General features: G+C 72.5%; 103 protein-coding genes, 2 tRNA genes and 1 riboswitch (1 of these 106 only partly in view). Of the genes, 52 read left to right on the forward strand and 53 right to left on the reverse strand.

Annotated features, from left to right (window positions below):
- Positions 1-127 precede the first annotated feature (127 nt).
- From ACIBQZ_RS23710 to ACIBQZ_RS23720, 3 genes are all read right to left on the reverse strand, one after another.
- Complete coding sequence (locus tag ACIBQZ_RS23710) at positions 128-1195, reverse strand: GNAT family N-acetyltransferase (RefSeq protein ID WP_396090942.1); 1068 nt, start codon at positions 1193-1195, stop codon at positions 128-130.
- A 92-nt stretch (positions 1196-1287) separates the two neighbouring features.
- Positions 1288-2049, reverse strand: coding sequence for an amino acid-binding protein (locus tag ACIBQZ_RS23715; protein ID WP_396090943.1), 762 nt, complete (start codon positions 2047-2049; stop codon positions 1288-1290).
- Positions 2050-2194: 145 nt separating this feature from the next.
- On the reverse strand, positions 2195-3211 hold the full coding sequence (locus ACIBQZ_RS23720) for a LacI family DNA-binding transcriptional regulator (RefSeq protein ID WP_396090944.1): 1017 nt from the start codon (positions 3209-3211) through the stop codon (positions 2195-2197).
- Positions 3212-3424: 213 nt separating this feature from the next.
- On the opposite strand from ACIBQZ_RS23720, the gene ACIBQZ_RS23725 reads away from it, so the two are divergent.
- The 13 genes from ACIBQZ_RS23725 (at position 3425) to ACIBQZ_RS23785 (ending at position 18723) form a co-directional block, all read left to right on the forward strand.
- Positions 3425-4132, forward strand: coding sequence for a pyrimidine reductase family protein (locus ACIBQZ_RS23725; RefSeq protein WP_396090945.1), 708 nt, complete (start codon positions 3425-3427; stop codon positions 4130-4132).
- A gap of 95 nt (positions 4133-4227) precedes the next feature.
- Positions 4228-5988, forward strand: a complete 1761-nt coding sequence (locus tag ACIBQZ_RS23730; protein ID WP_396091118.1) for an ATP-binding protein — start codon at positions 4228-4230, stop codon at positions 5986-5988.
- Positions 5989-5997: 9 nt separating this feature from the next.
- Positions 5998-7149: an exonuclease SbcCD subunit D gene (locus ACIBQZ_RS23735; protein WP_396090946.1), complete on the forward strand. Its 1152-nt coding sequence runs from the start codon at positions 5998-6000 to the stop codon at positions 7147-7149.
- Positions 7146-9635 (forward strand): AAA family ATPase, encoded by a 2490-nt coding sequence (locus ACIBQZ_RS23740; protein ID WP_396090947.1) that lies wholly within the window; start codon positions 7146-7148, stop codon positions 9633-9635. Before ACIBQZ_RS23735 ends, ACIBQZ_RS23740 begins: the two co-directional genes overlap by 4 nt.
- Positions 9632-10600, forward strand: a complete 969-nt coding sequence (locus ACIBQZ_RS23745; RefSeq protein WP_396090948.1) for a hypothetical protein — start codon at positions 9632-9634, stop codon at positions 10598-10600. Before ACIBQZ_RS23740 ends, ACIBQZ_RS23745 begins: the two co-directional genes overlap by 4 nt.
- 468 nt (positions 10601-11068) lie before the next feature.
- The gene (locus ACIBQZ_RS23750; RefSeq protein ID WP_396090949.1) at positions 11069-11743 is read left to right on the forward strand and encodes a sigma-70 family RNA polymerase sigma factor; all 675 of its coding nucleotides are present in this window, start codon (positions 11069-11071) and stop codon (positions 11741-11743) included.
- Positions 11740-12513 carry a zf-HC2 domain-containing protein gene (locus tag ACIBQZ_RS23755; protein ID WP_396090950.1) on the forward strand — a complete coding sequence of 258 codons (774 nt, stop codon included), beginning with the start codon at positions 11740-11742 and terminating at the stop codon, positions 12511-12513. Before ACIBQZ_RS23750 ends, ACIBQZ_RS23755 begins: the two co-directional genes overlap by 4 nt.
- A gap of 402 nt (positions 12514-12915) precedes the next feature.
- Positions 12916-13596, forward strand: coding sequence for a hypothetical protein (locus tag ACIBQZ_RS23760; protein WP_396090951.1), 681 nt, complete (start codon positions 12916-12918; stop codon positions 13594-13596).
- Positions 13597-13804: 208 nt separating this feature from the next.
- Positions 13805-14590, forward strand: a complete 786-nt coding sequence (locus ACIBQZ_RS23765; protein WP_396090952.1) for a DUF4142 domain-containing protein — start codon at positions 13805-13807, stop codon at positions 14588-14590.
- A 103-nt stretch (positions 14591-14693) separates the two neighbouring features.
- Positions 14694-15926: a Pecanex-like protein 1 gene (locus ACIBQZ_RS23770; RefSeq protein ID WP_396090953.1), complete on the forward strand. Its 1233-nt coding sequence runs from the start codon at positions 14694-14696 to the stop codon at positions 15924-15926.
- A 353-nt stretch (positions 15927-16279) separates the two neighbouring features.
- Positions 16280-17182 carry a DNA-3-methyladenine glycosylase family protein gene (locus ACIBQZ_RS23775; RefSeq protein WP_396090954.1) on the forward strand — a complete coding sequence of 301 codons (903 nt, stop codon included), beginning with the start codon at positions 16280-16282 and terminating at the stop codon, positions 17180-17182.
- 35 nt (positions 17183-17217) lie between these two features.
- Positions 17218-17979, forward strand: coding sequence for an ROK family protein (locus ACIBQZ_RS23780; protein ID WP_396090955.1), 762 nt, complete (start codon positions 17218-17220; stop codon positions 17977-17979).
- 9 nt (positions 17980-17988) lie between these two features.
- A complete protein-coding gene (locus ACIBQZ_RS23785) occupies positions 17989-18723 on the forward strand; it encodes an HAD-IA family hydrolase (RefSeq protein ID WP_396090956.1) in 735 nt (244 codons plus the stop codon).
- Here ACIBQZ_RS23785 and ACIBQZ_RS23790 read toward each other — a convergent pair.
- From ACIBQZ_RS23790 to ACIBQZ_RS23820, 7 genes are all read right to left on the reverse strand, one after another.
- On the reverse strand, positions 18720-19361 hold the full coding sequence (locus ACIBQZ_RS23790) for a GntR family transcriptional regulator (RefSeq protein WP_396090957.1): 642 nt from the start codon (positions 19359-19361) through the stop codon (positions 18720-18722). The two genes, ACIBQZ_RS23785 and ACIBQZ_RS23790, sit on opposite strands and share 4 nt — an antisense overlap.
- Positions 19362-19394: 33 nt before the next feature.
- Positions 19395-20246: a biotin-dependent carboxyltransferase family protein gene (locus tag ACIBQZ_RS23795; RefSeq protein WP_396090958.1), complete on the reverse strand. Its 852-nt coding sequence runs from the start codon at positions 20244-20246 to the stop codon at positions 19395-19397.
- Complete coding sequence (locus ACIBQZ_RS23800) at positions 20243-20860, reverse strand: allophanate hydrolase subunit 1 (RefSeq protein WP_396090959.1); 618 nt, start codon at positions 20858-20860, stop codon at positions 20243-20245. Before ACIBQZ_RS23800 ends, ACIBQZ_RS23795 begins: the two co-directional genes overlap by 4 nt.
- The gene (locus ACIBQZ_RS23805; protein WP_396091119.1) at positions 20857-21621 is read right to left on the reverse strand and encodes a putative hydro-lyase; all 765 of its coding nucleotides are present in this window, start codon (positions 21619-21621) and stop codon (positions 20857-20859) included. Before ACIBQZ_RS23805 ends, ACIBQZ_RS23800 begins: the two co-directional genes overlap by 4 nt.
- A complete protein-coding gene (locus ACIBQZ_RS23810) occupies positions 21621-22382 on the reverse strand; it encodes a LamB/YcsF family protein (RefSeq protein WP_396090960.1) in 762 nt (253 codons plus the stop codon). Before ACIBQZ_RS23810 ends, ACIBQZ_RS23805 begins: the two co-directional genes overlap by 1 nt.
- Positions 22383-22471: 89 nt before the next feature.
- Complete coding sequence (locus tag ACIBQZ_RS23815) at positions 22472-23704, reverse strand: NRAMP family divalent metal transporter (RefSeq protein ID WP_396090961.1); 1233 nt, start codon at positions 23702-23704, stop codon at positions 22472-22474.
- Positions 23705-23797: 93 nt separating this feature from the next.
- Positions 23798-24442, reverse strand: coding sequence for a class I SAM-dependent methyltransferase (locus ACIBQZ_RS23820; RefSeq protein ID WP_396090962.1), 645 nt, complete (start codon positions 24440-24442; stop codon positions 23798-23800).
- Between the two features lie 77 nt (positions 24443-24519).
- Between ACIBQZ_RS23820 and ACIBQZ_RS23825 the strand changes: the two genes are divergently transcribed.
- From ACIBQZ_RS23825 to ACIBQZ_RS23835, 3 genes are all read left to right on the forward strand, one after another.
- Positions 24520-27582: a putative bifunctional diguanylate cyclase/phosphodiesterase gene (locus tag ACIBQZ_RS23825; RefSeq protein WP_396090963.1), complete on the forward strand. Its 3063-nt coding sequence runs from the start codon at positions 24520-24522 to the stop codon at positions 27580-27582.
- A 129-nt stretch (positions 27583-27711) separates the two neighbouring features.
- On the forward strand, positions 27712-28089 hold the full coding sequence (locus tag ACIBQZ_RS23830) for a hypothetical protein (RefSeq protein ID WP_396090964.1): 378 nt from the start codon (positions 27712-27714) through the stop codon (positions 28087-28089).
- Between the two features lie 380 nt (positions 28090-28469).
- Complete coding sequence (locus tag ACIBQZ_RS23835) at positions 28470-29054, forward strand: hypothetical protein (protein WP_396090965.1); 585 nt, start codon at positions 28470-28472, stop codon at positions 29052-29054.
- 61 nt (positions 29055-29115) lie between these two features.
- Here the strand turns inward: ACIBQZ_RS23835 and ACIBQZ_RS23840 are convergent, their stop codons facing one another.
- The gene (locus tag ACIBQZ_RS23840) at positions 29116-29466 is read right to left on the reverse strand and encodes an Lsr2 family protein (RefSeq protein WP_396091120.1); all 351 of its coding nucleotides are present in this window, start codon (positions 29464-29466) and stop codon (positions 29116-29118) included.
- Between the two features lie 298 nt (positions 29467-29764).
- Here ACIBQZ_RS23840 and ACIBQZ_RS23845 point away from each other — a divergent pair, with 298 nt between their 5' ends.
- Positions 29765-30904, forward strand: coding sequence for a cellulose binding domain-containing protein (locus ACIBQZ_RS23845; RefSeq protein WP_396090966.1), 1140 nt, complete (start codon positions 29765-29767; stop codon positions 30902-30904).
- 182 nt (positions 30905-31086) lie between these two features.
- On the opposite strand, the gene ACIBQZ_RS23850 is transcribed toward ACIBQZ_RS23845, so the two are convergent.
- Together ACIBQZ_RS23850 and ACIBQZ_RS23855 are read right to left on the reverse strand one after the other, a co-directional pair.
- Positions 31087-32757: an FAD-dependent oxidoreductase gene (locus ACIBQZ_RS23850; RefSeq protein WP_396090967.1), complete on the reverse strand. Its 1671-nt coding sequence runs from the start codon at positions 32755-32757 to the stop codon at positions 31087-31089.
- Between the two features lie 22 nt (positions 32758-32779).
- Positions 32780-33793 carry a zinc-binding dehydrogenase gene (locus ACIBQZ_RS23855; protein WP_396090968.1) on the reverse strand — a complete coding sequence of 338 codons (1014 nt, stop codon included), beginning with the start codon at positions 33791-33793 and terminating at the stop codon, positions 32780-32782.
- 34 nt (positions 33794-33827) lie between these two features.
- On the opposite strand from ACIBQZ_RS23855, the gene ACIBQZ_RS23860 reads away from it, so the two are divergent.
- Positions 33828-34841 (forward strand): LacI family DNA-binding transcriptional regulator, encoded by a 1014-nt coding sequence (locus ACIBQZ_RS23860; RefSeq protein WP_396090969.1) that lies wholly within the window; start codon positions 33828-33830, stop codon positions 34839-34841.
- A gap of 68 nt (positions 34842-34909) precedes the next feature.
- Here ACIBQZ_RS23860 and ACIBQZ_RS23865 read toward each other — a convergent pair whose 3' ends face one another.
- Together ACIBQZ_RS23865 and ACIBQZ_RS23870 are read right to left on the reverse strand one after the other, a co-directional pair.
- Positions 34910-35965 carry a LacI family DNA-binding transcriptional regulator gene (locus ACIBQZ_RS23865; protein WP_396090970.1) on the reverse strand — a complete coding sequence of 352 codons (1056 nt, stop codon included), beginning with the start codon at positions 35963-35965 and terminating at the stop codon, positions 34910-34912.
- A gap of 68 nt (positions 35966-36033) precedes the next feature.
- Positions 36034-36867 (reverse strand): LuxR C-terminal-related transcriptional regulator, encoded by an 834-nt coding sequence (locus ACIBQZ_RS23870; RefSeq protein ID WP_396090971.1) that lies wholly within the window; start codon positions 36865-36867, stop codon positions 36034-36036.
- 84 nt (positions 36868-36951) lie between these two features.
- Between ACIBQZ_RS23870 and ACIBQZ_RS23875 the strand changes: the two genes are divergently transcribed.
- Complete coding sequence (locus ACIBQZ_RS23875) at positions 36952-38568, forward strand: AMP-binding protein (RefSeq protein WP_396090972.1); 1617 nt, start codon at positions 36952-36954, stop codon at positions 38566-38568.
- A gap of 312 nt (positions 38569-38880) precedes the next feature.
- Here the strand turns inward: ACIBQZ_RS23875 and ACIBQZ_RS23880 are convergent, their stop codons facing one another.
- The 4 genes from ACIBQZ_RS23880 to ACIBQZ_RS23895 form a co-directional block, all read right to left on the reverse strand.
- Positions 38881-40569 (reverse strand): AMP-binding protein, encoded by a 1689-nt coding sequence (locus ACIBQZ_RS23880; protein ID WP_396090973.1) that lies wholly within the window; start codon positions 40567-40569, stop codon positions 38881-38883.
- A gap of 83 nt (positions 40570-40652) precedes the next feature.
- Entirely contained in the window at positions 40653-42185 is a 1533-nt protein-coding gene (locus ACIBQZ_RS23885; protein WP_396090974.1) for an alpha/beta fold hydrolase, read from the reverse strand.
- Between the two features lie 38 nt (positions 42186-42223).
- Positions 42224-42976, reverse strand: coding sequence for an ABC transporter permease subunit (locus tag ACIBQZ_RS23890; protein ID WP_396090975.1), 753 nt, complete (start codon positions 42974-42976; stop codon positions 42224-42226).
- Positions 42973-43716 (reverse strand): ABC transporter ATP-binding protein, encoded by a 744-nt coding sequence (locus ACIBQZ_RS23895; RefSeq protein ID WP_396090976.1) that lies wholly within the window; start codon positions 43714-43716, stop codon positions 42973-42975. Before ACIBQZ_RS23895 ends, ACIBQZ_RS23890 begins: the two co-directional genes overlap by 4 nt.
- Before the next feature lie 150 nt (positions 43717-43866).
- Here ACIBQZ_RS23895 and ACIBQZ_RS23900 point away from each other — a divergent pair, with 150 nt between their 5' ends.
- From ACIBQZ_RS23900 to ACIBQZ_RS23910, 3 genes are read left to right on the forward strand one after another with little or no spacing between them, the layout of a single operon-like run.
- Positions 43867-44964, forward strand: coding sequence for a sensor histidine kinase (locus ACIBQZ_RS23900; RefSeq protein ID WP_396090977.1), 1098 nt, complete (start codon positions 43867-43869; stop codon positions 44962-44964).
- Positions 44955-45599: a response regulator gene (locus tag ACIBQZ_RS23905; RefSeq protein WP_396090978.1), complete on the forward strand. Its 645-nt coding sequence runs from the start codon at positions 44955-44957 to the stop codon at positions 45597-45599. Before ACIBQZ_RS23900 ends, ACIBQZ_RS23905 begins: the two co-directional genes overlap by 10 nt.
- A 9-nt stretch (positions 45600-45608) precedes the next feature.
- Positions 45609-46658 carry a hypothetical protein gene (locus tag ACIBQZ_RS23910; RefSeq protein WP_396090979.1) on the forward strand — a complete coding sequence of 350 codons (1050 nt, stop codon included), beginning with the start codon at positions 45609-45611 and terminating at the stop codon, positions 46656-46658.
- A 397-nt stretch (positions 46659-47055) separates the two neighbouring features.
- On the opposite strand, the gene ACIBQZ_RS23915 is transcribed toward ACIBQZ_RS23910, so the two are convergent.
- Positions 47056-47922 carry a CDP-alcohol phosphatidyltransferase family protein gene (locus tag ACIBQZ_RS23915; RefSeq protein WP_396090980.1) on the reverse strand — a complete coding sequence of 289 codons (867 nt, stop codon included), beginning with the start codon at positions 47920-47922 and terminating at the stop codon, positions 47056-47058.
- 201 nt (positions 47923-48123) lie between these two features.
- On the opposite strand from ACIBQZ_RS23915, the gene ACIBQZ_RS23920 reads away from it, so the two are divergent.
- From ACIBQZ_RS23920 to ACIBQZ_RS23935, 4 genes are all read left to right on the forward strand, one after another.
- Positions 48124-50346 (forward strand): TRAP transporter fused permease subunit, encoded by a 2223-nt coding sequence (locus tag ACIBQZ_RS23920; protein ID WP_396090981.1) that lies wholly within the window; start codon positions 48124-48126, stop codon positions 50344-50346.
- Entirely contained in the window at positions 50343-51347 is a 1005-nt protein-coding gene (locus ACIBQZ_RS23925; RefSeq protein ID WP_396090982.1) for a TAXI family TRAP transporter solute-binding subunit, read from the forward strand. The genes ACIBQZ_RS23920 and ACIBQZ_RS23925 overlap by 4 nt, the downstream gene beginning before the upstream one ends.
- A 960-nt stretch (positions 51348-52307) precedes the next feature.
- Positions 52308-52380 (forward strand) — tRNA-Lys (locus ACIBQZ_RS23930).
- Between the two features lie 2 nt (positions 52381-52382).
- Positions 52383-52457: transfer RNA gene (locus ACIBQZ_RS23935), tRNA-Met, on the forward strand.
- Between the two features lie 79 nt (positions 52458-52536).
- Here the strand turns inward: ACIBQZ_RS23935 and ACIBQZ_RS23940 are convergent.
- The 3 genes from ACIBQZ_RS23940 to ACIBQZ_RS23950 are packed head-to-tail and all read right to left on the reverse strand — an operon-like array spanning position 52537 to position 55200.
- Positions 52537-53328, reverse strand: a complete 792-nt coding sequence (locus ACIBQZ_RS23940; protein ID WP_396090983.1) for an SAM-dependent methyltransferase — start codon at positions 53326-53328, stop codon at positions 52537-52539.
- 24 nt (positions 53329-53352) lie between these two features.
- Positions 53353-54147 carry an SDR family NAD(P)-dependent oxidoreductase gene (locus ACIBQZ_RS23945; RefSeq protein WP_396090984.1) on the reverse strand — a complete coding sequence of 265 codons (795 nt, stop codon included), beginning with the start codon at positions 54145-54147 and terminating at the stop codon, positions 53353-53355.
- 27 nt (positions 54148-54174) lie between these two features.
- The gene (locus ACIBQZ_RS23950) at positions 54175-55200 is read right to left on the reverse strand and encodes a fatty acid desaturase family protein (RefSeq protein WP_396090985.1); all 1026 of its coding nucleotides are present in this window, start codon (positions 55198-55200) and stop codon (positions 54175-54177) included.
- A gap of 151 nt (positions 55201-55351) precedes the next feature.
- Here ACIBQZ_RS23950 and ACIBQZ_RS23955 point away from each other — a divergent pair, with 151 nt between their 5' ends.
- Both ACIBQZ_RS23955 and ACIBQZ_RS23960 read left to right on the forward strand, forming a co-directional pair.
- On the forward strand, positions 55352-56638 hold the full coding sequence (locus ACIBQZ_RS23955) for a sensor histidine kinase (protein WP_396090986.1): 1287 nt from the start codon (positions 55352-55354) through the stop codon (positions 56636-56638).
- Positions 56590-57225, forward strand: a complete 636-nt coding sequence (locus ACIBQZ_RS23960) for a LuxR C-terminal-related transcriptional regulator (protein ID WP_396090987.1) — start codon at positions 56590-56592, stop codon at positions 57223-57225. The genes ACIBQZ_RS23955 and ACIBQZ_RS23960 overlap by 49 nt, the downstream gene beginning before the upstream one ends.
- Here ACIBQZ_RS23960 and ACIBQZ_RS23965 read toward each other — a convergent pair.
- On the reverse strand, positions 57196-57957 hold the full coding sequence (locus tag ACIBQZ_RS23965; RefSeq protein ID WP_396090988.1) for a hypothetical protein: 762 nt from the start codon (positions 57955-57957) through the stop codon (positions 57196-57198). The genes ACIBQZ_RS23960 and ACIBQZ_RS23965 overlap by 30 nt on opposite strands.
- A 38-nt stretch (positions 57958-57995) precedes the next feature.
- On the reverse strand, positions 57996-59030 hold the full coding sequence (locus ACIBQZ_RS23970) for a WD40/YVTN/BNR-like repeat-containing protein (RefSeq protein ID WP_396090989.1): 1035 nt from the start codon (positions 59028-59030) through the stop codon (positions 57996-57998).
- Between the two features lie 133 nt (positions 59031-59163).
- Positions 59164-59262: riboswitch (guanidine-I (ykkC/yxkD leader) on the forward strand.
- 52 nt (positions 59263-59314) lie between these two features.
- Here ACIBQZ_RS23970 and ACIBQZ_RS23975 point away from each other — a divergent pair.
- The 8 genes from ACIBQZ_RS23975 to ACIBQZ_RS24010 all read left to right on the forward strand — a co-directional run bounded on the left by ACIBQZ_RS23975 (position 59315) and on the right by ACIBQZ_RS24010 (position 70235).
- Positions 59315-60499 carry an agmatinase family protein gene (locus tag ACIBQZ_RS23975; RefSeq protein WP_396090990.1) on the forward strand — a complete coding sequence of 395 codons (1185 nt, stop codon included), beginning with the start codon at positions 59315-59317 and terminating at the stop codon, positions 60497-60499.
- Complete coding sequence (locus tag ACIBQZ_RS23980; protein ID WP_396090991.1) at positions 60496-61491, forward strand: ABC transporter substrate-binding protein; 996 nt, start codon at positions 60496-60498, stop codon at positions 61489-61491. The genes ACIBQZ_RS23975 and ACIBQZ_RS23980 overlap by 4 nt, the downstream gene beginning before the upstream one ends.
- Positions 61488-62333, forward strand: a complete 846-nt coding sequence (locus tag ACIBQZ_RS23985; protein WP_396090992.1) for an ABC transporter permease — start codon at positions 61488-61490, stop codon at positions 62331-62333. The genes ACIBQZ_RS23980 and ACIBQZ_RS23985 overlap by 4 nt, the downstream gene beginning before the upstream one ends.
- On the forward strand, positions 62333-63112 hold the full coding sequence (locus ACIBQZ_RS23990; protein ID WP_396090993.1) for an ABC transporter ATP-binding protein: 780 nt from the start codon (positions 62333-62335) through the stop codon (positions 63110-63112). The genes ACIBQZ_RS23985 and ACIBQZ_RS23990 overlap by 1 nt, the downstream gene beginning before the upstream one ends.
- 24 nt (positions 63113-63136) lie before the next feature.
- Positions 63137-63727, forward strand: a complete 591-nt coding sequence (locus ACIBQZ_RS23995) for an antibiotic biosynthesis monooxygenase (RefSeq protein ID WP_396090994.1) — start codon at positions 63137-63139, stop codon at positions 63725-63727.
- Between the two features lie 86 nt (positions 63728-63813).
- The gene (locus tag ACIBQZ_RS24000) at positions 63814-65646 is read left to right on the forward strand and encodes a diguanylate cyclase domain-containing protein (RefSeq protein ID WP_396090995.1); all 1833 of its coding nucleotides are present in this window, start codon (positions 63814-63816) and stop codon (positions 65644-65646) included.
- A gap of 25 nt (positions 65647-65671) precedes the next feature.
- Positions 65672-66628: a non-homologous end-joining DNA ligase gene (gene ligD / locus ACIBQZ_RS24005; protein WP_396090996.1), complete on the forward strand. Its 957-nt coding sequence runs from the start codon at positions 65672-65674 to the stop codon at positions 66626-66628.
- A gap of 109 nt (positions 66629-66737) precedes the next feature.
- Entirely contained in the window at positions 66738-70235 is a 3498-nt protein-coding gene (locus tag ACIBQZ_RS24010) for a S8 family peptidase (protein WP_396090997.1), read from the forward strand.
- Here the strand turns inward: ACIBQZ_RS24010 and ACIBQZ_RS24015 are convergent.
- The gene (locus ACIBQZ_RS24015) at positions 70220-71212 is read right to left on the reverse strand and encodes a helix-turn-helix domain-containing protein (protein ID WP_396090998.1); all 993 of its coding nucleotides are present in this window, start codon (positions 71210-71212) and stop codon (positions 70220-70222) included. The genes ACIBQZ_RS24010 and ACIBQZ_RS24015 overlap by 16 nt on opposite strands.
- 98 nt (positions 71213-71310) lie before the next feature.
- Between ACIBQZ_RS24015 and ACIBQZ_RS24020 the strand changes: the two genes are divergently transcribed.
- On the forward strand, positions 71311-72093 hold the full coding sequence (locus tag ACIBQZ_RS24020) for a hypothetical protein (RefSeq protein ID WP_396090999.1): 783 nt from the start codon (positions 71311-71313) through the stop codon (positions 72091-72093).
- A 46-nt stretch (positions 72094-72139) separates the two neighbouring features.
- Here the strand turns inward: ACIBQZ_RS24020 and fusA are convergent, their stop codons facing one another.
- Positions 72140-74056: an elongation factor G gene (gene fusA / locus ACIBQZ_RS24025; RefSeq protein ID WP_396091000.1), complete on the reverse strand. Its 1917-nt coding sequence runs from the start codon at positions 74054-74056 to the stop codon at positions 72140-72142.
- A 360-nt stretch (positions 74057-74416) separates the two neighbouring features.
- Here fusA and ACIBQZ_RS24030 point away from each other — a divergent pair, with 360 nt between their 5' ends.
- Positions 74417-76504, forward strand: a complete 2088-nt coding sequence (locus ACIBQZ_RS24030; RefSeq protein WP_396091001.1) for an MMPL family transporter — start codon at positions 74417-74419, stop codon at positions 76502-76504.
- An 18-nt stretch (positions 76505-76522) separates the two neighbouring features.
- Positions 76523-76972 carry a YdeI/OmpD-associated family protein gene (locus tag ACIBQZ_RS24035; protein WP_396091002.1) on the forward strand — a complete coding sequence of 150 codons (450 nt, stop codon included), beginning with the start codon at positions 76523-76525 and terminating at the stop codon, positions 76970-76972.
- A gap of 3 nt (positions 76973-76975) precedes the next feature.
- Here the strand turns inward: ACIBQZ_RS24035 and ACIBQZ_RS24040 are convergent, their stop codons facing one another.
- From ACIBQZ_RS24040 to ACIBQZ_RS24050, 3 genes are all read right to left on the reverse strand, one after another.
- Positions 76976-77554: a hypothetical protein gene (locus ACIBQZ_RS24040; protein WP_396091003.1), complete on the reverse strand. Its 579-nt coding sequence runs from the start codon at positions 77552-77554 to the stop codon at positions 76976-76978.
- A 2187-nt stretch (positions 77555-79741) separates the two neighbouring features.
- Positions 79742-80650 (reverse strand): MerR family transcriptional regulator, encoded by a 909-nt coding sequence (locus tag ACIBQZ_RS24045; protein WP_396091004.1) that lies wholly within the window; start codon positions 80648-80650, stop codon positions 79742-79744.
- An 87-nt stretch (positions 80651-80737) separates the two neighbouring features.
- Positions 80738-82414 carry a diguanylate cyclase gene (locus ACIBQZ_RS24050; RefSeq protein WP_396091005.1) on the reverse strand — a complete coding sequence of 559 codons (1677 nt, stop codon included), beginning with the start codon at positions 82412-82414 and terminating at the stop codon, positions 80738-80740.
- A 204-nt stretch (positions 82415-82618) separates the two neighbouring features.
- Between ACIBQZ_RS24050 and ACIBQZ_RS24055 the strand changes: the two genes are divergently transcribed.
- Positions 82619-83206, forward strand: a complete 588-nt coding sequence (locus ACIBQZ_RS24055) for a hypothetical protein (RefSeq protein ID WP_396091006.1) — start codon at positions 82619-82621, stop codon at positions 83204-83206.
- Here the strand turns inward: ACIBQZ_RS24055 and ACIBQZ_RS24060 are convergent.
- The 16 genes from ACIBQZ_RS24060 to ACIBQZ_RS24135 form a co-directional block, all read right to left on the reverse strand.
- Positions 83203-83550, reverse strand: a complete 348-nt coding sequence (locus ACIBQZ_RS24060) for a thioredoxin family protein (protein WP_396091007.1) — start codon at positions 83548-83550, stop codon at positions 83203-83205. The two genes, ACIBQZ_RS24055 and ACIBQZ_RS24060, sit on opposite strands and share 4 nt — an antisense overlap.
- Complete coding sequence (locus ACIBQZ_RS24065; protein WP_396091008.1) at positions 83532-83912, reverse strand: MerR family transcriptional regulator; 381 nt, start codon at positions 83910-83912, stop codon at positions 83532-83534. The genes ACIBQZ_RS24060 and ACIBQZ_RS24065 overlap by 19 nt, the downstream gene beginning before the upstream one ends.
- A gap of 53 nt (positions 83913-83965) precedes the next feature.
- Positions 83966-84496, reverse strand: coding sequence for a GNAT family N-acetyltransferase (locus tag ACIBQZ_RS24070; RefSeq protein ID WP_396091009.1), 531 nt, complete (start codon positions 84494-84496; stop codon positions 83966-83968).
- A gap of 63 nt (positions 84497-84559) precedes the next feature.
- A complete protein-coding gene (locus tag ACIBQZ_RS24075) occupies positions 84560-86746 on the reverse strand; it encodes an IPT/TIG domain-containing protein (RefSeq protein ID WP_396091010.1) in 2187 nt (728 codons plus the stop codon).
- A gap of 88 nt (positions 86747-86834) precedes the next feature.
- Positions 86835-87209, reverse strand: a complete 375-nt coding sequence (locus ACIBQZ_RS24080; protein WP_396091011.1) for a DUF427 domain-containing protein — start codon at positions 87207-87209, stop codon at positions 86835-86837.
- Positions 87210-87243: 34 nt separating this feature from the next.
- A complete protein-coding gene (locus tag ACIBQZ_RS24085) occupies positions 87244-87612 on the reverse strand; it encodes an AtzH-like domain-containing protein (RefSeq protein ID WP_396091012.1) in 369 nt (122 codons plus the stop codon).
- 68 nt (positions 87613-87680) lie between these two features.
- On the reverse strand, positions 87681-89270 hold the full coding sequence (locus ACIBQZ_RS24090) for a regulator (RefSeq protein ID WP_396091013.1): 1590 nt from the start codon (positions 89268-89270) through the stop codon (positions 87681-87683).
- The gene (locus ACIBQZ_RS24095) at positions 89267-89920 is read right to left on the reverse strand and encodes a cysteine hydrolase family protein (RefSeq protein ID WP_396091014.1); all 654 of its coding nucleotides are present in this window, start codon (positions 89918-89920) and stop codon (positions 89267-89269) included. The genes ACIBQZ_RS24090 and ACIBQZ_RS24095 overlap by 4 nt, the downstream gene beginning before the upstream one ends.
- A gap of 3 nt (positions 89921-89923) precedes the next feature.
- Positions 89924-90616 carry a cysteine hydrolase family protein gene (locus ACIBQZ_RS24100; protein WP_396091015.1) on the reverse strand — a complete coding sequence of 231 codons (693 nt, stop codon included), beginning with the start codon at positions 90614-90616 and terminating at the stop codon, positions 89924-89926.
- Positions 90613-92256: an allophanate hydrolase gene (locus tag ACIBQZ_RS24105; RefSeq protein WP_396091016.1), complete on the reverse strand. Its 1644-nt coding sequence runs from the start codon at positions 92254-92256 to the stop codon at positions 90613-90615. Before ACIBQZ_RS24105 ends, ACIBQZ_RS24100 begins: the two co-directional genes overlap by 4 nt.
- A gap of 31 nt (positions 92257-92287) precedes the next feature.
- Positions 92288-92923 carry a GntR family transcriptional regulator gene (locus ACIBQZ_RS24110; RefSeq protein WP_396091017.1) on the reverse strand — a complete coding sequence of 212 codons (636 nt, stop codon included), beginning with the start codon at positions 92921-92923 and terminating at the stop codon, positions 92288-92290.
- Positions 92924-92989: 66 nt separating this feature from the next.
- Complete coding sequence (locus tag ACIBQZ_RS24115) at positions 92990-94375, reverse strand: DUF1996 domain-containing protein (protein WP_396091018.1); 1386 nt, start codon at positions 94373-94375, stop codon at positions 92990-92992.
- A 206-nt stretch (positions 94376-94581) separates the two neighbouring features.
- Positions 94582-95538 carry an ABC transporter substrate-binding protein gene (locus tag ACIBQZ_RS24120; protein ID WP_396091019.1) on the reverse strand — a complete coding sequence of 319 codons (957 nt, stop codon included), beginning with the start codon at positions 95536-95538 and terminating at the stop codon, positions 94582-94584.
- A gap of 114 nt (positions 95539-95652) precedes the next feature.
- The gene (locus ACIBQZ_RS24125) at positions 95653-96396 is read right to left on the reverse strand and encodes an esterase family protein (protein ID WP_396091020.1); all 744 of its coding nucleotides are present in this window, start codon (positions 96394-96396) and stop codon (positions 95653-95655) included.
- 88 nt (positions 96397-96484) lie between these two features.
- Positions 96485-96988, reverse strand: a complete 504-nt coding sequence (locus ACIBQZ_RS24130) for a hypothetical protein (RefSeq protein WP_396091021.1) — start codon at positions 96986-96988, stop codon at positions 96485-96487.
- Positions 96989-97028: 40 nt separating this feature from the next.
- Positions 97029-97652: a dihydrofolate reductase family protein gene (locus tag ACIBQZ_RS24135; protein ID WP_396091022.1), complete on the reverse strand. Its 624-nt coding sequence runs from the start codon at positions 97650-97652 to the stop codon at positions 97029-97031.
- A 43-nt stretch (positions 97653-97695) separates the two neighbouring features.
- Here ACIBQZ_RS24135 and ACIBQZ_RS24140 point away from each other — a divergent pair, with 43 nt between their 5' ends.
- Genes ACIBQZ_RS24140 through ACIBQZ_RS24150 form a run of 3 tightly spaced genes read left to right on the forward strand, consistent with a single transcriptional unit; the run spans position 97696 to position 99189 of the window.
- The gene (locus ACIBQZ_RS24140) at positions 97696-98049 is read left to right on the forward strand and encodes an ArsR/SmtB family transcription factor (protein WP_396091023.1); all 354 of its coding nucleotides are present in this window, start codon (positions 97696-97698) and stop codon (positions 98047-98049) included.
- Complete coding sequence (locus tag ACIBQZ_RS24145) at positions 98046-98510, forward strand: SRPBCC domain-containing protein (RefSeq protein WP_396091024.1); 465 nt, start codon at positions 98046-98048, stop codon at positions 98508-98510. The genes ACIBQZ_RS24140 and ACIBQZ_RS24145 overlap by 4 nt, the downstream gene beginning before the upstream one ends.
- 58 nt (positions 98511-98568) lie before the next feature.
- Entirely contained in the window at positions 98569-99189 is a 621-nt protein-coding gene (locus ACIBQZ_RS24150; protein WP_396091025.1) for a hypothetical protein, read from the forward strand.
- A gap of 10 nt (positions 99190-99199) precedes the next feature.
- Here ACIBQZ_RS24150 and ACIBQZ_RS24155 read toward each other — a convergent pair whose 3' ends face one another.
- The 6 genes from ACIBQZ_RS24155 to ACIBQZ_RS24180 all read right to left on the reverse strand — a co-directional run bounded on the left by ACIBQZ_RS24155 (position 99200) and on the right by ACIBQZ_RS24180 (position 105712).
- Entirely contained in the window at positions 99200-99979 is a 780-nt protein-coding gene (locus ACIBQZ_RS24155; protein WP_396091026.1) for an SGNH/GDSL hydrolase family protein, read from the reverse strand.
- 70 nt (positions 99980-100049) lie between these two features.
- A complete protein-coding gene (locus ACIBQZ_RS24160; protein ID WP_396091027.1) occupies positions 100050-100244 on the reverse strand; it encodes a hypothetical protein in 195 nt (64 codons plus the stop codon).
- Positions 100241-101329: a glycoside hydrolase family 26 protein gene (locus ACIBQZ_RS24165; RefSeq protein WP_396091028.1), complete on the reverse strand. Its 1089-nt coding sequence runs from the start codon at positions 101327-101329 to the stop codon at positions 100241-100243. Before ACIBQZ_RS24165 ends, ACIBQZ_RS24160 begins: the two co-directional genes overlap by 4 nt.
- Entirely contained in the window at positions 101326-102879 is a 1554-nt protein-coding gene (locus tag ACIBQZ_RS24170; RefSeq protein ID WP_396091029.1) for a glycosyltransferase family 39 protein, read from the reverse strand. Before ACIBQZ_RS24170 ends, ACIBQZ_RS24165 begins: the two co-directional genes overlap by 4 nt.
- Positions 102876-104120, reverse strand: coding sequence for an acyltransferase family protein (locus ACIBQZ_RS24175; RefSeq protein WP_396091030.1), 1245 nt, complete (start codon positions 104118-104120; stop codon positions 102876-102878). The genes ACIBQZ_RS24170 and ACIBQZ_RS24175 overlap by 4 nt, the downstream gene beginning before the upstream one ends.
- Positions 104117-105712 (reverse strand): glycosyltransferase, encoded by a 1596-nt coding sequence (locus tag ACIBQZ_RS24180; protein ID WP_396091031.1) that lies wholly within the window; start codon positions 105710-105712, stop codon positions 104117-104119. Before ACIBQZ_RS24180 ends, ACIBQZ_RS24175 begins: the two co-directional genes overlap by 4 nt.
- A 590-nt stretch (positions 105713-106302) precedes the next feature.
- On the opposite strand from ACIBQZ_RS24180, the gene ACIBQZ_RS24185 reads away from it, so the two are divergent.
- From ACIBQZ_RS24185 to ACIBQZ_RS24225, 9 genes are all read left to right on the forward strand, one after another.
- Positions 106303-107145, forward strand: a complete 843-nt coding sequence (locus ACIBQZ_RS24185) for a hypothetical protein (protein ID WP_396091032.1) — start codon at positions 106303-106305, stop codon at positions 107143-107145.
- Between the two features lie 113 nt (positions 107146-107258).
- Positions 107259-107384, forward strand: coding sequence for a hypothetical protein (locus ACIBQZ_RS24190; protein WP_396091033.1), 126 nt, complete (start codon positions 107259-107261; stop codon positions 107382-107384).
- A 657-nt stretch (positions 107385-108041) separates the two neighbouring features.
- Positions 108042-108605 carry a hypothetical protein gene (locus tag ACIBQZ_RS24195; protein WP_396091034.1) on the forward strand — a complete coding sequence of 188 codons (564 nt, stop codon included), beginning with the start codon at positions 108042-108044 and terminating at the stop codon, positions 108603-108605.
- A 136-nt stretch (positions 108606-108741) separates the two neighbouring features.
- A complete protein-coding gene (locus ACIBQZ_RS24200; RefSeq protein ID WP_396091035.1) occupies positions 108742-108984 on the forward strand; it encodes a hypothetical protein in 243 nt (80 codons plus the stop codon).
- A 45-nt stretch (positions 108985-109029) separates the two neighbouring features.
- Positions 109030-109413, forward strand: a complete 384-nt coding sequence (locus ACIBQZ_RS24205; protein WP_396091036.1) for a hypothetical protein — start codon at positions 109030-109032, stop codon at positions 109411-109413.
- Between the two features lie 276 nt (positions 109414-109689).
- Positions 109690-109941, forward strand: coding sequence for a hypothetical protein (locus tag ACIBQZ_RS24210; protein ID WP_396091037.1), 252 nt, complete (start codon positions 109690-109692; stop codon positions 109939-109941).
- 81 nt (positions 109942-110022) lie between these two features.
- On the forward strand, positions 110023-110433 hold the full coding sequence (locus ACIBQZ_RS24215) for a hypothetical protein (RefSeq protein WP_396091038.1): 411 nt from the start codon (positions 110023-110025) through the stop codon (positions 110431-110433).
- A gap of 41 nt (positions 110434-110474) precedes the next feature.
- The gene (locus tag ACIBQZ_RS24220; RefSeq protein WP_396091039.1) at positions 110475-110927 is read left to right on the forward strand and encodes a PadR family transcriptional regulator; all 453 of its coding nucleotides are present in this window, start codon (positions 110475-110477) and stop codon (positions 110925-110927) included.
- A gap of 221 nt (positions 110928-111148) precedes the next feature.
- A complete protein-coding gene (locus tag ACIBQZ_RS24225) occupies positions 111149-111322 on the forward strand; it encodes a hypothetical protein (RefSeq protein WP_396091040.1) in 174 nt (57 codons plus the stop codon).
- A gap of 4 nt (positions 111323-111326) precedes the next feature.
- On the opposite strand, the gene ACIBQZ_RS24230 is transcribed toward ACIBQZ_RS24225, so the two are convergent.
- A protein-coding gene (locus ACIBQZ_RS24230) for a DUF1501 domain-containing protein (protein ID WP_396091041.1) crosses the window boundary here: on the reverse strand, positions 111327-112173 show its 3' portion. Its footprint extends 431 nt past the window's final position; 847 of the gene's 1278 nt are visible here — the last part of the coding sequence; its start codon lies off the right edge, out of view; its stop codon occupies positions 111327-111329.

The following is a 112173-nucleotide window of genomic DNA, read 5'->3' on the forward strand; positions in this document are numbered from 1 at the left end:
CGGGGGGGCCGGCGGGGGGGGGCCCCCCGGGCGGGTTGTGGGGGGGGGGGGCGGGGCCCCGCCCCGGGGGGGGCCCCCCCGGGGGGGGGGGGGCCGGGGGGGGCCCCCCCGCCGCCGCTCTCACCCGTCACCCGGAGGTGGCAGGAGTCTCCTCGTTCGCCGGCCGGTTGCCCGCCACCGGCAGCGTCAGGCTCAGCAGCGTCCCGTCCCGCTCGCCGCGGCCGGCCACGCCGAACCGGCGCAGCGTGCGCAGCATCGCCACGTTGTCGGCGCCGGTGTGGGCCACCAGGGCCGAGCAGTTCATCCGGGCCGCCCCGGCGGTCAGCCGGCGCAGCAGCGCGGTGCCGATGCCGCGGCGCTGCCAGGCGTCCTGCACCAGCAGCGCGATCTCGCCCAGGTCACCCTCGGTGAGCAGGTTGGCCATCGCGACCACCCGTTCCTCGCCGGCCGGGTCCACGTGCAGGGCCAGCAGGGTCAGGCCGTTTGCCGGCTCCAGCATCCGGCGCAGCCGGGCCTCCGACGGCACCTGCATGCCGCTCAGATAGCGGAGCTGGCGGGAGCGCATCGAGCTGCGGGCGTGCAGCCGCCGGACGCCCTCGACGTCGTCGCCGGTCGCGGCGCGGATCAGCAGCTCGGCGCCGTCCGGCAGCAGCAGCGTGGTCTGTTCGCCGGCCCGGCGCACCAGGGCGCCGCTGACCTCGACCAGCGCCTGCGCCCGGGCGTATTCGGCCGGGGTGAACGCCGGCGCCGGCCGCAGCACCTCGTAGGTGCCGCCGGACGGGTCGATGAGCGTCATCCGCTCCTCGTCGAAGCCGTGCAGCACCACCGTGCCCTCGGGCCGCCAGCGCACCTCGGCCGCGTCGAGCAGCGTGACCAGCGCCTCGCCCAGCGAGTCGGGGTCGTGCACCAGCCGGCCGGCCAGGGCCAGCGCCCGGGTCGGCTGGTCGGCCAGGCCCTGGGCCTCGGCGCGGGTGACGAAGGCCTCGCGGCCCCGGCCACGGGCGATAGCGGCCTGCAGCTCCTGCTCCGACATCGTGTCCGGCGCGTCGACCAGGAAGTCGTCGACCGCGCCACCCTCGGTGGTGTGCACCTGGACGGCGAGGATGTTGACCGACCGCAGCGCGAGGCTCGCGGTGAGTACGGAGAGGTATCCCGGACGATCCTCGACCGTTGCCCTGATCCGCCACAGCGCCATGCTCGGCACTTCCTCTCGGGTCGACTCGCGTCCTGAACCGAACCTAAGCGTGCCTCGCCGGTGTTACCTGCGCATTGCTTGAGCTGGGACGACTATGAGGGGTCAATCACAGCCGTAGCGACCGGGGGCACACCGGCGTGGTCCAGCCGGTCGCCGAGGATCACGGCGGCGGCGCGGACCAGCTGGGCGATCCGGTCGACCTCGGTGATGTGGAACGCGGCGGCCGGCAACTCGTCGTCGTCGCTGCGGGCGATCACCAGCACCAGGCCGGCGCGGCCGAACGGGGCCACCGCATACCGGGTGCCGTCGGCGCCGGTCATCGGCCGGGCGCGCAGCGGGGTCACCTCGGGCAGGCGCAGCGGGGACGGCGCCCGCCAGCTCGCGTACGTCACCGTGGGCTCGCTGCCGGTCGGCAGGCGCAGGGACGGCTCGTCGGCCGGGGCCGGCCGGGGTGCGGCAGTGCGCGCGGCCCAGTCGGCCGGCACCATCGCGGCGGCGGCCCAGTCGGCGGCCAGCAGCCCCGGCACGGCGTCGACCAGCGTGGCCAGCCCGTCCGCCGGGTTCGCCGCGACCTGGGCCAGCAGCTCGGCGTCGTGCCCGCCGGAGACCGGGGCGCCGATCGCCCGCCAGACGCCGTCGACCTGCACCCCGGGGATGGCGGCGAGGCCGGCGAGGAGCCGTTCGACGCGGGAGGCGCCCGGCCAGACGACGGTGAAGTCGTCCACCGCCCGCCCGCCGAGTCGCTCCAGCACGACGACCTGGACGATGTCGGCCCCGGCGACGCCCAGCGTGCGCGCGACCTGACCGAGGGCACCAGGGCGGTCCGGCAGAGTGACCCGTACCCGCAGCAACATGCAACTCCTCCCGTCTGGACGACGGCACGGCGGTGCCGTCCCATGCGCCAAGATTGCCCAAGCGGCGTTTCGACCCCGTTGCGCCGCCGTGTCCCGGTGGTCAATGCGCAGAGTTATGCCCGGAGTCACACCAGGGTAGGACGGGTCAGGCGGAGGCGCGACGGACCAGGTGGGTGTCGAGCAGAACGTGGGAATTCGCCACCGGCTCGCGGCGGATCCGGCACACCAGCAGCTCGGCCATCCGCCGGCCCATCTCCTCGACGGGCTGGTGGACCGTGGTCAGCGGGGGCTCGCACTGGCGGGCGACCGGCGCGTCCTCGAAGCCGATGACCGCGACGTCCTGCGGCACCCGCAAGCCGGCGTCGCGCAACGCCCGCAACGCCCCGCTGGCCATCAGGTCGGAGGCGACGAAGACGGCGTCCAGGTCGGGCTCGAACTCCAGCAGGGTGCGCATCGCCTTGGCGCCGCCGGCCTCGCTGAAGTCGCCGTACGCGACCAGCTCCGGACCGCTGACCGCCGCGCGGTAGCCGGCCAGCCGGGCCCGGCCGACCTCCATGTCCTGCGGCCCGGCGATCGTGGCGACCCGCCGGGCGCCGTTGCCGAGCAGGTATTCGACCGCCTTGCGGGCGCCCGCGGAGTTGTCCACGTCGACCGAGAAATCGCTCTCCGCGGCGCGCGCGGAGCGACCGCCGAAGACGAACGGCATGCCGCGCTCGCGCAGCACGGCGGGCAGCGGGTCGTCGTCGTGCAGCGAGAGCAGCAGGACGCCGTCGACGTGCTGGCCGGTCAGGTGGTGCTCGACCCGCTCGCGCTGCTCGGGTGAGGCGGCCATCGCCAGCCACAGCTGCAGCGGGGTCTCCAGCAGGGCCGCGTTGATGCCGCGCAGCACGCCGGCGAAGAACGGCTCGCCGAAGACCCGCTCCTGGGATTCCGACACGACCAGCGCGACCGAGTCCGTCCGCTGCGTCACCAGCGAGCGGGCCGCCCGGTTGGGGACGTAGCCCAGCTCCTGGATGGCGGCCTCGACGGCGGCCTTGGCCTGCGCGCTGACCTGCGTCGACCCGTTCAGGACGCGCGATGCGGTGCCGCGGCCGACACCGGCGCGCGCCGCGACGGCGTCGAGCGTCGGTCGCCCCGGTGCACGGACGGGTTGCCTGGTCATCCGGGCATTATCGCCCTCAGGCCCGCTGATGTCTCGCCCCCGGGCGGTTGGATGTGACCTTGACCGGTCCGGACCGTCCCGCGGCTACTGTGCAGGGATGATCTGTCGTGCGTGCCGGGAGCGCCGGCATTCCGAGTGCAAGGGCGGGTCCTGGTGCGACTGCCAGCACCGTCCCGTCGAGCCCACCCCGCCGGTCACCGGCCCCGCCGGCCCATGATCGAGGCCCGCGACGCCGACCTGGTCGAGCGCTATCCGCGCCGGTCGCAGCCGGTGCTCCGGGTCAACTTCGTGGCCAGCGTCGATGGCGCCGTCACGGTGGACGGCAAGTCGGGTGGCCTGGGCGGGCCGGGCGACAAGCTGATCTTCGACTCGCTCCGGATGGTCTGCGACGCGCTGGTGGTCGCCGCGGGCACGGTCCGCAGCGAGAACTACGACGCGTTACGCCTCACCGCGCCCGCCCGCGCCTGGCGCCGGGCCCACGGGCTGCCCGAGTTCCCGCTGATGGTCATCGTCTCCGGCTCCCTCGATCTCGACCCCGAGCAGCTGGTCTTCGCCGACGCGCCGATCCGGCCGCTGGTCGTCACGCACGCCGCCGCGCCGGCCGGCCGGCGGGCCGCGCTGGCCGGGGTCGCCGAGATCATCACCGTCGGTGACACCACGGTCGACCTGGCCGCGGCGGTCCGGGCGCTGCACGACCGGGGCGCGACCCAGCTGCTCTGCGAGGGCGGCCCGCGGCTGTTCGGCGCGCTGATCGCCGCCGACCTGGTCGACGAGCTGTGCCTGACGCTCTCGCCCCGGCTGGTCGGCGGCAGCGCCGGCCGCATCGCGACCGGGCCCGACGGCCCGCCGCGCGAGATGTCCCTGGCCGGCCTCCTGGCCGACGGTGACATGCTCTTTCTGAGGTACGTCCGCAGCCGCTAGAAGTTGTGGACAAACCTGTGGATGACCCCTAGAAGTTGTGGACAACACGTGCCAACCGACGTGCCGTCCGTCAGATGTCATACGTCTGGTGCAACATGATCGGCGTGTCTGACGAAGTGGTCGAAGTGAGCGAACCGGTCGGGCGTGTCCTCGGCACTGCCGACGCCACCCCCCTGCAGTTCTGGACGGCGGTCACGCCGGGCAGTTATCTGCAGCTCGACGACGTCGTGGTGACCCAGCGTGAGCTCCCCGGCCGCGAGCCGGTGACGATCGCCGGCGTGGTGACCCAGGTCCGCGCCCGGCACGAGGGCGCGCAGTTCGACTCCGACGTCTTCGCCATCGCCGACGGCACGCTGCCGGCCCTGGTGCAGGAGGCGGCCGAGATCACCACCACCCGGGTCGACCCGGAGCTCTACGTGCCGCCCGCGCCCGGCGCGGTCGTGCACCGTGCCTCCGGCGCCGCCCGCGACGCGGCCCTGCACTTCGACCGGATGGAGCGCCGGGTCCCGATGGGCACCGGCCGCGACGGCGTGCCGGTCTTCCTCAACGCCGACTTCCTCGACGGCACCCGCGGCGCGCACGTGTCGATCTCCGGCATCTCCGGCGTCGCCACCAAGACCAGCTTCGCCACCTTCCTGCTCTACTCGGTCTTCCGCTCCGGGCAGCTGGGCGGCGACGCGGTCAACGCCCGCGCGCTGATCTTCAACGTCAAGGGCGAGGACCTGCTCTTCCTCGACCACCCCAACACCAAGCTCGACGAGGCGACCGAGGCGGCGTACGCCCGGCTCGGGCTGCCCGCGACGCCGTTCCCCGACGTGCGGGTCTACGCGCCGCCGCGGGCCGGCGACTCCTCCGGCGCGCCCGACGTGCAGAGCCGGCTGACCGGGGTGGACAGCTTCTACTGGACGCTGGAGGAGTTCTGCTCCTCGCGGCTCCTGCCGTACGTGTTCGCGGACGCCGACGACGAACGCCAGCAGTACACGATGGTGGTGCACTCGGTCACCGCGCACCTGGCCCGGCACGCCCTGCCGGCCGAGGGTGGCATCAGCATCGACGGGCGCCGGCTGTCGTCGTACGGCGACCTGGTGGACCACGTCGTCGACCAGCTCACCGACGACGAGACCCGGTCCACCTGGGCGGGCAGCGCGGTCAACATGGGCACCGTCAACGCGTTCGCCCGCCGGCTCATCGGCAGCAAGCGCGACCTGGCCCGGCTCATCCGGGGTGACCTCGCGGCCCGCCGCCCGCACCAGATCAAGACCGCGGAGAGCGCCCAGGTCACCGTCGTCGACCTGCACAACCTGCCGGACCGGGCGCAGCGCTTCGTGGTCGGCGTGACGCTGAAGACGGAGTTCGACGACAAGGAGAAATCGGGCACCGGCCGGCCGCTGCTCTTCGTGGTGCTCGACGAGCTCAACAAGTACGCGCCCCGCGAGGGCTCGTCGCCGATCAAGGAGGTGCTGCTCGACATCGCCGAGCGGGGCCGCTCGCTGGGCGTGATCCTGATCGGCGCGCAGCAGACCGCCAGCGAGGTCGAGCGCCGCATCGTGACGAATTCAGCGATCCGGGTGGTCGGCCGCCTCGACCCGGCCGAGGCCTCCCGCCCGGAGTACGGCTTCCTGCCGCCGGCGATGCGTCAGCGCGCCCTGCTGGCCCGCCCCGGCACGATGTTCGTCAACCAGCCGGACATCCCGGTGCCGCTCTGTGTCGAATTCCCCTTCCCGGCCTGGGCGACCCGCAAATCGGAGTCGGGGCCGCCCCCGGCAGCCACGATGCGCTCGATCGTGCAGGGCGTCGACCCGTTCGCGGTGGTCGGCGGTCGCGGCGGTTCGTCCGACGACGACATTCCGTTCTAGGGTGCTGCGATGCGCATCATGCACACGTCCGACTGGCATGTCGGGAAGGTCCTGAAGGGCCGGACCCGGCACGAGGAACACATCACGGTGCTCGGCCAGGTGGTGGAGATCGCCCGCGCCGAGCAGCCCGACCTCGTGATCATTGCCGGTGACCTGTACGACACGGCCGCGCCCTCGCCCGACGCCGTCCGGGTGGTGACCCGGGCGCTGTCGGCGCTGCGCCAGACCGGCGCCACGGTGATCGCGATCGGCGGCAACCACGACAACGGCCAGGCCCTGGACGCGCTCCGGCCCTGGGCCGAGGCGGCCGGCATCACGCTGCGCGGCTCCGTCCGGGACAAACCCGACGACCTCATCCTGACCGGCACGACCGCCGGTGGCGAGCGCTGGCGGGTGGCCGCCCTGCCCTTCCTCTCCCAGCGGTACGCGATCCGCGCGGTGGAGATGTACGAGCTGACCGCCGCCGAGGCCAGCCAGACGTACGCCGACCACATCGCCCGGCTGATCGCCCGGCTCGCCGAGGACTTCACCGAGCCCGGCGTGGTCAACCTGGTCACCGCCCACCTGACCGTGATCGGCGCCAGCACCGGCGGCGGCGAGCGCGAGGCGCACACCGTCATGGGCTACGCGGTCCCGGCCACCGTCTTCCCGCCCGGCACCCACTACGTCGCCCTCGGTCACCTGCACCGCGCACAGTCGGTCATCGGCCCGTGCCCGGTGCGCTACAGCGGCAGCCCGCTGGCGGTCGACTTCGGCGAGGAGGAGAACATCAGCTCGGTCGCGATCGTGGACGTGTCGGCGGAGAAGGCGGCCAAGGTCCGCGACGTGCCGGTGACCTCGGCCCGCATGCTCCGCACCGTGCGCGGCTCGCTGGACCAGCTGGCCACGGTCAACCTGCCGGAGGCCTGGCTGCGGGTGTTCGTCCGGGAGACACCCCGGGTGGGGCTCCGCGAGGACGTCCAGGAGCTGCTCCCCAACGCCCTGGAGGTGCGCATCGACCCCGACATGGTGCCCGACCGGGCCGGCGAGCGGATGGCGCAGCGGGCCGGCCGGTCGCCCCGCCAGCTCTTCGGCGACTACCTGGACAGCCGGGGCACCGCCGAGGAAGGCGTCCGGGAACTCTTCGACGAGCTGTACGACGAGGTGAGCACCAACTCATGAGGCCCCTACGGCTCGACATGGCCGGGTTCACGGTCTTCCGCGACGAGACCACGGTCGACTTCACCGACGCGGACTACTTCGCGCTGGTCGGGCCCACGGGCTCGGGCAAGTCCACGGTGCTCGACGGCATCTGCTTCGCCCTCTACGGCACGGTGCCCCGCTGGGGCGGCAGCCGCGGCATCGGCAACGCGCTGGCCCCCTCGGCCACCGAGGCCCGGGTGCGGCTGGTCTTCGAGTCGGCCGGCTCGCGGTACGTGGCCACCCGGGTGGTGCGCCGCGACGGCCGGGGCAACGTCAAGACGGCCGGCGCGGGCCTGCAGCTCATGCCGCCGGGCTTCGACGTGACCCGGCTCGACACCGGGATGAGCCTGGAGGACCTGGGCGACGTGCTGGCCGGCACCCCGGCCGAGATGGAGAGCGCGATCATCGAGGCGGTCGGGCTGCCGTACGAGCAGTTCACCAGCTGCGTGGTGCTGCCGCAGGGGCAGTTCGCCGACTTCCTGCACGCCAAGCCCGCCACCCGGCAGCAGATCCTGGTCAACCTGCTCGGCCTGCACGTCTACGAGGAGGTGCAGGCCAAGGCCGCCACCCGGGCCACCAAGGCAGAGGCCCAGCTGGCCACCCTCGACCAGCTGCTCGCCGGGCTGGTCGACGCCGACGACGAGGCGGTCGAGGCCGCCGAGGCGCGGCTGACCGCGATGCGCGAGCTGACCCACGCGGTCGAGCAGGCGGTGCCGCAGCTCAGCGCGGTCCGCGACCGGGAGGCCGAGCTGGCCGCGGCCCGCGACACGATCGCCGGCGAGCTGGCCGTGCTCGCCAAGGTGAGGATGCCGGCCGGCAGCGCCAAGGTGGCCGAGGCCGCGGCCGCCGCGCGCCTCGGCGCCACCGAGGCGGCGCGAGGTGTGCGCACGGCCGAGGAGCACGAGGAGAAGGTACGCGGGGAGCTGGCCGCCGCCGGTGACGCGGGCTCGCTCGGGCTGCTGCTGGACCGCCACCTCGAGCTGGACCGGCTGACCGGGCAGGCCGAGTGGTTCGCCGGCGAGGTCTCGGTCGCCGAGGTGGAGTACAAGGACGCCGTGGCGGCCGCCGACCTGGCCCGGGCCGCGCACACCGGCGCCGAGATGCTGCTGGAACAGGCCCGCGCGGAATACGCGGAGGCGCAGACCCTGGACCGCGCTGCCGCCCTGCGCGCCCACCTGACCGCCGGCCACGACTGCCCGGTCTGCGCCCAGCCGGTCACCGAGGTGCCGCCGGTGCCGGAGGGCTCGGCCGTGCAGACCGCCGAGCGCACCGGCAAGGCGGCGCGGGCGGCGGCGGACGTGGCGTCCACGGCCTTCAAGCAGCGCGACGCGGTGGCCCGCGAGCTGGAACGCGGCCTCGACCGCAAGCGCGCCCAGCTCGAGCAGCACCGCGCCCGGCTGACCGAGGTGCGCGCGGCCCTGACCGACTCGCCCGGCGTCGAGGCCCTGCGCCGGCGCCTCGACGAGCTCACCAAGCTCCAGCGCAAGCTCGACCACGCGGGCGCGGCCGTCCGCGAGGCCCGCGAGCTCCAGCGCAAGGCCCACGCGGCGGTCACCGCCGCCGAGGAGCAGCAGCGGACGGCCTGGCGCTCGTTCGACACGGTCCGCGACGCGGTGGCCCGGTTCTCGCCGCCGCCGGCCGACCGCGACGACCTCGCCGCGGCCTGGTCCGCGCTGGTCGAGTGGGCCCGGGAGTCGTCCCGGCAGCGCGAGCAGGCCCGGACCGAGGCGGTCGCGGCCGTCGAGGCCGCGCACGCGCAGACCCAGCAGGCCCGCGCGGCGGTGCTCACGTTGTTCACCGACGCCGGGATCGCCGCGCCGTCCGGCGGCGCCGACGCCGACCTGATCCGCGCGGCCGCGGTGGCCGCGGAACGGGCCGGCGCGGCCTGGCAGCGCCTGGTCGACCGGCGCGAGCAGGCCCGCGAGTTCGCCGAGCAGCGGGCCGGCCTGCTGCTCGCCGGCCGCACGGCCAAGGCGCTGGCCGGGCACCTGCGGGCCAACAACTTCGAGCGCTGGCTGCTCGAGGAAGCACTTGATCTGCTGGTCGACGGCGCGTCGCGGATCCTGCGCGAGCTGACCGGCGGACAGTACGACCTGATGCACGACAAGGGCGAGTTCTACGTGATCGACCACCACGACGCGGGCCTGCGGCGCGGGGTCCGCACGCTGTCCGGCGGGGAGACGTTCCAGGCCTCGCTGGCGCTGGCGCTGGCCCTCTCCGAGCAGCTGGCCGGCATGTCGACCACGGCGGCGAGCCTGGAGTCGATCGTGCTCGACGAGGGCTTCGGCACCCTGGACGCGGCGACCCTGGACGTGGTCGCCGCGACCCTGGAAAACCTGGCGGCCCGCGGCGACCGGATGGTGGGCGTGGTGACCCACGTCCACGCCCTGGCCGACCGGGTGCCGGTCCGCTTCGAGGTGCACAAGGACGCCCGTACGGCCCATGTAGAGAGGGTTGGTCTGTGACGCGGATGTTCGTCGACTCCTGGGACCCGTCGTACGGTGCGTCGTTCGAGGGCGACTCGTCGGACGGCCCGGGGTCACCCAGCAGCGCCCAGGTCGACACGGACGTCGAGGTGCCCGCGGCGCAGTGGGCGCCGATCGACGTCTCGACCCGGGTCCGCTGTCCCGACGTGGTCTTCCTGGTCGACGGCGTCCGCCGCAACGACGCGGGCCTGTGGACGGCGGAGGAGGACGGCATGTCCTACGCCGGCCTGGCCGCCTCGTACGCCGCCGGCGTGGTCCGCTGCGACCTGCGCAACGGCATCGCGGAGCTGGCCGGCGCCCGGGTGGCCCGCGGCCTGTTCACCGCCTCCCCGACCGCGGAGGACCTCCAGGCCGGCTCGGTCCGCTACGAGGTGCACCGGGTCAGCGGCGCCGGGGAGGCGAGCAAGCTCCCGGCGGCGGTGCAGGCACCCCTGACCGCCCTGGAGATCGACATCTCGGGCGCGGCCCGCGACGGCGGCTCGGACGGCGCAGACCTGCTGGTGGTGGACGGCCCCCTGCGCAACCGCCGGCAACTGCCCCGCACGATCGGGTACGTGAAGACGCAGCAGAAGCAGTACCTGCCCGCGACCCTGACCACGGTGGTGACGTCGCTGAAGCCCACCCAGCGCACGCCGGTGTTCCAACTGGGCACGGTCTGGGGCGGCTGGTCCTGGTATCTGCGCCTGCCGGGAGCCTCGGGCGCGCCGTGGTCGGGCATCGTCCGCATCGAATGCTCCCCGGACCTGACCCCGGCGGAAGCGGTGGAGCTGGCCGACCTGTCGTCGGCGACGCTGCCGAGGTTCGCGTCGTCGTCGTACAAGGACCCCCGGGCGCCGCAGAACCTGGTGCCTATCGCGGGCCTGGAGCGGCGGCTGCGCGGGATGCTGGGCGACGCCCGGGTGCTGCACCGGGCGCTGGCGCTGGCGACCGCCCGCAGCCGCTGAGCCGGTTGACCGGGCTGGCTGGTCGATTCACTAGTTTTGTGAGTTTTTGGGTTCCGGGGGCACGGTGGCCGTTCGCGCCACCCGCCCTGCCGGGTCGGCCTGTTTCCCCTGCCCAGGTGGCGACCCGGGCGCTGTGGACGGCGCGGTGTCCCGCCGCGTACGCCGGATTTCGGGACCCTCGGTGAGGGCGGTGCCACCTCCAGCGACCGTGCCCGGCCCTTGGCGCACTCCGCGTCTGTCGCCTCCCCAGGCGTCCTGAGTATTATTCGCGTGCCCCCGAGTACATATCGGTGTCTATGCATGAAAGTCGCGCCCCCACGCGGCTTGGACCCGGAGGATCCTCTTGCAACTGCTCCTCGATGCCGGCCGGCCCGTAGGGCTCCCGGAAATTTTCCCGTTCGCGTTGATCCCGGCCGGTGCCCCCAGCCGTATGACAGGCGACGGGGAAAGCACCGGCTGGAGGATTCGATGCATGCGTTGGTCATGGAACGGCTCACGCCGGACAGGGTGTGTGCGATGACGCAGCAGCGGTCCGGTGGCGGGTGGCAGGCTCTCGACGGAGGCCGTGGTGCGGACAATGATGATGCCGTGATTCCACGACAGGCCCGCCACGGGGCCGGGTCGGAGGCGAGCCACGAAGACACGCTGGTCCGGATGCTCTACGAGGAGCACGCGGGACCGTTGCTGATGTTCGTGCTGCGCCTCACCGGCGGCGACCGGCAGCGGGCCGAGGACATCGTGCAGGAGACCCTCCTGCGCGCCTGGCGGAACGCGCACCGGCTCGGTGCCCAGGGCCAGCAGTCGCTCCGTCCCTGGCTGGTGACCGTCGCCCGGCGCATCGCCATCGACGACCACCGCAGCGTCAGCGCCCGGCCGCCGGAGACGTACGACCGGGAGCTGGAGAGCTTCCCCAGCACGGCCGACGACACCGACCGCGTGCTGCAGCTCATGACCGTGACCGACGCGCTCCGTACGCTCAGCCAGTCGCACCGTGAGATCCTGGTGGAGACGTACTTCCGCGGCAAGACCGTTCCGGAGGCGGCCGAGGTTCTCGGCCTGCCCCTGGGCACTGCCAAGTCTCGTGTGTACTACGCCCTGCGGGCCCTGCGTACGGCCTTGCAGCAGCGGGGGGTGACGGAATGACCCAGGAACAGCACTTCGACGTCGCGTCGTACGCGCTGGGCGTGCTCGACGAGCGGGACGCCTCCCGGTTCGAGGACCATCTGATCGACTGCCCGACCTGCGCCATCGAGCTCGAGTCGCTGCTGCCGGTCGTGGACATCCTCTCGGACGTGGACGCCGACGCGCTCGTCGCCACCGAGCAGTCCCGGCGTGACGGCCTCATGCTCAAGCAGATGATCGGCGAGGTGAAGCGGGAGCGCCGGCGGGCCAACAGCCGGCGGCTCTACTCGCTGGCCGCGGCCGTGGTGGTCTTCGCGATGCTCTCGATCGGCGCGCTCTTCGCCGGCGGGCAGTGGCTCGGCAACTCGGACCCGGCCGCCCCGACGCAGCAGCGCTCCAGCAAGCAGCTCGACCCGCTGCCGCTGGCCGAGGGCGGCACCGGCATCGGCGGCCCGGACCTGGTCGGCGAGCGGATGACCAACACCGACCCGCGCAGCGGCGTCACCGCCGACGTGGCCCTGGAGAGCAAGGACTGGGGCACCCAGGTCTCGTTCGCGGTCTCCAACATCAAGGGCCCGCTGACCTGCCGGCTCGTGGTGGTCCGCACCGACGGCGCCTCCGAGGTGCTGTCGACGTGGAAGGTCGGCGACAAGGGCTGGGGCACGGCGGCCCAGCCCGACCCGCTGCTGCTGCAGGCGGTCACCGCCCTGCCCCGGGAGGACATCGCCCACCTGCAGATCCAGTCCGTCGACGACAAGGGCACCGGCGAGGCGCTGGTCCGCGTCCCCTGATCGCGATCGTGACAGAAGCCCGGCCGGGCGACGCGCGGCCGGGCTTCTGCATGTCCGCTCCGCCACCGGTACGGCGCCAGGAGCCGCCAACCGCAGACCCGAGGTCCCGGCGCCGACGTGGCGCCGGCCCGCCGGGACGGACCGGCTGAGAGCGGCGCCGCCGGCAAAGCGAACGGAATGCGCGGGCAATTACTCGTTGCGAATGCCCCGGCACGCACCGCGACAAAAGGTGCCGACGGTCCACTCATTTACGGACCGCGCGCCGCCAGGGTTCAATCCAAAATCAAAGAATTTGTTTGGCCCGATTCTTCAACCGCTGGCAGCCCGCCCGCGTACTACAGCGCGGACACGGAGATCGATCGATCCAGTTGGAGGGCACCAGTGGTACCGGAGAAGCGAAAGTTGAAGGTCGTCGGCGCCTCTATCGCGGCGGCGTTCGCGCTGACCGGTTGCGCCCCGGCGGGACTGGACAACGCCAGTGACTACGGCGCGGAACCGGCTGCCAACGCCGTCGACGCCACCGCCACCCCGACGCCCGGTGCCGAGCCGGAGGACGACGCCGCCGAGGACGGGGCCGAGGCCCCCGAGCTCAGCGCGGACGAGGTCACCGACGAGCTCAACGCCGTCAAGGTCAAGCGCATGGGCGAGACCGTCCAGAACCAGGACGGCTTTGTGCTCTACCGCTTCGACGACGACAAGGTGAAGCCGAAGGCCGTGTCGAACTGCTACGACGACTGCGCCAAGGTGTGGCCGCCGGCCGTCATCAACGCCGGCGAGAAGCCGAAGGTCGACGGCGTCGACGCCAAGCTGGTCGGCACCGTCGAGCGCAAGGACGGCACGCTGCAGCTGACCATCGACAACTGGCCGGTCTACACCTACATCGGTGACAAGAAGGCCGGGCAGTGGAAGGGCCAGAACGTCGGGAAGAAGTGGTTCGTCATCACTCCCGAAGGCACCAAGAACCTGACCTGCCTCCCGGCTCCGTCCAAGGCTGTCGCACCGCCGGCGGATGAGGAAGAGGGCGCCGCCGAGTCCGGTGGCGACGCCGGTGGCGACGAGTCGGGCTCCGACTACAGCTACTGATCGACCTGTTCGGGTGCGGCCGGACGACGCTCACCGGCGTCGGCCGGCCCCCGCCACGAATGCTCGCAAGTCCATAATTCTTCGTTAAATCGGGCCTAAGAATTCCGTATTCGCAGGCCCGCCGGGAAATGCTTCTCCTATCGTTTCCCACGACCGGCCCCCGGGCCGCCGGAATTGTTTACCCGAACCGACGTCGGAGGTGTGAAAGATGATTGCCGCTCGCTCGACGCGCCGGCTGCACCGCTGGCTGGTGGGCGTCCTGGCAATGGTCCTGACGGTCCTGCTGGCTCCGGCGGGAGTGGCCCGGGCCGCAGACGGCCCGGTCCCCGTACCGCCGAACACCGGTCTCACCGACAAGGGCGCCGGCGCGGTCAGCGCCGCGGATCGCGACTTCGTCATCAAGGTCCGGCTCGCCGGGCTCTGGGAGATCCCGGCCGGCAACATGGCCATCGAGAAGTCCGAGGACCCCCGGGTCGTGAACATCGGCCGGACCATCTCGCAGCAGCACGTCGTGCTCGACAAGCTCGACATCGCGGTCGCCAAGAAGCTGGGCGTCGCGCTGCCGAACCAGCCGAACAGCGACCAGCAGGGCTGGCTGAACGAGATGAAGAACGCGGAGACCGCCGCGCAGTTCGACCAGATCTACATCGACCGGCTGCGGGCGGCGCACGGCAAGATCTTCCCGGCCATCGCGACGATCCGGGCCAGCACCCGCAACGACTCGGTGCGCAAGCTGGCGCAGCAGACCAACCAGTTCGTGATGACCCACATGACCCTGCTGGAGAGCAGCGGCATCGTCGACTTCGGCTCGCTGCCGACCGCCCCGGCCCCGGCCGCGGCAGGCGGCGGCCCGGTGCCGGTCGACACCCAGATGCTCGCCGCGGCAGGCGCCGGTGGCGTCCCCGGGGTCAACACCTCGGTCATCCTCCTCGTTCTCGCCGGCGCCCTGGTCGCCGGTGTGATCACCACAATGCGCATCTTCCGGACGCGATAGCCCGCGGACGGCACCGACCTGGCCAGCCGACCAGGCCGTACGGCATCACCCCCAGGCGGCTGCTCCACCGCCCGCCACGTGTGCGACAGAGAAAGGTGTCACCATGCGAAGGTCGCAGTACCGGCGCGAATCCTCGAAGTCAAAGTGGTTCACCGGTCGGCGCCGGATCATCGCCGCGGTAGCCACCCTGGTTGCCTTCGGCGGCATCGTCACCGTCACGCAGGTCTCGGACGCGAGCACGAAGCGTTCCACCCAGCGTGCTCTGGCCGCCTGCAACAACATCCAGGCCCCGAAGTCCGGCAAACTGTCGACCAAGACCAAGAAGGGCACCTACACCACCAACGGTGGCAAGGTGACCCAGCACGCGGACGACGGCTCGGGCGACGTGCCGACCACCGCCCAGATGCGCAGCCGCTGCCGGCAGTGGGTCATGCAGAACGCGGGCAACAACACCGGCGGTAACAACAACGGTGGCAACAACGGCGGCGGCGCGGCCTCCCCGGCCCCCTCGGCCAGCAACGACACCAACGCCGGTGGCGGCGGCAACACCGGCGGCAACACCGGCGGTAACAACAACGGCGGTAACAACGGCGGCAACACCGGTGGTGGCAACAACAACGGTGGCAACAACGGCGGCGTCGTGACCCCGCCCCCGGGCGCCGGCCTGGGCATCCTGGCCAACAGCTGCGAGGGCAGCCAGCTGCAGGCGCACGACGGTTTCCAGAACGGCAACCGCTGCGTCTCCACCGAGTTCGGCGAGGTCGGCGCGCAGGAGAACAACCCCTCGCTGCTGATCACCGAGGCGCCCACCCAGGTGGCGCCGAACACGCCGTTCACCCTGCGGGTGAGCACGCGCAACCTGATCCGGGACCGCTTCCTCGCGGCCGGCCAGGGTGGCTACTACGTGGAGAGCTCGGTCCTGCAGGGCGGCCTCGTCCGTGGCCACTTCCACACCGCCTGCCGCATGCTGGCGAACACCAACGAGGCTCCCGACCCGGCGCCGGTCCCCGCGTTCTTCGTGGCGACCGAGGACCGGCAGGGCAGCGCTGCCCCGGACGTGGTGACCATCCAGGTCGCCGGGCTGCCCGCCGAGGGCACCGCGCAGTGCGCCTCGTGGGCCGGTGACGGCTCGCACCGCATCCCGATGATGCAGCGCGCCAACCAGACCCCCGCCTTCGACGCGGTGCGCATCGAGGTCGGCGGCGGCGGCAACCAGGACCAGGGCCAGGGCAACCAGGACCAGGGCAACCAGGACCAGGGCCAGGGCAACCAGAACCAGGGCGGCAACAACAACGACCAGAACAACAACCAGAACGACCAGAACCAGAACAACTGAGTACGGAGCCCTGCCGCTACCGGAACCGAACCCCCGCGGGGTCGCGTCGCCTGAGGTGACGCCGCCCCGCGCGGGACCCCCCGTCGGGACCGGCCGCCGTCCACCCCCCTGAGGACGGCAAGACCAGCGGCAGGCGGCACGAGCAAGGAAACGGCTGACGAAAGGAGGCGCGGGACCCGCTCGAGCCGAGCTACGCAGCTCCGCTACCGGGTGACGCGGACCGACTCGGGTGTCCGCCAACCCGCACGATGGCCCTGACCGGGAGCGCGGTCAGGGCCATCGGCACGTCCGGGTCCCGGAGCGGCCGGGCGGGAGGGTTGGCCGCGGGCGGCGAAGGTGGCACAGTGGCCCGGGTGACGAGGACCCGCCGGTTGACGCTGCCGGACGGCTATCAGTTCACCCGCACGCTGCGGTCGTTGCTCGTGGTCCGCCACGACCCCTGCGGCAAGCTCGGGGAGGGCGAATTCTGGCTCTCCGCGCGTACCCCGGAAGGGCCAGGGTCCCTGCACCTGGCCCGCGCGGGCGCGGAGCTCACCGCGACCGGGCACGGACCTGGCGCGGCCTGGCTGGTCGACCGCGCGGACGCGATCGCCGGCCTGCGCGACGACCTCGGCGACTTCCCCGCCCGGGCGGCGTCGCACCCGCTGGTCGCGCGGCTGGCCGCCACCTTCGCGGGGGTCCGGTTCCCGGCCACCGGCCAGGTCTTCCACCGGCTGATCCGGGCCATCCTGGAGCAGAAGGTCACCGGGATCGAGGCCCACCGGGCATACCGGGCGATGGTCCGGCACTTCGGCGAGCCGGCGCCCGGGCCGGCCGAGCTGCTGCTGCCGCCCGACCCGGAGGCCGTGGCCGCGACGCCCTACTGGGTCTTCCATCCGTTCGGCGTCGAGCAGCGCCGCGCCCAGGCGCTGCTGCGGGCCGCCGTGGCCGCCGCCCGGCTGGAGCGGTGCGCCGACAGCGCCGAGGCCACCCGCCGGCTCACCGCGATCCCCGGCATCGGCCCGTGGACCGCCGCCGAGGTGGTCCGCACCAGCTACGGCGATCCGGACGCGGTCAGCGTCGGCGACTTCCACATCCCGAACTCGGTGGCCTGGGGGCTGGCCGGTGAGGCCCGGGGCACCGACGCCCGGATGCTCGAGCTGCTGGAGCCGTTCGCGGGCCACCGCGGCCGGGTCTGCGAGCTGCTGGCGTACGGCGGGATCAGCGCGCCCAGGTTCGGCCCGCGGATGCCGATCAGGTCCTTCGCCAGGTTCTAACTGTTGCCCGGCGGGCCCGCGTTGCACACTGGGGCGTGGCTTTCACGTTGACGATCGACTGCGGTGGCGGCGGCATCAAGGGGTCCGTGCTCGACGAGGCGGGCACCATGCGCGCCCACCCGCTGCGCGTCCCGACGCCGTACCCGTTGCCGCCCGATCTGTTCGTCAAGACGCTGGTCCAGCTCGGCGAGCGGCTGCCGACCGCGGACCGGGTCACCGTCGGCATGCCGGGCATGCTGCGCCACGGGGTGGTGGTGGCGACCCCGCACTACGTGACCCGCAGCGGTCCCCGGACCAGGGTGGACCCGGAGCTGGTCGAGGCCTGGCGCGGCTACGACGCGCGGACCGCGCTGGCCGAGGCCTTCGGCCTGCCCACGCTGGTGCTCAACGACGCCGAGGTGCACGGCGCGGGCGTGGTGGCGGGCACCGGCTGCGAGCTCATCCTGACCCTGGGTACGGGCCTGGGCTGCGCGCTGTTCGACGGCGGCCAGCTCGCCCCGCACCTGGAGATGTCGCAGGCGCCGGTGCGGTGGGGGATGAGCTACGACACCTACATCGGTGAGCACGAGCGGCGCCGGCTCGGCGACGCGCTCTGGTCCCGGCGGGTCCGCAACGTGGTCGAGGGGCTGCGCCCGGTATTCCTCTGGGACCGCATCTACCTCGGCGGCGGCAACTCGCGGCTGATCACCCCGGCCCAGCTGGCCCGGATGGGCGACGACGTGGTGGTGGTGCCGAACACCGCGGGCATCGTCGGCGGGGTCCGCGCCTGGACGCTGCGGACGGACAGCGGTCGCTAGGTTGGGGGCATGCTGACCTTCCCCGCCGCCCTGCTGCTCGACTTCGGTGGGGTGCTGGCCGACGCCCCCGCGCCGGAGCCCGCGCCGCCCGAGCTGGTGCTGCGGCTGTTCAACGTGACCGGCGGGGCGCTGTCGCCGGGCGAGATCAACAGGTCGCTGACCGCCGGCCACGCCGCGTACGGCGCCTGGCGCGACGAGGACCATCCCGACGAGCTGAGTCACGCGGACTACTGGCGGCGCTTCGTCACGACCGGCTGGCCGGCCCCGGCGCAGGAGGCGGTCCGGCTGCACGCCACCGAGCTCGCGTACGAGGCGACGTGGCGGTCGACGTGGGCGCTGCGGCCGGGCATCCCGGAGGCGCTGCGGGCGGCCCGCGCGGCGGAGCTGCCGATGGCGGTCGTCAGCAACACGTTGTGCGGGGCGGCGCACCGCGACTTCCTCGCCAGGGCCGGGGTGGGTGGCCTGTTCGCCGTGCAGATCTACAGCGACGAGGCGGGCGTCCGGAAACCCAACCCGGAGATGATCTGGCGGGCCACCCGGGAGCTGGGCGTGCCGACGGAGAAGTGCTGGTTCGTCGGCGACAGCCGCCAACGCGACGTGGTGTGCGCCCGGCGCGCCGAGGCCGCCGCGGCGATCCTGATGCGGTCGCCGCGCACCGATCGCGAGGACCCGACGGGGCTGCCGGAGCCGGACGTGCTGGTGGCTGACGGGTTCGGCCTGCGTGACCTGTTGCCGGCCCGTTAGGGCAGGTGGCCCAGGACGACGCGTTCCGAGGTCAGCAGGTAGTCCCGCAGCACCGCCGCGGCCTCCTGCGCCTTGCCCGCCTCGTAGCTCGCGGCGATCTCGTCGTTCATCGCCACGAACGGCCGGTGCAGCGCCTCGATGTTGGGGGCTGCCACGAAGGCGAGCCGCAGCTCGGCCGTCAGCTGGCGCATCCAGCCGTCCAGCCGGGGGCTGCCGGCCAGCGCCACGATCTGCTCGTGGAAGTGCATGTTGGCCGTGCCGACGGCGCGCCAGTCACCCGCCGCGATGCCGCGTTTCGCCTCGTCGACCGCCGCCCGCATGCCCTCGGCCCGCGGCGGGTCGGTCGGCGCCTGCGCCAGGGCGGTGCACTCCAGCAGCACCCGGACCCGGTAGATGTCCGCGATCTGCGCCGAGGTCAGGGTCGCCACGAACACGCCCCGGTGTGGGTGGCGGACCAGCAGGCCCTCCTCGACCAGCGTCGAGAACGCCTCGCGCAGGGTGTTGCGGGAGACGCCGAGCGGGCCGGTGAGCGACGACTCCGCGAGCCGGGTGCCCGGCGCCAGCTCACCGTTGATCATCGAGCTGCGCAGCTGCTCGACCGCCCGGGCCGCGGAACCGGCCTTCTCCACCGTGGTCACCTGGTCAGTCAATCAGCCGGGGCGGCGGAGCGGTCAGGCGGGAGCCACCGCGAACCGCAGCCGGGCACCCGGCCGGGCCTGCGCGGCGCGGTCGGCGGCGGCCGGGGTCAGCACGGCGATCACCGGATAGCCGCCGGTGACCGGGTGATCGGCCTGGAAGATGATCGGGTGCCCGTCCGGCGGCACCTGCACCGCGCCGCGGACCACACCCTCGCTGGGCAGTTCCTCGGTCCGCGCGCGGGCCAGCACCGGGCCGGCCAGCCGCAGCCCGACCGAGTCGCTGGCGGGCGAGACGGTGAACTCCGCGCTCAGCAACGTCTCGATCGCGGCGGCGGTGAACCAGTCGTCCCGGGGTCCGAGATCAACTTCGAGGGGCGCGTCGTCCGGCACGCCCGGTGGCGGCTCCACGGGGTCGCCGGCCGCGGGCGGGGGGCCGATCGGCAGAGTGTCGCCGACCGCCGGCCGGGGCGGGCCCATCCCGGCGAGCTGGTCGGTGGACCGCGAGCCCAGCACCGCCGGCACGGCGAAGCCACCGCGGACCGCGAGATAGCTGCGCAGCCCGCGCCGCGGCACGGTCACCGCGACCACCGCCCCGGCCGGGACCTCGACGACCTGCTCCACCGCGGTCCGCACGCCGTCCACTGTGAGCACCGCGTCGGTGCCGGTCAGCACGAGGGTCGCCGGCACGTCGCAGCGGACCCGCAGGCCGCCCAGCGTGCACTCCAGCGCCGCCGTCCCGCGCGGGTTGCCGGCCAGCGCGTTCGCCCGGGCGTACGCGCTCCGGTCCACCGCCCCGGACGGCGCCACCCCCTGACCGGCGTGCCCGGGCCGGCCCTCGTCCTTCAGCACGGTCAGCGGCCCGGTCCGCAGGATCGTCATCGTCATCGGTCCACCGCCTTGAAGATCACTTCGATGCCCGGCACCAGCAGCGCCGGCTCCGGGCGGTCCAGGTCCCACATCCGGGCCGAGGTGTTGCCGATCAGCTGCCAGCCGCCCGGGCTGTCGTTGGGATACACGCCGGAGAAGCGGCCCGCCAGGCCGACCGAGCCGGCCGGGATCCGGGTCCGCGGCGAGTCCCGCCGGGGCACGTCGAGGCGCGGGTCGCCGCCGGTCAGGTAGCCGAAGCCGGGGGCGAAGCCGGCGAAGGCCACCGTCCACCGGGAACCGGTGTGCAACGTGACCACCTCGTCCGGGCTCAGCCCGGTGCGCCGGGCCACCTCGGTGAGGTCCGGGCCGTCGTACCGCACCGGGATCTCCACCGAGCCCAGGCCGGCGCGACGGGACCCGTCGACGTGCAGCCCGGCCGTGGCCTTCTCGACCGCCGCCGGGGACGTGACGGCCGGGTCGAGCCGGATCAGCACGGTCCGGGCCGCGGGCACCAGGTCCACCACGCCGGGCAGGTCCGCCGTCCGCAGCGCGGCGTAGAGGGCCAGCGCCTGGTCGAGGTCGTCGACCTCGACCAGCAGCGCCTCCCGGCCGCAGCGGAGAAATCTCGTCATCGCTCATATTCCGTGTCGGGGACGTCGGTCACGAACATGTGGCCGGGCGCGTGGGTGATCGCGTACGGCACCTGGGATGCCATCACGGCGGCCTGGGGCGTGACGCCGCACGCCCAGAAGACCGGCACCTCGCCGGCCCGGATCTCCACCGGGTCGCCGAAGTCGGGGCTGCCCAGGTCGGTGATGCCCAGCCCGGCCGGGTCGCCGACGTGCACCGGGGCGCCGTGCACGGCGGGGAACCGGGCGCTGACGGTCACCGCGTCGGCGACCCGGTCCGCCGGGATCGGCCGCATCGAGACGACGAGCTCGCCGCGCAGCCGCCCGGCCGGGCGGCAGGCCCGGGAGGTGCGGAACATCGGCACGTTGCGGCCGGTGGAGATGTGCCGGACGTCGATGCCGGCGGCGATCAGCGATGCCTCGAAGCTGAAGCTGCACCCGATCAGGAACGCCACCAGGTCGTCGCGCCAGGCGGCGGTGGCGTCCGGGACCTCCGCGATCAGCCGGCCGTCCCGCCAGATCCGGTACAGCGGCAGATCGGTGCGCAGGTCCGCGCCGCCGGCCAGTTCCGTGTGCGGCGAACCCGGGTCGCCCACGTCCAGCACCGGGCATGGCTTCGGGTTGCGCTGGGCGTACAGCAGCATGTCCCAGGCCCAGTCGCGGGGCACCGCGATCAGGTTGGCCTGGGCCAGGCCGGGGGCCAGCCCGGCGGTCGGGCGCACCAGCCCGGCCCGGAAGCTCTCCCGCAGCCCGGCGGCCGACATCACGAGCCGGCCCCGGCGAACGCGCTGATCGGCACGCCGGCGCCGGCCAGGGCGGCGTGCACCGCGCGGGCCATCGCGACCGCGCCGGGGGAGTCGCCGTGCACGCAGATCGAGTCGGCCTCCACCTTGATCACCGTGCCGTCGACCGTGACCAGCGTGCGGTCGGTGACCAGCCGCAGCATCCGCTCGGCCACCTCGGCGGGGTCGTGCAGCAGCGCCCCGGGCTCGCGCCGGGAGACCAGCGTGCCGTCCGGGTGGTAGCCGCGGTCGGCGAAGGCCTCGCGGACGGTGGCCAGCCCGGCCTCCTCGGCCAGGTGCAGCAGCGCCGAGCCGGGCAGGCCCATGACGGGCAGGTCCGGGTCGTACCGGCGGACGGCGTCGACCACGGCGGCGGCCTGCTGCTCGTGGTGCACGACGGCGTTGTAGAGCGCGCCGTGCGGCTTGACGTAGAGCACCCGGTCGCCGGCCGCCCGGGCCAGCCCGTCCAGCGCGCCGAGCTGGTAGATCAGGTCCGCGACCAGGTCCGCGCTGTCGTAGTCGATGAAGCGGCGGCCGAAGCCGGCCAGGTCCTGATAGCCGACCTGCGCGCCGATGACCACACCCTTGGCGACCGCGCTCTCACAGGTGGCCAGCAGGGTCCGCGGGTCGCCGGCGTGGAACCCGCACGCGACGTTGGCGCTGCTGACCACGTCGAGCATCGCCTCGTCGTCGCCGAGCTGCCAGGTGCCGAAGCCCTCGCCGAGGTCGCTGTTGAGGTCCATGTCGAGACTCCTTGCGTCGGGTCGATCGGCTGCCGCGGGCGGGGCTGCCGAGAGAGTGCGGCACGCCCCGCCCGGGCCCGGTGGAAAGATCAGCCGGCCAGGTATTCGAAGATCGTGCGGGCCGAGGTGATGCCCATGTACCAGGTCAGCGCCGCGACCAGCACGCCGAGCACGAGCAGCCAGGCCGGGTACGCGTACCCCCGCAGCAGCTCCCGCCGGCGCCACGCGGCGTACAGCAGAATGGTGAACCCGATCGGCAGGATCAGCCCGTTGAACCCGCCCGCGAAGACCAGCAGGGCCGAGGGCGCCGTGCCGATCAGCAGGAAGATCACCGTGGTGACCGCGATGAACGCGACCGTCGCCCAGTCCCGGGCGCGCCGCTCGGTGAAGCGCCGGGAGAACGCGTCGAAGAACGACACCGAGGTGAACGCCGCACCCACCACCGAGGTGATCGCCGCCGCCCAGAGGATCACGCCGAACGCCCGCAGCCCGAACTCGCCGGCCGCCGACTCGAACGCCTGCGCGGTGGCGTTGCCCTTGGTGTTGAGCACGACCCCGCCGCTGACCACGCCGAGCACCGCCAGGAAGAGCACAAAACGCATGAGCCCGGTGACCGCGATGCCGGTCAGCGCGCCCCGGGTGACCTCGCGGGCGTGTTCCGGGCCGGTGGTGCCGCTGTCCAGCAGCCGGTGCGCGCCGGAGTAGGTGATGTAGCCACCGACCGTGCCGCCGATGATCGTGGTGATCGCCGCGAAGTCGACGGTGTCCGGCAGCACCGTCTGCCGCAGCGCCTCGCCGACCGGCGGACCGGAGACGATCGCGACGTACACGGTCAGCACAATCATCAGGACGCCGAGCCCGATGAGCAGCCGGTCCATCGCCATCCCGGCCCGCCGGACCAGGAAGATCGAGATCGCGACGAGCGCGCTGCACAGGCCGCCCAGCTTCGGGTCCAGGCCCAGCGCGGCGTTCAGGCCCAGGCCCGAGCCGGCCACGTTGCCGATGTTGAAGACCAGGCCGCCGAGCACGACCAGGGCCGCGAGCAGGTAGCCCGCGCCGGGGACGACGGCGTTGGCGAGCTCGTGCGCCCGCTTGCCGCTGACCGAGATGATCCGCCAGATGTTCATCTGGACGACGAAGTCCACGAGGATCGACATCAGGATGCCGAACGCGAAGGCGGCGCCCAGCTTCGCCGTGAAGGTGGTGGTCTGGGTGATGAAGCCGGGTCCGATGGCGCTGGTGGCCATCAGGAAGATGGCGCCGATCAGGGCGGTGCGGCGGGTCCGGGCGAGGGTCGTCGGCTGGGTCGTCTGGGTCGTCACGGGCACTCCTTCGATCGGGTTGGTTCGATGGGAGGCACCCCTGACGGTAGGGATTGTTCAACGATCACACAAGAGTTGTTGAACAATCTGCGATTACCGCGCGGTAAAATCCACCTGCCAGACGCTGGTGCGCCGGACCGGCACCGACTCCAGGGACTCCAGCACCGGCACCTCGTAGGTGGCCCGGTGGATCATCCCGTCGATCGGCAGATAGGCCCGTCCCGGATCCCCGACCAGCACCAACGCGCCCCGGCCGGCGGCCCGGCGGAGGAACGGCAGCACCTGCCCGGCCATCTCGCGGCTGTAGAAGACGTCGCCGGCCAGGATCACGTCGGCCTCCGGGAACCCGCCGGCCAGCAGGTCGCCCTCGACGAGCCGGACCGGTACGCCGTTGGCCGCCGCGTTCGCCTCGGCGGCGGCCAGAGAGAGCGGATCGATGTCGTTGGCCGTGACGACGCGCGCCCCGGCCCGCGCCGCGGCCACCGCCACCAGGCCCGAGCCGGTCGCCAGGTCCAGCACCGCCCGCCCGCTGACCAGCTCCGGCTGGTCCAGCACGTGCCGGGCCAGGGCCTGGCCGCCGGCCCAGGCGAACGCCCAGAACGGCGGTGGCTGCTCGGCGCCCGCCGCCTCGGTGCGTTCCCACAGTTCGATCGGCTCCTCGGCCTGGTAAAGCACCAGTTCGGGGAGGAACGGCACGGGCGCGAGCCGTGTGTTGGCGCGGACGAAGTCGGTGGACACGTACCGATTCTGCTCAGTTGCTCCGGCGCGGTACCGATCAGGGCAGCGTCCGGCCCTACAGCCCGCGGAGGAGGAGCATGCCGACCAGGCTGACGACCGCCCTCTTCGGCATCTGGATGGCCGCCCTCGGCGTCGCGTTCGCGTCGCAGCCGGGCTGGCAGCAGCCGGTCAGCGTGCTCGCCGGCGGCTCCGCGGTGCTGGCCGTGGTCCTCGGCATGCGCCGGCACGACCCGGCCCGGCGCGGACCGTGGCAGCTGCTCACGGTCGTGGTCGTGCTCTCGGTGGCCGGCACGGCCGCCGACGTGTCCGGTTCCAGGTACGCCGACCTGCCCACGGTCGGCACCGCCCTGCTGCTCATCGGCTACCCGCTGCTGGCGCTGGTGCTCTACTGGTTCATCCGGCTGCGTACCGGTGGCCGCCGCGACCGCGGCAGCCTGCTCGACGCGCTCACCCTGACCTCCGGCGTCGCCCTGCTGGCCTGGACGTTCGTGATCGGCCCGAACCTGCGGGACACCGAGCTGTCCACCACCGAGCAGTGGGTCGCGGTGGCCTTCCCGGTCGGCGACCTGCTCTGCCTCGCCGTGCTGACCCTGCTGCTGACCGCCTCCGGCCGGCTGCCGGCGGTCGGCTGGCTGACCGTGGGCGTGCTCGCCCTGCTGCTGTCGGACGTGGGCGGCAGCCTCGTCCCGCTCCGCGACGACGTCGGCTTCCTGCACACCTTCGGCCGGATCCCGCTGTACGCGGCCGTCGGCCTGGCCGCGCTGAGCGCGTCGATGGCCACGCTGACCCGCCCGGTGGCCACCCCGCTGGCCGAGCTCGGCCGGGTCCGGCTCGCCCTGCTGGCGCTGGCCTCGCTGGTCGCCCCGGCCGTGCTGATCCTCCAGGTCAGCACCGCCGGCGAGGTGCCCGACCTGGAGGTGGTCGCCGCCCTGAGCGCGTGCACGTTCCTGCTGGTGCTGGCCCGGATGGCCGGCGTCATGGCGAGCCACCGGCAGGCCCTGGCCCGCGAGCGCGGCCTGCGCGAGGCCTCGGCCGCGCTGGTCTCCGCCGCCGACGCCGACGAGGTCGGCAACGCTGTCCGGACCGCCGTGGCCCAGCTGCTCCCCGCCGACCTGCCGCACCGCGTGGTGCTCGCGATGGCCATCACCGAGCCGGAGGCGCCGGTCTCACCCGAGGCCGCGGCCCAGTCCGACGTCGACCGCGCCACCGGTACGGCCGCCCGCCTGGTCGCCACCCGCGACGTCGACTGGGCGGTCGCGGTGCGGCTGACCCAGTTCAACATGGTGCTGCGCTGCCCGCTGGTGCTCCAGGACCGTCCCACCGGCGACCCGCTGGTCGGCGTGCTGCACGTGGGCGGGCCGACCTGGGCGCTGCTCGGCCTGCAGCGGGCCCTCGAGGTGCTGGCCACCCAGGTCGCCCTGGCCCTGGAGCGGATCGCGCTCAGTCAGGAGGTGACCCGGCGCAACAGCGAGGCGTACTTCCGCACGCTGGTGCAGAACACCTCGGACGTCATCCTGATCGTCGACGAGGAGGACCGGGTCCGCTACGCCAGCCCGTCGGCGGGACACGTGCTGGGCGGCGACCCGGTGGGCACGTCCCTGCCCGACCTCATCCACCCCGGCGACCGGCTCCGGCTCGCCGGCGTGCTGGCCGCCGTCCGCGGTGGCGAGGGCCCGCAGGAGGGGCTGGACTTCCGGGCCGTCGGGCGGCGCCGCACCGAGGTCATGCTGGAGATGCACTGCCGGGACCTGCGCGCCGACCACACCGTCGCCGGGCTGGTCGTGACGCTGCGCGACGTGACCGAGCGCCGCCAGCTCGAACGGGAGCTCACCCACCAGGCGTTCCATGACTCGCTGACCGGGCTCGCCAACCGGGTTCTCTTCGCCGACCGGCTCCAGCACGCGCTGGCCCGCGGCGCCCGCGACGGCTCGGTGGTCGGCGTGCTCTTCATCGACCTGGACGACTTCAAGATCGTCAACGACACCCTCGGCCATGCCACCGGCGACCAGCTGCTGATCGCGGTGGCCGGGCGGATCGCCGGCGCGCTGCGGGCCGACGACACGGCCGCCCGGCTCGGCGGCGACGAGTTCGCCGCGCTGGTCGAGAACGTGCAGGACCCGGGTGCGGTCGAGGAGACCGCCTCCCGGATCCTCGCCGCGCTGGCCGAGCCGATCATCATCGACGGCGGGCCGCTGCAGGCCGTGGCGAGCATCGGCATCACCACGACCCCGGAGGCGGACACCGCCGACGCACTGCTGCGCCAGGCGGACCTGGCCCTGTACGTGGCCAAGGGCGCCGGCAAGAACCAGTGGCGGCGCTACCAGTCGCACCTGCACAGCGCGATGGTGGAGCGGCTGGAACTGCGCTCGGCGCTGGACCACGCGGTCAACGAGGGCCACTTCCTGCTGCAGTACCAGCCGATCGTCGACCTGGAGACCGACGAGGCGGTCGGCTTCGAGGCGCTGGTGCGCTGGCACCACCCGCAGCGCGGGGTGATCGCGCCGGACGAGTTCATCGAGGTGGCCGAGGAGAGCGGGCTGATCGTGCCGATGGGCCGCTGGGTGCTCGACCAGGCGCTGCACACCGTGGCGCAGTGGCGGCGCATCCTGCCGCGCGCGCGGCAGCCGTACGTCAGCGTCAACGTCTCGGTCCGGCAGTTCCGCCAGTCCGGCTTCGTCGAGCAGGTCAAGGCCTCGCTGGAGTACGCCGGCGTGCCCGCCCGGGCGCTGATGCTGGAGATCACCGAGACCCTGCTGATGGGCGACGACGAGCAGATCTGGGCGGATCTGGCCGTGCTCCAGGAACTCGGCGTGAAGATCGCGATCGACGACTTCGGCACCGGCTACTCGTCGCTGGGCTACCTGCGCCAGCGGCCGATCGACGTCCTGAAGATCGACAAGACCTTCATCGACGACATGCTCGGCAGCGAACAGCAGCTCGCGCTGGTCGCGGGCATCGTGAGCCTGGCCCGGACGCTCCAGCTCACCGTGGTCGCCGAGGGCATCGAGGACGCCGGCCACCGGATGATCCTGGCCCAGCTGGGTTGCCCGCTGGGGCAGGGCTACTACTACTCCGAGCCGCTGGACGCCACCGAAGCGCTGGCCTGGCTGCGGAATCCGCTTCCCCTGGCCGCGGCCTGACCGCGCGGCTCGATCGCGGGAACGTCAGAGTTTTTCGCTGCATTCTATATTTATGCGAAATATCTGAAATGTGGCGCCGGACGCGAAAGGCTTTCAGGAGTCCACCACCCCACCCTGAAAGGACAAGTCATGCGACGTCCGGCCCTTCTCATTGCCGGCATGCTCCTCGCGACCGGCACTGGCCTCACCCTGGCGAGTCCCGCATCGGCTGCCGTCAGCGGCTCGAGCGGCGACAGCTATCGCTGGCACTGCCACTGGACCAATGGTCACGACTGGAACGACTGGGACTGGGACGACGACGGTGACCAATGGAGTGCCCGGCGGGACAACGGCGACAGCCGCCGCCGTTACTGCCACAGCCACCGCGGGCACGGCAACTGGCACGGTCACGGCGGTCACGGCGGTCACGGCGGTCATGGCGGTCATGGCGGTCATGGCGGTCACGGCGGTCACGGCGGTCACGGCGGTTGGGTGACCGTGGGGATCGGTGGCGGTAACGGCCACTGATCCGACGCATCAGGTTCCACCAGGCCCGGGCTGCCCCACGCGCCCGGGCCGGTGGCGTCGGCTCAGTAGGGGTTGCCGGAACCGGGCAGCCGGCCGCGCAGCACCCCGCGCAGGCGCCCCGGCAATCACGTCGTCGGCGTGCACCGCCTGCACCCGCAGCCCGGGATGGGAGGGCGCCGACGGGATCCGCCCTGACCGGCGCCAAGAAGGTCACCACCGTCGAGGGCCTCGACACCGTGGACGAGCCGCACCCGATGCGGCAGGGCTTCCTGGACCACGACGGCTTGCCGTGCGGCTACCGGGATGCGGGCCAGTGCTCGGGCCTGCAGGCCGGGGGGTGAAGGCCCGCGCTGGGCGGGCCGCCAGGCCCGAGCGGTGCCTTGAGCCGGGCGGTTCTGCTGCTCGATGTCCTGACGCACGACGCGCAGGCGGCCCGGCCGGCGGCGCAGGCGATCCGGCTGGAGATCACCGAGGAGCTGCACGACGCGCCGCTCACCGCGGACCCGGAGACGGTGAACCCGTCGTTCCCGGCCACCACCTCCTCGGGCGACCTGGCGGCGGGGTTCGCGGCCGCACCGGTCACGGTGGCACGCTGCCGATGGCCTCGGTCGCGGGCGGCTCGGCCGGCAGCGCGTCCTGGGCTGGGCGGTCACCGGCGACCGCCGCGAGTTGCGCAGCTCCGGCGGGGACGAGGCGGTCCACGACACCACCGAGGTCCGGGTCTCCGGCGACTACGTCAACCACGCCTGGCCGAGAACCACGTGGCGGCGCGCGCGGACGTGGAGTTGATCGACGCGGCCTGGCTCGACGGGCACGACCCGGGCCTCAACCCGATGGGGAGCAAGGGCATCGGCTCGCCCGCGGCGATCGTGCACGCTGTCTGGCACGCCACCGGTGTCCGGGTCCGTGACCTGCCGGTGCGCCTGGACAAGCTGCTCGGCGTGCCCGGCTGGATAACGCCTTAACCGTCCTTAAGCACAAATCGGCGCCGCCCGCGGGCGGCGCCGATTTCGTGCGGCGAAGAATCTATCGCTTGCTGTGGTACGCCTCGACGATGGAGCTCGGGATGCGGCCACGCTCGGACACCTCGTAGCCGTTCTTGCCCGCCCACTCGCGAATGGCCTGATTCTGGTCACGGCTGGCCCGGCCGGTGGTCGCCGGGGCGGTGCCGCGCCGGGCGGAGCGGACGTCGGCGCCGGAGCGGCCGACCCGGGTCGCCACCGACAGGTACGGGTCCAGCGCCTTACGCAGCTTGCCGGCGTTCTTCTCCGACAGGTCGATCGTGTAGTTCACACCGTCGAGTCCGAACTCGACGGTCCGGTCGGCCTCGCCGCCGTCGAGGTCATCGGTCAGAAGGGTAATTACCTGCTTGGCCATGATGTGGTTGCTCCCGGGGACGGTGCCATTGTCTATGAGAATTCCTGCGTATTCATTCTGTCCGCCGGTGTCGGTCAGTGCAAATTGTCCGCGCTGCATGTCGCGCAGATCATCCGCTGCATTCTCCGGATCGGGCCGGCCGCGGCGAGCCGCCGCGACCGCCGTCCGGGCGCCGGGCCGGCCACAACTTCCCGGAAACTTGGTGGTAACACTTCTCACGCCTGTCAATGTGTTGTACGTTGCGTGGGAGCGCTCCCACAGTCCCTTCCCCGGGGATCCCCCACCTCCAGGAGCAGTCATGAGACGTGTCATCCGCGCCGTCACGGCGGTCGCCCTGCTCGCTGCCGGCTCGATCACCACCTTCGTGGTCGCCGGCCCGGCCCAAGCGGACACGCAGATCTGCGAGCAGTACGGCTCCACCACGATCGGCGGCCGCTACACGGTGATGAACAACCGTTGGGGCACCTCCGCCCAACAGTGCATCAATGTGACCAGCAGTGGATTCGCCATCACCAGTCAGCAGGGCGTCGGCAACACCAGCGGCGCCCCGGTGTCGTACCCGGCCATCTACGTCGGATGCCATTACACGAACTGCTCGCCGGGCACGAACCTGCCGATGCAGGTGAGCTCGATCAGCAGCGCCACCAGCAGCATCAGCTACTCCTACGTCTCCGGCGCCACCTATGACGCCGCGTACGACATCTGGCTGGACCCGACGCCGAAGAAAGACGGCGTCAGCGCGATGGAAATCATGATCTGGTTCAACCGGCAGGGCTCGATCCAGCCGATCGGCTCGGTCGTGGGCAGCACCACCATCGGCGGCCGCAGCTGGCAGGTCTGGCAGGGCAGCAACGGCTCCAACAACGTCATCTCGTACGTCGCGCCGTCGGCGATCAGCAGCTGGAACTTCAGCGTGCTGGACTTCATCAACGACGTGAAGAACCGCGGCGCGATCACCAGCGCCTGGTACCTGACCAGCATCCAGGCCGGCTTCGAGCCATGGATCGGCGGCACCGGGCTGGCCGTCACGAGCTTCTCGGCCGCGGTCAACGGCGGCGGCACGACCACCCCGCCCACGACCCCGCCCACCACGCCGCCGACGACCCCGCCGACCGGTTCCTCGGCCTGCCGGGTCACCTACGCCGCGGACTCGTGGGGCAACGGCTTCGTGGCGAACGTGACCGTGGCCAACACCGGCAGCACCGCCCTCAACGGCTGGACGCTCGGCTTCACGCTCCCCGCCGGGCAGGCCGTGACCAGCTCGTGGAACACCACGCTGTCGGGCAGCAGCGGCGCACTGACCGCCCGCAACGTCGCGCACAACGGCAGCATCCCGGCCGGCGGCAGCACCTCGTTCGGCTTCCAGGGCAGCTACAGCGGCAGCTTCGCCACCCCCTCCGCCTTCACCCTCAACGGTACGGCCTGCGCCCGGGCCTGACCCCCACCCGCTTCACAGCAAGCCCCGCCCCGTCGCCGATCAACCCGGCGGCGGGGCGGCCGGCGTTCCCGGCCCGCTCGGCCTGGCGTCCCGGCACAGCACGGCACGGGCTGCTCAGCCCGGTGCGGCCGGCGTTCCCGGCTCACTCGGCCTGGAAGTCCGGCACGGCGCGGGCGGGCTGCTCAGCTCGGTGCGGCCGGCGTTCCCGGCCGGGGGACCGGCGTGATCCGCAACGCGGCCGGTGCGTGCGCCGGGACCGCGGGGGAGTGCGGTGCCACCGGCTCGACCGGCTCGTAGGGGGCGTCCAGGGCCGGTCGCGGGTCGGTCTCGCCCTTGTTGGGCCACAGCGACAGGGCCCGCTCGGCCAGCGCGGTGATGGTCAGCGACGGGTTCACGCCGAGGTTCGCCGGGATCACCGAGCCGTCCACCACGTGCAGGCCCAGGTAGCCGTACACCCGCTGGTAGGAGTCGACCACGCCGGACTCGGCCGAGGCGCCGATCGTCACGCCGCCGAGGATGTGCGCGGTCATCGGGATGTCGAAGACGTCGCCCACCGAGCCGCCCGGGTGTCCACCGATCTTGGCGGCCATCCGGCGTACCGCCTCGTGACCGACCGGGATCCAGGTCGGGTTGACCGGGCCGTGGCCGGGGCCGGTGGTGAGCCGGCCGCGCCGGGTGCGCCGCACCGTCAGGGAGTTGTCCACGGTCTGCATGACCAGCGCGATGATCGTCCGGTCGCTCCACCGCCGCTTGGACAGCGACCGCAGCAGCAGGACGGGATGGCGCAGCGCCTGGCCGAGGAAGCGGACCGGCCGCGGCACCCGGCCCCCGCCGTCCACGAGCAGCGTGGTGAGCAGGCCCATCGCGTTGCTGCCGGGCCCGTACCGGACCGGCTCGATGTGGGTCTCGGCGTCCGGGTGGAAGCTCGAGGTGATCGCGACACCCCGGGAGAAGGGCTTTTCCGGTACGGCGACAGTCTGCGCGCCGAGCAGCGCCTCGGAGTTGGTCCGGGTCAGCGCGCCGAGCCGGTCGGAGAGCCGTGGCAGCACCCCGGTGTCCTTCATCGCGTGCAGCAGCCGCTGGGTGCCGAGCGCCCCGGCCGACAGCACGACCTCCCGCGCGGTGAACGTGCCCTGCGAGGTGGTCAGCTCCCAGCCGTCGGCGACGGGCCGCAGCGCGGAGACCGTGGTGTCCGGGTGCACCACCGCGCCGGCCCGCTCGGCGAGATACAGGTAGTTGAGGTCGAGGCGGTTCTTCGCCCCGTACCGGCAACCGATCATGCAGTCGCCGCACTCGATGCACCCGGTCCGCGCCGGCCCGGCCCCGCCGAAGTAGGGGTCCGGCACGGTCTTGCCGGGCTCACCGAAGAACACCCCGACCGGCGTACGCCGGAACGTGCCGCCCACCCCCATGTCCTGCGCGACGGCCTGGATCACCTCGTCGGACGGCGTCATCGACGGCTGCACGGTGACCCCGAGCATCCTGGTGGCCTGGGCGTAGTGCGGCTCCAGCTCGCGGGCCCAGTCGGTGATCCCGGCCCAGCGCGGGTCGGCGAAGAACGCGGCCGGCGGCTGGTAGAGCGTGTTCGCGTAGACCAGCGAGCCGCCGCCCACCCCGGCCGCGGAGAGCACCATGATGTCCTTGAGCAGCGTGATCCGCTGCATGCCGCGCAGGCCGAGCGCGGGCGCCCAGAGGAAGGCCCGCAGATCCCAGGACGTCCTGGGCAGCGTCTCGGGGGTGAAGCGCCGGCCGGCCTCGAGCACGCCGACCCGGTAACCCTTCTCGGTCAGCCGCAGAGCGGTGACACTCCCACCGAACCCACTGCCCACGACGACGATGTCGTAGTCCGTCATGCCGCCACCCCACCACAGGACCTCAGCGGGGCGCCAGCAGGACTTTGATGTGGTCGCCGCTCTCCGCATCCGCGAAGGCCGCGGCAGCCTCGTTCAACGGCCGGATCGCCGTCACGAAGTCCGCCGCCGTGACCACGCCGTCGCGCAGCAACACCATCGCGTCCGCGTAATCCTCCGGCAGGTACGTCGCGCTGCCCTGGATCCGGAGCTGGCTGTCCTGGAGCAGCGCCAGCGGCACTGTGACGTCGCCGGCCGGCACGCCGACCACCACGACGGTGCCGCCCTTGTCGGCGATCGCCAGCGCCTGGGTCACCGTCGACTGCTCGGCCACACAGTCGAAGACCACGTCGGCACTCTCGCCCAGCTCCGCGCGTACCTGATCCGCCGCGTCCGGGGCCGTAGCGTCCACCGCCGCGTCCGCGCCGAACGCCAGCGCCCGCGCCCGGCTGCGTGCCGACCGGGCGGTCACGACGATGCGCCGGGCGCCCTGCGCCCGCGCCACCTTGAGCGTCAGCAGCCCGATCGTGCCCACCCCGAGAACGGCCACCGCCCGGTCGCGCACACCGCCGGCCAGCCGGATCGCGTGCACCGGCGTCGACACCGGCTCGATCAGCGCCGCGGTCGGATCATCCAGCTCGTCCGGCACGACGTGCAGCCGCCGGGCGTTGATGGTGAACGCCTCCGCCATGCCACCCTGCTCCGAGCCGCACCCGAAGAAGCCGAGCTGCTCGCAGAGGTTCTGCCGGCCGGCCACGCACTGCTTGCACTCCCAGCAGGGCAGGTCCGGCTCCACGGTGACCCGCTGCCCGGCCCGCACCGCGGTGACGTCCGGGGCGACCGCCGTGACGACGCCGACCACCTCGTGCCCCGGCGCGTACGGCGGGTGCACGTTCGGATGCCGGCCGCGCAGGGCGTGCGTGTCCGAGCCGCAGACGCCGGCGACCACCATCCGGAGCTGGGCCTCACCAGGCCCGAGATCCGGGGTCTTCGCCTCGACGACCCGTACCCCGTCCGGCAGCACCACGACGCGCATCATGGCTGGAGCATAGGACCTGGGTTTACGCTAAGCCGTGCGCGCAGCGACGATGGCCGACATCGCCCGGCGTGCCGGGGTGTCCCGGATCGCGGTCTCGTACGCCCTCAACGGCCGTCCCGGAGTCTCCGCGGACCTGCGCCGGCGCATCCTGACGATCGCCCGCGAGCTCGACTACCGCGCGAACGGCCCGGCGCTGGCCCTGCACGGCGCGGCGGCCCACGCGATCGGCCTGGTGCTGCTGCGCTCGTCGGCGGCGCTGACTGTGGAGGTGTTCCGCCGCCGGCTGATGGCCGGCATCCAGGCGGAACTGGCCGGCCGCGGCTACGGCCTGGCCCTGCAACTCGTGGCCGACCTGGCGGAAGAGGCGCAGGTGCACCGCCGCTGGAGCGCCGAACGCCGGGTCGACGGGGTGCTGATCTGCGACCCCCGGCCGGACGACCCCCGGATCGCGGAGGTCCGCCGGCTGGGCCTGCCGGCCGCCCTGATCGCCAGCACCCCGGACGACGGCCTGCCCGGCGCGTGGAGCGACGACCGCGGCTGGACCCGGGAACTGGTCGAGCACCTGGCGGGGCTGGGGCACGTCCGGGTGGCCCGGGTCAGCGGCCCGGCCGGCATGGTGCACACCACGATCCGCGACGAGACGATGGCCCGCCGGTGCGCGGAACGGGGCATGGAGCTGACGATCGTCCGGGCCGACTACACCGGGCAAGCGGGGGCGCAGGCGACCCGCGAGCTGCTGCGAACCCCGCGCCGGCCGACCGCGATCGTGTACGACAACGACGTGATGGCGGTCGCGGGGCTGGGGGTGGCGGGCGAACTGGGGCTGACGGTGCCGGCGGACCTGTCGGTGGTGGCCTGCGAGGACTCGCCGCTGTGCCAGGTCGTGGGCCCGCCCCTGACGGTGATCAGCCGGGATATCGCGGCGTACGGGGGATTGGCGGCGGCGCAGCTGTTCGCGGCGTTGGACGGGGAGGTGCGCGGGCCGGTGCGAGCGGCCCCGGGGCGGCTGGAGGTACGGCGAAGCACAGCCGGCCCGCCACATCGGTGACCGTGTTCGGCCCGCCGGTCACCGACTGGGCCCGGCGTCGCCTCCCCGGCCGGACGCCTGGGTCTGAGCTATTGCGGGCCGTCTCGGCTGTCGGCGGGCGGGGCCGCGGTGCTCGCGCGGGCCACCAGATGGGCGGGCTCGTCAAGCCGGCTCTCCACCGGCTCACCCGCGATGACGGCCAGCAACAGCCGCGCGGCGTTCGCGCCGTAGGCGACGATGTCGCGGGTCAGCGCGGTGAGCGGCGGATGCACCAGCCCGCAGATCGGCGAGTCGTCCCAGGCGATGACGGACAGCTCCTGCGGCACGGCGAAACCCAGCTCCTGGGCCGTGGCCAGCCCCGCGATAGCCATGATGTCGTTGTCGTAGACGATGGCGGTCGGCCGCGGCCGGGCACCCAGCAACTCCCGGGTCGCCCGCGCGCCGGCCTCACCGGTGTAGTCCGTCGAAACCGTGGTCACCTCGGTGACGCCCAACCGCTCGCAGGCCGCGGCAAAGGCCCGGCTGCGCGCGGCGGTATGCGCCAGCTCGGGAATCCCGGCCACCCGCGCGATCCGCCGATGCCCGAGCCCGCCAAGATGCTCAACCGCCTCGTTGACGGAGACGGCATCGTCGGACCACAGGCTCGGCACCAACCCACCGGCAACGGGCGGCCCGACCACAACGGCGGGCAGCCCGATGTCGGCAACGGCCGGCACCCGCGGATCATCGCCACGAACATCACAGAGCAGCACCCCGTCGACCCGCCCCTCGATCCACCACTGCCGGTAGACCTCGATCTCGGCAGCCGGGTCGTCGTCGGGAACCATCTGCAGGAGAAGGGCGTAGGAGCGGGTCGAAAGCTCGGCCTCGAGCCCGCTGACAAGCTCCATGAAAAAGGGCTCCACGCCGAGGGTGCTGGCGGGGCGGCGCAGGGCCAGCCCGACAACCTTGGCGGGAGCGCCGGCGAGGGCACGGGCGGCGGCACTGGCCCGGAAACCGAGGCGATCGGCGATGGCGAGGATGCGCGCACGGGTCTCGTCGGAGACACCGGGACGGTCGTTGAGCGCGTAGGAGACGGCGCCTTTGGAAACGCCGGCTTCCCGGGCGATATCGGCGATCGTCGGTCTCTTCACAGTGGTGACCATAGGACCTCCCCGAAACCCCTGTCGCCGCTCAGCTTGCGCGGGGTCGCTCGGTCCGCGGGCGGGACCGGCTACGGCAGGAAGCCGAGCCGCCGCGCGGTCACCACGGTCTCCATCCGGCCGTGCGTCCCCAGCTTGCGCATCGTGTTGCGCAGATAGCTCTTCACCGTCTCCGGCAGCAGCCCGAGCCGCCGGGCCGCCTCCGCGTTGCCGCACCCGACCGCCACCATCGCCAGCACGTCCAGCTCGCGCGGCGACAACGGATTGGGCGCCCGGGCCGCCCCGCCGCACCGGGAGAGCAACTCACACACCTCCTGCAACCGGTCCCGCAGCGCCGGATCGCTCACCTCATGGGCGATCGAGCGCAGGTCGGCGTGCGCCTGCCGGACGTCCTCCCACTCCGGGGCCGCCGGCGAGGCGCGGGTCAGCGCGGCGGTCGTCTCCAGCTCGGCGATCCGGCGCTCCACTTCCCGGCGTACGGTCAGCTCGGTGCCCACGCGTGCCGCCACCTGGCTCATCGCCTCCAGCGTGCGGGTGCCGACGGCCAGCGGTTCGCGGGTCCCGGCGTACAGCACCGCCAGGACCGAGCCGCCGACCATGACCGGCACCGCGGCGATCGCCCGCAACCCCTCGGTGGTGACCGGTTTGTCGTACTCGTGGCTGATCCGTGGGTCGGCGGCGTAGTCCTCGACCCGGCCCGGCCGCGCGGTGCTGAGCACCCGCCCGCCGAGCCCGTTCCCGGCGCTCACCACCAGCCCGTGCAACGCGAGGGTGACCGTGCCGGCGAGGTCGGTCAGCCGCATGGCCCGGCCGTCCGGCGCCACCGTCCCGCCGAACGCGACCGGCAGCCCGGTGACCCGCCGGACGCGGCTCAGCGTGGCGGACAGGTCGGCTGTTTCGGGCACGTCACCAGCATGTCGCGGGCCGGGACCGAGGTCCACCCCCGTACGGGGGTGGCGCCGCCCGGCGGACCGGCCCATGCTGCAGAAATGCTCTCCTATGCCTCCGCGACCTCCGACGTGCCGCTGCTCGGCGAGACGATCGGCGCGAACCTCGAACGCACGGTGGCCGCCTTCGGCGACCGCGAGGCGCTGGTGGACGTGCCGTCCGGGCGCCGGTGGACGTACGCGCAGTTCGACGAAGCGGTGAACGAGGTGGCACGCGGCCTGCTGGCCCGCGGGATCAACAAGGGCGACCGGGTGGGGATCTGGGCGCCGAACTGCGCGGAATGGGTCATCACGCAATATGCAACGGCGAAGATCGGCGCGATCCTGGTAAACGTCAACCCGGCATACCGGACGCACGAGCTGGAGTACGTGGTCCGGCAATCGGGCCTGCGCCTGCTGGTCAGCGCGGTCGCGTTCAAGACGAGCGACTACCGCGGCATGATCGCCGAGATCGGCTTCACCGAGACGATCTTCATCGGCACCCCGGACTGGGCCAAACTGATCGCTGGTGGGCAGGGCAGGTCGCTCGGCGAGCGGACCGCGGAGCTGGCCTTCGACGACCCGATCAACATCCAGTACACGTCCGGCACCACGGGCTTCCCGAAGGGCGCGACGCTGTCGCACCACAACATCCTCAACAACGGCTTCTTCGTGGGCGAGCTGGTCGGCTACACCGAGGCGGACCGGATCTGCATCCCCGTGCCGCTGTACCACTGCTTCGGCATGGTGATGGGCAACCTGGCCGCGACCACGCACGGCGCGTGCATGGTCCTGCCGGCCCAGGGCTTCGACCCGGCGGCCTCCCTGCGGGCGGTCGCGACCGAGAAATGCACTTCCCTGTACGGCGTCCCGACCATGTTCATCGCCGAACTGGGCCTGCCGGACTTCGCGGAGCACGACCTGTCGTCGCTGCGCACCGGCATCATGGCGGGCTCGCCCTGCCCGGTGGAGGTGATGAAACGGGTGGTCGCGGAGATGCACATGACCGAGGTGGCCATCTGCTACGGCATGACGGAGACCTCGCCGGTCTCGACGATGACCCGCCGCGACGACGGCCTGGACCGCCGCACGGAAACGGTCGGCCGCGTCATGCCCCACCTGGAGTCCAAAGTGGTCGACTCGGCGACGGGCCTGCCGGTGCCGCGCGGCGAGGCCGGCGAACTCTGCACCCGCGGCTACTCGGTGATGCTCGGCTACTGGAGCCAGCCCGAGGCGACCAAGGAGGCGATCGACACAGCCCGCTGGATGCACACCGGCGACCTGGCCACCATGGACGAGGACGGCTACCTCAACATCGTCGGCCGGATCAAGGACCTGGTCATCCGCGGCGGCGAGAACGTGTACCCGCGCGAGGTCGAGGAGTTCCTGCACACCCACCCGGACGTGGCGGACGTCCAGGTGATCGGCGTCCCGGACGAGAAGTACGGCGAGGAACTGATGGCCTGGGTGGTGCTGCGCCCGCAAGCAACGCCCCTGACGGCCGACGCGGTGCGCGAGTTCTGCCGGGGAAAGCTGGCCCACTACAAGGTGCCGAGGTACGTGCACGTGGTGGACGGCTTCCCGATGACGGTGACGGGAAAGGTCCGCAAGGTGGAGATGCGCGAACGCGCGGTGGAGATCCTGGACCTGGGAGACGCGGCGGGAATCCGCAACGCCTGACCGGTCCGCGAGATCGGTCATGTAGTGCCCAATCGTCAGCTGGCTGTGGCGCGGCAGGTCGTCGTCGGCTGTGGCGGGTGGTCCCTCCTTGTTGGACGGTGGCCTGGTCGGGCGCCGGTCGGTCTGGTCGGTCGCGGTCTGGTTGGTCGTGCTCTGGTCGGTGTCTGGCCGCGGTCTGGTCGGTGGCGGTCTGGTCGCGGGCTGGTCGGTGGCGGTCTGGCCGCGGGCTGGTCGGTCGCGGTCTGGTCGCGGTCTGGTCGGTCGCGGTCTGGCCGGTCGCGGTGTGGCTGGTTGCGGCCTGTTCTGCGGGTGTCAGCCGCTGTCGCGGTATTCGCCCGGCGGTGGGGTGGTCGTCGCGGCGTACTTGGTCCGTTCCGCTTCGCGGAGCTGGACGCGGCGGATCTTGCCGGAGATCGTCTTGGGCAGGTCCGTGAACTCCAGGCGGCGCACCCGCTGATAGGGCGACAGGTGCGCCCGGCAGTGCACGAAGATCGATTGGGCGGTCTCCGCGTTGGCCGGCCACCCCTCGGCGAGCACCACATAGGCCTTCGGCACGTGGAGGCGCAGCGCGTCCGGCGACGGCACGATCGCCGCCTCCACGACCGCCTCGTGCTCGATCAGCACACTCTCCAGCTCGAACGGGGAGATGCGGTAGTCCGATGCCTTGAACACGTCGTCCGTGCGGCCGACGTAGGTGATGTAACCGTCCGCGTCGCGGGAGCCGATGTCGCCCGTGTGGTAGTAGCCGTTCGCCATGGCTTCCGCCGTCAGCTCGGGGTCACCGTGGTAGCCGACCATCAGGCCCAGCGGTCGCGGATCGAGATACAGGCAGATCTCGCCCTCGTCCGCGTGCTTCCCCGATTCCGGGTCGATGAGCGCCACCCGGTAGCCGGGCACGGGACGGCCCATCGAACCCGGCCGTACGGTCTGGCCCGGCGTGTTCGCGATCTGCACGGTCGTCTCGGTCTGGCCGAAGCCGTCGCGGATCGTGACGCCCCAGGCCTTCTGCACCTGCTCGATGACCTCGGGGTTCAGCGGCTCGCCGGCACCGACCACCACCCGTGGCGGGGTCTTCAGCGCCGTGAGGTCGGACTGGATCAGCATCCGCCACACGGTCGGCGGCGCGCAGAAGCTGGTCACGCCGCAGCGCTGCATCTCGTGCAGCAGCCTCGCCGCGTCGAACCGCGCATAGTTGTGGATGAACACGCACGCCTGCGCGTTCCACGGGGCGAACACGTTGCTCCACGCGTGCTTCGCCCAGCCCGGCGACGAGATGTTGAGGTGGACGTCACCGGGCCGCAAGCCGATCCAGTACATCGTGGACAGGTGCCCGACCGGGTACGAGGCGTGGGTGTGCTCGACCAGCTTGGGCTGGGCGGTCGTGCCGGAGGTGAAGTAGAGCAGCAGTGTGTCGTCGGCCTGGGTGACGCCGTCGGGAGTGAACTCACCGGGGCCGGCGTAGGCGTCGGAGAAGGCGTGCCAGCCGTCAACCGGCCCGCCGACCGCGATGCGGGTGACCTCCGCATCGATCTCGGCGAAACGCTGCGCCGCCGAGGCGAGGGCGATGACGTGCTGTGCGCCGCCGCGGGTCACCCTGTCCCGCGAGTCGGCCGCGCCCAGCAGCGGTGTCGCCGGGATGATGACCGCGCCGAGCTTCATCACCGCGAGGATCGTGTCCCAGAGCTCCACCTGATTGCCGAGCATCATCACGATCCGGTCACCCCGGCGGACCCCGCGCTCCCGGAGCCAGGTGGCGACCTGGTTCGACCGGCGGGCCATCTCCGCGAACGAGAAGCGCTGCTCCGAGCCGTCCTCCTCGACGATCCAGAGCGCCGGGCTGTCATTGCCCTCGGCGATCACGTCGAACCAGTCGAGCGCCCAGTTGAACGCGCCGAGCCGGGGCCAGCCGAACTGCGCGTACGCCTCGGCGTAGTCCTCGCGGTGCTCCAGCAGGAAGTCCCGGGCCTCGCGGAAGGCCGCCGTACCCTCAGTCGCCGCCATGTCTCCTCCTCGGGCCGATCTCCGTCAGACTGCTCCTCCGCCGGGGTCGCCCGCCACCCCCGCACGGGGGTGGCGGGTCGCCGTCACTCAGCACATGTCAGGTCCGCCTCGGGGAGCCGGCCGCTTCGCAGGTACGCGTTGACGGACTCATCAACGCAGCTCGCGCCGCGGAAGAGGTAGACGCCGTGCGTACGCGCCCCGGCCAGCACGATCATCCGGGAGCCGGTGAGCGCCCGGTGCAGCGCGCGTGCACCGGGGAGCTGGGAGTTGACGTCCTTCTCGGCCTGCACGATCAGAGCGGGCGTGCCGTTGCGGACCTGCACGGGTCGCTCCACGGGCGCATTCGGCCAGAAGGAACACGGGGTGACCGTGCGGGCGAGTGGCTCGAACAGCGGCGATGACGCCCGGTGCCGCTGGATGTCGCGCCAATAGACCTCCGGGTCCCGCGAGACTGCGGCGTCACCGCAGAGGATCGCTGTCTGCGCTGTGTGAGTCGCCGAACCTGCGCCGTGGACGAGGCCGGCCAGGGTTGCGGCCATCTCCTCGGTCGGTTCGGCGGGCTGACCGTCGGCGGCCCGGACGAGCAGCTGCACGACCTCGGCCAGCTCCCCGTTGCCCGTGTCGTCGGTCAGCGGCGTGGTGATCAACGCCGGCAGCAGGGTGTCGTCCACCGCGTACGACCCCACCGTGAGCGGACGCCGGGCGGAGATCGCATAGACACGTCGCACGGCGCTGAGCACGGCATCGGCAGTCGTGCCCAGGTGGTAGTCGGCGTCGCGGCCGGCGGCCCAGCCGGCCCATTCGCGCAACTGGGCCGCACGTCCCGGGGCGGCGTCGCGCAGCACCCGGGTGCCGGAGAGCGCCGGGCTGATGGCGCTGTCCAGCACGATCCGGCCGGCCCGGCCGGGGAACAGCTGCGTGTAGACGGCCCCGAGATACGAGCCCTGGGAGTAGCCCAGATACGAGAGCTTCGACTCGCCCAGCGCTATCCGGACCGTCTCCATGTCGCGGGCCATGTTCGCCGTGGACGCGTGACGCAGCAGCTCCCGCTCGGTAGGCCCGCACCGCCCGGCGAGGTCCCGGCCCAGGGCGACCATCGCCTCGAAGCCCGCCCGGCCGGCCCCGGCGGATCGGGGCAGCCAGTACGCGGGCCAGTGGCAGTCGACCGGGGTGCTGCGTCCGGCGAAGCGCGGATCCATGCCGATCAGGTCGAAGCGCTCGCCGGTCGCGCCCATCGCCGCCCGGGCAAGCGGAACGCTGTCGAGCACCGGACTCGCCGGCCCGCCCAGATTGATGATCATGGCGCCGACGCGGTTGACGGTGTCGCTGCCCCGGCTTCGTGCGATTGCCACGGTGACGGCACGGCCGTGTGGCTTGGCGTAATCGAGCGGTACGGGCACGTCGGCGCACTGCACGCCGGCGTCGTCGAGGGCTCGACCCTCGGTGTCGTCGGGCCCGAGCGCACACGGATGCCAGGAGATCTCCGGGCCGGCGCGACTCACGGTGAGCGGCGCAGCGCCGGGCCCGGTGACAACGGAGGTTCCGGCGGTGAGAGCGAGGACGGCGACGATGCTGAGGCCTGCCGTGGCGATGGCCGGCCCGCGTACGGCTTGCACGATGCACTCCTGAAGGGTGAGGGGTGGTGAGACGAAGGTCAGGCGTCGCGACGGCGCAGGCGCCAGGCACCCAGCGCCAGCACGGCCGCGGCATAGAGCAGGAAGACCGCGAATCCTGTCCAGGGGGACAGCAGGGTCGAGTCGGGGCGGGCTGTGGTGATCGCGAGCCCGGCGGGGGAGGGCAGCCACCGGTAGATGTCGTCAGCCAGCTCCGTGGGCAGGAAGCCGGTCACCATCTGTGGTCCGAGCAACAGTGCGATCACCGCCGCGACGCCGCCGGCCGTGTGGCGGATGATCGCTCCCAGTCCCAGCCCGAACAGCGCGACCACCACCAGATACAGCGCGCCGCCGACGACGGCACGCACGACCCCCGGCTCGCCGAGAGACGTGTCGAGGTGCTCGGCCGACAGCACGGACTGACCCGTGAGGAAGGCGCTGAACACCGCGGGCAGGCCGAGCGTGAAGATCGCGGCCGCGAGCACCACGGCCTTCCCCCAGAACACCGGGGTACGCCGGGGGACGGCCGCGAACGTCGTGCGGATCAGGCCGCTGGAGTACTCGTTCGTGATCACCAGGACCCCGAGCACTCCCACCGCGAGCTGGGCGACCTGGACACCGGCCAGGCTGACGCCGACCGAGTCGAAGCCCGCCGGATCAGCCGGTGGCCGGGTGACGCGGACCATCGCGTACAGGATGCCGAAGCTGACGATCAGTATGGCCGCGCTGAGCAGCGACCAGGCCGTGGAGGAGACCGATCGGAACTTGGTGAACTCGGCACGGGCGACGCTCATCGGTGGCTCCCGTCGGTGGTGGGCGGGCGGAACTCGACCACGTCGCTGGTGAGGTCGATGAAGGCGTCCTCGAGCGAGTGGTGACCCGACTCGGCGACCAGGTTTGCCAGGCTCGTGTCGGCGACCAGCCGGCCCTTGCCGAGCACAATCAGGTGATCCGCGGTGAGCGCCATCTCGGTCATGAGGTGGGAGGAGACGAAGACTGTGTGGCCCTGCGCGGCCTGGTCGCGCAGCAGGCCCCGGACCCAGCGGATGCCTTCGGTGTCCAGGCCGTTGAGCGGCTCGTCGAGGATCAAGGTGCGGGGGTCGCCCAGCAAGGCGGTGGCGATGCCGAGCCGCTGCTCCATGCCGAGGGAGAAGCGGCCGGCGCGGCGCCGCGCCTGGCCCGCCAGCCCGACGGCGTCGATGACGTCGAGCACGCGGGACCGGGGCAGGCCGTTGGACTGCGCGAGTGCGAGCAGGTGGTGGTAAGGGCTGCGTCCCGGGTGCACAGTGCGTGCCTCCAGCAGCGCACCGACCTCCCGCAGTGGCGTCCGATGTGCTGCGTACGGCCTGCCGTTGACCGTCACCGAGCCTTGGGTCGGCCGGTCCAGCCCCAGGATCATCCGCATCGTGGTGGATTTGCCGGCGCCGTTCGGTCCCAGGAAGCCGGTGACGATTCCCGGCCGTACGGTGAAGGTCAGGTCTTCCACCGCGAACCTGTCGCCGTATCGCTTGGTCAGGCCTTTTGCCTCGATCATGAGCCCACCTCCGTGGTCGCCTCCCAGATTCCCGGCGCGACGGCTCGGCGTCAGTGGGGTGTACCCGCTGTGCGGGGTGGGGTTTTCCCCACCCTCGGCCCGCGGTTTTCCGGATGGTCAGGCGCGCTTGCGCTGCCTACGGTCGAGAGCGTGGAAATCCAGTACTTCCCGTCGCACCCGGTGACGACCGCTCGGGCGGTCCGTCATCTCCTGGCGGGTGCGGTGCTGACGCTGCTGGCCACCGCGCTGCTCACCGTGCTGGTGATTCTCTGGGGCGCGGCGACCCTCAGCCTGGTCACCGGACCGTCCGGCGGGGTGCCGCTCGTCGTCCTCTACGTGCTGGCGGCGCTTGCCCTGCCGCTGATATTCGCGTGGTTCGTGCATGAGATCGCGGTGCTGCACCGCCTGCGGTTCCGCCGGTTGGTCGGCCTCACCATCGCCGTGCCGGCTTGGACGATCCGCAGCACCGGCCGCGAGTTCGTGTATCAGGCCTGGGCGTTGCTGGTCGCCGTGCCCGCGACGGTGTTGATCGCCGCCCCCGACTGGGCCCGGCTGTTCGTCCGCACCGATCGGCGCACGGCCGAGCGGTGGCTCGGGCCGAACAACGTCGAGATCCTGAAACAGCGGGTGGATTGGCTACGGGACAGCAGGGCGGCGGTCGTGCTCGCGACCGACGAGGAACGCCGGCGCATCGAGCGCGACCTGCACGACGGCGCCCAGCAGCGGCTGCTGTCGCTCGCCATGAATCTCGGCATGGCGCGGGAGGCGATCACCGAGCCGTCCCCGGAGGCCGATGCGATCGTGGCGGCGCACGACGAGGCGCTCACCGCGCTGACCGAGCTGCGGCAGTTCGTGCGCGGGCTGCACCCGGCCGTGCTGAACGATCGAGGGCTGGACGCCGCCATCTCCGGTCTCGCCGCCCGTGCCAAGATCCCGATCCACGTCTCCGTCGAGGTGCGACCACGCTGTCCTCCGTCCATCGAGGCGGTCGCCTACTTCATCGTCTCCGAGGCCCTCACCAACGTGGCCAAGCACTCCCGAGCGCTGATCGCGTCCGTCACCATGACTCGTCAAGGGAGCAAGTTGCACATCGTGATCTCCGACGACGGCCGCGGCGGCGCGACCGCGAAGCCGGGCGGCGGGATCGCCGGGCTGATCCAGCGGACCGGCTCCGTCGACGGCAGGTTCTCCCTGAGCAGCCCGATCGGTGGACCGACGGTGATCAAGGTGGTCCTGCCGTGCGCTTGATCCTCGCGGAGGATTCGGTGCTGCTGCGCGCCGGCCTGACGAAGTTGTTGGCCGATGGCGGATTCGACGTGCTGGCCGCCGTGAGCGACGGCGAGGAGTTGCTCCGCGCGGTCGCCGTGCACGAGCCCGACGTGGTCGTCGTTGACGTCCGGATGCCGCCGACGCACACCGACGAGGGCATCCGTGCGGCGTTGAAGATCCGGCAGCAGCACCCGAAGGTCGCGATCCTGGTGCTGTCGCAGTACGTCGAGGAGCGGTATGCGCACGATCTGCTGTCGGCCGCCACCAGTTCGGTCGGCTACCTGCTCAAGGACCGGGTCGCCCGGGTCGGTGACTTCCTCGACGCGCTGCGCCGGATTGCCGAGGGCGGCACGGCCCTCGACTCGGAGGTGGTGGCTCAGCTCATGGTGCGGCGGCGGCCGGACTTCCGCACCCGGCTCACACCCCGCGAGCTGGAGGTGCTGCGGTTGATGGCCGAGGGGCGCTCCAACAACGGCATCGTCGACACGCTCGGCGTCAGCCACAGCGCCGTCGAGAAGTACGTCAGCAACATCTTCGTGAAGCTGGACCTGCCCCCGACCGACACCGACCACCGCCGCGTCCTGGCGGTGCTCAAATATCTCGGCGATGGTTAGGATCCGCCGATGATCAACAACCTCGTCGCCCGCGCCGCGACGGACGACTGGGACGCGGTAGAACAGCTGGAGCAGCTCGCCAAGGCCGACCCGGCGATCCTGCGCCCGCACCACCGGGAGCTGCTGGAACGCGGGCTGCTGTGGCCGTCGGTGCTGTTCGCGGGCGCGGACGAGGAGTTGGTGGAGCAGATCATCACTCGCATCGACAGTGGCGATCAGCGTCTCGGCCACTTGCTGCTGATCCTGGCCGAGGTCCGCGGCGAGCCGGCGGCGGCCGCGTTCCGGCGCTGGCAGGAGGCGCCGCCGCCCGGCATGGACCGCCTGCACATCGACGCGCTGGCCTACGCCCGCGAGGGCGGCTGGGATCTCCGCCCGGACGGCACGAACCACCTGCTCTACGGCCTGATCGCCTACGAACTCCACATGAAGGAACCGAACAGCACGCACGGCAACAGCGGGGGCGCCCACGACAGTGTCAGCGCTGGTGGGAATGACGCCGGCGGGCACACCGCGGGCAATGGCAACAGGCCTGCGGACACCGCCGGCAGGGACACCGGCGAGGGCACGCTCTGCCCGTGGTGCGAGTCGCCGATCTGGACCGTCATGGATCTTGATACCGCCAACCCGGAGGTCGCCCGGGCGCTCGCGCACACCGGCTGGGCCGGACGGCTGCGCGTCACCACCTGCTTTCTCTGCACCAACTACACAACGCTGTTCACCGCCGTCACCCACGACGGCGGCTCGTCCTGGTCGGCATGCAACGAGCGCCCCGACTATCTGCGCACCACGGCCGAGGAGCCGCCCCGGGTGCGCCCCGAGGTCGGCCCGGCACGCGCGACGAGGTGGCTGGCCAGCGCCTGGAAAGAGGGCGGCTCGACGCTGGGCGGCGTCCCGGACTGGATTCAGGACGCGGCCTATCCGGAATGCCCGGTCTGCGCGAAGACCATGGACTACGTCGGGCTGGTGGGCGGCGCCGACCTGGGGTGGGGAGAGGGGGCCGACTACATCTTCGTGCACAGCGGCTGCGGGATCGCCGCCGTGGCCTACCAACAGAGCTGACCCGGCCATGATGGACCGGCAGGCCAGCCGCCATGCCGGCCGCCATGCCGGGGGCTCCGGCGTGCCGGGTGTGGTGCGGCCCGGTCACACCGTGCCGGGGTGGCGCGGCCCGGTCACGGTGCCGGGTGTGGTGCGGCCCGGTCACACCGTGCCGGGGTGGTGCGCCCTGGTCACCGTGCCGGGGGTGGCGCGCCCCGGTCACGGTGCCGGGTGTGGTGCGGCCCGGTCACCATGCCGGGGGTGGCGCGCCGCCCCCGGTCACCATGCTTGGGGCGGTGGTGCAGCCCGCGGCCACCAAGCCCCGGCGGTGCACCCCCGGGCGCCAGCCCCGGGGCAGGGCGGTCTGCCTCCACTACCACTCACTTCCGGCGCATCCCTCGATAACTGATGGACGACCCTACTGTTCGCTGAACTCGAGTTCCTCGTTCCGGCTCTCAGGCCGCACCGGTGGCTGCTTCCGCAGCGCCGCCGTTGCCTCCGCCTTGGCCAGGGCTACCGGGAATCCCCTTGTCGCCCGCCAGAGCTTCACGATCAGCAGCACTTCGAATGCCACCAGCAGCGTCCCCGCCACCGCCGACGTGGCGATCACCTGGCCGGTCAGGGGGCCGATGATGAACACGGTCATTTCGAACTCGATGCCGCTGAACAGGTGCGTTCGGATGCGGCGCTGCAGCAGTGCCTCCCGGAGGCGGGCCCGGGCTCCCTGCGGTGGCATCGGCGTACCGATGCTCTGTTCTTCCGGTTCCGGGCCGCGCGCCTCTTCCAGGAGGTCGCGCATGCTCTGCCTGGTTTTGGTCATTTGCTGGGAGTTCAGGTAGCGGAACAGGTCCAGGAAGGTCACCACGACCAGCGTCCAGAGGAACGCCGCGTGGCCGGTTCGTGCGTACTGGCCGCCGAACAGGGCCGCGGCGCACATGAAGACGCGGAGGCGGTCGAACATGAAGTCGAACCAGGCGCCGAATATCGAGCCCGTGCCGTTGAGCCGGGCGATCTTGCCGTCCATGCAGTCCACGACGAAGCTCAGGTGGAACAGCGCGGCGCCGGCGATCAGCCACCAGCGGTCCTGGGCCAGGAAGCAGGCTGCCGACGCCGTGCCCAGCAGCATGGCCAGGCCGGTCAGCAGGTTCGGGGTGATCCACCGGTAGGGGGCGACGAGGCGGACCAGCCTCGCCGCGAGCGGATCGACGAGCAGGACGGTCCACCACGCGTCCTGAGTCTTGTAGGTCTGCTCGCGGATGTCCTGCAGTGAAGAGCGACGCACCATAACCCGTATCAACGGGACGGCTCGGGTGCGGAAACTGCTTTTGCCCGTTTTGTGACTAGACGGTGTCCACAGTTGTCCACAGGTGGGTCATTGGCAGGTTACAAGCCGATGCGTGCATAGTACGGTCCGTCCATGGTCCACGGTCGATATGAGGCCGGCCGGGCGGCAACCGACGACGGCCCGTCCGGTCCACCATCCACTGTGGATTCTGGGCGGTCCGCCGACCCGGCGGCGGTGCACTTTGATGACGAGGAGCGTCCGGCGCGCGCCCTGGCCGGCCCGATTGGCGTCGGCGTCGCGGCGGTCGCCTTCGCCGCTTCGCTGCTCGTGCTCTGGCAGGTGTTCCGCCCGCTCGCCCAGGGCAGCCAGTTCTATCTGATCATCTTCCTGGCCGGCACCCTCCCGCTCGTCTTCCTGGTCTACCGCTCCGGCTTCCCGGCCAAGAGAAATCCCCAGCCGACCGAGCATCGCCCCGCCCCGATCAGAAACAGCAAGAAACCCGACCCGGCCAAGGGGCCTGAGCGTCCCGACCTGGCCGCACGGCCCGACCTGGCCGCACGGCCCGACCTGGCCGCACGGCCCGACCTGGCCGCACGTCCCGACCTGGCCGCACGTCCCGACCCGGCCGGACCGCCCGACCCGGCCACGCACCCCGAGCAACCCGCCCCCGCCAAGAGCCCCGAGCAAGCCCACCACGACCTACCCTCCCCCCTCGACTGGCTGCTGGCGGCGCTCACCCTCCTGGTCTGCCTCTACCCGATCAACCCCTTCACCGGCGGCTACAACGAGTTCCTCAACCGCCAGGGACTCCTGGAAACCCCAGATGTCATAGCCGGCGCCGTCATGCTGGTGCTCGTCGTCGAGGCCTGCCGCCGCACCACCGGGCTGGCCCTGCCCGTCGTCTGCCTGGCTTTCCTCGCCTACGGCTACTACGGCGGCCTGCTCCCGCAGAACTGGTCCATAGCCCACGCCGGGCTCGACTTCGCCCAGATCGTCGACGCCCTCTACAACTCGGGCAGCGGCTTCTACGGCACCCCGCTCGACGTAGCCGCCACCTACATAGTCCTGTTCACCATCTACGGCTCCGTTCTCGACCTGTCCGGGGCCAGCCGGTTCTTTGTCGACCTCTCCGTCGCCGCGTTTCGCAAGTCACGCAGCGCTGCCGGGCGTACTGCTGTCGCCGCCGGCTTTCTGCTCGGGACCGTTTCCGGTTCCGGCACCGCGACCGCCGTCAGTGTCGGGGCCGTCACCTGGCCGATGTTGCGCCGGGCCGGCTATCCCGCCGAGCAGGCCGGAGGCATGCTCGCGGCCGCCGGTGTCGGCGCGATTCTCTCCCCGCCGACGCTCGGTGCGGCCGCGTTCATCGTGGCCGAGTACCTCGATGTCTCCTACCTGACCGTGCTCGGTTGGGCGATGATTCCCACCGTCCTGTATTACCTGGGCATTCTGCTCGCGGTGGAGATCGACGTGCGGCGGTTCCAGGTTCGCTCCGTCGACGTGCCGCAGACCAGCGCGTGGCGGTTGCTGGGCCGGTTCGGCTATCACTTCTCGTCGCTGGTGCTGATCGTGCTGCTGCTCGCCGTCGGGCAGAGCGCCACCCGCGCGGTGGTCTACGCGACGCTGCTGGCCGCCGCTCTCTCCTTCCTGGACCGGCGCGCCTGGCTGACTCCGCAGCGACTGTTCGCCGCGCTGGCGTCCGGCGTGCGGGGCGTGCTGCCGGTGGTGGCGGTCTGCACCGCGGCCGGCATCATCACCGCGACCACCACCAAGACCGGTCTCGGCGCGCAGCTCGCCTCGCTGCTGGTCAGCGGGGCCCGCGCGGTCACCGACAACCCGACCGCGGTGCTCGCGCTGACGGTCGTGCTGGCGGCGGCCGCGCTGGCGATCCTCGGGCTCGCGGTGCCGGTCACGGCCAGCTTCATCATCGGCTGGGTGATCATCGGGCCGGCCCTGCTCGGGCTCGGCGTCTCCGCGCCGGCCGCCGCGATGTTCGTCTTCTACTACTCGGTGCTCTCCGAGGTCACCCCGCCGACGGCGCTGGCGGCGGTCGGCGCCAGCGCGATCACCGGTGGTCGCACGGTGCCCACGATGTGGCAGGCGCTGAAGTACGCGCTGCCCGCGTTCCTGGCGCCGATCGCCTTCGTGCTCACCGATCCCGGGGAATACCTGCTGGCCCGTGGCCCGGTCGGCGGCATCGTCTGGGCCACAGTCGTCGCCGTCTTCGCGGTCGTCGGCCTGGCCGTCGCCACCGGCGGCTGGGTGCCCGGGATCGGCCGGGCGGGTCCCGCGAGCCGCGTCCTCGGCGGGATCGCCGGCCTGCTCCTGCTCTACCTGGCGCCGCTGACGATCGCGGCCGGCGCCGTCGCGCTCGCCCTGGCGGCGGGGATCGCCATCATCCATCGAACGGGGAGGACCACGCTATGAGAAGGGTATTCGCGCTGGCTGCGGCCGGCACGCTCACCGCCGCCGCACTGACCGGCTGCGGCGGCAAACAGGACGCCGCGACCGTCGACGCGGGCGGGGAGGTGACCTGCGAGGTCGCGAACGACACCCGGATCGGCATCGCCACCGGCAACGCGACGGGCGTCTACTTCGCGCTCGGCAACGCCTACGCCGAGCAGTTGGGCGCGACCGGCGGCAAGGTCAAGGCGACCGCGGCGGAGACCGGCGCGTCGGTGCAGAACATCCAGCAGCTGGTCGCGGGCGAGTTCGACGTGGCGTTCTCGCTGGCCGACAGCGCGGCCGACGCGGTCAACGGCACCAACAGCTTCACCGCGAAGCAGCCGATCCAGGCGCTCTCCCGGATCCACACCAACTACACGCAGGTGATCGTGCGCAAGGCCGCGGGCATCAAGGACGTGGCGGGCATGAAGGGCAAGCGGGTCTCGACCGGCTCGCCCAAGTCGGGCACCGAGGTCATCGCCAACCGGATGCTGACCGCGGCGGGCCTCGACCCGGCCAAGGACATCCAGGCCCAGCGTCTGGACCTGATCAAGACGGTCGACGGGATGAAGGACGGCTCGATCGACGCGCTGTTCTGGTCCGGCGGCCTGCCCACCCCGGGCATCACCGACCTGCTGACCACCTCGGCCGACAAGGTGGACTTCCTGGACGTCACGGCCCTGCTGCCGGAGCTGCAGAAGATCAACCCGGTCTACGAGACGGGCGCGATCCCGGCGGCGACCTACCAGACCCCGGCGGACGTCCCGACCATCGTGGTGCCGAACCTTCTGCTGGTCCGCGAGAACCTGGACGCGAACGTGGCCTGCGTGCTGACGAAGGCGCTCTTCGACCGCAAGCCGCAGCTCGAGCAGGCGAACGCGGCGGCCAAGGAGATCACCCTGGACAAGGCCCGCAAAACCGAGCCGGTGGTCCTGCACCGCGGCGCGGTCACGGCACTGGACAGCCTGAACGCCCCGAAGTAAAGATCAAGATCAAGAACGTGCTGTCGTGCGTGGTTGCATGGTGCTGACCGTCGCTCACGCCGAGACCGGGCGAGGGCGGCCAATCGCCTGGCGGCTCATGAACGGCCGCCCTCACCCTGCCAGGTCCGTGCCTGGCACCACCCAGGATCTCGTGCGGGATCCCGCGCGCGCGGGGATCGGCGGGCCGGCTGCGGTCGGCCCGCCCGTCGCTCAGCTCTCGGGGAGGTGAGTGCGGAGATCTCGGCGGGCGCGGTGCCGGCCGCGGCGGCGATCTGCCCGGCGGATGGCGTGCCACTCCCGGGCGCCGTTGTCGTATCTGAAACGGTTGAAGGACGCGGTCCCGCTCCAATGACAGCCGTCCCGGCGGCGGCTCAATGATGCGCTGCCGGGAGTGATCTCGTCCGGCAGCGTGCACGGTCCGAAACGGTGATCGTGCACCGGCGTGCACGTCACCATCGGTGCGTCGGCCATCCGCACCCACCATGGCCGGGTCTTGTCGGTCCTGCTCATACGGTCGCCTTTCGGCTCCGTGACGCCCCTGGGCTGGGGCCGTCATGAGACCGGATGCACCGTGATCACCTCCGACGTACGGGCAGCGACAGCCGCCACCGATACCTGATACCGACGCTACCGCCGTAGGCAAGCTTTTTGCCGGCCGGTCAGCTGACCGCGGGCAGCGGGTCGGCGAGCGCGAACGCGGGACCTGCCAGCTCCGGGCGCCGGCCACGGACCTTCAACCATTAATTGCGTTGAGCGTTCGGGGTTCCCTCTCTACCTTGGGAACCACACCGCACGAAGTGACCGGCCGAAGGGGGTCCGACGATGTTCCGCACCATGAACGGTAAGCGGATGATGTGCCCCGTGACGGGCCGGCGACGCGGCTGACGCTGCGATCGGCGTGCCGCCCGTCCCGGTCAGGGAGGGCGGTTTTTTGTTGCCCGGGAACGGCCGGAATCACCGGTGCCGCTAGCTCAACAGGCAGAGCATCCGTCTCTTAAACGGAGGGTTCGGGGTTCGATTCCCCGGCGGCGCACGCGCAGGGTGGAGCAGCTCGGAGTGCTCGCAGGTTTCATAGGCCTGAGGTCGCGGGTTCAAATCCCGCCCCTGCAACCGCAGGCGAGCGTTGGCTGCTCAGCCGCCCCTCATAAGGGCGGCCGGCCCGGTTCGACACCGGGGCCTGCGACCGTCGTCAGGGCTTGCGGCCCACCGCGCCGTAGCCGGTGCGGGACAGGTCCGGGTTCATCTCCGGCGGCGCCTGCTCGTACGGCCAGACGTTGACCAGGCCGGGCGGCTCCAGCTCGAAGTCGCCGAGGAACGCCTCGATCTCCGCCCGCGGCCGGGGGGTGAACGGGGCGTTCGCGCGCTGGTAGATCGCCGAGATCCGGGCCATGTACTCGGGCCGGGCGTCGTTGGCCGCGTGTGAGATCGCCAGGAAGCTGCCCGGCGCCAGGGCCTCGCGGTAGGCCGCCACCATGTCCTGCGGCTTGTCCGCGTCCGGGATCAGGTGCAGCAGGAACATCATCAGCACCGCCACCGGCTGGTCCAGGTCGAGCAGGCCGCGCAGTTCCGGGTCGCCGAGGACGGTCTCCGGCTCGCGGACGTCGTGGCGCAGCATGATCGCGTGGTTCGGGTCGCACAGCAGGGCCCGGCCGTGGATGCAGACGACGTTGTCGTAGTCGACGTAGACCACGCGGACCGACGGGTCGATCGCGCGGGCGATCTGGTGCACGTTCTCGGCGGCCGGCAGGCCCGAGCCGAGGTCCAGGAACTGCCGGATGCCGCGGTCGCGGACCAGGTGCTCGACCACCCGTTTGATCAGCGCCCGGCCGGAGCGGGCGGCCTCGCGCATCTCCGGCGCCACCTTCAGCACCGCCTCCGCGGCGGCCCGGTCGGCGGCGTAGTTGTCCTTGCCGCCCAGGTAGTAGTCGTACATGCGGGCGGCGTTGGGGACGGTGGCGTCGATGCCCTCCGGGACGGTCACGGTCGTCACTATAGGGGCGCTCTGCTACGTCGTGGTGCGCAGCCAGCCGCCGTCGACGTAGTAGGTCGAGCCGACCGTGTAGCTCGCCCGCGGTGAGCACAGGAAGACGAACAGGTCGGCGATCTCGGCCGGGTCCGCGAACCGGCCGATCGGCGCGTTGTCGTCGGCGACCTGTTGCAGGTGCTCCTGCCAGGCCCGGTCCGTGCCCGCGGTCAGCGCCTTCGCGGTCTTCTCCCAGTCCGGCGTCATGACCAGGCCCGGGTTCACCGTGTTGACCCGGATGTTGTCGCCGATCAGCTCGTTCGCCAGGCACTTGGAGAACATCACCAGCGCCGCCTTGGTGACGTTGTAGATCGGCTCGTAGCCGAGCGGCTGGGTCGCGCAGATGGACGCGTTGTGCAGGATCACCCCGCCGCCGCGGGCCTTCATCAGCGGGGCGAAGCGGCGGGCCAGCCGGACCGCGGCCATCACGTGCAGGTCCCAGTACGTCTGCCAGCGTTCGTCGCTCGCGGCGAGGATGGTCTCCTCGCTGCCGGTGCCCGCGTTGTTGATCAGAATGTCGGCCCCGCCGAACTCGTCGCGCACGGCGCGCTCCAGCAGGGCGGGGCCATCGGGTGTGCTGACATCGGCGGGGGCGCCGATCACGCGTACCGGGAATTCGGTTTTGAGCTCCTCCACGACGGCCCGCAGGCGCTGCTCGTCGCGGGCGCACAACGCCAGGTGAACGCCCTCGGCCGCGAGGCCGCGGGCGATCGCCAGGCCGATGCCGACGGTGCCGCCGGTGATCACGGCGACCTTGCCGGTGAGCTGAAGGTCCATGCCCCTCACGCTCTCACAGAGCGGGAGCTACTTGCGCGCCTCGCGGAGCGGGGCGCCGACCTCGTGCAGGTGCCGCAGCGCCTGCCGGTACGAGTCGATCAGGCTGGTCGACTCGTAGGCCACGTTGATCTCGGCGCAGTACGCCTCGACGATCGGCTGCAGCCGGCGCAGGTTCGGCGTCGGCATGGCCGGGAAGAGGTGGTGCTCGATCTGGTAGTTCAGGCCGCCCATCGCCGCGTCGGTCAGCCAGCTGCCGGTCACGTTGCGGGAGGTCAGCACCTGCTTGCGGAGGAAGTCCTCGGTGCCGTCCGGGTGCGGCATGCCCTTGTGGTTCGGGGCGAACGTCATGCCCAGGTAGACGCCGAACAGCGCCTGGTGCAGCACGAGGAAGGCGATGGCCTGCAGCGGCGAGAGCACCACGAACAGCGCGGTGAGGTAGCAGGCCGCGTGGATGATCAGCATCGCGGCCTCGAGGTTGCGGCGCTTCATGTCGCCGCGGATCAGCGCCTTGACGCTGGACAGCTTCAGGTCGATGCCGAGCAGCGTGAGCAGCGGGAAGAACAGCCCGGCCTGGTGCCGGGTGACGAAGCCCTTGAGCCCGCGCCGGCCCCACGCGCTCTTGGTGGCCCAGATCAGCACCTCGGGGGCGACGTCCGGGTCGAGGTCGTCGTGGTTGGGGTTGTTGTGGTGGCGGGTGTGCTTGTCCATCCACCAGCCGTAGCTCATGCCCACGCCCAGGTTGCCGGCGATCCGGCCGGTGATCTCGCCGGGGCGCTTGGTGCGGAAGACCTGCCGGTGGGCGAGGTCGTGCGCGACCAGCGCCACCTGGGTGAAGGTCACCGCGAGGAACACGGCCGTGACGAGGTTCCACCAGGACGCGCCGATCAGGAAGAACGCGGTCCATCCGCCGATGAGCATCAGGGAGACCACGGTCAGCCGTACGGCGTAGTACGCGGGCTTACGTTCGAGGAGGCCCGCGCGGGTCACCCGGCGGTTCAACTCGGCGAAGTCACTTCCGGCCGCTTTGCGCGGTCGCTCCGTCGTTGTCGTCATGCTTCCAGCCTCCTCGCCGGGGGCCGAACGGTCAGGAGTGTCAGATCCCCGGCGATGGTGGTGGTAGCACCCCCGTCAAACGTGGGGGATTGTGCACATGGTGGAGCCGGTATCGCTGATGCCGGTGGGACAGCCGAGCAGAATGAGGACCATGGAGACCGGAACGTGGGTACGCGACGGCCTGCGGGCCATCGCGGGTGGGGTCTTCGCCGTCGGCCTGTCGATCACCAACCTGCCGCTGCTGGCGATGTCGCTGGTCGCGCTGGCGCTGGCCCCGGTGCCGTTCCTCGGCCTGGCCCTGCTGCCCTGGGTCACCAACCTGGTCCGGATGCGCGCCAACCTGGAACGCCGGCTGGCGGAGCGGGCCGGCATCGCGATCGCCCGGCCGTACGAGCCGCCGCCGCCGCGGGCGCTGCCGGGCGGCTGGAAACGCTTCCGGTGGATCGCCACCGACCCGGCGACCTGGCGTGATCTGGCCTGGCTGGTGCCCGGCGCGCTGGTCGGCTTCGTCCTCGGCCTGCTCGCCGTGGCCATCCCGCTGTACGGCGTCGAGGGCGTCCTGCTGATCCCGCTCTGGCTCTACCTGAGCATCGACTGGTACGGCTACGGCGTCTTCTGGCCGATCGCGAACTTCAGCGAGGCCATGCTCTCGATGCCGCAGGGGGTGCTGTTCCTGGCCCTCGGGCTGGGCGCGGCCCCCTGGCTGCTGGAGGTCAACGCCCAGTTCGCCCGGCTCTTCCTGGCCCCGACCAAGGCCGCCAAGCTGCGCCTGCGGGTGGCCCAGCTGACCGTCACCCGGGCCGACACGGTCGACGCGCAGGCCGCCGAGCTGCGCCGGATCGAACGCGACCTGCACGACGGCGCCCAGGCCCGGCTGGTGTCGCTGGGCATGACCATCGGGCTGGCCGAGGAGATGATCGAGCGCAACCCGACCGCGGCCCGCAAGCTGCTCGCCGAGGCCCGGGAGGCCAGCGGCACGGCGCTGCTCGAGCTGCGCAACCTGGTCCGCGGCATCCACCCGCCGGTGCTGGCCGAGCGCGGGCTGGACGGCGCCGTCCGGGCGCTGGCGATGAGCCTGCCGCTGCGGGTGACCGTCGACATGGACCTGCCCGGGCGCCCCGAGACCCCGGTCGAGTCCGCGGCGTACTTCGCGACGGCGGAGGTGCTGGCGAACGTGGTGCGGCACAGCCAGGCCAAGACCGTGCAGATCTACGTCCAGCACGTCGACGACCTGCTGCTGCTGACCGTCAGCGACGACGGGATCGGCGGGGCCGACCCGGCGCGCGGCACCGGGCTGCGCGGCATCGCCCGCCGGCTGGCCGCCTTCGATGGCACCATGTCGGTGTCCTCCCCGCCGGGTGGACCGACGGTCGTGACCATGGAGTTGCCGTGCGTGTTGTCCTCGCCGAAGACCTCGCCCTCCTCCGGGACGGGCTGACCCGACTGCTGGAGGCGTTCGACTTCGAGGTGGTCGAGGCGGTGGACAACGGCCCGGCGCTGCTGCCGGCGCTGATCAAGCACCGGCCGGACGTGGCCGTGGTCGACGTCCGGCTGCCGCCGACCTTCACCGACGAGGGCCTGCAGGCGGCGATCGCGGCCCGCGCCGAGATCCCCGGCCTGCCGGTGCTGGTGCTCTCCCAGCACGTCGAGCCGCTGTACGCCCGCGAGCTGCTGAGCGACCGCAAGGGCGGCGTCGGCTACCTGCTCAAGGACCGGATCTCGAACGTGGCGCAGTTCGTCGACGCGGTGCGCCGGGTGGCCGACGGCGGCACCGCGATGGACCCCGAGGTGGTCTCGCAGCTGCTGGCCCGCCGCGAACCGCTGGCCGTGCTGACCGCCCGCGAGCGGGAGGTGCTGGGGGAGATGGCCGAGGGCCGGTCCAACGCGGCCATCGCGGCGAAGCTCTTCGTCACCGAGAAGGCGGTCAGCAAGCACATCAACAACATCTTCACCAAGCTCGGCATGCCGCCGTCGGACGACGACAACCGCCGGGTGCTAGCCGTGCTCACCTACCTCAACGGGTAGCCCGAACAGGTGCGCCACCCGGATCGCCCGGCGGGCGGCATCCTCCAGGTGCTCCGGCCGCAGCGGTGCGGTCAGCGGCACGAAGACGAACAGCTCATCCTCGATGAGCGTCCACGGTGGAATCTCACCGCGCACGTGGGCGGCCCGCAGCTCCGGGTCGTCCAGCCGGTGCTGCTCGGCGCCGACCGGGCGGAACCGGCGCCGGAACTCGTCGCGGTCCAGGCGCCGCGAAACGGGATTGCGGCGCAGGCGCACGGCACGTGCCGGCGCCGGCTGCGGCAGCGTGACGACGACGAAGACGGCGTACCCCTCGCGCCGGTCGACGGCCGTGCTGAGCGCGTCGTCCACGAACGCCAGCTCACCGGTCACGACCGGAAGACCCGCAACCCGATTCCGGTACGCACGCAGTACGGTCACCGTGTCGGCGTGCTCCACCAGCCCCCACCACGGCCAGGGCCGGTCCGGCACCGGCTCCCACCCGCCGGCCGCCACCCAGCCGGCCAGCTCGCGGGCCGCCCGCCCCTCCCGGAGCCGCCACCACCCGCTGAGCGCGACGAATGCGGCGAGCAGGGTGGCCAGCAGCACCAGGCAGCTGAGCACGAGGGACAGTTTCAGGGCGGACATGCCGATCCGAGCCCCGATGATCACCGCCAGGAAGCCGGCGAGCACACCGCGGTGGTCACGACCCGGCAAGGCGCTGGGGCGGCGATGCGCCGGGACGGGGCCGCTCATCGCCGCTCACCGTAACGAGCAGTGTCGAGCTTGCCGGATCAGCGCCGCCAGTGCAGCTTCGCCACCCGGCCCTGCTCGCCCGAGGCCCAGCACGACCCGGCCACGCACCGCACCGCGTCGAAGCTGCCGGCGTCGAACTCCGTCCAGGTGCGCCCGCCGTCGCGGCTGAGGTCGCTGCCGGTCGGCCCGACCGCCAGCGCCGTGCCGCCGCCCAGCCAGGTCACGCCCGAGCGGTACTCGCCCGGCGCGGTCCGGGCGGTCGTCCAGGTGCGGCCGCCGTCGCGGGTCGTCGCCGCCGCGTCCGGGGCCGCCTCCGGCACCGCGTAGTCGCCGCCGACCGCGATGCCGTGCCAGGGGTCGCGGAAGGCCAGGCTGTAGATGCCGGCGCTGGGGCTGCTCGGGATCGGGCTGTCGGTGACCCGCCAGGACCGGCCGCCGTTCACGGTCGTGAAGACCCGGGCGCGCGCGCCGCCGCCGGTGGCGAACCAGGCCCGGCCCGCGCCGAGGTGATCGGCGGTGACCAGGCAGGTGCCGCTGGCCGCGAACGCGAACTCGCCGGCCAGCGCGTCGGGCATGCCGGCGGTCGGCTGCACCCGCCAGGACCGGCCGCCGTCGGCGGTGGCCAGGATGCGGAACTTGCCGCCGACCGGGTCGGACAGCGCCAGGCCGTGCCGGCGGTCCAGGAAGGTCACGCAGTCGTAGAACGCCGCCGGGTCGTCGTTGCGGAACGTCTCGGTCCAGCTGCGGCCGCCGTCCGCGGTCCGGTACAGCCGGGACTGCTCACCCTCGCCGATGGTCAGCGCCACAGCGTGGTCGGCGTCGAACGCCTCGATGTCGCGGAACTGGAGCTCGGCGGCGCCCGGCGGGTCGACCCGCTGCCAGCTCCGTGCGCCGTCGACGGTCCGCAGGACCGTGCCCGCGGCGCCGGCCACCCAGGCCACCCGGTCGCTGACCGGGGCGAGCCCGCGGAACCGGGCGGTGACCCCGGTGTCGGACAGCTGCCAGGTCGGCGTGTGCGGTCTGGAGGTGAAGCCGGTGGTGGTGGTGAGCGTGACGAGGGCGAGGGCAGCCATCGATAACTTTCGCAGCGTCATGGCTCGTCAACTTACCCCTCGACCCCTGCGGAACGCCTGACACGCAGCGGTAACAGCCGGGTCATACCGGGGCAACGTCCCGGGTCTCTACTGCCAGATGACTCACCACCTGGTGAGGCGCGCCTAGGGTTCCGCCGCACGCGCGGGCTGGTCCGAGAGGTGCAGGCGTTCGCACGCGAGCGTTCCACGGCGGGACAAAAGCCCGGGAGGACAGCCAAGGATCCTGGCTGCTCTCCGGCCAGGCCTCGTTTCCGGAGGCGCCCGTGGGTTTCCAGCACGATCACCGGCACGAGCACGCCGAGCAGTCCGACGCCGAGCAGTCCGGCACCGAGCCCACCCTGCACGACCGGTACGGCCCCGAGGCCGCGTACGCCGTCGCCGCCGAGGCCAAGCTCCCCACCACCAAGTGGCAGGAGGAGATCGCCCGCGGCCTCGAGTACGGCCTGCCGGGCGCCGACTCCATCAACGACCGCACGATCCCGACGTTCTCCCGGGGCGAGCTGCCGCACTTCGCCGGGATCAACACGTTCCTCAAGGCCCCGTACGTCGAGGACGTGCGGCGCTGCGGCGAGTACGACGTCGCCGTGCTGGGAGCGCCCTTCGACGGCGGCACCACGTACCGGTCGGGCACCCGCTTCGGCCCGCAGGGGATCCGCAAGATCTCCGCGCTGTACGGCCCGTACTCGTTCGAGCTCGGCGTCGACCTGCGCGAGTCGATCACGATCGCCGACCTGGGTGACATCTTCACCATCCCGGCGAACATCGAGAAGACCTTCGACCAGATCTCCAAGGCCGTCGGGCACGTGTTCTCCTCCGGGGCGTTCCCGGTGGTGCTCGGCGGCGACCACTCCATCGGCTATCCCACCGTGCGCGGCGTCGCCCAGCACCTGCAGGGCAACCTCGGCATCATCCACTTCGACCGGCACGTCGACACCCAGGAGACGGACCTCGACGAGCGGATGCACACCACCCCGTGGTTCCACGCCACGGACATCCCCAACGTGCCGCCGAAGAACCTGGTGCAGATCGGCATCGGCGGCTGGCAGGCGCCGCGGCCCGGGGTCAAGGTCGGCCGGGAGCGCGGCACCACCATCATGACCGTCACCGACTGCGTCGAGATGGGCATCGAGCAGGCCGCCGAGCGCGCCCTCGAGGTGGCCTGGGACGGCGCCGAGGCGGTGTGGCTGTCGTTCGACGTGGACTGCCTCGACGCGGCGTTCGTGCCCGGCACCGGCTGGCCGGAGCCCGGCGGCTTCCTGCCCCGCGAGGTGCTCAAGTTCATCCAGATCATCGCGGACGCCCGGCCGCTGGCCGGGATCGAGGTCGTCGAGTGCGCCCCGGCCTACGACACCGCCGAGATCACCGCCCTGCTGGCCACCCGGGTCATCTGCGACACCCTCGGTTGCCTGGTCCGCTCCGGTCACCTTCCCCAGGAGAAGAAGCGATGAGAAAGACGATTCTCGCGGCGGCCACGGCCGTTGTGCTCTTGGCCGCCGGGTGCGGCGCCGACGACAGCGCGACCGCGGCGGCCGGCCAGGCCACCGTACGGCTGGGCTTCTCCGCCTGGCCCGGCTGGTTCCCCTGGCAGGTGGCCCAGGAGCAGGGCCTGTTCGCCAGGAACGGGGTGACCGTCGACCTGAAGTACTTCGAGAGCTACACCGACAGCCTCACCGCGCTGAGCACCGGCAACCTGGACGCCAACAGCCAGACCCTCAACGACACCCTGTCCTCGGTCAGCGGCGGCGCCGAGCAGACCGTGGTGCTGACCAACGACAACTCGACCGGCAACGACCAGATCATCGCCCGGCCCGGGATCACCTCGGTGGCCGACCTCAAGGGCAGGAAGGTCGCCGCCGAACAGGGCACAGTGGACCACTACCTGCTGCTGCTGGCCCTGCGGAAGGCCGGGCTGACCGAGCGGGACATCGAGTTCACGCCGCTGCTGACCGATGCGGCGGCGGCCGCCTTCGTGGCCGGCAAGGTCGACGCCGTCGGGGTCTTCGCACCCTTCACCACCACCGCGCTCGGCCTGGCCGGCAGCAAGGCGATCGCCACCTCGGCCGACTTCCCCGGTGCCATCCCGGACCACCTCGTCTTCGGCGCCGGCTTCGTCCGGGACCACCCCACGCAGGTGCAGGCCGTGGTGCAGACCTGGTTCGACACCACGGCGTGGATCAAGGCGAACCCCGCCGCCGCCATCGAGATCATGGCCAAGCGCGGCGGCGTCACCGCCGCCGACTACAGGACCTACGACGCGGGTACGACGATCTTCTCCCGCCAGCAGAATCTGGACGCGTTCGCACCGGGCAGCACGCCGGCGAACCTGGAGTACCAGGCCCAGCAGATCAGCGACTTCCTGGTGTCGACCGGGCTAGCCGACGCCAAGCCGCCGCTGGACGGGCTGCTCGAGCCCAAGTTCGTGCAAGCCGTGACGGAATGAGCACCGCCACCGCCCCCGCGCGGCCGGCCCTGGCGAAGCTGCCGCGCCGCAAGCAGATCCGGCCGGCCCGGCTCTGGGCGCTGCGCGCACCGGTCTCGCGCCGCGCCCGGGCCGTGCTGATGGTGTGCTCGGTGCTGGTGCCGCTGGTCGCGTGGGTGGCGGTGGCCGCCACCGGCGCCGTCCAGGAGGCGTTCCTGCCGTCGCCGGCGGCCGTGCTGGCGGCCGGCTGGGAGATGGCGCGCTCCGGCCAGCTCGCGGCCGACACCTGGGCCAGCGGGCAGCGCATCCTCATCGGCTTCGGCCTGGCGGTCGTCGTGTCGGTGCCGGTGGGGCTGGTCATGGGCGGCTTCCCGGCGGGGCAGGCGCTGTTCGAGCCGATCGTCGGGCTGCTGCGCTACCTGCCGGCCAGCGCGTTCATCCCGCTGCTGACCATCTGGCTGGGCATCGGCGAGCCGTCCAAGTGGATGCTGCTGTTCATCGGCACGGTCTTCTTCAACACGCTGATGACCGCGGACGCGGTGCGGCAGGTGCCGCGAGCGTTGATCGACGTGTCGTACACGCTCGGCGCCCGGCGCGGCGAGGTGCTGCGCAAGGTGGTCGTGCCGCACGCGCTGCCCGGCATGATCGACGCGGTACGGGTGAACGCGGCCGCCGCCTGGAACTTCGTGGTGGTCGCCGAGCTGATCAACTCGACCGAGGGCCTGGGCTACCGGATCGCCCGCAGCCAGCGCTTCCTGGCCAGCGACCGGATCTTCGCCGTGCTCATCGTGATCGCGGTCCTGGGCCTGACCATCGACATCCTGCTCCGGATGCTGCGCGACCGGATCGGCCGGTGGGTGTGATGACGCTGCTCTCGCTGACCGGCGTCGGCATGCGGTACGGCGCGTTCACCGCCCTCGACGACATCTCGCTGGACGTCTCCGCCGGCGAGTTCGTCTGCCTGGTGGGCGCCAGCGGCTCCGGCAAGTCGACGCTGCTGTCGCTGATCGCCGGCCTGAGCAGGCCCACCGCGGGCGTCATCGCGCTGTCCGGCACCCCGGTGGCCGGCCCCGGACCCGACCGTGGGCTGGTGTTCCAGTCCGGCGCGGTCTACCCGTTCCGCACGGTCGAGCGCAACGTGGCGTTCGGGCTGGAGCTGCTCGGGCTGCCCCGGGCCGAGCTGTGCCGCCGGGTCGACTGGTACCTGGCCGAGACCGGCCTGACCGCGCTGCGCGACAAACTGCCCAGAGAGCTCTCCGGCGGACAGCGCCAGCGGGTGGCGATCGCCCGGGCGCTGGCCTGCGAGCCGGACGTGCTGCTGCTGGACGAGCCGTTCGGCGCCCTCGACGTGCAGACGAAGGAAGACATGCAGCTCTTCCTGCGCCGGGTCTGGCAGGACACCGGTACGACTGTGCTGATGGTCACCCACGACGTGGAGGAGGCCGTCTTCCTCGGTCAACGGGTGGTGGTGCTGGCCTGCGACCCCGGCCGGGTGGCCGCCGATCTGCCGGTTGAGCTGCCCGCGGACCGCGACCTGACGGTCAAGCGGGCACCCGCCTTCCTGGCGCTGCGGGCCCGGGTGGAGGACCAGGTACGCGCGTTTCATCACAGCTCGGCGGGGCCGTTCGCCGCCCAGCCGTGACACCGGGCGGGAATGATCGGTGGTATGCAGACCGCCACCCCCTCGCTCGCCGTGACCGTCGCGATCACCCGCCGGGCCGATCCGTCGCGCAACGCCGAGATGCTGGCCTGGGTCCGGGCCGGCGCCACGCTGGCCGAGGACTTCCCGGGCTTCCTCGGGGTGGGCTGGGTGCGGCCGGTGCTCGGCTCGACCGAGTGGCACATGCTCTACCGCTTCGCCGACGCCGCGGCGCTGCACGCCTGGGAGGAGTCGCCGCAGCGGCAGTGGTGGCTCTCGTCGGCGCAGGGCATGGTCGAGCACACCCGGATGGAACGGCGCACCGGCATCGAGGGCTGGTTCGACCCGCCCCAGGAGCACCAGATCGACGACCTGGCCGGGGCGCCCGCGCCGCCGCCGCGGTGGAAGCAGGCGGTGATCATCTGGCTGGGCTTCTTCCCGGTCAGCCTGCTGGCGGCGGTCACACTCGGGCATCTGCTGGCCGGGCAGCACGTGCTGGTGCGCACGCTGGTGACCACGGTGTGCCTGACGCCGCTGATGACGTACCTGGTGCTGCCGCAGGTCACCAGGGCCCTGCAGTGGTGGCTGCACGGCACGCCGCCGCCCTGGCGCCGTTGAGGGCCCGGCCCCGACCGCAAGTTGCGGGCGATTTCGTTCAGCTCACCCGGCCCTCGCCCGATCTTTCCCGGCGAGGAGGCAATCAGATGCGGTTGCGCAACTGGCTCGCCGTCGTGGTCAGCGTCATGCTGCTGGTGGCGGTGGGCATCGTGGGTGTGGTGGTGAACCGGTCGGCGCTGCGCGCCGCCGACACCGTGCACCGCTCCGACTCCGTGGCGCTCGCCGTCAACAACGCCACCCTCGCCGGGCAGATGCAGCTGCTCTCCGCCAAAGAGCTCAAGGCCTTCGCCGACAGCTACCCGTTCAACCTCGGGGTCGGCTACGTCAACGACCTTGAGGCCCTGGACTCCTTTGTCGCGAAGTCCCCCTCCTTCCCGTACGGCGCGTCGATCACCGCGCTCAACGGCACCGTGCTGAACTCCTCCCGGGCCAACCCGCTGCCGCTGTCCACCGATCCCGGCTACCAGCCGATGCGCTCGCTGCTGCTGGCCGGCAAGCTCGGTCTCTCCAGCGTGATGCAGGTCAAGGACGCCGGGGGCACGGTTGTCGCGGTGGAGGCCTTCGCGGTGCCGATCAAGGTCAACGGCACCACCACGGCGTTGCTGATCGGCTTCAACAAGGTCGCCGACACGAATCTGCAGGCGTACACCGCGCGGCTCAAGTCCGCGGCGCACCTCACCACGGTCATCGACACCGCCGGGCGGGTCGGCTTCGCCAGCGACGAGACCCGGATCGGCACGGTGTTCGACCCCGCGGTGGTCGCCGCCGCCGCCAAGCTCACCAACGGCTCCGTGTTCGTCGAGTACCGCTCCGGCGACACCAAGATGATGTCCATCATCGTCAAGAACGAGACGATGCCGGGCGGGTGGGCGTACGTCCGCACCCAGACGCTGGCCTCGTTCGACGGCGCGGTGCACAGCCGCAGCCAGACCATCAACGTGACGCTGCTGGCCATGCTCCTGATCGGGGCCGTCGGCATCTCCATCCTCGGCTACCGCACCCAGGTCCAGCGGCGCCGGGCGGACGAGCGGTTCCAGGCGCTGTTCCTGCACGCCCCGGACATGGTGGCGGTGCTCGACGCCGAGGGCCGGGTCGCGTACTCCAGCCCCAGCGCGGCGTCCGTGCTGCACTTCCCGGCCGGCTCGCTGCAGGGCTCGAGCGTCTTCGAGCTGGTGCACCCGGAGGACCGCCCGCAGATGCAGCAGGCCTTCGGCCGGCTGCTCACCGAGCGCGACGGGGTGCTGCGCCTGCAGACCCGGATCCTCAACCGGGCCGGCAAGGCCACCTGGTTCGAGTTCACCGCCTCCAACCAGATGCAGAACCCGGCCCTGACCGGCATCGTCATCAACGCCCGCGACATCTCGGAGAACCGCGCGTTCCAGGAGCGCCTGCACCACGAGGCCACCCACGACGCGCTGACCGGCCTGCCGAACCGGCGCCGGATGCAGGACGCGCTGGGCAGCTCGCTGCGCGACGACGCGGTGGCCGTGCTCTTCGTCGACCTGGACGGGTTCAAGCCGGTCAACGACGCGCACGGGCACGAGGCCGGCGACGAGCTGCTGCGCCAGGTGGCCGCGCGGCTCAGCGCCTGCGTCCGCGAGGACGACGTGCTGGCCCGGGTGGGCGGCGACGAGTTCGTCGTGCTGATGCCCGGGGTCACCGCGCAGGCCGACGCCGACACGATGAGCGCCCGGGTGCGGATCGCGGTGGAGCGCCCGTTCCAGGTGTTCGGCGCCGAGATCACCATCGGCGCCAGCGTGGGCGTGCACCTCGCCACCACCAGCGACGACCCGGACCAGGCCCTGCGCGCCGCCGACCACGCCATGTACGCGGTCAAGCACCTCGGCGGCGGCAGGCGCGCGTTCGGCGTACCGGAGCAACGTGAACCGGCCCGTGTCGGCCGGCACCGCGCCGACTAGCCACGCCAGCGGCTAGGTTGACCCCATGGCCACCAAGTCACCCGCGATCGAGGTCGACACCGGGGAGCACACCGTCCGCGTCTCGAACCCGGACCGGGTGTACTTCCCGGAGCTGGGCCTGACCAAGCTCGACCTGGTCAACTACTACCTGAGCGTGGGTGACGGCATCGTCCGGGCGCTGCGCGAGCGGCCGTGCATGCTGCACCGCTTCCCGGACGGGCTGGCGGGGGAGAAGGTGCACCAGAAGCGGGTGCCGCACGGCGCCCCGCCCTGGCTGTCGACGGTCCGCGTGACGTTCCCGCGGTACAACCGGCACGCCGACGAGCTGTGCGTGACCCAGCTCGGCGAGGTCATCTGGGCGGTGCAGATGTCGACGGTCGAGTTCCACCCGTGGAATTCCCGGCGCGCGGACACCGAGAAGCCGGACGAGTGGCGGATCGACCTGGACCCGATGCCGGAGTGCGGCTTCGACACCGTGCGCCGGGTCGCGCACGTGGCCCACGAGGTGCTCGGCGAGCTGGGCATCACCGGCTATCCGAAGACCTCCGGCGGCCGGGGCCTGCACATCTACGTCCGGATCGCGCCCGAGCACGGCTTCGGCGACGTCCGGCGGGCGGCGCTGGCGTTCGCCCGTGAGGTGGAGCGGCGCTCGCCGGAGGTGACGACCACCTGGTGGCGCAAGGACCGCGACCCGGCCAAGCTGTTCGTCGACTACAACCAGAACGCCCGGGACCACACGATCGCCAGCGCGTACTCGGTGCGGGGCAACCAGCGGGGCACGGTCTCCACGCCGATCCGCTGGGACGAGGTGGACACCGTCGAGCCCGACGAGTTCACCCTGCAGACCGTGCCCGCGCGGTTCGCGAAGCTGGGCGACCTGCACGCGGGCATCGACGACACGGCCTTCGACCTGGGCCCGCTGCTGCGCTGGGCCGAGCGCGACGAGCAGGCCGGGCTGGCCGGCCCCGCCGACGCGGATTGACGCCTGTCCACATCGCGCCATGTCCGCTCTGCGGCAGCCCGAGGTAACCCGGCGGTGAAGATCCGGACTCCATGATGCGTGCAGCGAACCACGCTGCGAAGGAGTCCTCATGCTGAGTCGTCTGCTGGTCGGCGTCCTGATCGGAGCCACCGCGATACCCGGCCCGGCCGCGGCGACCGGCCCCGCGCCGGCGGCGCCCGGAAGCGGAGCCGAGGCCGCGACCATCACCCTGATCACCGGGGACACGGTCGCGCTCACCAAGGTCGGTCAGCGGTACGCCGCCACGGTGCGTCCCGCCCCCGGCCGCCAGGGCGTCACGTTCCACACCCTGGAGACCGACGGCGGCCTGCGGGTGCTGCCCAGCGACGCGATCCCGCTGGTCGACGCCGGCCGCCTCGACGCCGACCTGTTCGACGTCGAGCGGCTGCTGGCCGACGGCTACGGCGACGCCGCCGCGCCGGCCCTGCCGCTCATCGTCCAGGGTGGCGCCGCGTTGCGCACCGCCGACGCGCGCGCCCTGACCAGCATCAACGCCACCGCGATCCGGCCGGCCAAGAACACCCTGGCGAGCTTCTGGCAGACCCAGGGCGGGGCCGCGCGCACGGCCGGCGCGACCCGGATCTGGCTGGACGGCAAGGTGCGGCCGGTGCTGGACCGCAGCACCGCGCAGATCGGCGCCCCCGCCGCCTGGCAGGCCGGGTTCGACGGCCGGGGCGTCAAGGTCGCCGTGCTGGACACCGGCGTCGACGCCGGCCACCCCGACCTGGCCGGCCGGATCGCCGCGGCCCGCAACTTCAGCGGCAGCGAGGACACCGCCGACCGCTTCGGCCACGGCACCCACGTGGCCGCCACGGTCGCGGGCAGCGGCGCCGCCGCCGGCGGCACCCGCAAGGGCGTCGCGTACGGCGCGCAGCTGCTGATCGGCAAGGTGCTCGACGACAGCGGCTCCGGCTACGAGTCGGAGATCATCCAGGGCATGCAGTGGGCCGTGGCCGAGGGCGCCAAGGTCGTCAACCTGAGCCTCGGCGGCTCCGCGACCGACGGCACCGACCCGATGAGCGTCGCCGTCGACGAGATCAGCGCCGCCAGCGGGACCCTGTTCGTGGTCGCGGCCGGCAACGAGGGCGCCGACTCCACAGTGGGCACCCCCGGCGCCGCCCCGAGCGCGCTGACCGTCGGCGCGGTCGACCGCAACGACGGGCTGGCCGACTTCTCCAGCCGCGGCCCCCGCCTCGGCGACCTGGGCCTCAAGCCCGAGATCACCGCGCCGGGCGTCGGCATCGTGGCGGCCCGCGCGGCCGGCACGACCATGGGCGAGCCGGTCGACGACAGGTACACCGCGGCCTCCGGCACCTCGATGGCGACGCCGCACGTCGCCGGCGCGGCCGCCCTGCTGGCCCAGCAGCACCCGGACTGGACCGGCACGAGGCTCAAGGAGGCACTGGTCAGCACGGCCCGCACGGCCGCGGACCAGTCCGTGTACGCCCAGGGCGCCGGCCGCGTCGACCTGGCTCGCGCCACCACCCAGCAGGTGACCGGCACCCCGGTCGCCGACTTCGGCCGGCACACCGTCGGCGAGACCCCGAGCGCCGCCACCCGGACGGTCACCTACACCAACGCGGGCAGCACGCCGGTGACCCTGGCCCTGTCCGCGCCCACCGGCTTCACCACCGACCGGGCCGGCGTCACGGTCCCGGCCGGCGGCAGCGCCTCCGTGGTGCTCGCCGTCGACTTCGCGAAGCAGGACCAGGGCCGGATCAGCGGCTGGCTCAAAGCCACCTCCGGCGTCACGGTCGTGACGACCGCGATCGGCGCGACCCTGGACGGCCCGCGGCACACCGTCACGGTCAAGGCCGTCGACCGCAGCGGTACGCCCGCCTTCGTCCCCGCCCTCACCATCCACGGCGACGACGCCCGCTTCGACGTGCTCTCGTACTTCGGCCCCGAGGGCGGCTCGTACGAGGTCCAGGAGGGCACCTACCTGCTCGACGCGTTGCTGGAGGACGGCGCGCCGCTGGACGAGCAGGCAACCTACGCCGCCATCCCCGAGCTGCGGGTCGACCGGGACATCGAGGTGCTGATCGACGCCCGCAAGGGCACGCCGATCCGGATCGAGACGCCGAAGCCGGCCGAGCAGCAGGCGGTGCTCAGCTACTACGTGCACCGGGTCACCGGCACCGGCCGCAGCATCGCGCACGGCGTCATGCACTTCAGCACGATCGAACAGGTCAACGTGCTGCCGTCGAGGAAGGTCAGCACGGGCAGCTTCGAGTTCTCCTCCCGCTGGCAGCTCGTCGCGCCGATGGTGCAGGCCCAGGTGCCCGGGGTCGGCGGCCCGCTGGACCTCAACCTGTTCGGCAACTCGCCCGCGTACTCCGGGAGCCGGCGTTTCCCGCTGACCATCTGGGGCACTGGGTCCGTACGCGGAAAGGCCGTGCTGATCCCGGCGACCGAGGAGGACGAGCTGGCGCAGATCGACGCGGCGGCGCGAGCCGGCGCGGCGGCGGCGCTGCTGGTGCGGCCCGCGGACCGGTCCGCGTGGACGGTCTTCGCGCCGGACGCGGAGCAGCTGCCGGTGATCTCGCTGGCGGTCGCGTACGACGACGGGCAGCGGCTGCTGGCCCGCGCGGCCCGGCCGGGCGCCACCGTCGACCTGACGCTGACCAGGTCGAGCCCGTACCTGTACGACGTCATCCAGGTGTCCAAGGACCGCATCCCCGAGCGGGTCGTGCACCGGGTGACCACCGCCAACAGCCGGCGGATCACGACGAGTTACGCCGACAACGGCGGTTTCGACTGGGTGAAGGAGCAGCGATTCGGATGGCGCCCCTGGCAGACGTATTCATGGAACGACACGTCCCGCGCGGTGCGGACACCGTCGACCCGCGAGGAGTGGGTGTCGGCCGGCGACTCGGTGTGGCAGCACCGGGTGCACAACCTGTATCCGTGGAGCAGCTTCGGGCAGTTGCAGGGTGGGTTCGTCGAGCCGCCGCGGAGCTACCGCGCCGGCCGGGAACGGGAGAGCTGGGCCGCGCCGGTGGTCCGGCCGGCCGCGCCCGCCGGCATCGCGTCGACCCGCGCCGGTGACGTGCTGAAGCTGCGGGTCGCCGAGTTCGTGGACCGCGACGGGCACTACGAGGCGGGCGCCGCCGATCCGGTCGCGGCGACGCTGTGGCGCGACGGCAAGGTGCTCGCCCAGCTGCCGAACGCCTGGCAGAACGTGACCACCAGCAAGGGCACGGCCGGGTACAAGCTGCGGCTCACCACCGAGCGCGGCGGCGAGGACTGGCTCTACGGCACCCGGACCGCGACCGAGTGGACGTTCCGCTCGGGCGCCGACGGGACGCTGCCGCTGCTGCACGTCAGCTACGACGCGCCCCGGACGGCCGGGCCGCACCTGCTGGGGCTGGGCTTCTCGGCGAAGCTCAGTGACCTGACGGTGGAGGTGTCGGCCGACGACGGCGCGAGCTGGCGGCGGGCGGTCACGGTGGGCACCGCGGCCTGGATCCCGGGCGGGCGTACCCCGGTCTCCCTGCGGGTCACCGCGCGGGACCGGGCCGGCAACACCGTGACGCAGACGGTGATCCGCGCCTACGGCCGCGGCTGACCGGCCAGGTCCGCCGGGGCCGCGAGCCAGCCCCGGCGGGCCGCCTGGAACGCCAAGCCGGTGCGGGTGTCCACGCCGGCCAGCGTCATCAGCCGGTCCAGCCGGCGCTGCACGGTGCGTTTGCTGATCCCGAGATGGGTGGCGATGGACTTGTCCGGCATCCCGGAGACGAACAGCGACAGCAGCAGCACCTCGGCCGGCGGCAACTCCGCGCCCGGCGCCGCGGCCAGCACCGGCGTGGCCCGTTCCCAGTAGCTCTCGAAGAGCGCCACCAGCGCGTCGAGCAGCTCGCTCGGGCGGATCAGCGCGGCGGTGGGCTCACCCACCCCGCGGGACTCGTCGGGCACCAGCGGGCAGATGGCCAGGGCGCGGTCGGCGATCGCCAGCCGTACGGGCAGCGCGGGCAGCGTCCGCGACTCCTCGCCGGCGGCGATCGACTCCACGATGCTGGCCAGCTCGCCCGGCTTCTCCAGCAGCTCCCGCTCGTAGATGGCCCGGTATCGCACGCCGCGGGCCAGCGCCGAGCCCTCCTCGGCGTTCTCCGGGCCCGGCATGGCGATCGGGTTGGCCCGGCAGAACCAGAGGATCTCCTCGCGGGCGCTGTCCTGCATCTCGCGCAGCCGCTGCCGCAGGGCCTGCGCGCCGACCACGATCTCGACCAGGTGCTCGGCGCTGCGCCGCCGGTTGGTGCTGCGGTAGTCCTCGCTCAGCGCCGCCACCACCTGCCGTGCCGACTCCAGCGCCTGTTGCTGGCGCAGCAGGGTGTCACCCAGCGCGACGTCCGGCGGCAGCGGGTGAAAGGTCGGCCCGGGCGTGACGAGTCCCTTGCCGCGCAACGATTCCAGGACCGCGGCGGCCTGCGGCACGGACGTGCCCGCGAGCCCGGCGAGCTGCGCCGGGCCGGCGCCGGCGAGCCGCACGAGCAAGCGGTATGCCTGCTGCTCAGCGGCCGTGAGCAGCGCGGGATCGGGATGCATGCGGCCACTCTACGAGCGGATCTCCAGGGCGGCTTTCCGGCGGCGGCCGGGGCCTGCCGGGGGTGTTCACCGTAGCCGCACAGTGACAGCATGTATCAATGCGCCGCGGCCCTCGTGACTTCCCGAGCGAGACCCGACGCTGGTTCGCGCCGCCCGAGCAGAGCCCGCCGCGGCAGCTCGCCGCCCGCTGGGCGCCCAGCCGGATCACCGGCTGGGCGGACGCCCGCTTCGACGAGATCGCCGGTGCCCTCCGCGGCGTGCTGTGGCGCTTCGTCGAGGGCGTCGCCGGCACGCTGTATCCGAGCCTCGGCCCCGCGGTCGCCGCCGCCGGCCGGGTCGCCAAGTGGGGCCCGGTGCTGCTCGGGCTCAACGACGGCCGTGCCGCCGACGTGAAGATCGGCCTGATCGGCTCCGAGCACCTCGGCCTCTGGACGGTGCTGCGCACCCGGCTCGGCCAGTCCGACTTCGGGCCGCGGCCCGGCTGGTGCGTGGACCTGCCGGTCGGGCCGAACGGCGGCTTCGGCGCGGAAGGGATACGCGACAGCGCCCGGATCATCTCCGGGATCGAGACGGTCAAGCCCACCGACGTGGCGCCGCTGCTGCTCGCCGTGCCGCACCCGGGCGCCACCACCCGGCTGCTGGCCCGGGTCGACGTGCGGCGCCGGTCCGGGGTGGTGGCGGTCGACGCAGGCGACGGGTACTGGCTGCGCCGGCTCTTCTTCACCGTGGCCTCCCCGGCGCACTGCGGCGCCGGCCACCACGAGACGTTCCGGGTGGTGTGCCCGGTCTGCGGCCGGCGCCGGCTCGCCCAGTTCCGCGGCTTCGATGTCTGCTCGGACTGCGGCTGGCTGCACACATCCTCCGGCCAGGACCGGCTCTAGCAGCGACGGGCCCGGAGCATGCGCCCTGGGCCCGTGCTCAGCCCACCTACGCCGCCGGTTGGTAACCCGCCGGCCGGGTGGTGCAGGTGCCGCGCCCGTGCGTCCGGCTGCGCAGCTGCGTCACGTAGCCGAACAGCTCGGCCAGCGGCACCACCGCGGTCACCGCCCGGCCCGTCGAGCCGGTCACCTGGCCGCGGCGGGCGGCCAGGTCGCCGAGCACCGCGCCCAGCGCCTCCTCCGGCGCGGCGACGGTCACCTCCACGACCGGTTCGAGCAGGGTCATCGTCGCGGCCCGCAGCGCCGCCCGCAGACCCAGCCGGCCCGCCGTGCGGAACGCCAGCTCCGAGGAGTCCTTCGGGTGGGTCGCGCCGTCGGTGACGGTGACCCGTACGCCGACGACCCGGTGCCCGCCCAGCGGACCGGCCGCGAGCGCGTCCCGGCAGCCGGCCTCAACCGCGCGGAGGTACTCGCGCGGCACCCGCCCGCCGGTCACGGTGGACCGGAACTCGAAGCCGTCGCCCGGCAGCGGCGCCACGTCGAGCACCACGTGGGCGAACTGCCCGGCGCCGCCGTCCTGCTTGACGTGCCGGTAGAGCAGGCCGGACACCCCGCGCACGACGGTCTCCCGGTACGCCGCCTGCGGCCGTCCCACGGTCACCGCGAGCCCGGTGGCCAGCCGCAGCTTCTCCACCGCCACCTCCAGGTGCAGCTCGCCCAGGCCGGACAGCAGGGTCTGCCCGGTCTCGGGATCGGCGCGCAGGGCCAGCGACGGGTCCTCCTCCACCAGCCCGGCCAGCGCCCCGGCCAGCCGCTGGGTGTCGGCGGACCGCTTCGCCTCGATCGCCACGGAGACCACCGGCTCGGCGGTGGCCGGCGCCTCGAGCAGCACCGGCGCCGCCCGGGTGCTCAGTGTCGTGCCGGTCCGCGCCGCCTTGACGCCGACCACGGCGACGATGTCACCGGCCACCGCCCGGTCGACCTCGGTGTGCCGGTCGGCCTGCACCCGCAGGATCCGGCCCACCCGCTCGGCGCGGCCCGCGCCCGCGTCCCACACGACGTCCCCCTTGCCCAGCGTGCCGTCGTAGATCCGCAGATAGGTGAGCCGTCCGGTGGGCGCGGTGTGCACTTTGAACACCAGCGCCGCCAGGCTGCCCGCCGCGTCCCCGCCGGGCGCCGGCAGGAAGTCGACCACCGCGTCCAGCAGCGGCTCGACGCCCCGGTCCCGGTACGCCGCCCCGCACAGCACGACCACCCCGGCGCCGGAGAGCGTGAGCTCCCGCAGCGCCCGGCGCAGCGTGTCCTGCGAGACGGCGCCGAGTTCCTCCAGCACGTCGGGGTGCAGCTCGGCCACCGCCTCCTCGAGCCGCTGCCGGGCCGCCCGCGCCGCCGGATCCGTGGCCGCGCGCTCGGTCAGCATCCCGTCGACCCAGGTCAGCGCCCGCATCCGGAGCAGGTCGACCACGCCGGTGAAGTCACCCTCGCGGCCGATCGGCAGCTGCACCACCAGCGGTGGCACGCCCAGCCGGTCCCGGATCGAGGCCACCGCGGTGTCCAGGTCCGCGCCCGGCCGGTCCAGCTTGTTGACGAACGCGATGCGCGGTACGCCGTACCGGTCGGCCTGGCGCCACACGGACTCGCTCTGCGGCTCCACCCCGGCGACGGCGTCGAAGACCGCGACCGCGCCGTCGAGCACCCGCAGGGAGCGCTCGACCTCGTCGGCGAAGTCCACGTGCCCCGGGGTGTCGATCAGGTTCAGCCGGTGGCCGGCCCAGTCGCAGCTGACGGCGGCCGCGAAGATGGTGATGCCACGGTCACGCTCCTGCGGGTCGAAGTCGGTGACGGTCGTCCCGGTGTGCACCTCGCCCCGTTTGTAGGTGGCGCCGGTGACGTAGAGGATCCGTTCGGTCAGGGTGGTCTTGCCGGCATCAACGTGCGCCAGGATGCCGAGATTGCGGACACGCATGGTGGTGATCCTTCGATCGAGCCGTACTTCGGACGGGCGCCTGCCCGACCGCGGCACAGAGCGAGCGGTCAGGAACGTCCAGCACCGGCGGCGCAGCCGGGGCTGGGCACGGCGGACACGAGGATCAGCTCGAAGAGCGACGAGGGCACGACGACGGCGGTGCGGTAGCGCACGGCGGTCTCCCCTCTGGTCGCGATGTTCGTGATCAGGTTAGGGATCCCGGACCGGCCGGGAAACCGATATACCCATGGGCCGATCAGCCGATCTCGCCCCGGAGAAATCCCTGACCTGTCGGTCTTCGGCTTTTCCGGCAGGTCCGGCGGTCCTAGGCTCCGGGCAGGACTCCACGGGGGTGACGTGATGGCCAAGCTGGTCTGTGGACGCTGGAGCAAGTGGGTGGTGCTGGCCCTCTGGGTGGTGGTGCTCGTCATCGCCGCGCCGATGGCCGGGAAGCTGACCGACGTGCAGCAGAACGACAACGCCGCCTGGCTGCCCGGCGACGCCGAGGCCACCAAGGTCTCCGAACTGCAGGCCGCCTTCCAGGCCGACGACATCGCGCCCGCGGTCATCGTCTACGAACGCCGCAGCGGCATCACCCCGGCCGACACCGCCAAGGCCACTCAGGACATTGCCGCGCTGGGCCGGGTCGAGGGCGTCGCCGGCGAGGTCACCGGTCCGCTGCCGGCGCAGGACGGCGAGGCCCTGCAGACCCTGGTCCCGATCCGGATCGATCAGGACGGCTGGCAGAAGATCGTCGACGTGGTGGCCGAGCTCCAGGACGTCACCGGCGCCGGGACCGGCGGGCTGTCGATCCGGTACGCGGGACCGGCGGCGGCCGCCGCGGACAGCGCCGAGGCGTTCGAGGGCATCGACAGCACGCTGCTCTACACGACGCTCGCGATCGTGGCGATCATCCTGCTGATCACGTACCGGAGTCCGGTCCTCTGGCTGTTGCCCATCGCGACCGCCGGGGTCGCGCTGACCGCCTCCCAGGCGGTCATCTACCTGCTGGCGAAGCACGCCGGGCTGGTGGTGAACGCGCAGAGCGCGGGCATCCTGACCGTGCTCGTCTTCGGCGCCGGCACCGACTACGCGCTGCTGCTGGTCGCCCGCTACCGCGAGGAGCTGCGCCGGCACCACGACCGGCACGAGGCGATGGCGCTCGCGCTGCACCGGGCCGGCCCGGCGATCATCGCCAGCGCCGCCACGGTCGCCGTCGGCATGTCCTGCCTGACCCTCGCCGAGCTCAACTCGACCAGCGGCCTCGGCCCGGTCGCCGCGATCGGCGTGGCGGTCGGGCTGACCGCGATGATCACCCTGCTGCCGGCCCTGCTGGTCATCTTCGGCCGCTGGCTGTTCTGGCCGGTCCGCCCGGCCGAGGGCAGCGCCGATCCCACCGCCACCGGCATCTACGCGCGGCTCGGCAACCGGATCGCCCGCCGGCCCCGGTTCGTCTGGATCACCACGGTCGCCGTGCTCGCGGCCATGGCGGCGGGCCTGTTCCAGCTCGACGCGAACGGCCTGAGCCAGGCCGACCAGTTCGTCAGCAAGCCGGCCTCGGTGCGCGGCGAGGCGGCGCTGGCCCGGCACTTCCCGGCCGGCCAGGGTCAGCCGGTGGTGGTGATCGGCCAGGCCGGCGCGGCCGCGCAGATCCGCTCGGCGGTCGCCGGCACGCCCGGCATCAGCTCCGCGGCCGAGCCCGTCATCCGCGGCGACCGGGCGCTGATCGAGGGCGTGCTCAGCGACCCGCCGGACAGCGACGCGGCGATGGCCACCATCAAGCGGCTCCGCGCCACCGTGCACCCGGTCGGCGACGCGCAGGTCGGCGGCCTGACCGCGATGACGCTGGACATCAACGAGGCCAACGACCACGACAACCGGCTGATCATCCCGCTGGTCCTGCTGGTGGTGCTGGTGATCCTCGCGCTGCTGCTGCGCGCGATCGTCGCCCCGCTGCTGCTGATCGCCACCGTGGTGCTGTCCTTCGCCGCGGCGCTGGGCGTCAGCGCGCTGGTCTTCCGCCACGTCTTCGGCTTCAAGGGCGCGGACACCTCGTTCCCGCTGTACGTCTTCGTGTTCCTGGTCGCGCTCGGCATCGACTACAACATCTTCCTGATGACCCGGGTCCGCGAGGAGGCCCAGGTGCACGGCACCCGGCGGGGCGCGCTGATCGGCCTCGCCGCGACCGGCGGCGTGATCACCTCCGCCGGGGTGGTGCTCGCGGGCACGTTCGCCGCGCTCGGCAGCCTGCCGCTGGTGGCGTTCGCGGAGATCGGCTTCGCGGTCGCGTTCGGCGTGCTGCTGGACACCCTGGTCGTCCGCTCGGTGCTGGTGACCGCCCTCAACCTGGACATCGGCCGGCGGATGTGGTGGCCGGGCCGGCTGGCCCGGGTGCCCGACGAACCGGTCGTGGCCGAGCCGGAACGAGATCTCGAGCCGGCCCGCTGAGCGGTAGATTCCCTGGTCATGAGGTTTCACGCGGAGCTGCGGGCGACCGGCGGCAACACCACCGGCTTCCTGGTCGACAACAAGCTGGTGGCCGAACTCGGCGGCGGCGGCCGGCCCAAGGTGGTGGTGACGATCAACGGCGTCACGTGGCGCAGCTCGATCGCCCGGATGGGCGGCGAACACTGGCTGGGCGTCAGCGCGGAACGCCGGGCGGCCGCCGGCATCGCGGCGGGCGACCAGCTCGACGTGCAGGTCGAGCTGGACACGGCGGTCCGCGAGGTGGAAACCCCGGCGGATCTCGCGGCGGCGCTCGCCGCGGAACCGGCCGCGCAGGCGTTCTGGGACGGCCTGTCGTACAGCGCCAAGAGCTGGCACGTCCTGCAGGTCACCGGCGCGAGAACGGCGGAGACCCGCACCCGCCGGGTGGCGAAGTCGGTGGCGCTGCTGCGGGAGGGCCGCGCCCGCTGACCGCTACTGCCCGCCAACCCGCTTGATGGTGGTGCCGACGAGCTTGGCCCAGTCGGCGGCGAACTGCGGGTTGGCGCTCACCTCGGACTTGCCGAGCCGGTAGATCGCGTACTGGTCGACCAGCACGACGTTGCCCCGGGCCAGCGCGGCCACAGCGACATCGGCGGTGGCGGGGTGCGCCTTGTCGTACTGCTTGTTGCGAGTGGTGACAAACCCTATCCAACCACCCTCCTCCAGCGGCGCGGTCCGCGCGGTCTCGGTGTACGCGGGCTCCTCCCGGTCACCGGTCTTCGCGGGCCGCGACACACTGGCCGGACAGGCATCGGCAACGGCACGCAGGGTGGCGAGCGCGGTCGCGGCGGAAACGGCATCCTCGTAGACGAGCGCGTACTGGGTGAGGCTCTGCACCCCCTCGGTGCCCTCGTCGGACAACGGCGCCGAGACAAGCTGCGGACTACCCGGAATACCGGCCGGCGCGGTGTCGGCCCCACAGATGCTGACCAGCTGGTTGGGCGCGGCCGACTCGGCGGGCGCCTTCCAGGTCGGCCCCACCTCGGCGGCCTTGAGCAGGGCATTCCGCATGACATCAACGCTGACAACGGTGCCATCGGAATCCGGCGAGTCGTCCGACGAACACCCGCCAAAGGCAGCGACGGCACACAAGGCAACGACCGCCCGAACGACCCGGTTCACAACCATCCGGCCATGATGGCAGACGCCCGGCGGTCACCCACAGTCACGGACGCAGGGTGCCTCCGGGGTGACGCAGAGTGGCCCGCAAGGCGCGTCTTGGGGGTCGGGTCTCCGGCTCTCGCCGTTCCTCGCCGTTCCTTGCCGTTCCTTGCCGTTCCTCGCCGTTCGTTCGCGGGAGTCGCCGCCCGCCCCGGGGAGGGGCGGGCGGCGAGGACACGTCCCCCTCGGCCGCATCCAAGCAACCAGAACCCGGCGCGGGCCTGGTTGATACGCGCGCGAGTGTCAGGAAGCCGATCCGGGCCTCGTCGTGGTCCTGGGCGGGCACGCACCGACCGGCTCGTGCGCTCGGTCCGCAGAAACTGGCGGACTCCAACGGCGACTCCAGAAATGGCATGATCGCCTGCGGGGCCGGGGCCGAAAATTGTCGGTGGGCCGCGGGAAGATGGATCCATGCGGCAGCTCCAATTGTTCACCTCGGCCGAGTTGGCGGTCATGCGCGACCGGACCAGATCGCGCAATTACTCACCCGAGTGCGAGGCATTCCGCCGCGACCATCAGCGCCACCGCAATTGGGGCCTGGCCCGCCGCCACGCAGAACGCCTCCACCGCGTGCGAAACAGACCGGACGGTTCCCGACCGCCACAACCCCCGGTCCGGTCGACGCCGCCGCCGCGGGCCGACGTGGCTCCGAGCCGGGGCGCGGCATCACAGTCGCCACCACCGGCCCGGCCGTCGCTCTCACCGTCGCTCTCACCGTCGCTCTCACCGTCGCTCTCACCGTCGCTCGATTCGTCGGGACCGCCTCCGGACCGGCCATCGGAGCCGTCAGCCCAACCGTCGGGATCGTCCACGGTCCGGCCGTTGGTCTTGTCGCGGCTCGGGTTGTCGGGGTCGTCTTCGGGTCGTCCGTCGGAGTCGTTGGCGGTCCGGTCGCCGGGATCGTCTGTGGTCTGGCCTTCGGTCTCGTCGCTGCTCGGTTCGTGGGGGTCGCTTTCGGATCGGCTGTCGGGGTTGTTGCCGGTCGGGTTGTCGGGGTCGTCCGTGGTTCGGCCGTTGGTCTTGTCGCGGCTCGGGTTGTCGGGGTCGTCTTCGGGTCGGCCGTCGGAGTCGTTGCCGGTCCGGCCGTCGGGGTCGTCCTCGCTCCGGCAGCCGCGATCGTCCTCCGACGATCACCGGCGCCAGGGGACATGGCTGCAAGCTGTCGCTGCGGGGGAGCACGCTCGGAGTCGTATTACTCGCCATTCGCGGAACCCCGCGACATGGCGATGGTATTTCCTTCGAAAACGAGCATGGATGCCCGATAGGGGCACAAGTGATCTTCACCGACCCGAAAGGCGTGTCCTTTACCCTCAGCGCTGGGCATCATTTACTCACGGCATCTGCAAATGCATTCTGACTGACGCAGGCTGCATCCATGCCGACATATCCGGATGCGGTCGTGGTCGACGCGCAGCCCGCAGGATGAGGGCACCGCCGTTCTCAGCTGGGCTGACCCGCTGACCCGCTGACCCGCTGACCCGCTGACCCACCGGCCTGCTGGCCCGCTGGCCTGCTGGCCCGTCGGCCCGTCGGCCCGTCGGCCTGCTGGCCTGCTGGCCTGCTGGCCTGCTGGCCTGCTGGCCTGCTGGCCTGCTGGCCCGTCGGCCTGCTGGCCCGTCGGCCTGCTGGCCCGTCGGCCTGCTGGCCCGCTGGTCCGCTGGCCTGCTGGCCCGCTGGTCCGCTGGCCTGCTGGCCCGCTGGTCCGCTGGCCTGCTGGCCTGCTGGTCCGCTGGTCCGCTGGTCCGCTGGTCCGCTGGTCCGCTGGCCTGCTGGCCCGTCGGCCCGTCGGCCTGCTGGCCCGTCGGCCTGCTGGCCCGTCGGCCTGCTGGCCCGTCGGCCCGCCGGCCTGCTGGCCCGTCGGCCCGTCGGCCTGCTGGCCCGTCGGCCCGCCGGCCTGCTGGCCCGTCGGCCCGCCGGCCTGCTGGTCCGCTGGCCCGCTGGTCCGCTGGCCTGCTGGCCCGTCGGCCCGTCGGCCCGTCGGCCTGCTGGCCCGTCGGCCGGCTGAGGCACGGAGGGCTGCCTGGTGACGCGGTGGTTTCACTCGGGTTGATCGGGTTGTGAGGGCGTGGCTGGGCGGCCGGATCGCAGTGCAGTCAGGAACCAGTTGGTCACCGGGCCCAGCCGTTCCGGGGATGGCCAGCCGTTCACCGCTGAGAGCAGTTCGCGGTAGCGCTCGTGGCGGGGGTCGCCGGCCGTTTCCAGCTGTGCCGTCAGTCCTTCCTGGTCCGGGTACCTCGCCAGCACCGCCCTCACGATCGATTCCGCCGCTGGTGATCTCGGGTTGATTCCGGCTGTCAGCGCCGGTTCTGCCTTGTCCCGGACCGTGGCGATCGGGTCTCGGCGCAGCGTGGTCGGGTCGCGGAGGGCTGCGTGCTGCTCGGCGAGCAGGCGCATCACGGTTCGGAAGGACGGGTTGCGGCTCAGTGCGGCCAGTTCGAGCCATGCTTCGAGCTGCGTGGTGTCTGGTTCGTCGGGCAGTTCCGGGGTGAGTGATCTGGCGATGCCTTCGAAGCCGTCCAGGCCGTCGAAGGTCTGGTCGAGGAAGTCGTCGATCAGGGCGTCGCGTTCCCGGGCTGAGAGGCCGGCCAGGTTGTGCATGCGCTGGAGTTCCTGCTGGGTTGCGCCGTGCCGGGATGCCGCCGTCAGCACCGCTCGGCGCAGGCGCAGGGTGCGGATCTGGACGTCCAGGGCTTCGGCGTGGGCGGTGGTGACCTCGGCCAGGGTGGTTTCGCGGTGCAGGACGCGGCGGATCGTGGTCAGGTCCAGGCCCAGGTCGCGCAGCGTGCGTACCAGGTCCAGGCGGGCCACCGCGGTGGCCGACCAGCGGCGGTGGCCCGCCGGGCTGCGGCCCTCGGGTGGCACGATGCCGCGGTCCGCGTAGTGCCTGACGGTTTTGACCGTCAGGCCGGTTCGCCTGGCCAGTTCCCCGATCGAGAGGAGTTCCATGGGCCCAGCCTGCTGTCTCCCCCAGTGGGAGACACAAGTCGGCCGCCGAGCCCACCGCGTCCCGGACCCCGACGGCGGGCACGGTGATCAGGCCGCGGCGGAACCGGCCTCGACCCGGTTGCGGCCGCGGTGCTTGGCGTCGTAGAGGCGCTGGTCGGCCAGGGTCAGCGCGGCGGTCAGGTCGCCGCCGGCGGGCACCACGGCCACGCCCAGGCTGATCGTCACCGCCAGGCCGGGCTGCAGCCGGTCCCACGGGTAGCCGGCCACCTGGGCGCGGAGCAGCTCGCAGCGGGCCTGGGCGTCGGCCAGGCCGAGACCGTCGAGCGCGATCAGGAATTCCTCGCCGCCGAACCGGGCGACCAGGTCGTTGTCGCGGACGGTGTCGCGCAGGACGGCGGCGATCTGCCGCAGCACCTCGTCGCCGACGAAGTGGCCGAAGCGGTCGTTGACCCCCTTGAACAGGTCGACATCGGCGATCGCGACACACAGCGGGCCGGCCTGGGCGGCCAGCTCGGGCAGCCGCAGCTCGGCGCAGCGCCGGTTCGGCAGGCCGGTCAGCGCGTCCTCGGACGCCTGCCGCTGCCAGCTGAGGTTGGCCGCCTCCAGCTCGGCGCTGCGGACCCGGTGCAGCTCCGCCTCGAGCCGGGCGTTGTTTGTCTCCAGCCGGGCGTTGTCCAGCTCGAAGCCGTGCACCGCCATCCGGGCCCGGGCGGCGGCGACCTGGTTGTGCGCCTCCCGTTCCAGGGTGTGGAACGAGCGGTAGTGCCCGAGCGCCGCGGCGAAGTCACCGAGCTGCTCGTACGCGTCCGACAGCTCCCGGTGGATCTCCATGGCCATCGGCTTCTCGCCGGCGTCGACGGCCCGGTCCAGCGCCACCAGCAGCCCCTCGACCGCGGCGGCGCACTCGCCCCGCATGAGCCGTACGTGTGCCTGGTGCTGCCACGCGGCGGACTCCAGCGACCGGTAGCCGTGGATGACGGCGATCGCCCGGGAGTCGTCGATCAGCCGGGCGGCCTCGGTGAAGTCGCCGGCGAGGGCCAGCAGCATCCCGTAGTTGTCCAGGCAGATCGACTCCCGGAACGGGTTGCCGGCCGCCCGGGCCAGCCCCAGCGCCTCGTCGACCAGGCCGAGCGCCCCGCGCAGGGTCTCCTCGGCGCGGCCCGGGTCACCCTCGGCCCGCAGCCGGGCCACCTGGTAGACCGCGTTGTCGCCGACGTTGTTGAGGATGCAGAACCGGGCCTCGGCGTCCATGCCGTCGACCATGGTGAGCGCGCGCATCAGGTATTCGGTGCTCAGCTCGCGGTTGCCCATGCTGCCGTGCACGACCCCGGTGCGGTTGTGCACCCAGTAGAGCAGGTCGCGGTCGCCGAGCCGCTGGGCGAGGCCACGGCCGCGGGCCAGCACGTCGAGCGCCTCCTCGTGCATGCCCAGCTCGTTGAGCGGCATCGCCTGCAGCGTCAGCACCTCGCAGATGCCGGCCTTGTCGCCGATGCTCTCCAGCGCGGCGACCGCCTCGCGGCAGGCGGTGACGGCCTCCTCCTGGTGACCGAGGCGCAGCAGCTGGTTGGCCAGCGAGTGCAGCGCCCGGGCCTGACCGGCGGGATGGCCCGAGGCGGCGGCGAGCGTCGCGGCCTGCCGGGCCACGCCGGAGCCGGCCCGGTAGTCGCCCACCAGCCGGTACTCCTCGGCCAGGTCGAGCAGGACGCCGACCTGCACGACGGCCGGGTCGGCCGGGCGCTGCTCGGCGAGGCTGGTGCCGGTCATGCCGCGCCCCTCTCCCGCATCGGGGCCGGGAGGGCCACCGATCAGGAGACCTCATCGCCGCGCCGGGGCCCGGCCTGAGAGATTCGGGCCACGGACCTCACCGACCGACGTGACGGCACGTTTCCGGGATTACCGGCGATCACCGGTTTCCTACTGTGAGTGGCACGCCCGGTTCGGGTGTCACGACAGGCCCGGAGGCCCGCCATGAAGCTCCACCCCACCGTCCTCGTCCTCGCCGGCACCGCTCTGCTCGGCCTGACCGGCTGCGGCGCGGTCGGCACCACCTCGAGCCCGGACACCACCACCGCCGTCTCCGCCGGCCTCGGCGAGCCGGAAGCGGACGACGACGCCGCCGAGGCGCCGGCCGGCACGTCCACCGCGACCACGAAGAAGCCGAAGCACCCGGGCACCGCAACGCCGTGGCCCACGCCGACGACGCACGCGCCGAAGCCGCGCGGCCCGCGCGTCGTGTCGTTCGAGGTGGTGCAGAAGCCCAAGTGCGCCGAGGGTACGGCGGTCCGCCGCGCCGAGGCCGTCCCGCTGATCATCAAGTGGAAGGTCGCCGGCGCCGACTCGGCCGCGCTGTCGGTCGACGACCCGACCGGCACGCCGGGCACGTACGGCCCGGTCGACCGGGAGGGCACCCAGGAGTTCATGTTCTCCTGCGGCGGCGAGGTCGGCTCGTTCGAGACCCACACGTACGCGATCTACACGGTCGGTGGCGGCGCCCAGAAGCACAAGACCCTCAAGGTCTCGGCCAAGGTGATGGACAAGGGCATCGGCTCGAACTAGCGGTTGGCGTACGTCTCGAAGCCCCCGGCCAAGGCCGCGCGCAGGTGCGCCTTGGGCCGGGCGCCCACCAGCGAGTGCACCACCACACCGTTCCGGAAGAACAGCAGCGTGGGCATCGACAGCACCCGGTAGTCGCGGGTGGCGACCGGGTTCTCGTCCGCGTTCAGCTGCGCGATCACCAGCTTGCCGGTGAACTCGCCGGCCAGCTCGGCCAGCGTCCGGGCGACCGGCCGGCAGGGCGGGCACCACTCGGCCCAGAAGTCCACCACGATCGGCAGCGGGTTGCCGAGCACCAGCTCGGCGAAGGTGTCGTCGGTGACGGTGGTCAGCGCATCCGTGGGCATCGGCTCTCCCGTTCCTCGATGGCCTGGGCGAGCTGCCCGCGCAACCGGTCACGGACGCCGGCGAGCTGCTCCAGGTAGGTCTCGACCTCGGCGAGCTTGCGGCGCAGCACCGCCACGGAATCCGGGCAGACGTGCCCGGTGGCGTTGCCGGCCCGCAGGCAGGCCACGAACGGCCGGATGTCGTCGAGCCCGAACCCGACGGCCAGCAGCGCCCGGATCTCGTGCACGACCCGCAGCTCGGCCTCGTCGTAGCGGCGGTAGCCGTTGGCGTCCCGCTGCGGCTCGACCAGCCCGTGCTGCTCGTAGTAGCGCAGCGTGCGGGTGCTCGTGCCGGCCCGTTCGGCCAGCTCCCCGATCAACATCCGGCTCACCTCGTTCGTTGGTCCGCCTCGCACGGTAGGCCTTGCCACCGGCGTCAAGGCAAATGCTTGCGCATCCGGACCAGCGGTACGCCGACACCGCCGGCCGTCTCCGTCAGGTGCTCGACGACGACGAAGCCGGCGGCCTCGTACAGCGGCCGCCCCGCCAGCGTGCCCATGAGCTCCAGCGTGGTGAAGCCCTCGGCGGCGGCCGCGGCCTCGCACCGGTTGAGGACCAGCCGCCCGACCCCGCGCCGGGCGAAGCCGGGGTGGGTGTACATCGCCCGTACCTTGGCCGGGTCCCGGGCGGGGTCGAGCAGCGCCGGGTCCCGGCCGCCGGAGTGGTCGCCGCCGTAGAGGGTGGCCCGCCGGCTCCAGCCGCCGCAGCCGGCGAGCGCACCGCCGGACTCCACCACGAAGTACGTGCCGTCGTTGATGAGCTGGGTGTCCAGCCCCATGATCGAGCGGCTGGCGGCGATCTGCGCCGGATCGAGGAACCCCTGCTGGAGTTCCCCGATCGCGGCGTCGATCAGCGGCCGGAGCCGCGGCAGATCTTCGGGTGTCGCCACCCGGCTGGTCAGCGTCATGCCACCAGTCTGCCCAGCGGTGTCACCGGCGGGGCGACGGTCAGCGGCTCCGGCCGCACCGCCTCACCAGGTCGGGCCGGTCAGCGCGATGCGGGAGCCGGCCGCGACGAAGGCGAACGACGTCGGCTGGCTGGTGCCGCCCGGGGTGACCACCGTGACCGGGGCGGATCCGGCGGTGGCCCGGGCCGGCACCAGCAGCCTGAGCTGGGTGTCGGACACCCTGGTGAAGGCCAGCGCCGTGCCGCCCACGAACACCCTGCTGGCCCCGGTGAAGCCGGTGCCGGTGATGGTCAGCGAGGTGCTGACCTTGATGGTCGCCACCGGCACGCTGAGCCCGGTGACCACCGGGACCGGCGGGGCGGTGTAGGTGAACCGGGCGTCCACCCCGGTCGCCGACCGGCCGCCGGGGGTGGTGAGCTGCAGGTCCACCGGGCCGGCCAGGTGCGCCGGCAGGAGCACCTTCACCTGGGTCGCGGAGACCCTGGTGTACGACACCGCCACCCCGTCCACGGTCAGCCGGGTCGAGTCGGTGAAGTTCTCCCCGGTCACCACGACCGGGGTACGGACGAAGGTGAGCCCGGCGGCCGGGACGATCGAGGTGACCACCGGGGCGAGCGGCGCCACCGCGGTGAACGTGCTGGCCGAGTCGACGGCGCTGGTGCCGCCCGGGGTGACGATCCGCAGGGCGTGCTGCCCGGCGGCGCCGATCGGGACGGTCACCCGGAGCTGGGTGCCGGAGATCCGGGTGAACGCCGCCGCCTTCTCGCCGACCAGCACCCGGGTGACCCCGGCGAAGTCGGTGCCCTGGACGACCACGGGCGTGCCCTTGTACGTGGGCCCGGTGTTCGGCGTCATCGAGGTGATCACCGGCGCCGGCGGGTTGACGTAGCTGAGTTGCCCGGCGGGCGTGCTGGTGCCCGAGGCGTTCGAGACGGTGACCGTGACCGGGCCGGCGGCGGTCCGGGCCGGGGCCACGAACGTCAGCGTGGTCGGGCTGAGCACCTTGGCGGCCACGGTCGTGGTGCCGAGCTTGACGGAGCTGAGGCCGGTCAGCCCGGTGCCGGTCAAGGTCACCCGGGTGCCGCCGAGCACGGTGACCGTCTCCGGGCTCAGCGTGGTGATGCCGGGCACCGGTGGCAGGTAGGTGAACTTGCTGGTGGCGCTCGGCAGGCTGGTGCCGCTCGGGTTGGTGACGGTGACGTCCACCAGGCCGGTCGCGTGCGCCGGGGCGACCGCGACCAGCTTGGTCAGCCCGTTGACGGTCTGCGGGGTGAAGGTGGCCGCGTCGCCGCCGAAGCTGACCGCGGTGGCGGTGGACAGGCCGGCGCCGGTGATGGTCACCGACGCGCCGGGCGGCGCCTTCACGGTGGACAGCGCGCCCACGGTCGGTGCCATCGGGATCGGGGAGGCGGGGGTGCTGATTCCGTTCACGGCGTAGCCGCCGGTGGCCGCCCGGGTGATGAAACCCCAGGAGAGCTTGGCGTCGCCGCCGTTGCCCCAGCCGCCGCCCCACGAGTTGCGGATGTAGACACCCTGGGCGTCGTAGCCGTACGCGGCGATCATGTGGCCGCCCAGGCTGGTGCCGCTGACCGTGGTGTAGAGGCTGTGGCTGCGCAGGTACATGAAGTCGCGGAAGACCGGGATGCCGAGTGCGACCGGGCTGCCCGAGGCCAGCGTCTGCATGATCGCGGTCTGCGCCGGCGCACCCTGGTTGGGGCCGTTGAACAGCCGGCTCCAGCCGGCGACCCGGTAGTTCCTCGCGTTGGTGATCTGCGCCTGGTTCGGCGGGGTCTGCCAGTTGGTGGTGCCCTGCCAGTAGTCGTCCTGGGTGTCGACGCCCGCGGTCTGCGCGTTGGCCAGCACGTAGTCCGGGTTCAGGCCGGCGGAGGGCGCGCCGCCCGGTGCGACGTTGCGCATGTAGAGGTAGAGCGGGGCGTACGGCGCGCCGACCCCGCCGGTCCGGTTCGCGTAGTAGCCCATGATGCTGTACGCGATCGTCCACGCCACGCACGCGCCGATCTGCCCCTGGTCACCGGGGGAGGGCGCGTACTGGCGCAGGTCGACGCTCGCCGGCAGCACCTCGCTGGCGGAGGCCTGGGCCCTGGCCGGCGTGCGGAACGAGCTGGGTACGTAACCGCCGACGGCGTGCGGCAGCGGGCCCGCTTTCACCGGTACGGCGGCGACAGCGGGTGAAGCGGCGGGCAGCGCGGTCACGACGACCGCGGCGAATACCAGCCAACTCCGGGTCAACGCTCGGGTCCTGCGGCGCATCGGTGGTCCTTCCGGGGGGTCGGCAGGACCCACCCATCGGCCCGGTGCGGCTGATCATGAGAGCAATTCAGGCGTGGATCTTGATGCTGTCCACCCGGCTGGAATAGAACGCGACGTGGTCCTTGATCTCCTTCACGGCGTCGTGCGGGTGCTCGTACACCCAGATCGCGTCCGTCGAGCGCACCCCGCCGGCCGGGATCGAGTAGTAGCTCGCATCCCCCTTGTACGGGCAGTGGGTGCTGGTCTCGGTGCGCTCCAGCAGCTCGGTGTTGACGTCCTCCATCGGGATGTACTGCACCGCGGGGTAGGTGGACTCCTGCAGGGTCAGGGCCCGGGTGGTGTCGGCGACGACCTGGCCGGCCACCGTGACGACGATCCGGGCCGGGTTCGGCGTGACGGTGATGGGGTGGTCCGGTCCGGGTTGCAGCACGGGCTTGGTCATGGTGATGCCTTCTTCCTCTCGGCGGATCGCCAGCCTATTGCGGGTGGCTGACATGTGCCGTCACGATGCGCCAGCCCTCGGGCAGCCGTACCCAGGTCTGCGACTGGCGTCCCAGCACGTCGGAGCCCGGATAGCCGAACAGCGTGGTGACCACCGCCACATCGTCGCCGTACGCGGTCACGATGGTGTCCTTGAGCCGGCGGCCCGCCGGCAGCGGCGGCTGGGCGCGCCGCCAGGCGAGCTGTTCGTCCAGCCCGACCTGCTGGTCGGCGATGCCGAAGCGGACCGCGCCGGGCGCGAAGAATCCGACGATCCGGTCCGCCTCGTCGGCCACCAGCGCCTCCTCATAGTCGGTGAAGACCGCGGTCACCTCGGCGACGACGTCCGGCCGGTCGATCTGCATGGCACCTCCTGATCAGGGGTACGGCGGCCCGGCACGTGCACCGGGCCGCCGTAGGTCGGGTGTTTCCGTCAGGCGGCCACGCCGGCGGTCTCCCGAGGAGCGACGTCGGTGCCGCCCTCGTGCAGGCGCTCCAGCGCGAGTTCCTCGGCGTCCGGCACCCGCGGTGCGGGTTTGGTCAGGGCGAACAGCACGCAGACCACGGTCAGCAGCAGGTAGCCGAGGCTGACCTGCCCGTCGGCGTTCCACTGCACCTTCTCGGCGTGGATCAGGCCGACGAAGGTCAGCACCGCGCCCGCGCCGGAGAAGATCGCCGCCTGCCAGAACCGCTTGTCGATGATGAACGCGACGATCGCGCCCAGCACCAGCCCGGCCAGGATCGCGCCGGAGCCCAGTGTCTTCAGGCCGTCGTAGACCACCCCGGCGCCGGCCAGCGTGCCGATGCCGACGTCCGCGGCGGTGGTGCCGGCCGCCGACAGCACGTTGTCCATCTGCCCGGTGGCCCAGCTCGCGATGTTCGGGATCAGCGCGGCGACCACGGCCGCGGCGTGCGCCCGGGGCGTCGCCTGGAACGCCTGGGCGCCGATCAGCAGGCCGATGTAGAGCAGGATGGGCACGATCGCGGCGGTCGGGAAGATCGTGCCGAGCAGGCCGAACATCCCGAAGAAGCAGAGCAGCGCGATCACCACGCCGGTCGCCATCGAGTAGCCGGTCCGGCCGCCGGCCGCCTTCCAGCCCGGGTGCCCGACGTACACGGCCGGCGGGAACGGCGAGCCGAGCACCGAGCCGATGACCGCGCCGCCGCCGTCGGCCAGCAGCACGCTGCGCAGGTTGTAGCGGTCGCCGGCGGTGGCGGCACTCTCCACGTTGGTCATCGCCTCGGTGAAGTTGTAGACGCCCAGCGGGATCGCGGTGGCCAGCAGCGGGGCCATGTCCCGCAGCCCGTCGACGAGCAGGTCGGCCTTCAGGTGCGGGAAGGCGAACGCGATGTCCTTGGCGGCGGCGGTCACGTCCGGCACCGACATGGCACCGCCGAGCCAGCCGATGGCGCTGCCGAGCAGCAGCGCGACCAGCCCGATCGGCAGGTTGAACGGCAGCTTGACGTCGGTGAGCAGGCCGATCAGCAGCAGCCCGAACACCGGCAGGGCGATCCACGCGGCCTTCCACATCTGCCCGGCCGGGTTCATCGAGATGAACGTGATGGAGATGCCGGCCAGCGTGCCGAGCAGCGCCGCGCGGGGCGCGTACCTGCGGATGTACGGGCCCACGAACGCGCCGATCAGCACGATGACGCCGATGATGAACGCCCACGCGATGCCGGCCGTCCACGCCTGGATCGGGTCCTTGGTGCGCAGGTAGATCGGCAGCATGATGACGAAGATGACGATGAACATGTGCGGCACGCTGGGCCCGTACGGCATCGCGGTGACGTCGGCCCGGTTCTCCTTGGCGGCCAGCCGGCGGGCCAGGTACGTGTAGTACATGTTGCCCGCCACCAGCGCGATGCCGAGCGCGGGCAGGATGACGCCGAACACGTCACCGGGGTCCATCCCGATCACGCCGATGCAGAGGCCGGTCAGGGTGAGCACGTTGACGAGGACGTTCACGCCGAAGCCGAAGAACGCGTTGGTGTCACCGCGTACCCAGTAGGGAAGTTTCATCGCTGCTCCTCAAGAGTGACGGAAGTCGATTCAGCGACCCAGCCGAAGATGCCGCCCTGCGCGGCGATCATCTGCAGGCCGACCCGCTGGAACTCGGGGAAGTAGGAGCCGACGCAGTCGGCCAGCACGAGGCACTCGTAACCACGGTCGTTGGCCTCGCGGACGGTGGTGTGCACGCACACCTCGGTCGTCACGCCCGCGACCAGCAGGCTGCGGATGCCACCCTTGTCGAGCAGCTCCTGGAGCTCGGTGGCGTAGAAGGCGCCCTTGCCGGGCTTGTCGACCACCGGCTCGCCGGGCACCGGCTGGAGCTCGTCGATGATGTCGTGGCCGTACTCGCCGCGGATCAGGATGCGGCCCTTGGGGCCGGGCTGACCGATCTTGCCGCGGGCGAGCTTCGCGGGTGGACAGTCGGACAGGTCGGGCAGGTGGCCCTCGCGGGTGTGGATCACCGGCAGCCCGGCGGCCCGCCAGGTGGACAGGAACGCGGCCAGCGGCGCGATGGTGCGGCGCAGCTGCGAGACGTCGTTGCCCAGGCTCTCGCCGAAGCCGCCCGGTTCCAGGAAGTCCCGCTGCATGTCGATGACCAGCAGCGCCGTGCTTTCCGGCGCGAAGGTGAAGGGGCCAGGTTGTGCCTCGACGGTGGGCATGGCTCAGGCCTCCGTCGCGGCGATGACGTCGTCGGAGGTGGCCACGCAGCCGAAGACCCCGCCCTGCATGGTGACCATGTGCAGCGCCGCCGCGTGGTTGCCCGGGTCGGTGGCCCCCGTGCAGTCGGAGAGGATCAGGCACTCGTAGCCGCGGTCGTTGGCCTCCCGCATCGTCGTGTGCACGCAGACGTCGGTGGTGATCCCGGTCAGGATCAGGTGCGTGATGCCGTGGGTCCGCAGCACCAGGTCGAGGTTGGTGGCGTAGAAGGCGCCCTTGCCCGGCTTGTCGACGATCACCTCGCCGGCCACCGGGGCGACCTCGGGCACGATCTCCCAGCCCGGCTCGCCCTTGACCAGGATCCGGCCGCACGGCCCCTGCCCGCCGATCTCCGCGCCGATCTGCGCCGACCGCCAGCGTTTGTTGGCCGGCAGGTCGGACAGGTCGGGGTCGTGGCCCTCGCGGGTGTGCACGACGAGCATGCCGAGGCTGCGCGCGTGCGCCAGCAGCCGCGCGGTCGCGGGCAGCCCGGCCCGGGTGAGCGCGATGTCGTAGCCCATCGCCTCGACGTAGCCGCCGGGGCCGCAGAAGTCGGTCTGCCAGTCGATGCAGATCAGCGCGGTGCGCTCGACCGGCACCGAGCCGTCGTAGGGCCAGAGATAGGGGGAGGCCTTGACCGGCCCGATGATCGCCGTCATGAGTCCTGCCTTTCCGAAACGGAACGGTGGGCCCGCCAGCCGCCGCCGGCGGTGATGTCCTGGGCTGCGCCGACCGCGTAGGCCTCGCAGAGGAAGCCGGTCGCCTCGGTGCCGTCGGCCAGCGCGATCCGGCCGAGCGACAGCGGCGCGGCGATGCCGGCCAGCAGGCCGCCGACCGCCGCGGCCGGCAGCTGCCAGAGTTCGATGTCGATCGGTCCGCCGGTGTCGTCGCGGACCAGACCCGGTACGCCGGACGGCAGCCGGTAGAGCCGGTAGCAGGGTGCGGTCGTGGTGGCGCCGACCAGCGTCGCCCGCCGCTCGGTCAGCTCGTGGTTGCGCGGTTCGCCGCTCAGGTGCAGCCCGACGACCGCGATCGTCATCAGCTCCTGGTCCTTGGCCAGCCTGATCAGGGTCTCCTCACTGAACGCCGGGCCGAACAGGGTCAGGCTCGCCGGGCGGCCGTCGGCGGTGAAGCCGTTCGGGATCGTCACCGCGGCCAGGTCCAGCAGGTTGGTGAACTGGGTGTAGCGGCCCAGGTTGAGGTTCCGGCCGATCGGGTCCTCGGCGATCTCGGCATGCGTGTAGGTGGTCCCGATGGTCGGCAGCACCAGCACGTCGACGGTGTCCCAGATCCGGTCGGTCCAGGCCTGCAACTCCCGCAGCCGGTGCACGCCCCGCCACGCGTCCACCGCGCTGAACTGCCGTCCGCTCTCCAGCACCCGGCGGGTCACGGGCAGCACCGAGCCGGGATGCTCGGCCAGGAACGTGCCGAGGTCGGCCAGCCGCTCGGCCACCCACGGCCCCTGGTAGAGCAGGTCGCCGGCCTCCAGCAGCGGCGCGATGTCGATCTCGCCGCGCACACCCGGCAGGCGGTCGAGCCCGGCCGCGAACGCCTTCTCCTGCCCGGCGTCGCCGAAGAAGTCCAGCGAGCGGGCGGTGGCGAGGCGCGGGCTGTCCGGCACCGGCCGTGCCCCGGTACGCCCCCAGGGGTCCCCGTCGGCCAGTCCCCGGGCGACGCGCAGCACGGCCGCCGCCCGCTCGACGGTCGGGGCGAAGATCGAGACACAGTCCAGCGACCGGCAGGCCGGCACCACCCCGAGCGTGCTGAGCAGCCCCCGTGTCGGCTTGAGCCCGACGATGCCGTTGAGGGCGGCCGGCACCCGGCCGGAGCCGGCGGTGTCCGTGCCGAGCGCGAAGTCCACCAGCCCCGCGGCGACCGCGACCGCCGAGCCGGAACTCGACCCGCCGGAGATCAGTCCTCCGCCGAAGACGCTCTCCGGGGTGCCGTACGGCGACCGGGCCCCGGTCAGCCCGGTGGCGAACTGGTCCAGGTTGGTCTTGCCGACCAGCAGCGCCCCGGCGTCCAGCAGCCGCTGCACCACGGGGGCGGTGACGCGGGGCAGGTAGGCGAAGTCGGGGCAGGCGGCCGTCGTCGACATGCCGGCCACGTCGATGTTGTCCTTGACCGCGAAGGTCAGGCCGGACAGCGGCAGGCCGGCCGGGACGGTGGCGGCTCGGGCCAGCAGGTCCGCCTCGGCGACGGTGCTGATCCAGACACCGTCGTCGCCGCGGTCCCGGATGCGCCGGAAGACATCCTTCATTCTGTCGATTGTCGACCGTTTCGTTTCGGCCGACTCCACGTCATGTAACGGGATGATGTCGTGACGTGATCTAGGCCAGATAGGTGCGGGCGCCGTGCGCGCTCAGTGCCTCCATGATCGCCGCAGCGTCACCCTGGGCGACCGCGGCCAGCAGTCGCTCGTGCCGGTGCACGCCGTCGGAGGGCTCCGCGACCTCGGCCTCGCGGCGCAGGTTGACCGCCATGTAGAGCTGGAGGCGGACCAGCACCGACTCGTACAGGGCGCAGAGCTGGCGGTTGCCGCCGAGCGTGACCACCTCGACGTGGAAGCGCCGGTGCGCGTCGGCGACGGCCAGGCGGTCGCCGGCCTCGGTGGCCTTGCGCATGACCTCCAGTGCGGCCTGGAGCCCGGCCAGGTCCGCGCCCGGCCGGATGCTCGCCACGGCGTGCCGTTCGAGGACGTCCCGGACCTCGTACAGCTCGCGGACGTCGTCGTCGGAGAGGGTGGCGACCCGGACGCCGCGGCGCGGGATGTGCTCCACCAGCCCCTGCTGGGCGAGCAGCCGCAGGGCCTCGCGCAGGGGCGCCCGGCTGATCCCCAGCCGGCGGGTGAGCTGCTCCTCGACCAGGCGCTCGCCGGGATCGGTGCGGCCGCTGAGGATCTCCCGGCTGAGCCGGGTGAAGGCGAGGTCAACGAGGCTGTGACTCTGAAGTTCCTCGTCGCTCACATGTCGAGTGTGCCAGGAGGGCACCGGCCCGGGTGCGACCCGGGCCGGTGCTCGCGTCGTCCGTGCTCAGAAGGTGCCGGCGGTGTTGCACTTGGCGGACTGCACCACGCAGTCCCGCACGCGGTGGCCCAGGGCCGCGTTGTCCCAGGCCAGGAAGACGTCACCGTGCATCGACGAGGCCATCTTGGAGGCCAGCTCGAAGCCGGCGGACGAGCCGCTCGTCGGGTACGCGATGAGGAACGAGATCGACGGGATCGCCACCGGGTACTCCCCGCCGCACGCCCCGTTGGTCAGGTACGCCACGTGCGACTTGTGCGTCGGGCTGTCCAGGTTGACGCCGTCCCAGCAGTCCGGGAAGACGAGCTGGAACATCAGCGTGGCGCCCGGCGCGCACAGCGGCCAGTTGCCGTCCGCGCTGCGGCCGATCTCGCCGCCGGCGCCCGCGCAGTAGAACTGGTTGACCGAGCCGGCCGGGGTCGGCGCCTGCAGCCTGGCGTCCCCGGCGATCATCCGGAAGCCCTGCGGGAACGGCACGGTGCCGGTCGGGTCGACCAGCCGCGAGCCGTAGTAGACGACCACGTCCTTGGGCTCGACCGCCTGGCCGCGCTCGTACAGGGTGGGGATCCAGTACGCGGACAGGTCCTCGGCCGGCTTGCAGCTCGTGCCGGCGTTGCGCAGCAACGTGTCCGTGGTGGTGGCGGCGTTGGTGCCGGTGTTGCCGATGAAGCTGTGCATGTGTGACGCGCCCGCCAGTCCGGGGAAGACGATCGGGTCGTCCGGCCGGGAGTGGCTGTAGCGGCAGGACGCGTTGAACTCCGGCACCCGGACGATGCCCGCCGGGACCGGCCGCGGTGCCATCGCCCGGAACGCGGCGAGCTGGGCGTTCCAGGCGGCCTGGTCGACCGGCACCCAGCCGGGACCGCTGTGGCCGGAGCCGGTGCCGTCGCCGAACGAGAACCAGTTGATGTTGACGAAGTCGCCGCCGCCGGTGTTCCGCAGCACGGCGAAGACGGTCTGCGCGCCGGTCGGGTGGGTGCCGGTGGTCGCGGTCAGGGTGACCCAGTTCTGCCAGCCGCCGGTCGCCGTGACCGGGAACTGGGCGAGCAGCGGGCCGGTCGCCGAGCCGGTGTGCAGCTCGACGCTGCCCGAACCGACCGCGGAGGAGACCCGCGCCGCGACGGTCAGCGGGCCGGCCGGGCCGAGGTCGACGCCGTCGTACCGCAGCCAGTCGCCGTTGGCCAGGTACGACGCGTTCTGGCCGCCGCCGCTGTCGGCCGTGGGCTCGAGCTGCACCCCGGACTGGGCGGCGTACGCCTCGGCCTGGACGACCGTGGTGGCCGCGGTGGCGGCGCCGGGGGCGGTCACGGCGAGGGCGCCGGTGAGCAGGGTGGTCAGGGCGGCGCCCAGCAGGGTCCGCTGCCGCGCGGGGCGGTGATGCCGAGTTCTGTGCATGGCGATCCTTCGGGTCCGGCCGCCTCCGGCCCGAGGGGGATCGGCGGGAGGCGGCAGCGTTCGGGTGCCCGGAGTATCCCGCTGGGGAAGCGCTTCCCCGATACCTGTACGACGAATCTGGGCTTCATGTGCGGAAACGCGCGCGAAACATCGACGGAACACCGTGGTGTCCGGTCAAGATGGGGAAGCGGTTTCTCGCCCTCGGCTCAGGGGAGCAGCTCGTCCAGCGGGGGCGCCTTGGTGAAGATGCCGTCCTGCCGGCCCAGCGTCGCGAGCCGCTCGATCGACGGCCGGTTGATGCCGTTGGACCAGTTCGGCAGGATCATCGCGGTCCGGACCACCTCGTTGATCTTCGTGTAGGTGCCGACCGTGGACCGCACCTCCTCCGGGTGGCCCGCGGCGTACTTCAGCGACTCGTTGATCGCCTCGGTGAAGTGCTTCACCAGCTCGGCGTCCTTGTCGATGACCTGCGTGCTGGTGAAGTACATGGCCACGGTCAGGTCCGGCGCGGTGTCCACGAAGTTCGACGCGATGACCTGGCCGCCCTGGGTGAGCACCTCGGAGAGCTGCGGTTCGACCACCCAGGCCGCGTCCACCTGCTGGGCCTGGAGCGCGGCCGGCATCTCGGGGAACGGCATCGCCTGGAACTGGATGTTGTCCGGGTTGCCCTTGGCCTGCCGCACCGACTGGCGCACCGTGGTGTCGCCCAGGTTCTTCAGCGTGTTGACCGCGATCCGCTTGCCCGCGAGGTCCTTGGCCGTCCGGATCGGGCTGCCGTCGGCCACCACGATCGCCGAGAAGTCCCGGCCGGGGCGCCCGGTCGAGGCGACGCCGGTGGCCACCGCCTTGAGCGGGGCACCGTCGGACTTGGCGGCCATCAGCGACGTCACGTTGCTGAAGCCGAACTGGTACTTACCGGCCAGCACACCCTTGACGATCGGGGCGCCGCCCTGCTCCGGCACCAGGGTCAGATCGATGCCCCGGCTGCTGAAGAAGCCCTTCTGCTTACCCAGGTAGATCGGCGCGACGTCGATGATCGGGATGACGCCGACACTGACCTTGGTGCCGACTCCGGCCTGGTCCGACTTCTCGTCGTCCGAGCTGCAGGCCGCGGTGGCGAGCAGGGTCGCCGTGAGGGCGACAGCGGCGAGGATCCGGCGCATCTTGGGTTCTCCTGAAGGTCTGGGGGCGCGGGTGAGCCCGCCAGACGGTACCTCGTCGCGCGGCCGTGCGGGACGGCCGGAAAGGTCGAATCGCCTACCACCCAGTCGTCCGTCTCAGCAGAAACGGGGCAGGTGGTGTGCGAACTGCGCCCGCCAGGACGGCCAGTCGTGCGGCACGTCGGGTCCCCACAGGTCGAGCTCGTGCCGCAGGCCCCGTTCGCCGAGCAGCTGGGCCATCCGCCGGGTCGACGCCAGCGCCCCGGTGGTGTCCTCCCACTGGCCCTGCCCGCAGATCAGCAGCACCGAGAGCCGGGAGCGCAGCCACTCCAGGTGCTCGCCGTGCAGGTTGGCGACGTAGTCCACCGGGCTGTTGAAATAGACGGCGTCGCCCCGTTCGCCCCAGCTGCGCCAGGCGGCCGGCTCGTAGTTGCCGGACAGGCACAGGGCCAGCGGAAACAGATCGGCCCGCTTGAAGGCGAAGTTCAGCGCGTGGAACGCGCCCATCGAGCACCCGGCCGTCGCGATCTCGGCCTCGTCGCCGGAGTCGGCGCGGATGTGCGGCACCACCGCGTCGACGATCCACGACTCGTACGAGGTGTGCCGGCGGGCGCGCTCCTCCAGCGGGAGATAGTCGGCGGACCAGGTGGCGGCGTCGAACGAATCGACGCAGTACAGCTTGACCCGGCCGGCGTCGACCAGGTCGGCGACCGCGGCGGCCATCCCGTGGTCGGCGAACTCGAACGCCTGCCCCAGCTCGGTCGGGAAGACCAGGACCGGCCGGCCCCAGTGCCCGTAGACGGCCACCGTGCCGGACGCGCTGCTCGTCGGGGAGTCGAGTTTCACGGAGTAGTGGCGCACCCTGCCGATGTTCCCTGGTTACGGCGCGGCCACACCCCCGGGTCGCCCGCTCGTGTCGGCTGTCACGTGCCCGGCGGGGCGCGGCGGCTCAGCTCAACGTGATCGTCGCGGCCGGCCGCGGTGCGGCCGGGCGGAGCCGGCGGGTCCGGACGATGACCAGCAACGCGAGCCCGGCCAGGCCGAGGTTGCCGACGATGGCCACCGCGAACACCGCCCAGGCCGCCTGGGTGAACTCGACCGCCGGCACGGTGGCGGCGAACACGACCGGCGTCAGGTAGACCAGGACGTCGAGGATGAAGAGCGCGCAGAGCAGGCGCACCGCGAGCCGGTAGCGGGCGGGATCGGTCTGCAGCCCGAGTCCACCCAGGATGGTCGCGACCACCGCGGTGACCGTGACCGCGGCCTGCAGGAAGAGCACCACGCGGCGGTCGCCGAGCTCGCCCGCCAGCAGGTCGGCCACGCCCAGCACCGGGCCGATGGTGAACGCGCTCAGCACCCAGGTCGTGGCGCGCAGCAGCACGCCGACAATCGCACCGGCGTAGAGCATGGCCGCGGTGCCGGCCTCTGTTCCGTCGCGCTGCCCGGCTTCCATCCGGGCAAGCTAACACCCGGGCGCGCGCCGGGCTGCCCGGTCAGCGCCGGTCGTTGATGTCGTAGGTCCCGGTCCGCAGCGGCCCGGCCGGCTCGTAGACGTGGATCATGAGACCGCCGGGGGTCGCCTCGTGCCGGATCGGCCGGAGCCCGGCCGGTGTGCCGCCGTCCGGGAACAGCCGGCGCCCGGAGCCGACCACCACCGGCGCGACGACCAGCCGGAACTCGTCGATCAACGCCGCGGCCAGCAGCGACTGGGCCAGCCGGGCGCTGCCGTGGATCTGCAGCTCCCGGCCGGGCCGGCGCTTGAGCTCGGCGACCCGGGCCGGCACGTCGCCGGAGAGCACCGTGGTCGGCGCCCAGTCGCCGCCGGTCAGCGTCCGCGAGGCGACGTACTTGGGCCGGCCGTTGAGCTGCCGGGCCACCTCGTCGTCCGGGTCGGTCGCCTTCGGCCAGTCCCGGGCGAAGTTCTCGTACGTCCGCCGGCCCAGCAGGAACCCGTCGGCCTCGCGCACCCAGCCGGTGACCAGCCCCAGGAACGTGTCGTCCAGGTACGGGACGAACCAGCCGCCGCCGGTGAAGCCGTCGCTGGTGTCCTCGTCGGGTGCGCCGGGGCCCTGGCTCACGCCGTCCAGGGTCAGGAACTGCATCAGGGTCAGTCTCATGGCGTCCTCGTCTCGTCGGTCGGTTCTGGTAACGTACTACCACATGGTTGTAGATGAGGTCGAGCGGGCCGCGCTGGACGGCGTGTTCCACGCCCTCGCCGACGGCACCCGGCGCGACATCGTGGTGCGCACGCTGGCGGCTGAGTATTCGGTCTCCGCGCTGTCCCGGCTGTACCCGATGACCTTCGCGGCGGTCCAGAAGCACGTCGCGGTGCTGGAACGCGCCGCCCTGGTGACCAAGCGCCGCAGCGGGCGCGAGCAGCTGGTCACCGGCAACGTCGACACCGTCCGCCGGGCCGCGCGGCTGCTCGACCAGCTCGAGGTGGTCTGGCTGGCCCGGATGGAGCGCTTCGGCGCCGTCCTCGCCGAGGACCCCGACCCGGAAGGCACCGCATGACCGTCACCAGCGTCCACAAGGATCCCGAGACCCGCACGATGACCCTCACGGCGGAGTTCACCGCCACCGTGGCCGGGGTCTGGCAGCTCTGGGCCGACCCGCGCCGACTGGAACGCTGGTGGGGCCCGCCCACGCACCCGGCCACCGTGGTCGAGCACGACCTGCGCGCGGGCGGCACGGTCTCCTACTACGTGACCAGCCCCGACGGCGAGAAGTCCCCGGGCTGGTGGCGGGTGCTCGCCGTGACCCCGCCCGCCGGCCTGGAGTTCGAGCTGGGCGACCCGGGCATCCCGGCCCTGCTGGTCCGGGTCCGGATCACCGCGCACGCCGCCGGCACCCGCATGGTGATCGTGACGACGTTCCCGACCGGCGCGGCGATGGAGCAGCTCATCGGGTTGGGCTTCGAGCAGGGCCTGGCCACCGCGGTGGGCCAGATCGACGCGGTGCTGGCCGCCGGGTGAGCCGATCCACCCGCCGGCGGCTGTGCCCGGGTCGCGGCGGTTGGGTATAACCAGGTCCATGAACGTTGAGGAGCTCGCGCAGCTGGTGGGTGAGGTGCCCGGCACCGAGGTCTCGGTCGAGGCCGGCGTGCTGGTCGCGCGAGTGCCGACGATCGGGGACGCGGTCCGGCTGGCGCCGGCGGACGTGCTGGACGTCGACCGGATCGTCTCGCCCACCGGGCAGCCGGGCATCGAGTTCGGGGTCCGCCGCGGGCACGAGGAACTGCCGCTCATCATCACCGTCGACGACGTCGTCTTCATGCCCGCCTACGCCGCCGACATGCTGGTGCCGGACGCGCTGATGCGGGTCCCGTCGATTCCCGACCTGGTGGCCTACTCCGAGATGCACCGCGACGTCCGGTCGCTCGGCCGGGCGATCGACGACCCGGACGTGGACCTGGATCCGGACGTCCTCGCGGCCACCCTGCTGGTGCACCGCTGCTTCCTGGCCGGCGCGGTCCGGGTCGGCCTCTGGCCGGTGCGGGTGGCCGCCTGGTGGGAATACTGCTGGGCCCGGGTCGGCAAGGGCCTGCCGGTCGGGCCGTTCCGTCCGGACCCGGATTGGGACCGGCTGATGGCGGCGGTCACCGAGGCCCGCGCCGCCGCGGCCGACCGGACGCAGGCCGGCGCGGCGTCCTGACGCCCGAGGGTCAGGAGAGGCTGCCCTGGGTGCCGGGCTCGACCAGGTGCCAGCGGGCGTGCTTGGGGTCCCGGTCGTCGCCGGACGAGCGGCCGCGCACCCGCCGCTGGATCCACGGCAGCACGTGCTCACGGTAGTACCGGGCGTTGGCCGCCAGGCCGGAGCGCCCCGCGGGCCCGTGGCCGGCCGGCTCGGGCGGCTGCCCGAAGCCCAGCGCGTGCAGGACCAGGCCGGCGACCCGCCGGTGGCCGGCGCTGTTGAGGTGCAGCCGGTCCACCGACCAGTAGCGGTGGTGCCGGATCTCCTGGTCGTCGAAGACGTTGACCAGCGTCACGCCGTGCCGGGCGCAGACCTCGGCGGTCGCCGCGGTGAGATAGGTGCCGCGGCGGTGGATGGTCCGGCCGAACGGCAGCTGCGCGGTGGGATCGGCGCCGCTGAGCACGACCAGACGTACGCCCGCGTCCGCGCACCGCTTGATGGCCTGCTCGATCATCGCGACCAGCTCGGCGAGGCGGACGCCCGGGCGCATCATGTCGTTGCCGCCGCCGTTGAAGGTGATCAGGTCGGGGGCGGGCGCCAGCGCGAGGGCGGCGTCGAGCTGGGTGGTGACGATGGGGCGCAGCAGCCGGCCGCGGATGGCCAGGTTCGCGTACTCCAGCTGCTCGCCCCGGTCGGCCAGCCCCGCGCTCAGCCCGGCGGCGACCAGATCCGTCCAGCCGCGGACGGAGCCGTCCGGCAGCTCGTCACCGACACCCTCGCTGAAGCTGTCCCCGATCGCCGCGTACCGCATGGCACCGCCCCTCATCATCAACTCCCTGGGAGGCTAGTCCCGGCCCGGACCCGCGGGATCGTTGCCCCGCTCACCGGCCGCCGTCGCGCCGCAGCGGCATGGAGAAGAACCCGATGCCCCGCAGCGGCGCCGTGCCGGTCTCGGTGACGGCCAGCAGCAGCGCCTCGTCGCCGACGTCCCGATGCTCGGCGACGAAGGCGCGCAACTGCCCGAGGCTCCACCCCTGCCAGTACTGGTGGTCGGATCGAACGGCACGACGTTTCACTGCGGAACCTCCAGCAGGCGACGGAAGACGGCCCGGCTCAGCGGGAACCGGGAGTCGGGGGTGGAGATGCGGTGCCGGTCGCCGTGGGCGGAGTCCGCGTCGAAGTACATCGCGAACGCGACCCCGTTGCGCGGGTCCCGGACGAACCGGACCATCTCCTCGATGAACAGCGGGTTGTCCAGGCCGCCGTGGCCGTCGGCACGCGCGGACAGCCCCCATTCCGGCACCGCCAGCGGCTTGCCGTGCGCCGCCGCGTAGCGGGCCCAGAAGCGCAGGCCGTGGTCGCCGTCGCGGACCCGGGACCAGACCGCGGCGGCGAGCGCGTGGCGCTGCTCCCGGGTGGCCGCGGCGGGACCGGGATAGCTGCCCGGCGTCCACGACGTGTCGTAGACGTCCACGCCGATCAGGTCCACGTACCGGTCGCCGGGATAGGCGCGCTCGGCGGGGAACCGCTGCACCCCGATGCCGGGGTTCCAGAGGAACTGGAACCGCTGGCCCGGCACCCGGCGCATCGCCGTCACGACGTGGCGGAAGCAGTTCATGTGCTGCCGCTCGCGGCCGAGCGCCGACCACGGGTACCAGGATCCGTCGAACTCCCAGCCCGGCCGGACGATCGTGGTGGCCATCCGCCGGGCCACCAGCCGCCGCCCGAGCTCGGCCCACCGGGCGTCGTAGCGGCCGGCCGCGCACGCCGCCAGCCGGGCGCCGTGGACCCGGGCGGAGTCGCCGGGCCGGTGCGGGAACATCGGCATCGAGTAGATGAGCCGCCGGCCCGCGGCCTGCCAGGGGTCGAGCAGCCAGTCCGGCCCGGTGATGTTCGCCCACGAGTCGCCCGCCGCGAAGTCGAGCGCGTACGGGGCGCGCGTGCCGGACCACCGGTGCCAGGCGGTGAGCGCGGCGGCGCCCTTCGCCGAGGGGCCGGTGTAGGCGCCGAGCACGGCGTCCGACACCGGGCGCGCCGCGACCGTGAGGCGCGGGCCCCGGGGCAGGCCGTGCACCATGTTGGCGACGGAGGCCAGCGCCACGCAGACGGCGGCGCTGCCGACCGCCGCGCCGGCCAGCCGCCGGAGAGCGCGGTTGGTCATCGTGACTCCCTACGGTCGAGGACAAACAGGCGTACGCCGGCGAAGGACTGGAAGTCGGCGCGGGTGAAGGCGGTCCGCAGGTACGCCTGGGTGGCCTCCGGCATCCCGCCCAGCGGGTCCTGGTACGGCCCGGTGGTGGACACGAGCCAGATGCGTTCGGTGGTGCCGATGCAGGGTGCGGGCTGGGCGCATTCCCGCGTGCCGAACTCGCCGATCTCCTGCGAGGTCCGCGCCACCAGCACGTCGCGGGGGAGCCCCGACCGGCGGGTCTCGTAGCCGAACGCCCGCCGGCCGTTGCGGCCCGTTCCGGCGTAGGCGATGCCGTCCCCCGGCCGCATCCGGGCGGTCAGGACCGCGGCCGCGCTCCGGAAGTCCGGTTCGCCGTCGACCGGGCTGCGCCGGGCGGCGAGCTGGCCCGGCCCGCCGACGGAGAAGACCGCCGCCGCCACCAGCATCGCGCTCAGCGACAGGCCCACCGACCGGTTGTCGTGGCTGAGCCGGACGAGGAAGTGCCCGAGCGCGCCGGCCAGCAGCGCCCAGGCCGGCAGCGTGAACAGCAGGTACCGGTGCAGGAAGAGATGCAGGAACGGGAAGCTGAGATAGCAGAAGACCGGCGGGAAGAGCGCCCAGGCGAGCAGCAGGGTGACCGGCCCGCGCTGCCGCGACCAGAGCAGCGCCGCCGCCACCAGGGCCGCGGCGACCACCACGGCGGCGACCTGCCAGGAGCCGAACAGCCTGCCGGGGAACTGCGCGACCGCCTGGCCGTCCGCCCGGATCCACGAGATCGCGCCGGTCTGCCCCGAGCCCTTGGCCAGCAGCGGGAGCGCGCCGGTCAGGGCCAGCGAACCGGCGGCGGCCCAGCGCAGCACCCGGAAGTCGCCGTCGTCCCGCAGGGCACGCCGGACCAGCAGCAGGTGGGCGGGCAGCATCGTGAGGGTGACGATGTGCAGAAGCGCGGCGGCGGTCAGGCAGCAGCCGTAGAGGAGCCACCGCCGCCAGGTCGGCCGTTCCAGCGCCCGCAGCAGCAGGAGCACCGCCAGCACGGCGGCGGCGATCGCGAAGGCGTACGGCCTGGCCTCCTGGCCGTAGCGGCTCACCGACGGCAGACCGGCGAAGATCAGCCCGGCGGTCAGCCCCACGCCGGCGTCGAACAGCCGGCGGCCGATCACCGCGATCAGTCCCGCGGCGACACCCATCAGCACGGCCGACGGCAGGCGCAGCATCGTCTCGGAATCGCCGGCCAAGGCGGTCCACGCGTGCATGACCAGGTAGTACGGCGCCACGACCGCGTCCACGTCGGCCAGCAACTTCGCCAGGTCACCGAGGCTCAGGGTGGACGCGTACCAGGTGGCGTACTCGTCGTTCCACATGCTGCGCGCGCCGAGGCCGGACATCAGCAGCGCCAGGGTGAGCAGAGCGGACGGCAGGAACACCAGGACGGCGCCGCGCCGGCTGCGTCGCGGCTGCCGCGGGCGTACGGCGGCATCGCGGAGCGGGGCCCGGCGGGCGATCTCCCGCGGCGGCACCGGCAGAACCTCAATCGTGGTCAAGGTCGTCCTCCCGCACTCGGCCGGCCCGGGGTGTGCTGGACGACGGGAGCCGCGCCGTCCGTCGCGGCACGCGGGATCGGCGCCGAAGCCTGGAGCAGGAGCAGGGCGACCCCGGCCGCGCAGGCGGTGAGCCCGGTCCCCAGCATCAGGCCGGCCCCGGTGCCACCCCGGAACACCCGGTGGCACCGGATCGGATCCTCCACAGTGGCCAGCGACATCGACGCCGGCACCAGCGCGGCCAGCACCAGCGCGACCCGGCCCGGCACCCCGGGCTGATGGCCGAGCGCGTACGGGGCCAGCACGAGAACCGGCCAGTGCCACAGGTACCAGCCGTAGGAGACCCGGCCGATCTCCTGGAACACCTGGTGGCGCAGCAGACGCTCGGCTCCCCACCGCGGCGCGCCGCAGCCGCCGGCGACCACCAGCACCGCGCCGGCGACCGGCAGCACGGCCGCGTAGCCGGGGAAGACCGTGGCCTCGGTGGCGGCCGGCGCGGCGCCCACGATGGCGGCCAGCCCCGTCCACGTCATGGTCGTGGCGAGGGCCGGAGCCAGCCGGGCGGCCTTGCGGGCGCCGAGGGCGACGAGCGCACCGGCGCCGAACTCCCAGGCGCGGGTGTGGATGCCGAAGGACGCCCAGGGCTGGTCCGTGGTCGTCAGGGTGACGCACAGCGTGAGGGACGCCGCGCAGAGCATGGCCAGCACGACACACGCCACCCGGGCACTGGGCCGGCCCCGGTTGGCCCAGGCCATCGAGGCGATCAGCAGCAGCACCGGCCAGAGCAGATAGAACTGCCCCGCCACGGCCAGCGACCAGAGGTGCTGCAGGGGTGCGGGCTCCGGCTGCGCGCCCGGGTGGCCGGCGCGCTGCAGGGCCGGCATCCAGTGCCAGGCCGCCGCGAGCGTGCCGAGCACGACCACGGTGGCGGCCGGCACCAGCCGGGTCATCCGGCGGGCGTAGAACCGGTGCAGCGAGACCCGGCCGGTCCGCTCCAGCTCGCCGAGGAGCTGCGCGGTGATCAGGAAACCGGAGAGCACGAAGAAGACGTCCACGCCGACGGAGCCGCCGGTGACGCCGGGCAGTCCGGCGTGCTGGGCCACCACCAGCAGCACCGCGACCGCGCGCAGGCCCTGCAGGTCGCGGCGGAACGGCCGGGCGGCCGGGGCGGTGGGCGCCGGCCGGGCCACGGCCGACGGGCCCGTTTCCCGGGCGGGCGTCGTGGTGACGGCAACGCCGATCATAAGCTCGTGGACGCGTAGGAGGCGGAGCCCGGCGTGGCGGCCACCGGACCGGCGAGCCGCCGCGGTGCCGGCCGCCGCCGCGGCGTGCACCCGGTGCCGAGCAGCAGCGGGACGACGAAGTACAGCATCGGACCGGCGAAGAGCAGGCTCGCCCAGAACAGGCCGATCCCGTACGTCAGGACGCCGACCACGATGCCGGCCCAGGTGAGCAGCTGGGTGGTGATCAGCCAGACCCGGAGCAGCCGCAGGACCCGCCTGGCGGTGGGCGTGTGCCCGGCTGCGCCGGTCGGCACCCAGGCCGCGGACCGGCCCCGCAGGAAGTCGATCAGAGCCACGGCGTGGCAGAACCCGATGAGCAACTGCACCCGGACGACCATCGGGGACCAGCGGTACGCGGTCACTCGCGGCATCAGCGTCGACCAGACGAAGATGGTGCCGATCATCGGCAGGTAGTTCATCGGCCGGATCTGCGCGGGGAAGCACCAGAGCATGAGCAGCCCGGGCAGCGGACCGGCGAAGGCCGCCAGCGCGGTGGTGATGTAGTAGAGGAACCCCGTCCAGAAGCACAGCTTCTGCTTGCGGGACAGCGCGGAGGTGTGGAAGCCCTTGTCCGCCAGCAGGCTCATGCTGCCGGTGCACCACCGGTACTGCTGGTTGACGAAGCCGTCGAAGTTGTCCGGGCAGATGCCCTTGGCCAGGTTCACCGGCACGTACCGGGTCCGGAAGCCCACCTTGGCCAGGTTCACGCCGGTGTGCACGTCCTCGCTGTGCCCGATCTGGGCGAAGCCGCCGGCCGCCCGCAACGCGGTCCGGCGGTACATGGCGTTCGTCCCGACGCAGATCGCGGCGTCCACGGCGTCGCGGGCGGGCTGGATCCAGCGGTAGAACATCTCCTGGGTGGCGCCGGCCGATCGTTGCAGCCAGTTGAAGTGGTCCTGCTGGACGTCGAAGAACTGCGGCGACTGGACGATGCCGATGCTCGGATCGCCGAAGTAGGGCGCCAGCTCGCGGGTCATGTCCGGCCGGGGCGCGAAGTCCGCGTCGAAGACGTGGATCAGGTCACCCCGGGAGTGCGCGAACCCGTACCGCAGGTTGCCGGCCTTCCTGAGGACACCGCGGTCGGGCCGGCTGAGGTAGACGAACCGGTGCCGCCGGGCGAGGGCGGCGACGTCGGCGCGGCCCGAGTCGTCGAGCACGTAGACGGTGCGGCGTCCGGGCCACTCCAGCGCCCGGACGTGCCGGAACGTGTTGTCGAGCAGGGTCAGCGGCTCGCCCGCGGAGGGCAGGAAGACGTCCACCGACGGATACACCGCGGGCCGGTAGGCGGCCACCCGGGAGTCGTGCTGCGCCCGCGAACCCCGGCGGGGGCGGGTGCTCGAGAGCAGGCTGATGAACACGGCCACGATCTGCAGGGCGATCAGCTCGTACAGCAGGCTGGTCCACATCGAGTTGGCGGCGAGCCGGGCCAGGCCGAACATGACCCCGGCGAAGGCGAGCAGGAAGACGCAGAAGATCCATCGTCCCTGCCGGCCGTAATAGAGGTATTTCTCGTCCTCGGTGGGCGGCTGGGGCGCGTAGTCCGCCGCGCTCACGGGTGGGTCGGAGAGGCCCGTTCCGCGGTCCCGCAGAAATGGGGTTGCTGACACCTGAGAAGCCTTCCGGGGAATGGCGAATGACCCGGCGGATTCCGCACACCGGTCACGGAGAGACGGCGGCGCGCCGAGGCCGGGACCGGCGCTGCCGCTCGGGAACTCTAGCCAGAATGTCCCAATTGTCGCCAGTCACGTCCGGGTTCCCCCGATCGACCTATCGCCATCGTGGTCCCCGGGCGGCGGAAATGATCATTGTCGCGGGGCGCCGGCGGCCGACTGACCATTGTTGATTTGCGGTGCGGTCGCGTGGCCTGCTATCCGCGGGCAAAACGGCAGCCCCCGGGAATGCGTGCAAGATCGCTTACCGGCGGGCCCCGGCCGTTTCCGGTCCGTGCTCATTCTTTGGAGGTCGTACGAGTGGCGGTGGCCAGGTGGATCCACGCCTCGGAAGCACAGCTCAACAACTGATCATCCGCATATTCCGGAATGCGGTTCTCCTGGTGACGAGAACGCACCGGGTCTGCACCGGCCTCGCGGCGGCCCACCCGGCCGGCACGTTGGTCCGCCCTTCTCACCAGCAGGGGAACGCTATGCCACTACAAGGAATCGGGATCGCCGCGGCGGTCGCCGGCGCCGGCCCGAGAGGGTGGCCGATACGGCCGCCCTGGCAGGCCTTCTGGCTGTCCGTCGCGACCACGATCACCGTGGTGGGCGGTGGTTACGCCGCCTACGCCGCCTGGGCGCCGGCCGCGGAAGCGGGAACCCTGGTGCTGAACACCGTGCTGCTGCCCACCGGCAACCGGCCGACGGCTGTCGTCCACGGCACCCGGGTCTCGGTGACCTGGCGGGCGAGCGAGAGCACCAACGACCGGCGGGCGCTGACGTACGTGGTCAGCCGTACCGGCGCGGGCTTTTCCACCGAGGCCTGCGTGGTCACGACGACGACCTGCCGGGAGCTCGGCGTGCCGGCCGGCACCTGGCGGTACACGGTGCGGCCGGACCTGGGCCCGTGGCAGGGCCGGGACAGCCCGCCCGGGGCGCCGGTGACGGTGCCGGCGGGTGCCGCCCCGGCCGAGCCGAAGCGGGCCGGTTCGAAGCAGGCCGGCTCGAAGCGTGCTGGGCCGAAGCGTGCCGGGCCGAAGCGGGCCGGGCCGAAGCGGGCCGGGCCACCCGGCAGCTCGGCGGCCTCCGACCGGCCGGGTGATCGACCCGGCCCGGCGGCGCCGTCCGCGCCCGCCCGGGCGCCGGCCGTCGAGGCGATCGGCGACCGGCCGTGGGCTGCGGCGGCGACGGCCGGTGACGCTGCCACCGAGCTGCTGGACGCGGCCACCGAGGTGCTGCCCGGGGGCGGCACGGGTCCGGCGGCGCCGCGCCGGCCCGGCTCACCGGCGGACTACCGCAGCTCTTCCGGGGGCACCTCATCCGGTCGGTGACCGGCCGGGAGCGAATGTCCATCCGGTACGGACGGACGCCTGAGATCTGCACGGGACCGTGGCCGCGTTGATCAGACGAGAACGAGGCGCGAAGGCCTGCGGGGACCGGGACCGTGAACGACGACAGCACCCCCGCCCAGAGCCTGTCGTTTACGAACCCGGCAGGAATGAAGGATCACGAACCGCTGTCATGGCGGCGGGACGTGACCCGGCCGGTCCTCGGCGGCCAGAACTGCTGAGGGCCGGCTCCAGAACCGCCGGCGCCACCGCGCCGCACCAGACCCGTCGTCCGGTGTTCCGGCATCGGCCCCCCCGGGGAACACCGGACGACGCGGAGCCCGCCGCCCCGACCGGGTGGCGGGTGGGGGTTCCCGGCACGCCGCCCCGTGCCGGGAACCTCCGGCCGAAAACGGCATTCCAGCGCGAGTCGACAGGGATAGATTTGATGTCGGTCAGCACGGGTGTTAGTGGCCCGCAGGCCCTGATGAGAAGCTTCCGGCGCGGCCGGCGGCGCGGCACGAACATTGACGCAATGCCGCACGCGGGCGGCCGAATACCTCGTTCGGGCTCAGCCGAATAGCGCGCAGCAGCGGCGTGTTCCGGTCATAAACCCGATCGGAGGTCTGAGTACAACAGTTGCTCGGGCCGAGGAATGTGGTATCGACGCCAGGCCCGCCTCCGCCCCGGGGGGCGCGCCCGATACCTCGCCCGCCTGGCGTGAGCAAGAACAAACGATCCGGGGACGCGTTCCATGTTGGCAGGAGGATCAACCAGATGCGTACGCCGAGCAGATGGACCACCGTTTTCGCCACCGCGGCTGCCGGAGCCGTCCCGCCCCGGCCCGCCGGTCCACCCGGCAGCCGCCCCGGCGCCCCCGGCGCGTCGTGATGGAGGCCTTGAGCTGGACCGGGTGTGTCGGCATCGCGGCCACGCGCACCGAGACCCGGCCCGCGGCCCGCGGCACCCGCCGGCGCCGCCTCGACCGCCGGGGCCGGATCGTGCTCGCGCTGGCGGCCACCACGGCGGTGCTGGTCAACGCGGGTGTCGCCTGGATGTACTGGCGGCTCGACGGGGGCGCCGGTGGCGCCACGACCGGGTCCGTCGCCGAGCTGCAGGTGCGGGCGAGGTCGGACGAGAGCCTGCCGCTGCGACCCGGCGGCGCCACGAGCCTGACCGTGACGGTGACCAACCGGCACGCCTTCCCGGTGCGGATCGTTGCCGTCCGGCAGGCCGCCGGCCAGGTGACCGTGGATGCCCTGCACCGGGACGCGGGCTGTGTGGCGACCGGTGTGGCCGTGGTCACGGATCCGCTGCCGGTGTCCTGGAAGGTGCCGCGGAACGCGATCGGGGTGTTCACCGTGCCGGACGCGTTGCGGATGACCGAGGCGGCCGACCCGGCCTGCCGCGGGGCCGTGTTCACAGTTCCGGTCCGGGCGACCGGCATCGGTGGATCCTCGTGATGGCCCGGCTGCACCGCAAACCCGGGCGCCGCCGTTTCCGACGCGCCGCCGAAATGGTCATAAAAATAACCCGACGCGGTTATCAGGTGACTCGAAGATGGTGTACTTGTCGGCCGCGAAGAAATATTATTGAGACATGACCGAAATGGGATCATCCACTTTTCAGATTGCGCTCGCGGTGATCTTCGTCATCGTGACCGCGTATGCCGGCGGGCGGGTGCATCAGTGGTACCGGCACACGTTCGAACGGGACCTGGCCTATCGCGAGGGTTACAACCAGGCGTCGCGAACCCTGTTCCACCTGGCGGTCCGCAATCTGCCGGCAAAACCGGAGCGGGCGACCGTGCCGGGCCCGGTACCCACCTCCGATCGGTTCTAGCCCACCGGGTCTCGTGGTGCTGACACTCAGAAAGGCCGATCACTGATGATCGCCCCGGGCAACAGCCTGATCCAGATGCTCTTCGCGGTCGCCTTCGTCATCGCCAGCGGTTATGCGATGGGTCGCATCCATCAGTGGTATCGCGACGGCGCCGCTCGCGACGAGGCCTATCGCAGCGGCTACGACCGTGCCTCGGACTGCATGCTCGACATGGCCCTGCGCAAGCGGGAGAACGAAGCCGCCGCCGCGCCGGCGGTCCTGGCCGGCGCGGTCCGGCCCGACAACGCCCCGCACTGCGGGGAGCGGCTGGTCGCGGTCCATGTCACGGCCGGTGATGCGGTGCCGACGCGGCACCTCGTCGGTCATGCCCGCCGCCGGATAGTGGCCAGCAAGGTCAGCCTGGCGGGACCCGGCACCGCCGCGCGCTGACCGGCCCGCGGCTACCCGAACGTCCAGCACGGCCCGCAGTCACCGCTGTTCACCGCCTTCTTGTCCCATCGGGCCTCTCCTCGATGCATGCGGCACAGGCGGCGCGGCTCCGGCCGCCCGTACGGAGCAGGTCCCCGCAGTCATCGCGCGTTCGTCCGCCGGTGGCCCGGACGCACCCGTGCTCCGGCAGCACCCCTTCTTGTTCGGCGATTCTCCGGCCCAGGCTGCCCCGTGGCAGTCACTTCTTCCTGCCCGCTGAAAGGTGGTGACACAGACATGTGGGATCCGGCCGTCCTGACCATCGGGTTCGCGCTGATGATCGTGGCATTCGCCGCCTACATCACCGGTTGCGTGCACCAGTGGACGCGGCACGCCCCGGACCGCCGGACCGCCTTCTGCGAGGGCTACGACGTGGCCGCGCAGGCGCTGATGGCCGTGGTGGATTCGGGCCGCCCGATGCCGCCCGCCGTGGCGCCCGGGCCGGCGCCGACCGTCGCGTTCGCGCGGGGCCGGTACCGCGGAAGCTGATCATCACGCCCGCCGCATCAGCGGCTCAGCCAGCCATTTTCCTCCGATACCACCGATGCAGAGACAGGTGACGGCACCGCCATGACCGCGCCCGAAAGCCAGCTGTTCCAGTTGATCTTCTCGCTGCTGCTCGTCCTGCCCAGCAGCTACGCCGTCGGGCGCGTGCACCAGTGGTACACGCACAGCCTGCGGCGGGACCTCGCCTTCCGGGAAGGGTACGACCACGCCTCACATTCGATGTTCGACCTGGCCGTGCAGCACAAGGCGGCCGAGCCACCGGCGGCGCCGGCCACTGTCACGCCCACGGTCACCCGCCCCCGCCGACGCGCCGACGCGCACACCCTGACGCTGCGGACGCCCGCGCTGCCGACGGTTCCGCTCGGCGACACCACCGAAACTCCGCGGTACGCCGAGCACCCGCGTACCCGCGTCCTCCCGCACGTGAAGACCGCGGACCGGGGTCGGTGGCGCCGCGGTTCGTCGCCGCGATGACCGCCGAGACCCGGCTCGGCCGACCGGACCAGGAAGGAAGCATGATGACCAGTCCCTTCGTCTTGGCCGTGGTGCGCTGTCGGCACCCCCAGGCCTGCCCGGCGGAACAGCTGATCTCCAACGACGGCTTCGAGATCGCCGGGCGGCTGCGCGCGCTCGGCTGGACCCAGCACCGGGACCACGGCTGGATCTGCCCGCAGCACGCCGGCCGCGAGGACGGCTGCGTGGCCCGGCGCCGCAAGGTGGTGATGACCCACCGGACCCGCGCGCTCATCCAGGCGATCCGGGACGGGCACGACTTCGGCATGGCGATCATGCGGGAGACCGGATTGTCCGAGTCGACGGTGTACGCGACCCTGCGGCGCCTGCGTGCCGCCGGGTGGACGGTGTGCGAGCTGGAACCGGCCGAGGTCGCCGTCCGGCGGCAACGGCCGCAGCGCAAGATCTACCGGCTCACCGAGGGCCTGCTGGAGGAGCTGGGCTGGCCTCGCTGAACGCCCGACCGGCCCCTTCGCACCACGCCGATCACAGCCTCCCGGACCCCGAGGCCGTGATCATCTTTTTGCCCGGGTGGACCCGGCCGGCGGGCCCGCTACGACTTTTGTCGGAGCCGTGGCCCGCCGGAAACCCCGCGCAGTGCCGATGCGGCGGGCGCCGGCCGGCCGGGATAGTCGGCTCATCGCGGCGGGAGGCGCTGCCGAGCCGAGGAGACACGATGGCACAGCACCCGAGCGTCCTGGCCGACCGGAGCCTGCCGGCGGCCGTACGGTGCCCGCGGGCCGGCCGCGCCGCGCTGCGGGAGATCCTCACCGATCCGGCCCTGCTGCGGATCCTGGTGCTCGCGGCCGGCGTGGCCACCCTGCTGCTGGCCGTCGCCGCCGCGCTCTGAACCGTCAGCGCGCGCGGACCACTCCCGAGGTTGTGCTCCGCACGTTCGGGAAGACCGCGCGGGTGCTCGCCATTCCGCAGCGCTTGTGCAGGATCTCGGCGATGACCGCCCGGTAGTCGGTGGTCACCGCCAGGTCGCCGTCGACCAGGTGCCGCTCACCGAGGCCGGGCCAGCGCCCGTGCACCTTGCCGCCGGCCACCCCGCCGCCGAGCAGCAGCATGGCGTTGCCGTAGCCGTGGTCCAGGCCGTTCGAGCCGTTCTGCCGGACCCGCCGGCCGAACTCGCTGATGGTCACCAGCGTGACCCGCTTCATGCCGGTGCTGCCGAGGTCGGTGGCGAACGCCGCCAGCGCGGCGGCCAGCTGGGCCAGCTTGTCGTGCATCCGCTTGCCCGGCACCGCGGCGCCGAGGTTCTCGTGCATGTCCCAGTCGCCGGAATCGACGCTGGCGGCCATCAGACCCGCCTTGCCCTTGATCAGCCGGGCGACGTCGCGCAGCGCCCGGCCCAGCGTGTCGTCCGGGTAGACCGCGCCGTTGGCCGGCCGGTACGGCTGGGCCGCCAGCGCCTTGGTGGCGGCCAGCGAGCCCATGACCTGCCCGGCCGGCCGGCTCAGCACGGCCGGCGCGCCGGCGTAGAGGGTCTTCAGGGTGGCGGCCATGGGCTGGCCGGCCTGGTCGCCGAAGAGCGCGAAGTCGTTGATCGTCTTCATCCCGAGGGCGGGCGCGGGGCCGGCCAGCACCCGGGCCGGCATCATGCTGCCGACCGAGACGCCGTGCAACGGGCTGCTCGCGCCCAGGCCGCCGAGCATCCGGTCGAGCCAGCCGGTGCGGACCGAGGTGCCGGGCGCGGCG

The sequence above is a fragment of the Actinoplanes sp. NPDC049599 genome (assembly GCF_044465625.1).
Lineage (GTDB): Bacteria > Actinomycetota > Actinomycetes > Mycobacteriales > Micromonosporaceae > Actinoplanes.

Excerpts from the sequence above, each read along its gene's own strand:
- ACIBQZ_RS24210 (WP_396091037.1), top strand. The coding sequence starts at position 109,690 with ATGTGGGATCCGGCCGTCCTGACCATCGGGTTCGCGCTGATGATCGTG.
- ACIBQZ_RS24060 (WP_396091007.1), bottom strand. The coding sequence starts at position 83,550 with ATGCCCACGGATGCGCTGACCACCGTCACCGACGACACCTTCGCCGAG.
- ACIBQZ_RS24045 (WP_396091004.1), bottom strand. The coding sequence starts at position 80,650 with ATGGAACTCCTCTCGATCGGGGAACTGGCCAGGCGAACCGGCCTGACG.
- ACIBQZ_RS24200 (WP_396091035.1), top strand. The coding sequence starts at position 108,742 with ATGACCGAAATGGGATCATCCACTTTTCAGATTGCGCTCGCGGTGATC.
- ACIBQZ_RS24145 (WP_396091024.1), top strand. The coding sequence starts at position 98,046 with ATGACCGTCACCAGCGTCCACAAGGATCCCGAGACCCGCACGATGACC.
- ACIBQZ_RS24095 (WP_396091014.1), bottom strand. The coding sequence starts at position 89,920 with ATGCCCACCGTCGAGGCACAACCTGGCCCCTTCACCTTCGCGCCGGAA.
- ACIBQZ_RS23805 (WP_396091119.1), bottom strand. The coding sequence starts at position 21,621 with ATGTCGGCCGCCGGGCTGCGGGAGAGCTTCCGGGCCGGGCTGGTGCGC.
- ACIBQZ_RS23880 (WP_396090973.1), bottom strand. The coding sequence starts at position 40,569 with ATGGCGGCGACTGAGGGTACGGCGGCCTTCCGCGAGGCCCGGGACTTC.
- ACIBQZ_RS24065 (WP_396091008.1), bottom strand. The coding sequence starts at position 83,912 with ATGTTGATCGGGGAGCTGGCCGAACGGGCCGGCACGAGCACCCGCACG.
- ACIBQZ_RS23730 (WP_396091118.1), top strand. The coding sequence starts at position 4,228 with ATGATCGGCGTGTCTGACGAAGTGGTCGAAGTGAGCGAACCGGTCGGG.
- ACIBQZ_RS23845 (WP_396090966.1), top strand. The coding sequence starts at position 29,765 with ATGAGACGTGTCATCCGCGCCGTCACGGCGGTCGCCCTGCTCGCTGCC.
- ACIBQZ_RS23965 (WP_396090988.1), bottom strand. The coding sequence starts at position 57,957 with ATGAGCGGCCCCGTCCCGGCGCATCGCCGCCCCAGCGCCTTGCCGGGT.
- ACIBQZ_RS24035 (WP_396091002.1), top strand. The coding sequence starts at position 76,523 with ATGAGGTTTCACGCGGAGCTGCGGGCGACCGGCGGCAACACCACCGGC.
- ACIBQZ_RS24020 (WP_396090999.1), top strand. The coding sequence starts at position 71,311 with ATGCGCCGCGGCCCTCGTGACTTCCCGAGCGAGACCCGACGCTGGTTC.
- ACIBQZ_RS23740 (WP_396090947.1), top strand. The coding sequence starts at position 7,146 with ATGAGGCCCCTACGGCTCGACATGGCCGGGTTCACGGTCTTCCGCGAC.
- ACIBQZ_RS24100 (WP_396091015.1), bottom strand. The coding sequence starts at position 90,616 with ATGACGGCGATCATCGGGCCGGTCAAGGCCTCCCCCTATCTCTGGCCC.
- ACIBQZ_RS24080 (WP_396091011.1), bottom strand. The coding sequence starts at position 87,209 with ATGACCAAGCCCGTGCTGCAACCCGGACCGGACCACCCCATCACCGTC.
- ACIBQZ_RS24150 (WP_396091025.1), top strand. The coding sequence starts at position 98,569 with ATGAACGTTGAGGAGCTCGCGCAGCTGGTGGGTGAGGTGCCCGGCACC.
- ACIBQZ_RS24215 (WP_396091038.1), top strand. The coding sequence starts at position 110,023 with ATGACCGCGCCCGAAAGCCAGCTGTTCCAGTTGATCTTCTCGCTGCTG.
- ACIBQZ_RS23855 (WP_396090968.1), bottom strand. The coding sequence starts at position 33,793 with ATGATGCGCGTCGTGGTGCTGCCGGACGGGGTACGGGTCGTCGAGGCG.
- ACIBQZ_RS23925 (WP_396090982.1), top strand. The coding sequence starts at position 50,343 with ATGAGAAGGGTATTCGCGCTGGCTGCGGCCGGCACGCTCACCGCCGCC.
- ACIBQZ_RS24115 (WP_396091018.1), bottom strand. The coding sequence starts at position 94,375 with ATGCACAGAACTCGGCATCACCGCCCCGCGCGGCAGCGGACCCTGCTG.
- fusA (WP_396091000.1), bottom strand. The coding sequence starts at position 74,056 with ATGCGTGTCCGCAATCTCGGCATCCTGGCGCACGTTGATGCCGGCAAG.
- ACIBQZ_RS23755 (WP_396090950.1), top strand. The coding sequence starts at position 11,740 with ATGACCCAGGAACAGCACTTCGACGTCGCGTCGTACGCGCTGGGCGTG.
- ACIBQZ_RS23915 (WP_396090980.1), bottom strand. The coding sequence starts at position 47,922 with ATGGTGCGTCGCTCTTCACTGCAGGACATCCGCGAGCAGACCTACAAG.
- ACIBQZ_RS23985 (WP_396090992.1), top strand. The coding sequence starts at position 61,488 with ATGAGCACCGCCACCGCCCCCGCGCGGCCGGCCCTGGCGAAGCTGCCG.
- ACIBQZ_RS23890 (WP_396090975.1), bottom strand. The coding sequence starts at position 42,976 with ATGAGCGTCGCCCGTGCCGAGTTCACCAAGTTCCGATCGGTCTCCTCC.
- ACIBQZ_RS24000 (WP_396090995.1), top strand. The coding sequence starts at position 63,814 with ATGCGGTTGCGCAACTGGCTCGCCGTCGTGGTCAGCGTCATGCTGCTG.
- ACIBQZ_RS23970 (WP_396090989.1), bottom strand. The coding sequence starts at position 59,030 with ATGGCTGCCCTCGCCCTCGTCACGCTCACCACCACCACCGGCTTCACC.
- ACIBQZ_RS24090 (WP_396091013.1), bottom strand. The coding sequence starts at position 89,270 with ATGAAACTTCCCTACTGGGTACGCGGTGACACCAACGCGTTCTTCGGC.
- ACIBQZ_RS23875 (WP_396090972.1), top strand. The coding sequence starts at position 36,952 with ATGCTCTCCTATGCCTCCGCGACCTCCGACGTGCCGCTGCTCGGCGAG.
- ACIBQZ_RS23810 (WP_396090960.1), bottom strand. The coding sequence starts at position 22,382 with ATGGACCTCAACAGCGACCTCGGCGAGGGCTTCGGCACCTGGCAGCTC.
- ACIBQZ_RS24055 (WP_396091006.1), top strand. The coding sequence starts at position 82,619 with ATGAAGCTCCACCCCACCGTCCTCGTCCTCGCCGGCACCGCTCTGCTC.
- ACIBQZ_RS24030 (WP_396091001.1), top strand. The coding sequence starts at position 74,417 with ATGGCCAAGCTGGTCTGTGGACGCTGGAGCAAGTGGGTGGTGCTGGCC.
- ACIBQZ_RS23715 (WP_396090943.1), bottom strand. The coding sequence starts at position 2,049 with ATGTTGCTGCGGGTACGGGTCACTCTGCCGGACCGCCCTGGTGCCCTC.
- ACIBQZ_RS23795 (WP_396090958.1), bottom strand. The coding sequence starts at position 20,246 with ATGACGATGACGATCCTGCGGACCGGGCCGCTGACCGTGCTGAAGGAC.
- ACIBQZ_RS24165 (WP_396091028.1), bottom strand. The coding sequence starts at position 101,329 with ATGACCAACCGCGCTCTCCGGCGGCTGGCCGGCGCGGCGGTCGGCAGC.
- ACIBQZ_RS24120 (WP_396091019.1), bottom strand. The coding sequence starts at position 95,538 with ATGCGCCGGATCCTCGCCGCTGTCGCCCTCACGGCGACCCTGCTCGCC.
- ACIBQZ_RS23865 (WP_396090970.1), bottom strand. The coding sequence starts at position 35,965 with ATGGTCACCACTGTGAAGAGACCGACGATCGCCGATATCGCCCGGGAA.
- ACIBQZ_RS24085 (WP_396091012.1), bottom strand. The coding sequence starts at position 87,612 with ATGCAGATCGACCGGCCGGACGTCGTCGCCGAGGTGACCGCGGTCTTC.
- ACIBQZ_RS23850 (WP_396090967.1), bottom strand. The coding sequence starts at position 32,757 with ATGACGGACTACGACATCGTCGTCGTGGGCAGTGGGTTCGGTGGGAGT.
- ACIBQZ_RS23825 (WP_396090963.1), top strand. The coding sequence starts at position 24,520 with ATGCCGACCAGGCTGACGACCGCCCTCTTCGGCATCTGGATGGCCGCC.
- ACIBQZ_RS23840 (WP_396091120.1), bottom strand. The coding sequence starts at position 29,466 with ATGGCCAAGCAGGTAATTACCCTTCTGACCGATGACCTCGACGGCGGC.
- ACIBQZ_RS23830 (WP_396090964.1), top strand. The coding sequence starts at position 27,712 with ATGCGACGTCCGGCCCTTCTCATTGCCGGCATGCTCCTCGCGACCGGC.
- ACIBQZ_RS23765 (WP_396090952.1), top strand. The coding sequence starts at position 13,805 with ATGATTGCCGCTCGCTCGACGCGCCGGCTGCACCGCTGGCTGGTGGGC.
- ACIBQZ_RS24040 (WP_396091003.1), bottom strand. The coding sequence starts at position 77,554 with ATGCGGAATGCCCTGCTCAAGGCCGCCGAGGTGGGGCCGACCTGGAAG.
- ACIBQZ_RS24135 (WP_396091022.1), bottom strand. The coding sequence starts at position 97,652 with ATGAGACTGACCCTGATGCAGTTCCTGACCCTGGACGGCGTGAGCCAG.
- ligD (WP_396090996.1), top strand. The coding sequence starts at position 65,672 with ATGGCCACCAAGTCACCCGCGATCGAGGTCGACACCGGGGAGCACACC.
- ACIBQZ_RS23980 (WP_396090991.1), top strand. The coding sequence starts at position 60,496 with ATGAGAAAGACGATTCTCGCGGCGGCCACGGCCGTTGTGCTCTTGGCC.
- ACIBQZ_RS24015 (WP_396090998.1), bottom strand. The coding sequence starts at position 71,212 with ATGCATCCCGATCCCGCGCTGCTCACGGCCGCTGAGCAGCAGGCATAC.
- ACIBQZ_RS24010 (WP_396090997.1), top strand. The coding sequence starts at position 66,738 with ATGCTGAGTCGTCTGCTGGTCGGCGTCCTGATCGGAGCCACCGCGATA.
- ACIBQZ_RS24205 (WP_396091036.1), top strand. The coding sequence starts at position 109,030 with ATGATCGCCCCGGGCAACAGCCTGATCCAGATGCTCTTCGCGGTCGCC.
- ACIBQZ_RS24070 (WP_396091009.1), bottom strand. The coding sequence starts at position 84,496 with ATGACGCTGACCAGCCGGGTGGCGACACCCGAAGATCTGCCGCGGCTC.
- ACIBQZ_RS23995 (WP_396090994.1), top strand. The coding sequence starts at position 63,137 with ATGCAGACCGCCACCCCCTCGCTCGCCGTGACCGTCGCGATCACCCGC.
- ACIBQZ_RS23950 (WP_396090985.1), bottom strand. The coding sequence starts at position 55,200 with ATGACGACAACGACGGAGCGACCGCGCAAAGCGGCCGGAAGTGACTTC.
- ACIBQZ_RS23945 (WP_396090984.1), bottom strand. The coding sequence starts at position 54,147 with ATGGACCTTCAGCTCACCGGCAAGGTCGCCGTGATCACCGGCGGCACC.
- ACIBQZ_RS24220 (WP_396091039.1), top strand. The coding sequence starts at position 110,475 with ATGATGACCAGTCCCTTCGTCTTGGCCGTGGTGCGCTGTCGGCACCCC.
- ACIBQZ_RS24140 (WP_396091023.1), top strand. The coding sequence starts at position 97,696 with ATGGTTGTAGATGAGGTCGAGCGGGCCGCGCTGGACGGCGTGTTCCAC.
- ACIBQZ_RS23725 (WP_396090945.1), top strand. The coding sequence starts at position 3,425 with ATGATCGAGGCCCGCGACGCCGACCTGGTCGAGCGCTATCCGCGCCGG.
- ACIBQZ_RS23895 (WP_396090976.1), bottom strand. The coding sequence starts at position 43,716 with ATGATCGAGGCAAAAGGCCTGACCAAGCGATACGGCGACAGGTTCGCG.
- ACIBQZ_RS23750 (WP_396090949.1), top strand. The coding sequence starts at position 11,069 with ATGCATGCGTTGGTCATGGAACGGCTCACGCCGGACAGGGTGTGTGCG.
- ACIBQZ_RS23955 (WP_396090986.1), top strand. The coding sequence starts at position 55,352 with ATGGAGACCGGAACGTGGGTACGCGACGGCCTGCGGGCCATCGCGGGT.
- ACIBQZ_RS24225 (WP_396091040.1), top strand. The coding sequence starts at position 111,149 with ATGGCACAGCACCCGAGCGTCCTGGCCGACCGGAGCCTGCCGGCGGCC.
- ACIBQZ_RS23710 (WP_396090942.1), bottom strand. The coding sequence starts at position 1,195 with ATGGCGCTGTGGCGGATCAGGGCAACGGTCGAGGATCGTCCGGGATAC.
- ACIBQZ_RS24185 (WP_396091032.1), top strand. The coding sequence starts at position 106,303 with ATGCCACTACAAGGAATCGGGATCGCCGCGGCGGTCGCCGGCGCCGGC.
- ACIBQZ_RS23720 (WP_396090944.1), bottom strand. The coding sequence starts at position 3,211 with ATGACCAGGCAACCCGTCCGTGCACCGGGGCGACCGACGCTCGACGCC.
- ACIBQZ_RS23800 (WP_396090959.1), bottom strand. The coding sequence starts at position 20,860 with ATGACGAGATTTCTCCGCTGCGGCCGGGAGGCGCTGCTGGTCGAGGTC.
- ACIBQZ_RS24155 (WP_396091026.1), bottom strand. The coding sequence starts at position 99,979 with ATGCGGTACGCGGCGATCGGGGACAGCTTCAGCGAGGGTGTCGGTGAC.
- ACIBQZ_RS24050 (WP_396091005.1), bottom strand. The coding sequence starts at position 82,414 with ATGACCGGCACCAGCCTCGCCGAGCAGCGCCCGGCCGACCCGGCCGTC.
- ACIBQZ_RS24130 (WP_396091021.1), bottom strand. The coding sequence starts at position 96,988 with ATGGAAGCCGGGCAGCGCGACGGAACAGAGGCCGGCACCGCGGCCATG.
- ACIBQZ_RS23910 (WP_396090979.1), top strand. The coding sequence starts at position 45,609 with ATGATCAACAACCTCGTCGCCCGCGCCGCGACGGACGACTGGGACGCG.
- ACIBQZ_RS24175 (WP_396091030.1), bottom strand. The coding sequence starts at position 104,120 with ATGATCGGCGTTGCCGTCACCACGACGCCCGCCCGGGAAACGGGCCCG.
- ACIBQZ_RS23735 (WP_396090946.1), top strand. The coding sequence starts at position 5,998 with ATGCGCATCATGCACACGTCCGACTGGCATGTCGGGAAGGTCCTGAAG.
- ACIBQZ_RS23770 (WP_396090953.1), top strand. The coding sequence starts at position 14,694 with ATGCGAAGGTCGCAGTACCGGCGCGAATCCTCGAAGTCAAAGTGGTTC.
- ACIBQZ_RS23785 (WP_396090956.1), top strand. The coding sequence starts at position 17,989 with ATGCTGACCTTCCCCGCCGCCCTGCTGCTCGACTTCGGTGGGGTGCTG.
- ACIBQZ_RS23990 (WP_396090993.1), top strand. The coding sequence starts at position 62,333 with ATGACGCTGCTCTCGCTGACCGGCGTCGGCATGCGGTACGGCGCGTTC.